The organism is Streptomyces sp. WM6386 (assembly GCF_000972385.1).
In the GTDB taxonomy this organism is placed as follows: Bacteria; Actinomycetota; Actinomycetes; order Streptomycetales; family Streptomycetaceae; genus Streptomyces.
On the sequence record NZ_JXTE01000003.1, the window covers coordinates 56,805 to 170,243 of the forward strand.

Below are 113,439 nucleotides of genomic sequence, written 5' to 3' on the forward strand. Positions count from 1 at the left end.
GAGGCGTTCTTGTGGGGGACGGAGGAGGCGACCGAGTAGTAGCGGAAGCCGCCGCCGTTGGGGAGCAGGCCGGTGAGGCCGGTGGGGTCCTTGTCGGCGGCGCTGCCCAGGAAGGACTCCAGGCCGCGTTGCAGGGTGGGCGCGGCGACCACGCCGAGGGCGCCCAGACCGAGGGTGCCGAGGAGGACACGGCGGCCGATGGGCCTGCCCTGTTCCTCGGGTTGTCCGGAGTTCACTCGTCCATTCGAACACCCGCGAGCCCCGGCGGGCCAGGGTTCGCGAGTGCCCGTCAGACTTCCGTAACCACCTCTTACGAAGAGGCGGCCTTGTCCAGCTGGAACGCCTCGTTGCCCAGACCGATGCGGGCGTGGGCCTCGGGCGAGCGGGCGCGCAGGAACAGGCCCTGGACCAGGCCGGCGACCAGGGCCAGGCCGATGATCCCGGGCAGGAGCCAGCTCAGGGACGAGTCCGGTCCGGAGCCGACCAGGACGTCGAAGTCCTTCACGGTGTAGCCGGCGATGACGAGCAGGGCGATGCCGGCGACCGCGGAGGTGACCAGGCGCCAGGCCTGCGCGCCGACGGCGCCGCGGCGGGCGAAGAAGACGACCACCGAGAAGGAGGCCGCCGCCATCAGCACGATCACCCCGAGGGCTCCGATGTTGGCGAACCAGGTGAACAGGTGCAGGACGGGGACGGTCGGGTCGCCGGTCGGCTTGTCGTCGGCGGCGGCGAAGGCGGCCACGACCACCACCGAGACGACCGTCTGGAGCAGGGACCCGGTGCCGGGGGCACCGCTGGTGCCGGTGGTACGGCCGAAGGCGGCGGGGAGGAGTCCCTCGCGGCCCATGGCGAAGGCGTAGCGGGCGACGACGTTGTGGAAGCTGAGCATCGCGGCGAACATGCCGGTCACGAAGAGGATGTGCAGGACGTCGGTGAAGGTGCCGCCGAGCCGGGACTCGGTGAGGCCGAAGAGCAGCCCGGCGCTCTGCTTCTGCGACTCGCCGACGATCGCGGAGGGGCCGGTGGCGACGGTGAGGGCCCAGCTGCTGACCGCGAAGAATACGGCGACCCCGCCGACTGCCAGGAACATCACGCGCGGCACCAGGACGTGCGGGCGGCTGGTCTCCTCGGCGTACACGGGTGCCTGTTCGAAGCCGAGGAAGGCCGCGATGCAGAAGCACAGGGCGGTGCCGACGCCCGCGCCGGTGAGGGTGTCCGGGTTGAAGGCGTGCAGGGACAGGCCCTCCTTGCCGGGGTCGGCGACGGCGGCGATGTCGAAGATGACGACCAGGGCCACCTCGATGACGAGCAGGACGCCGAGCACCTTCGCGTTGACGTCGATCTTCAGCCAGCCCAGTGCGCCGACGGCGAGCGCGGCCACCAGGGCCGGTATCCACCAGGCGACCTCCACCTCGGCGTAGGTGGCGAAGAGGCCGGAGACCTCGAAGCCGAAGATGCCGTAGATGCCGACCTGGAGGGCGTTGTAGGCGACCAGGGCGACCAGCGCCGCGCTCGCGCCGGCCGTGCCGCCGAGGCCGCGGGAGATGTACGCGTAGAAGGCCCCCGCGTTGTGGACGTGCCGGCTCATCTCGGCGTAGCCGATGCCGAACAGGACGAGGATCACGCCGAGGAGGACGAAGAGCAGGGGCTGTCCGACGATGCCCATCACCGCGAATGTGGTGGGCATGACACCTGCGACCACCATGAGGGGGGCGGTCGCCGCGAGCACGGAGAGCAGCAGGCCTCCGGTGCCCAGGCGGTCGGCGCGCAGGGCCCGCTCCTGGCCCTTGAAGGTGCTGATGCCGTCGGTTCTCTTCGTACTCGAACTGTCCGTTGTCACGGGAGACCGTCCTTTTCGGGAAGGGGAGGGCGTCACACCGTGCCGAGCGCGCTGTCGCGTGCGGCACGGAAGGCTGAGGTGGAGTCGCGGTCGGGGTACGCCCAGGGGGCGGGGGTGGGGTGCTCGCCGATGCGGTGGAACAGGGCGGCGGCCTCGGCGCCCCGGCCCTCGCAGACCTTGGCGTGGGCGAGGAAGTTGAGGTCGACGAGGCGGCGGGGGTGGCCCTCGTGCTCCCACTCCAGCCACCAGTCGAAGGCGGCCTTCATCACCTGGCGGGCCCGGCGTCCGACCCAGTGGCCGGAGGCGGCCGGGTCGGGGGGCTCGTGGCCGGCGTGGGCGAGGACGCGGTAGCGCTCGGCGTGGGCGATGACCGGGAGTATCGCGAGCGGGGAGTCGGCGGGGGCCTGTTCGGCGGCCCAGTTGGCGAAGTCGTAGACCTCGTGCAGCGGGTCCGGGCCGGCGTCGGCGCGGTGCTCGGCGAGCCGGGCGACCATCAGATGGTGGGCGTGGTGGTGGTCGGCGTAGCGGCGGCGGACCTCCTCGAAGATCCGGACGGCGCTCCCGGCACCGGCCGTGCCCTGCTCCAGCATGAGCAGGCCCAGCCAGGGGGTGGGGTCGGCGGGAGCGCGCTCGGCGGCGGTCCGGCAGGCCTCGCGGGCGCGTTCCGGCTTCTCCTTGCCGCGCAGGGCGCGCTGGACCTGGGCGAGGGCGAGCAGGACGCAGGCGTCGGCGGACTCGGGTTCGGCGAGCAGCCAGTCGCGGGTCCAGGCGGCGCTGTACGGCTCCAGGGCGAGGACGGTCACCCGGTGGCCGCGTAGATCCCACTCGTCCCCGGACTGGGCGATCAGGGAGCGGGCGGCCTGCCAGCGGCCCTGGGCCAACGCGGAGCGGGCGGAGACGAGTTCGGCGTCGTCGAGGGCCGCGTCGAAGGCCTGGGCCGCCCGTCTTCGGCTGCGGCCCAGTGGTGGTGGGGGTGGAGACACCGCGGAGACTTCCTCACGCGACGTGCTCGACGTCGTAGTTCGTTGCGTGGGCAGATGGTCACGGACAGCAAACCCGCAGCCAATGCTTCTCGTCAAGGCTGGGACGGGTGTTACACGGTTCAACTGTCGTGACTGAAGGGGCAGTTGTGATCACCAACGGCAGGTCACCGGGCCCCTGTGTGGCGTACGCCATGGCGCCATGGGCCCCGCCCCCGCACCATGGCGGGACGGTCGTACGGGTGACCGCGTCAACCGCCCGGTTCCGGGTACTCCTGGGAGCAAGCCCGGCCCAAGGGCGCTACAGTCGGCCCCTAACCCGCCCCGCAGCCCGGCCCAGTGATCGAGGTACGCAGCGTGTCGGTTCTTGTTCTGGTTCTCGCCGTGAGCGCCGCCTGCTGCCTGGGCTTCGGTTTCGTCCTCCAGCAGAACGCGGCTCAGCGGGCACCCCTGAACGACTTCCTCTCACCCCGGCTCCTCCTGGACCTGGTCAAGGTGCCTCGCTGGCTCGGCGGTATCGCGCTCATGGTGGCCGGCATGGTTCTCGGCGCCATCGCGCTGGGCCAGGGCGAGATCTCCCTGGTGGAGCCGCTGCTGGCGACGAACCTGCTGTTCGCGATGGCTCTCTCCCGCCACCAGACCAAGCAGTCGCTGGGCCGCCAGGGCTGGGCGGGCCTGCTGCTCCTCGCGGGCGGTGTGACGGCGTTCATCGTGGCGGGCGAACCGCGCGGCGGTACGGCGGTCACGGACCCGTTCCGGCACTGGCTGATCATCGGCGCGATGATCGGTCTCGCGCTGCTGCTGACGACGTACGCGAAGCGGTCCCGGCTGGTCGCGGGGCCGGCGCTGCTCGCGGTGGCGGCCGGACTGCTGTACGGCGTGCAGGACGCGCTGACGCGGGTGAGCGGCGAGCGGTTCTCCGAGGGCGGCCTCGTGCACGTCCTCACCGGCTGGCAGCCGTACGCGGTGCTCGCGCTCGGCGTGACCGGCCTGGTGCTGGTCCAGAGCGCCTTCGAGACGGCCTCCCTGCGGATGTCGCTCCCCGCCCTCACCGCCGCCCAGCCCCTCGCCGGGATCATCTGCGGCGTGGGCTTCCTCGGCGACCGGCTGCGCACCGACGCGGGGGCGCTCGCGTGGGAGGCGGCGGGGCTGGCCGCGGTCGTGGCCGGGATCGTGCTGCTGGGGCTGCATCCGGCGATGCCGTCCGGGGCGGCGGAGCGACCGGTGCGGGCGCGGGATCTGCAGCCGAACTGACGACGCCGGGCAAAGGCCGGAGCCCCACTGACAGGCCTGCTTGTATGGTCCCCATGAGCTCTGCTGACGAGATCCTCGACATCGTCGACGAGAACGACCAGGTCATCGGACAGTCCCCCCGCGGTGCGGCGTACGCCCAGGGTCTGCGTCACCGCTGCGCCTTCATCCAGGTCCGGGACGCCGTCGGCCGTCTCTTCGTCCACCGCCGCACCCCGACCAAGCTGGTCTTCCCCTCCCTGTACGACATGTGGGTCGGCGGAGTGGTCGGCGCGGGCGAGACCTACGACGAGGCGGCACTGCGGGAGGCGGAGGAGGAACTGGGCGTCTTCGGCCTCCCGTCCCCCGAGTTCCTCTTCAAGTTCCTGTACGACGACGGCGCCGGGCGGACCTGGTGGTCGGCGGTGTACGAGGTCCGCTGCGATCTGCCGGTGAATCCTCAGGTCGAGGAGGTCGCCTGGCACGCCTTCCTGCCCGAGGAGGAGGTGGAGCGGCGGCTGCCGGAGTGGGAGTGGGTTCCGGACGGCTTGGACGCGTACGAGCGACTGCGGGCCTACCGGGCGGCCGGCTGATCCGGGCCGGACGCCCGGTAGGGTCCAGGACGTGATCGATTTTGCACGGAACGTCCGGCTCTGGTTCGCGCCCGAGGCGATTCGGGAGGACGGCAGGACGCCCGACTACCGGTTCTCGCTCGCCAATGAGCGCACCTTTCTGGCCTGGCTGCGGACCGCGCTCGCGCTCATCGGCGGCGGGTTCGCGGTGGACCAGTTCCTGCCGGATCTGCGCTGGGGATGGCGGGTCGGGCTGGCGCTCGCGCTGCTCGGGGCCGGGGTGCTGTGCTCGTTGCGCGCGGTCAATCACTGGATGCGGTGCGAGCGGGCGATGCGACGGGGTGAGGATCTGCCCGTGTCCCGGTTCCCGGCGGTGCTGAGCGTCGTCGTGGCGGTCGTCGCCGTCGCGATGGTCTTCGTCGTGCTCGTCGGGTGGGAGGGGTGAGTACCCCGGCCACCGAGGCACGGGACCCCGGACTCCAGCCCGAGCGCACCCGGCTCGCATGGCGTCGTACGACCCTCTCCGGCACCGTCTCCGCCGTACTCGCCGTCAAGACCGCGCTGCACGGCGGCCCGTCCGCCTCCGGGGTCGTCGCCTGTGCGCTGGCCTGCCTCCTCTGGCTGGTCGTCCTGCTGCTCGCGCACCACCGTATCCGCGCCCTCGCCACCGCCGAAACCCCCTCCGCGATCGCCCCGCGCCATGCCATGGCGGCGGTCCTGTGCACCGTGGCGATGGCCGCGTGCGGGGCCGCCCTGGTGCTCTAGCTCCCGCCAAGGGCTCCGCTGGTTGTGCGGTTCGTCTACCGCGGGCCGGTGGGGCTGGTCGCACAGTTCCCCGCGCCCCTTACGGGGCCGCGGTTCCGCAGCCGGCTTCACCAGATCCGCTTAGCCCACCTCTCCGTCACCCTCCCCCTCGGCCTCCCGGTCGACCGTCACCACGATCTTCCCGCGGGTCCGCCCCTCCTGATTCAGCCGCTGCGCCTGCGCCGCCCGCTCCAGCGGGAACGTCTGCGACACATGCACCGACACCACGCCCTGATCCGCGAGTTCGGACAGGCGCTGGAGGTCCTCGGCATCCGGGCGCACCCAGTAGTAGCGGCCGCCGTAACCGACGACCTCCCCGTCCGCGATGGACACCAGGCGGCCCTCGGGTGCGAGCAGGTTCGCCGAGAGCCTCAGGGTCTCGCCGCCGATCGTGTCGAACGCCGCGTCCACGCCCTCGGGGGCCAGCCCGCGCACCCGTTCGGCCAGGCCCTCGCCGTACTCGACGGGCTCGCCGCCGAGGCCGCGGACGAAGTCGTGGTTGCCCCGGCTCGCCGTACCGATGACCCGGGCACCGAAGTGACGGGCCAGCTGTACGGCGATGGAGCCCACGCCTCCCGCCGCCGCGTGCACCAGGACCGTCTCGCCGCGCTTGACCTGGAGCGCCTTCGCCAGCACCTGGTAGGCGGTGAGCCCCACCAGCGGCAGGCCGGCCGCCTCCTCGAAGGAGAGGTTGCGGGGCTTGTGGGCGAGGGTGCGGACGGGGGCGGCCACGTACTCGGCGAAGGTGCCCCGGGAGAGGAAGTCCTCACGGACGTATCCGATGACCTCGTCGCCGATCGCGAACTCCGTGACGGAGACCCCGAGGCCGACCACGACCCCGGAGACGTCCCAGCCGGGGACCACCGGGAAGACGGGGTCCAGGATCGGGTCGAGGTGCCCTTCGCGGGCGTGCCAGTCGACCGGGTTGACCGCCGCCGCCCGGACCTTGACCAGCACCGCGTCGACCCCGACCTTCGGGTCGCGCACGTCCCCGTAGGCGAGGACCTCGGGTCCGCCGTAGCGTGAGTAGCTGATGCCCTTCATGGCACCGAGCCTCCGGGGTACTCGGACGCCACGCAAGCGGGATGCCCGGATATGCGGCGTTCGCGTGGCAGCCTTTCCGACGGCATCGGCAACATCTCCGAAGGTGAGCAGCATGAGCACCCTCCACCAGGAACACGCCTCGCACGCGCACGCCCACGGCCCCGACTGCGGGCACACCGAGGTGCCGCACGGGGACCACGTCGACTACGCGCACGGCGGGCATCTGCACCGCGAGCACGGCGGCCACTGGGACGAGTGCGAGCCGGGCGGGCACGTCACCCACGACGGTCACGAGCACACGCACGGGGACGCCTGCGGCCACGAGAGCGTGCTGCACGGTGACCATGTCGACTATCTGCACGACGGTCACCGGCACGCCCGCCACGAGGGCCACTGGGACGACCACTGATCCAGGCCGCCCGGCCGAGAAGCATCACCCGACAGCTCCCCGTCGCACCGCGCGGGGAGCTGTCGGCCTATGGTGGCGAAACAGGGCGTTTTCCCAAGGTGGCTCAGATCACGTTCGCGCTACGCACTGGACGGCATACCGACCGGTCGGCATCATGATGCGGGAACCGTTCACCTGCCCGTAGGAGCGACGCATGAGCCCCGACCATCCGCCCGGACTCGACCTCGACCGGCTGCGCGGCCTGCTGGAGCGCGAGCGGCCCGGACTGGCCCGCGGCCCCCTGACCGGCCGGCTGATCGAGGGCGGACGGTCGAACCTCACCTACGCGCTCTCCGACGGTACGTCGAAGTGGGTCGTACGACGGCCTCCGCTCGGCCATGTCCTGGCCACCGCGCACGACATGAAGCGCGAGCACCGGGTGATCAGCGCGCTGCATCCGACGAACGTGCCGGTGCCGCGGCCGGTGCTGCTGTGCGAGGACGAGGAGGTGCTCGGGGCGCCGTTCTACGTCATGGAGTTCGTCGAGGGCACTCCGTACCGCACCGCGGACCAGCTCGTCCCGCTGGGCGCGGAGCGCACCCGGCAGGCGGTGCTGTCCCTCGTGGACACGCTCGTCGAACTGCACGCGGTGGATCCGGCCGAGGTGGGTCTCGCGGACTTCGGGCGCCCCGAGGGGTTCCTGGACCGTCAGCTGCGCCGCTGGGGCAAGCAGCTGGACGCCTCCCGCAACCGTGAGCTGGCCGGCATCGACGAGCTGCACGCGGCGCTCGGCCGGCAGCTGCCGACGTCCCCCGAGGCGACCGTGATCCACGGCGACTACCGGCTCGACAACGTGCTGATCGGTGACGACGACAGCATCAAGGCGATCCTCGACTGGGAGATGTCGACGCTCGGCGATCCGCTCACCGACCTGGGCCTGCTGGTGATGTACAGCATCCCGCTGCAGATGCCCGACTCCCCCGTCTCCACCACCGCCGCGGCCCCCGGGCACCCGGATCCGGCCGAGTTGATCGAGCGGTACGCGGCCCGTTCGGGGCGCGATGTCTCCACGGTCTCCTGGTACACGGCGTTCGCCTGGTTCAAGCTCGCCGTGATCCTCGAGGGCATCCACTACCGCTACACCCTGGGCCAGACGGTCGGCCACGGCTTCGACCGCATCGGCGACCTCGTCCCCGTCTTCATCTCGCACGGCCTGACCACCCTTCAGGAAGGCTGACCCGCCATGGACTTCGCGTTCGACGCACGCACCGAGGAACTGCGCGCCAAGCTGCTCGCCTTCATGGACGAGCACGTCTACCCCGCCGAGGCCGTCGCCGAGGAGCAGCGCGCGCAGCTGGCCTCCCCGTGGGACACCCCGGCCGTGGTGGAGGAGTTGAAGGCCGAGGCGCGCAGGCAGGGCCTGTGGAACCTCTTCCTGCCCGACTCCGAGTACGGTGCCGGGCTGACCAACCTGCAGTACGCGCCCCTCGCCGAGATCACCGGCCGCTCCCCGCAGCTCGCGCCCACCGCGCTGAACTGCGCGGCGCCGGACACCGGCAACATGGAGGTGCTGACGCAGTTCGGTGACGAGCAGCAGAAGAAGCAGTGGCTTCAGCCGCTCCTTGCCGGTGAGATCCGCTCGGCGTTCGCGATGACCGAGCCGGAGGTGGCCTCCTCGGACGCCACCAACATCACCACGTACATCGAGCGGTCCTCGGACGGCACGGACGAGTACGTCGTCACGGGCCGCAAGTGGTACATCTCCGGGGCGATGAACCCGGACTGCAAGATCTTCATCGTGATGGGCAAGACGGACCCGGACGGCGAGGACATCCGCCGCCAGCAGTCGATGATCCTGGTCCCCCGTGACACCCCGGGCGTCACGGTCAAGCGGGCGATGCAGGTCTTCGGTTACGAGGACCACTCCCACGGCGGCCACGCCGAGGTGATCTTCGACCACGCGCGCGTGCCGGTGTCGAACCTGATCGGCGAGGAGGGCGGCGGCTTCGCCATCGCCCAGGCCCGCCTCGGTCCGGGCCGGATCCACCACTGCATGCGGCTGATCGGCATGGCGGAGCGGGCGATCGAGCTGATGTGCCGCCGGGCGGTGTCCCGTACGGCCTTCGGCAAGGCGCTGGCCCAGCAGGGCGTGGTGCACAACTGGATCGCCGACGCGCGCGTCACCGTCGAGCAGCTGCGGCTCCTCGTGCTGAAGACGGCCTGGCTGATGGACACCGTCGGCAACCGGGGCGCCCACACGGAGATCCAGTCCATCAAGATCGCCACGCCGCGTGCGGTGGTCGACATCATCGACCGGGCGATCCAGCTGCACGGCGCGGGCGGCGTCAGCCAGGACTTCCCGCTGGCCGAGCTGTACGCCGGCGCCCGGACGCTGATGATCGCCGACGGGCCGGACGAGGTGCACCAGCGGTCGCTGGCGCGGCGGGAGCTGAAGAAGTACCTGTGAGGTGAGTTGTAAGGGGCGGTCGCCATTGGCGACCGCCCCTTACCCGTGTCCTCATGCGCTCAGGGGCGCAGGGCTCTCAACAGCAGGTCCGCCAGGTGGTCGGCGACCTCCTGCGAGCTCATCGGGCCGTCGGGGCGGTACCAGGTCGACAGGTGGTGGACCGAGCCGAAGTGGTAGTCCACCACCAGGTCGGCCGGGGTCGCCTTCGAGAAGACGCCCGCCTCCTGGCCCTCCTCGACGAGTGCGCGGAACTGCTCGTGGTAGCGCCGGCGCTCGGCGCGCACCTGCTTGTTCTTCTCCGGGCTCAGATGGTGCATGGAGCGGAAGAAGATCATCGCGTCGTCGAGGTTCTCGATCGTCGTGACGACGACGTCCGCGGCGGCACCGCGCAGCCGCTTCTCGATCGGCTCGTCGGAGCTCGAGAAGGCGTCGAGGCGCTCCTGCTGGACGCGCAGCACGCGCGCGTACACCTCGTGCAGGAGGTCGTCCTTCGAGCCGAAGTAGTGGTACAGCGCCCCCTTGGTGACGCCGGCCGCCTCGACGATCTCCTGCACGGAGGTGCGGTCGTAGCCCCGCTCGGCGAAGAGCCGGGTGGCGGCGGCCAGCAGCCGCTGCGGGACGGGCGTACCGTCTCCGTCGGTCGTCCTTGGCACTGTGCCGCCTCCTGCTTTTCCGTTCGCTACTGCTCGTTCTGCCTGCGGGAACGCAGTTCCCGCCGGAGGATCTTCCCACTCGCCGTCTTCGGCAGGTCCGGCAGGATCTCCACCTGTCGCGGGTATTTGTAGGCGGCCAGTCTCTCCTTGCAGTACACCGCGAGTTCATCCGGGTCCGTGTCGGCGCCCGGACGCAGGCTGATGTACGCCTTGACGGTCTCCCCGCGATATCCGTCGGGAACCCCGACGACGGCCGCCTCGCGCACCGCCGGGTGGGTGTACAGCACGTCCTCGACCTCGCGCGGCCACACCTTGAACCCGGACGCGTTGATCATGTCCTTCTTGCGGTCGACGACGTAGAGCCAGCCCTGCGCGTCCATGAAGCCGATGTCGCCGGTGCGCAGTTCGCCGTCCGGGAAGGTCTCGGCGGTGGCCTCGGGGCGCCGCCAGTAGCCGGGCACGACCTGCGGGCCGCGCACGAGGATCTCGCCCTGCTCGCCGAAGGGCACCTCGGCGCCCCGGTCGTCGACGATCCGTACGACCGTCTGGGGACCCGGCAGGCCCACGGCCAGCGTCCCGGACACCGGATCGACGGGCGCCTCCAGCTGGGGCGGCACGGAGGCGCAGGGGGCGGTGCACTCGGTGAGCCCGTAGCCGTTGCGGATGTACGGCCCGAAGCCCGCCCGGAACTTCTCCACCAGGGCGGGCGGCAGCGGGGCACCGCCGGAGGAGATGTTGACGAAGGAGGAGAAGTGCTCGCGGGTGACATCCGGGTGGGCGGCGAGCGCCATGAAGGCCGTCGACGGGCCGACCGTGTAGTGCGGCCGGTGCTCGGCGAAGGCCTCCAGGACGACACCCGCCTCGAAGCGGTACGTCAGCACCAGCGTGCCCGCGCTGTTGAGGCAGGCCCCGAGCTGGCACACCATCCCGGTGATGTGGAACAGCGGCGCCAGCGCGTAGTACACGGGCGCGTCCGGAAGGGCCAGGCCCGCGCGCTGCCGCTCGGCGTTGCACATGATGTTGCCGTGCGTGTTGGTGGCGCCCTTGGGGGCGCCGCTGGTGCCCGAGGTGTAGCTGATGAGCGCGATGTCGGAGGGGGCCGGGTCACGGCCCTCGGGCGCCTGGTGGCCCGCGCGGGCCACGGCGGCCAGGTCGTCGGCGTCGGCGGCCCGCGGCAGCCGCTCGAAGGCCAGCACGCGCGCGTCGTCGCGGGTCTGGAAGTCCAGCTCGCAGCCGGTCAGCACGATCCGCACCGGCGAGTCCGCCGCCGTCTCGCGCAGATACGACTCCCAGGCGCGGTCGGAGCAGATCAGCGCGGCCACCTCGCCGTCCCGCAGGACGTGGGTGACCTCCCCCGACTTGTACATGGGGTTGACGGGGACGACGGTCGCGCCCGCCTTCCACGCGCCCAGCAAAGCGATGACGAAGTGCGGGGAGTTCTGCAGCAGGATCGCCACCCGGTCGCCGCGCTCCAGGCCGCGCGCGGCGAGGTGCCCGGCGACGGAGTCGCTGAGCTCGTCGATCTCACGGTAGGTGAGGCGGCCGTCGAAGTAGGCGAGGAAAGCGCGGTCCGGGGCCTCGGCGACGACCCTGCGCAGGGCGTGCACGAGGGAGTCGTCGGGCGCTATGGGAGCGCGCTGGGCCTCGTTGAGCAGGGCGACCCAGGGCTTGGCGGCGTACAGGGACTCGGTCACCGGGCCTCCTCCCACTTCTGCTGGAGGTGGTTCATATTGCCCAGCCAGCGGTCGGGGTCGGCGGCCCGGGCCTCGTAGTACTCGGCGACCTCGGGGTGCGGCAGGATCAGGAAGCGGTCCTCGGCGATGCCCTTGAAGAGAGCCTCCGCGACGTCCTCGGGCTCCACGGCGGTCGGCCTGAGCACCAGGTCGCCCGCGCTGCCGGTGGCTGAGAGCATGTCCGTGCGCACGCCCTGCGGACAGATGGCGTGGACTTTGATCCCCCGGTGGCGGTAGGTCAGCGACAGGTACTCGGCGAAGGCGTACGCCCCGTGCTTGGTGACGCTGTAGGGCGCCGCCCCGATCATGGTGAGCAGTCCGGCGGCGGACACGGTGGACACGAACCGTCCGTTGCCCCGCTCCAGCCAGTCCGGCAGCAGCTCATGAGCGGCACGCACGTGTGCCATGACGTTGACGTCCCAGGACAGGTCCCAGGCCCTGGCGTCCGCGAGGTCGTCCACGTCGGGGCCGCCGAAGGCGACGCCGGCGTTGGCGCAGTAGACGTCGACGGTGCCGCCGAGCGCGGTGCGGGCCTGGCCCACGACGGCGGACGCGTCGCCGGGCAGGGCGATTCCGCCGATCTCCTCGGCGACGGCCTTGGCACGGTCCCCGTCCAGGTCATTGACGACGACGCGGGCCCCCTCCGCGGCGAACCGCCGGGCAAGGGCGGCCCCGATGCCCCCTCCGGCCCCTGTGACGACGACACCAGCACCTTGCACGGCTTCCACCATCGGTCTCCTTCGACGCGGCTCTGCTACTCCGCCAGACTAACCAGTCGGTATGTAAGAAAGGAAGGGTGAGTCAGCCGACCCGGGGGCGCGGGCCGCATCCCTTTGCGGCTCCGCCGCGGGGCGCGACAAGCCACGACTCACCGGTACCTTCCACACGACCTGCGGGAGCAATACCGTGCCCCCCATGCGCCTATCCAGACGAGCTCTCCTCGCAGCGACAACGGCAGCAACGGCATTCTCCAGCGCACCGCCCGCCTCCGCGGCCGAGCGGCATCGCCCACTGCGTACCGGCTTCGAGCGGCTGGCGGCCGGCGGCTACGCGCTCCTCGAAGGCCGACGCGTCGGCATCGTCACCAACCCCACCGGCATCACCCGGGACGCCCGCCACATCGTCGACGTCATGCACGCCGACGACCGTGTGAACCTGACCGCCGTGTTCGGCCCCGAGCACGGCTTCCGGGGCACCGCCCAGGCCGGCGGCTCCGAGGGCCGCTACGACGACCCGGCGACCGGGCTGCCCGTCTACGACACGTACCTCAAGAGCGGCCGGCCGCTGGCCGACATCTTCAACGCCTCCGGCGTCGACACCGTCGTCTTCGACATCCAGGACGTGGGCGCGCGCTTCTACACGTACATCTGGACGCTGTACGACTGCATGGAGGCCGCCCAGCTGGCGGGCAAGCGGTTCGTGGTGCTGGACCGGCCGAACCCGGTGACCGGGCGCGCGGCCCAAGGTCCCGTCCTGCACAAGGAGTTCGCCACCTTCGTGGGGCGACAGCCCATCTCACAGGCGCACGGCATGACCGTCGCGGAGCTGGCGCGGCTGTTCAACGGGGAGTTCCTCACCGCGCCGGTGGCCCTGGAGACCGTACTCATGACCGGGTGGAAGCGGTCGGAGTTCTACGACAAGTCCGGGCTTCCCTGGGTGCCGCCGAGCCCCAACATGCCCACTCCCGACACCGCGTTGGTCTACTCGGGGACGTGTCTCTTCGAGGGCACCAACCTGTCGGAGGGACGCGGGACCACCCGGCCCTTCGAACTGCTCGGCGCGGAGGGCGTCGACGGACGCTGGGCCGCGGCCGTGGGCGAACTCGCGCTGCCGGGCGTGCACTTCAGGGAAGCGTACTTCGCGCCGACGTTCTCCAAGTTCCAGGGCAGGACCATCGGCGGCGTGCAGATCCATGTCCACGACCGGGCGGCCTACGACCCCGTGCGCACCGGAATCGCCCTGCTGGTGACCGCGAAACAGGTGTGGAGCGGCTTCGCCTGGCGGTCGGACAACTGGATCGACAAGCTGACGGGCTCCACCGAGGTGCGTACCGCGATCGACGCGGGGGCAGGCCCTGACGAGGTCGTGGCGGGCTGGCGGGAGGAGCTGGCGGCGTTCCGGGCGACCCGCAGGGAGTACCTCCTGTACAGATGATCCCCCGACAGTTGAGCCGTGGAGTATGGCCAACTTCGCGCCCTAGCAGGACGATGCGACCGCATCGCACCACTTCGGGGGACAAGGGGGCCTGTCATGGCGGATCCGGCGATGAGTGTGAGTCCGTACTGGGAGCTGACCTTCGACGCGGACGGCGATCCGGACGGCAGTCGGCGGGAGCGGCTCATCGCCGGTGTGGCGGAGCGCAAGGTCCGGGATCTGATCGTCTTCGCGCACGGCTGGAACAGCGACCGCTCCGTAGCGACCCGGCTCTACAGCCGCTTCTTCGAACCTCTCCCGGCGCTGGCCCCGAACGCCCGCCTCGGGTTCGTGGGTGTGGTGTGGCCGTCGATGCGGTTCTCCGACGAGCCGATCCCGGACTTCCCGCGATCCGTGGCGGCCGAGTCCGCCCGGCGTCCGGTGCTCGACAAGGACACCCGGCACGCGCTCCTGGAGACGTTCCCCGGCCGGGCGACCATCGTCGAGCAGATCACGCGACTGCTGGACCAGCAGCCGCGTGAGGAGGCCGAGTTGGAGGAGTTCGGCCGGCTGGTGCGGATGCTGGTCGAGCTGGTGCCGCCGGGGCCGCAGGCGCTGTTCGGGGCGGACACCCTGGCGGAGGGGGTGCCGCAGAGCGAGCCGGGCATGTTCTCCGGGCCCGTGACAGCGGTCTGCGAGGACTTCGCGCAGGCGCTGGCGCATCTCGAATCGACGGACGGGACAGCGGGGTTCACGATCCCCAATCCCTGGGACGGCGCCCACGAACTGCTGCGGCAGGCGACGTACTACGCCATGAAGCGGCGCGCGGGAACGGTCGGCGAGCGCGGCCTCGGACGGGTGATCGGGCAGCTCGCCGCGAAGGCGCCCGAGGTGCGGGTCCATCTGGTCGGGCACAGCTTCGGCGGGCGGCTGGTGTCGTTCGCGCTGCGCGGGCTGCCCGACGGAGTGCGCACGGTGAAGTCCGTGACGCTGCTCCAAGGGGCCTTCTCCCACTACGCGTTCGCCTCCCGGCTGCCGCACGACACGCGCGCGGGAGGTGTGCTGCAGGGCCAGCAGAACCGGATCGACGGTCCTCTGGTGTGCTGTTTCTCCCGCCACGACTCCGCGCTGAGCACGATGTATCCGCTGGCCTCACGGATGGCCGGGGACGCCCAGGGGGTCGCCGGGGCGGACGTCGGGCGGATGCTGGGCGCCAAGTGGGGCGCGATGGGCTTCGACGGGGTGCAGGCGGTACCGGGCACGCGTGCGTGGAAGCTCGCCGACGCGCTGCGGACGACGCTGCCCACCTCGGGGTGCGTCAACATCGACGCGGCCGAGGTGGTCCGGCGTGGCGGGGCGCCGGCCGGGGCGCACAGCGACATCGTGCACCGGGAGCTGGCGCGGGTGGTGCTGGCGGCGGGCCGCATCAGGTGACCCGCCGCCGCTGACGCGTCACCGGTGTGACGTGAACTCCACGACCTGCTGGTAGGTCGGCCGGTTCTGCCAGCTGATGTTGTAGTGCTTGATGCCGCCGAGCGTGCGCTGGACGATCGAGTCGGCGCACCACTGGTTGCCCGCCGCGCACAGGTCGTCGCCGGGGTAGACCTGGGCCGCGGTCTTGCCGGCCGCCGTCTTCAGGGTGCTGATCAGGATGTCCCGGCAGGCGCTCAGGGTGCCGCCGCCGCAGTACTTCTGCGCCAGCGGACCCTGCACCGTCTCACCGAGCACGGCGCGGATGTCCTTGTCCACGTAGGACCACCAGCCGTACTGGAAGGAGCTGCCCGCGTGCGCGCCGGTCGGGCCGTGGGCGGCGGACGGGGTCTCGTCGATGGGCAGGTTCGCGGTCATCGCCGTGTAGAGGGCGGTGCCGAGTCCGGGTTCGAACTCGGCCTTCACCAGCAGCGGCCACCACGCGTCCAGGATGCGGATCGCGTCGGTGTCGGCGTACGCCTTCGAACCCGCCGACGTCTCCGTGCGTTTTCCGCCCGCCGTGAGCCAGGTCTGGAGCTTGCTCACCGCGGCCGCGGCCGTGGAGTCGGTGACCGTACTGCTGTTGATCACCTTCAGCAGGTCCGGCAGCACGTCCTCCGCGCGCAGGTCGGCCAGGGCCGCGTCGGCCATCGCCTTCACCAGCGCGGCCCGGGTCACGCCACCCGCGGTGACCAGCTTCTTGACCCGGTCCTCGAGCAGGTTGCCGCGGTGCACGGACCCGTCGCCCCAGGGCGCGGTCGAGTAGTCCGCGGCCTGTTTGTTGTTCCAGGAGATGTAGTAGTCCTGGTCGATGGAGTTGGGGTGGGCCGAGGCGGGCGTGTAGGTCGCCGCATTGGTGGTCGGGTTCCAGCCCTGCCACTCGTGCGCCGACCGCGCCCATACCGGGAAGTCGGCGTCGACGCCGGTGGCGCGCACCGGGTTGTCGCCGCTGTTGTAGTACGCGGTGTGCGTGGAGTCGGCGTAGAACCAGTTGAAGGTGTAGTTGATGTGCTGCGCCGCGCTCTGGAAGGTCTCCGGACTCTTCACGTAGTCCGGGTCGTTCAGCATCTGGAAGCCGATGATCGAGTCGGCCTCGCGCATGAACGACGAGCGCAGGGTGGTGTAGGCGACCTTCTTGCCGCCGACCATCGCCCGGTACTCGACGGGCCCGTATTTCGTGCGCCAGACCCGCATGGTGTACGAGCCCGCGGCGGTGTCGTCGGCGGTGGTCGGGGCCCAGGCGTTCTTCTGCTCGATCTTCTCCATCGCCGTACAGGTGCCGTGGAACAGGTAGTGGTAGTCGTCCTGGCACAGCTCGACGGCGTAGGTGTCGATGATGTCCTGGCCGGAGGTCGTGGCGCTCCACGCGTAGTCCTGGCCGCGGCCGAGTTCGACGTACATGCTCAGGCCCGCGAAGGAGGCGCCGCGCGCGCTGAGGCCGGGGCCCTGGATCTCCTGGAGCATGAGCAGCTGGGGTGCGAAGTAGCCGGTCTGCGGGCCGAAGACGGCGACCGGGTGGCCGCTGGCGGAGTGCTTGCCGTTGACGACAAGGGCGTTGGACATACCGCGTCTGGCCGAGCTGAGGGCGGTCGCGGTCGCCGTGGCGGAGGCCGCGGTGGCGCTCTGGCTCGCGCCGGTGCCCGTGGGGTCGTAGACCAGCGGCTCGGTGGTCACGGAGCCGGCGTCCGGCAGTGCCTGGCCCTGCGGGTCGGCGGGCTTGGTGGCGTACGGGAAGCTCTTGTCGTGGACGGTGACGACGGCTTCGGGGTCGTTGCGCTCGCGGAAGGACTCCCAGACCTTCGTGCCCTCCGTGACGCCGTACTGCTGCTGGGCGGCGAGCAGCGAGAGCGCGTTGTTGACCTCGCCGCCGCCTCCGGAGCCGAACAGCGCGCCGATCACCGAGGCCAGCGCGACCAGGTCGGTGGTCTTGAAGTGCTCGATGGTGCCGGCGTTGGTGACGGAGTCCTTGTGGCCGGTCAGGACGTACTCGCCCGGGAAGTAGCGGCCGCTGTCGGAGGCGTCGATGTAGGCGTTGATGCCGGCGACGTAGGCGTTGACGTCGGCGAGGGCCTGCTGGCCGCGGGCCCCGGCATTGGCCACCGCGCTGTCTATCTGGGCCTGCAGATCGGCCTCGGTGTAGGGGGCGTTGCGCCAGAACTGCTGCTCGAGGCCCTGGTTGGAGGGGTCGCCACCGGCGAAGGTGGTGAGCTGGCCGCGGCCGACGTGACGGAAGACGTCCATGAGCCACAGCCGGTCCTGAGCCGCCGCATAGCCCGCTCCGTACTCAGTGCCGTATCTGGTGGTACCGGTGATGTGCGGCACGCCCGTCTTCTTGTCGCGGACGATCGTCACGTCGCTGCGGCCACCGGGACTGAGAGTGGAGGCGACTTGGTCGGACGGGACGCCGAAGGAGGCGTCGTTGAAGAAGGTGTTGATCGTGGCGTTGGTCAGCGACGGGTAGCCCTTGGCCAGGTTGGCGTAGGGGCCGAGCTGGTCCTCGGCATGCTCGGGCTGGGTGCCGAAGGCCTGGTTGAGGAGGATCTGGGAGAGGGTCGCGTTGCCGTTCTGGCCGGGCGGCAGGATGTCGGAGCACTGACTGCCGCAGTAGTCGTTGGCGGCCGTCGCTTCGGCGGCCGCGGCCGCTTGACCAAGTGGGGACAAAAGACCTGCAATCAGGGCGCATACGGAAGCGGTCTTCAGGAACCCGGTGACTCTGCCGGGAGTTCTCAGTCTGTCGAGTGCGGTGCGCGAGGTGCGCCGAGGCATGGCAGCTCCTACCGACGGGAGTTGAGTCGGACGTTACCGCCGGTATCCCCGGGTTCGAAGATGAACATGCGTCAAGTTTTGGTAGCCGGTCCGGAGGCTGATGGGAGGCATCGGAAATCGGATGGAGCCGAATCGTGTGTCGATACGTCTATTCGGCGACGTCCGAAGCGACGACGCCGAAGTGACCGAAGTACAGGTGCAGGTGTGACGGAGGTGCAGGGCGATGGCCGGTTTCCGGAGTCTGGCGAGACAGGTGCGAGATCCGCGGTGCGATCTGGCGCTGCGACGCTATTCGTTGCGTAAGTGCCTGGAGCGTTTTGCCCCCTACGGGCACAGGGCGACCTGGGACCATCTGTGCTCCCGGGCCGGATTCGGCCCTGAGGACCGGTCCCCCGACCCGGCGCGGCTCGTGGCCGCGTTGGACGAGCTGGAAGAGGCGCGTTCGGTCTGGCTGGCCTATGAGGTCGAGTTCGCCGAGCGGCGCAAGAAGGAGAAGCACGACGGGCTGCGCAGGCCGGGCAGTGTCGACGACTGGCACCGGCTGACCTGGGGCGGTTTCGGCGTCGCGTGGTGCGACGACCCGCGGCTCCACCCCCGTGAACCGCTGGCCGAGGTGCTGCGCAGGCTGATCTCCGCATTGGAGCGTGAACCGGGCTCGGTGTGCCCGGTGTGCAGCGGAGAGCGGTTGACCTGGATGTACGACCTGGCCCACGAACCCTCCTCGGGCCCGGTGTGCACGGACTGCGGGGTCGTGGTGCCGCGTCCGGTGCTGACCCCCGAAGCCCTGGCGGCGTCCCGACGTGGACGGCTGCTGGTGTCCGCCTGAGCGAGTGGAGCGACCGGGGGTGCGCCGGGGATGCCGCACCCCCTCTTCGAGCGGTTCGCCGCGGTCCGGCCCTGATGTGGGCAGTTGGTCACTGCCGGTGTCCGGTGGCCTTGCGACTGGCACCATCGAGGCATGGTTCAGGTGTGTCTCAACGGGCCCCGAGGGGCCGCCGACGGAGCGGTTGTGCCGCTGTCACCGCAGGCCCTGGCCGCGTCGGGGGCTGCGGCTGTCGCGGCCGGGGCCACGGACATTCACGTTCATCCCAAGTCTCCGTGTGGTGACGACACCTTGTCGCCCCGGGTGCTCGCGGCGACCCTCGACGCCATACGGGAGCGGGTGTCGGTGCCGGTCGGGGTGACCACGGGCGCCTGGACGGAACCCGATCCCGCGCGGCGGCTGGAGCGGGTGCGGGACTGGACCGTGCTTCCCGATCACGCCTCCGTCAACTGGCATGAGCCGGGGGCGGAGGAGCTGGCGGCCGCACTCATCGAGCGGGGTGTGGGGGTGGAGGCCGGCATCTGGTCCGGGACCGACGGCGCCTCCCGGTTCGCCGTGTCGCCGCTCGGGCCCCGGGTACTGCGGGTGCTGGCCGAGGTGACCGATGGGTCGCCGCAGACCGCCCAGGACACGGCGCGTGCACTGTTGGCCGAGGTGGGGGCCGCGCACGGCCGCCCGGTGCTGCTGCACGGTGCGGACGGCGGTGCGTGGCCGGTGCTACGGCTGGCCGGGCGCCTGCGGCTCGCGACGCGGATCGGGCTGGAGGACACGCTGGTCCTGCCGGACGGGGAACCTGCCTCCTCCAACGCTCAGTTGGTGGCTGCCGGGCTGGTCCAGTATGGGTGGGCCCAGCGGTCGTCATAGGGCAGGGCGAGGAGTTCGGCGCGGGTCGCGAGGTCGTGCTCGCCCTGGGTGCGCAGGCGGGCGGCGCCGGGACCGGAGAGCCAGGTGCGCAGATCTGCGACGCCGGTCTCCTCGCTGTCGTCGTACCACCAGGTGAACGGGGAGGCGTCGGACAGCAGGTCGTAGAGCCAGACGTCGGTGCAATGGGCGAGGTGGGCGTCGGCGACCGGGGTGCGGGGCCAGTCGTCGAGGAACGGGGTCACGGTTCTGGCGATCGTGGCGCACGTGTCGAAGATGTCGTCGATGCCGTAGCGCGGGCCGGGCGTGGTGAGGACGTCCTGCCACCAGGCGCGCAGGAAGGCATCGATCGCGGCGGCCTGCTCCGGGGGCCAGGAACGCCAGTCCACACGGGTCAGTCCGTGGGCTCCGTGGTTGATCGCGCCCAGGGTGCCCTCGGCCATCGCGCGGGCCGCCTGTGGCAGGAGGCGGCGCATGACGGCTGCGTGGTCGTCGAAGTGGTCGGAGACCTCGAAAAGGTAGTACTGCACGACATCCAGGGGCACGGGGATGTCCGGCGTGCGCAGATACGCGGTCTCCTCGGGGGCATGGCAGTAGCCGCAGCCCGTCTCCTCGGGGCTCGATGCGCCGTGGAAGACCGTGGATATCCGCGTGAGGGCGGTGGCGAGGGTCGGTGAGGACATGGTTCGTCCCGTCAGGACTCCGTGCGCGGCGGTCCCGCCGGCCGAAGATCGCGACGTTACCAGGGGCCGATCCGGTCGATCCACCCCATTCCCGCACCCAACGCCGGGTTGGGTCCCGTCCGGTGTGCGTCAGCCGCAGTGGGTCGCGTTGTCCTGGTGGCCCGGCTTCCGGGGGGTGCGCTCCACCAGCAGGCGGGAGCCTGCCTGGCGTTGGCCGAACGCGTCGTCCGGGTTGGACAGGACGCAGGTGTCCAGGGAGAGGCAGCCGCAGCCGATGCAGTCGGTGAGGTGGTCGCGAAGTCGGTTGAGCTGCTTGATGCGTTCGTCCAGCTCGGAGCGCCAGGCCTCGGAGAGGCGGGCCCAGTCCTCTCGGGTGGGCGTGCGTTCCTCGGGGAGTTCGGCCAGGGCCTCGCGGATCGTGGCGAGGGGGATGCCCACGCGTTGGGCGGCTCGGACGAAGGCGACCCGGCGGAGGGCGTCGCGGTGGTAGCGGCGTTGGTTGCCCGTGGTGCGGCGGCTGCTGATCAAGCCCTTTGACTCGTAGAAGTGCAGGGCGGAGACGGCGGCGCCGCTGCGGGCGGCGAGCTGGCCGACCGTGAGTTCGTGGATCTTCTCGGGAATCTGGGGCACCCCTCGAAGCCTACCCATGCCTGCGTTGACACGGGCCCTACGGCCGACCATACTAAGCAGTCGCTTAGAGTTCGGGACGAGGAGGCGGGACATGGCAGAGCCGAGGGTGTTTGCAGGGGCCGACGAGTTGAAGGCCGCGGTGGGTGAGCAGCTGGGGTACACCGACTGGCTGGAGGTCGATCAGAAGCGGATCGATCTTTTCGCCGAGGCCACCGGCGATCACCAGTGGATCCATGTGGACCCCGAGAAGGCCGCCGCCGGGCCGTTCGGGACCACCATCGCGCACGGGTATCTGACCCTGTCGCTGCTGCCGTTGTTCGGGCCGCAGCTGATCACGGTCGAGAACGTGAGGATGGGGGTCAACTACGGCACCAACAAGGTGCGGTTCCCCGCGCCCGTGCCGGTCGGCTCGCGACTGCGGGCCACCGCGACGATCACCGGGGTCGACGACGTGGCCGGGGGCGTCCAGGTCACCGTCGCCTTCAGCGTCGAGCGTGAGGGCGGCGACAAGCCGGTGTGTGTCGCCGAGTCGGTGTCGCGCTACTACCTCTGAGCGGCTACTTGGCCGCTCCCACCATCCGCAGCACGAGGTCGGCGTAGAGCGCGCCGACCTCGTCGGGCGTCATGGGGCCGTCGACGGTGAACCAGCGGGCCACGTCGATGCAGAGGGAGAGGACGGCGAGGGTCGTGCCCTTGACGTCCAGGACGTCGAACTCGCCGGAGGTCACGCCGTCCTCGATGATGCCGCGCACCTCGGCGTCGCACTGGCGGCGCAGGGCGAGGATCTCGGCGCGGGCGTCCGGGCCGAGGGAGTCCAGTTCGTACTGGACGACCCGGGCCGTGGTGCGGCCGCCCGCGTGCCAGCGGACGAAGGAGCTGACCGCGTCCGCGAGGCGGTCGGTCGCGGTGCCCTCGCGGCGGGCCGCGGACCGGAGGATCTCCAGGGCCTTCGCGTGGCCGATCCTGCTGATGCGGTGGAGCAGCTCCTCCTTGGTCTTGTAGTGGATGTAGAGGGCCGCCGGGCTCATGCCCGCGCGGCCCGCGATGTCCCGGGTCGTCGTGGCGTGGTACCCGCGCTCGGCGAAGGCCTCCACCGCGGCGACCAGCAGTCTCCGTGCCGCGTCGGGCGTGACCTCGCCCCACGCCTGCGTCTCGCCGCCGGCCGTGTCCTCCGCCGTACTCATCGCTTTGCCCCTCTCCACTGACAGAGGCACCACCATACCGCCGAAGCTGAGCGAGCGCTTAGCCCGGCCGCTCAGAGCTTCTCGAACGGGCTGTACGCGCGGGTCTGGGCGTCCTGCCGGTCCCGGATGACCTTGGCCAGCGTGAAGGCGGAGGTGACCAGGTACAGGACCGCGATCGCGAGGAAGGCCCGCACCCAGGCGTCGGCGTTCAGCTTGAAGATGCCGGCCGCCGTGGCGGCCATGGCGACGGCGAAGGACGCGACCGCCTGGCCGTAGAAGGCGGCGGTGTTCTGGGGCTTGCCCGATGTGTCACTCATGGGTCGAGTGTGGGCGGGCGGGGGGCGGGGCACATCCGTCGAGGTACTCAGGTCCCGTACTCAGAAGGCCGAGACTCCGGTCAGCGCGCGGCCGATGACCAGTTTCTGGATCTGGCTGGTGCCTTCGTAGAGGGTCATCACGCGGGCGTCGCGGAGCAGTTTGCCCGCCGGGTACTCGTCTATGTAGCCGTAGCCGCCGAAGACCTGGAGGGCGTTGTTGGCGGCTCGGACCGCGGCTTCCGAGGCGAAGAGTTTGGCCTTGGAGGATTCCGTGGTGAAGGGCTCGCCGCGGTCGATCAGGTCGGCGACCCGCCAGGTCAGCAGGCGGGCCGCGTCGACGTCCACGGCTATGTCGCTGATCAGTTCCTGGACCAGCTGGTGGTGGGCGATCGTCCTGCCGAACTGTTCGCGTTCACCGGCGTACTTCACCGCCACGTCCAGGGCCGCCTGCGCCAGGCCCACACAGCCCGCGGCGACCGACATCCGGCCCTTGGCGAGCGCCGACATCGCGACCGAGAAGCCCTTGCCCTCGGGAGCGAGCATCGCGGTCGCGGGGACCCGTACGTCCTCCAGGACCAGTTCGGCCGTCGCCTGGCCGCGCAGGCCGAGCTTGCCGTGGATGGTGCGGCGGCTCAGTCCGGGACTGTCGGTGGGGACCAGGAAGGCGGAGACGCCCCTGTGGCCGGGCGCGTCCGTGGAGCGGGCGAAGAGGAGGACGACGTCCGCCCAGGTGCCGTTGGTGATGAACATCTTCGTGCCGTTGATGACGTAGTCGTCGCCGTCGCGTACGGCACGGGTGGCGAGGTTGCCCGCGTCGGAGCCCGTGCCCGGTTCGGTGAGGCCGAAGCAGCCGACCCGCTCACCGGAGGTGAGGCCCGGCAGCCACTGGCGCTTCTGGGCCTCGCTCCCCCAGGCGGCGATCGTCTTGGCGACCAGGCCGAGGGAGACGGACACGATGCCGCGGACCGACGAGTCGCCGCGGCCCAGCTCCTCCGTCACCAGGCAGTACGCGAGGTGGTCGCCGCCCGAGCCGCCGTACTCCTCGTCGACCGTCAGGCCCAGGAACCCGACCTCGCCCAGCTTCTTCACGATCGAACGGTCGACGTCCTCGGCACGGTCCCAGGCGATGACGTGCGGGGCGATCTCGCGGTCCACGAAGTCCCGGGCGAGCTGCCGTACGGCCTCCTGCTCCTCGCTGAGCCCCAGGTTCACCACGAGATCACCTCACTTGAAAGCCGTACATTTAAATTAGCACTGCTAGTTTCTTGTCGCAGCCCTACTATGTGCGCCATGGCCCGACCGCGCAAGCCCCTCCTCAGCACCGACCGGATCGTCGAGACGGCACGCGCACTCGTGGACGCGGAGGGCCTCGCGGCCGTCTCCACGCGTCGGCTCGCCGCGCAGCTGGGGGTCAGCGGACCCTCGCTCTACAACCACTTCCGCACCAAGGACGAGATCCTCGAAGCGGTCGCCGACTCGGTCAGCTCACAGGTCGACCTGTCGATGTTCGAGGACGGACGGGAGTGGCGGACCGCCCTGCACGACTGGGCCGTGTCCTATCGAGCCGCCCTGCGGGACCACCCGAACATCGTCCCGGTGCTGGCCCAGGGACCCGGGCGCCGGCCCGCGGGCCTGCGGCTCGCGGACGCGGTGTACGGCGCGATGGTCGACGCCGGCTGGCCGCCCGCTCAGGCCACTTCCATCGGTGCGCTGATGCGGTACTTCATCATGGGCTCCGCGCTGGGTTCGTTCGCCGGCGGTTTCGTCGACGACCAGAGCGCGTACGACCCCGCCGACTATCCCCATCTCGGGCAGGCCCATCTGCTGGCCGAGCAGCAGGAGAAGATCGACGAGCGGGCCTTCGAGACAGGGCTCACGGCACTGCTCGACGGGCTGGTCCAGCAGTACGAGCAGGTCCGGCGGACGGCGTAGCACGCTTCGGTGGGCGCCGAACTGTCCGGGGCCCATGCTGGAGGGCATGACCTCCAGAGATCCCCAGGCCGCTGAGCTGGCCCGACTGGCCTCGCTCGTCGCCGACGAGACCCGGGCCTCCTGTCTGCTGGCGCTGCTCGACGGCCGGGCCTGGACCGCGAGTGAGCTGGCGCGGCATGCGGGGGTCGCCGCGTCGACGCTGAGCGAGCACCTGGGCAAACTGGTGGCCGGCGGGCTGCTGACCGAGGAGCGGCAGGGGCGGCATCGCTATGTGCGGCTCGCGGATGCGCGGGTGGCCCAGCTGGTCGAGGAACTCGCCTCTCATGTGGCGCCGGGTTCCGCCGTACGGCCGCGGAACCTGCGGGAGTCGAGTGCCGGGTCGGCGATGGCGCGGGGGCGTACGTGCTACGACCACCTCGCGGGGCGGCTCGGGATCGCGGTGACGGATGCGATGACGGTGCGTCAACTGTTGCGCCAGGACGCCGGGTTCGCCCTCACGGAGGCGGGGCTGCGGTGGTTCGGCGCGGTGGGCATCCCTCTCGATCGCAAGGGTCGGCGGCCGTTGGCACGAGCGTGCCTGGACTGGACGGAACGGCGGCCTCATCTGGCGGGGGTCGCGGGCGCGGCGCTCTGCCGACACGCGTTGGAGGCGGGTTGGTGTGTACGGATCGGCTCGGAGCGTGCGGTGAAGGTGACGGAGGCGGGCGAGAAGGCACTGGCCGAGTTGCTGGGCGTCTCGTCAACGGCGCTGCGTTGACCCACCCAAGGGGCGCGGGGCTGTATCGATCTGCGGCTCCGCCGCGTGGGCGCGACCACCACAGCGGACCCGCAGCTACACACCGTCCGAAAGCCGCGAGCTCTTCTCAGCCACCTTTCCTAACCTCAGGACCATGATGAACCCCCGCCGCCCCGACCTCCTCGCCGCCGGCGCGGCGACCGTCACGGTCGTCCTCTGGGCCTCCGCCTTCGTCTCCATCCGAAGCGCCGGCACCGAGTACTCACCGGGCGCCCTCGCCCTCGGGCGGCTGCTGGCGGGAGTCCTGACGCTGGGCGCCATCTGTGTCGTACGACGGGAAGGGTTGCCGGCCCGGGCCGCGTGGCCCGGCATCCTGATCTCCGGCATCCTCTGGTTCGGCTTCTACATGGTCGCCCTGAACTGGGGCGAGCAGCAGGTGGACGCCGGAACCGCCGCCCTCGTCGTGAATATCGGCCCCATCCTCATCGCCCTGCTCGGCGCACGGATACTCGGCGACGCCCTGCCGCCGAGGCTGCTCGCGGGGATGGCCGTGTCGTTCGCGGGAGCGGTCGCGGTGGGGCTGTCGATGTCGGGTGAGGGCAGGTCGTCCGTACTCGGGGTCGTACTGTGCCTGCTCGCGGCCGTCGCGTACGCCGGTGGGGTCGTCGCGCAGAAGCCGGCCCTGGCGTCGGCGAGCGCGCTCCAGGTCACCACGTACGGCTGTCTGGTCGGCGCCGTCGTGTGTCTGCCGTTCGCCGGACAGCTCGTCCACGAGGCAGCCGACGCACCCGTCTCGGCAACTCTCAACATGGTCTATCTCGGCGTCTTCCCGACCGCCCTGGCCTTCACCACCTGGGCGTACGCCCTGGCCCGTACGACCGCCGGACGCATGGGCGCCACCACCTACGCCGTGCCCGCGCTCGTCGTGCTGATGTCCTGGCTGGCGCTCGGCGAGGTGCCGGGGCTGCTCACCCTGGCGGGCGGGGTGCTGTGTCTTGCCGGTGTCGCGGTGTCCCGTTCGCGGGCCGCGGCCGCTGGGCCACGGCCCGCGAAGGCCACCGAGTCAGCGTGAACGCGCCCTGTCCGCAAGGACCTTGATGGAGATCAGGGCGATCGCGGAGAGCGCGATGATGTAGGCGGACACCGACATCGACGTGCCCGTCGTCTCCAGCAGCAGCACCATCAGGAAGGGCGCGAGGCCGCCGCCGCAGACCGCCGCTATCTGATAGCCGAGGGAGGCTCCGGTGTAGCGCATCTCGGCCGTGAACAGTTCGGCGAACAGGGCGGCCTGGGGGCCGTACATGATGCTGAGGAAACAGCTGGCGACGAAGGTGCCGACCGCCAGCCACAGCAGCGAACCGGTGTCGATCAGGAGGAAGAGCGGGATGGCCCACAGGGCGATGCCGACGGCACCGAGCGTGTAGATCCGGATGCGGCCGTAGCGGTCGGAGAGTGCGGCGGCGGCCGGGATCAGTACGAGCTGGGTGAGGCTGACGCAGAGCGAGATGGTGAGGACCGCGCTCTTCTTCATGTCCAGTTCGCGGGTCGTGTAGTCGAGGACGCCGGTGATGAGGATGTAGAAGGTCGCGGTGTTCACGGCGAAGGAGCCGCCGGCCAGGAGGACCGTGCCGAGGTGGTCGCGCAGGATGGTGCGCAGCGGGGAGCTCTGCTGCGACTTCTCCTTCTCGGCCAACGCCTTTTCCGCGTCGCGGAATTCGGGCGTCTCCTCGACCTTGGCGTGGATGTACCAGGCGAGGCCGAGCACGAACAGGCCGATGAGGAAGGGCACTCGCCAGCCCCAGGCCGCGAACTGGGTGTCCGTGGTGAAGGCGCCCGCCAGCAGGAAGACCGTGTTGGCGGTCACCACGCCGATGGGCACGCCGAGTTGGACGACGCTGCCGTAGATGCCGCGCTTGCCCTCGGGGGCGTACTCGGTGGCCAGCAGCATCGCGCCGCCCCACTGCGCGCCGACGGCGACGCCTTGGAGGACGCGAAGGGTCACGAGGAGGATGGGCGCGGCGACGCCGATCGTCTCGTACGTCGGCAGGAGACCGATGCCCGTGGTCGCCAGGCCCATGAGCGTGAGCGCGAGGACCAGCATCGGCTTGCGGCCGCGCTTGTCGCCGAGCTGGCCGGCGACGATGCCGCCGACCGGGCGGGCGAGGAAGCCGACCGCGAAGGTCGCGAAGGAGGCGAGGACTCCGGCGGTGGAACTGCCCGCCGGGAAGTACAGGTCGCCCAGGACGAGGGCGGCCGCGATGCCGAAGACGAAGTAGTCGTACCACTCGACGGCTGAGGCGAGCGCTGCCGCCGTGGCGACGCGGCGGCGGTTGACCGTGGGGAGGGCGGTCGGGGTGATGGGCTGAGCGGAGGGGGCCATGTCCATGCGGTGCACACTCCGATGGGTGCGGTGGGGACGTTGGCGGCGAACATACTAACCGGACGGTATGGAGGCAATGGGTGTGTGGGAAGGTTGCCCGGAGCACTCAAGGGGCCGGTGGGCATGGCGATGGCCCCAGCCTCTTGTGAGGTCGGGGCCTGCGACAGGAGGGCGATGGGCGCTGAGCGCTCCGCCGGAAGTACCGCAATGAGCCGTCGGCCGGCTGCGGCGCCGTCGTGGTTGGTCGCGCAGTTCCTCGCGCCCCTTCAGGGCACTGCCGAACCGCAGCCGACTTCACCCGGTCCGCTCAGAAGACGACCAGCGCCCTGCCGCCCTTGCCCGCCAGCATGTTCTCGAAAGCCGCCGGGATGCCGTCCAGGGCGATCCGCTCCGTCACCAGCGCGCCCAGGTCCAGACGGCCCGCACGGACGTGCTCGGCGAGCAGCGGGAGATCCTCCGCCGGGTTCGAGTTGCCGTAGACGCAGCCGGCGAGGGTGCGGCCCCAGTGGAAGATCTCCAGGGCGTTGAAGGTGACCTGCTGGTCCTTGCCGCCGATGCCGACGACCGTGGTACGGCCGCCGCGGCGGGTGGAGTCCCAGGCGGCGCGGATCGTCGTCGCGCGGCCGACGCACTCGACGGCGACGTCGACGCCCTGCCTGCCGGTCAGGCCGCGGATCTCGCGGGCCGTGTTCTCGGAGGCGACGACGTAGTCGGTGGCGCCGGCCTCGCGGGCCAACTCCTCCTTCGCCGGGGAGACATCGACCGCGACGATCTTCGCGGCGCCCGCGATCCGGGCCGCCTGGAGAGCGGCGAGGCCCACTCCCCCGACGCCGTACACCGCGACCGTCTCTCCCTCGCGGACCCGCGCCGAGTGGTGGACGGCGCCGTAACCGGTGAGGACCGCGCAGCCCAGGAGGGCCGCGTCCGTGAGGGGGATGCCCTCGGGGAGCGGCAGGACGCAGGAGGCCGGGACGACCGTCTCCTCGGCGAACGCGGCGACGTTCAGGCCGGGGTGGAGGTCGGTGCCGTCGGCGGTGCGGGCGTAGACGTTCGCCGCGCCGTTGAGCGCGTTGGCGCACAACCAGACCTCACCGAGCGAGCAGGCGTGGCAACTGCCGCAGGACGGAGCCCAGTTGAGGACGACATCGGCGCCGGGCGCCACGCCCGTGACGCCCTCGCCGACGGCGATCACCGTGCCCGCGCCCTCGTGGCCGAGCACGGCCGGGACCGGTACCCGCATCGTGCCGTTGGACAGGGACAGGTCGGAGTGGCAGACGCCGGCGGCGGCGAGGCGGACACGGACCTGGCCGGGGCCGGGGTCCGGGAGCTCGATGTCGGTGACCTCCAGAGGAGCGCCCACGGCGGGAAGGACTGCTGCGCGAACCACGTGAAGGCTCCTCAGAACTGCAGGGACTTGGTCTGGAGATACTCGGCGAGACCGTGCGAGCCGAGCTCGCGGCCGACGCCGGACTGCTTGTAACCGCCGAACGGGGCAAGGGGGTTGAAGCGGCCGCCGTTGATGTCGACCTGGCCGGTGTCCATCCGGCGCGCGAAGGCCACCGCCTCCGCCTCCTCGCCGGCCCAGACGGCGCCCGCGAGGCCGTAGACCGTGCCGTTGGCGATGCGCAGGGCGTCCTCCTCGTCCTCGTAGCGCAGGATCGACAGGACCGGGCCGAAGATCTCCTCCTGCGCGATCGTCATGTCGGGCGTGACGTCGGCGAAGACCGTGGGCGACACGAAGCAGCCCTGCTCACGCGGGGATTCGGGGCCACCGGCGACGAGTCGCGCGCCCTCGGCCACGCCCTTCTCGATGTAACCCCGCACGCGGGCCTGCTGCTTGGCGTTGACGACCGGGCCGATGCGGTCGCCGTACTTGGCGGCGGCCGTGGCGGCGAGTTCGACCGCCTCCTCGTACTGCTCCCGGTGTACGAGCATCCGCGTCCAGGCACTGCACGTCTGGCCGGAGTTGGACATCACGTTGGCGACACCGACGTTGACCGCCTTGGCGAGGTCGGCGCTCGGCAGGATCACGTTGGCGGACTTGCCGCCGAGCTCCAGGGCGACCTTCTTGATCGCTGCACCGGCCGTCGCACCGATCTGCCTGCCGACCGCCGTGGAGCCGGTGAAGGAGACCAGGTCGACGTCCGGGTGCTCGGCGAGGGCCTGTCCCGCGACCGGGCCGAGGCCGGTGACGAGGTTGAAGACGCCCGCCGGTACGCCGGCCTCGTGGACCGCCTCGGCGAAGAGCTGGGCGACGAGCGGGGTGTCCTCGGCGGGCTTCAGGACGACCGTGCAGCCTGCCGCCAGTGCGGGGGCGACCTTGGCGACGATCTGGTGCAGCGGGTAGTTCCAGGGCGTGATCGCGCCCACCACACCGATCGGCTCCTGGCGGACGATCGAGTTGCCGACCTGCTCCTCGAAGGCGTACGTCGCCGCCAGCTCGGCGTACGAGCCCGCGACCGCGAGGGGGACGGCGGCGTGGACGTTCTCGGAGAACTTCAGGGGCGAGCCCAGCTCGGCGGTTACCGTCTCGGCGATCTCGTCCTTGCGGGCCACCAGGACGTCCCGGAGGGCGGCCAGGCGGGCGGCCCGCTCGGCCGGTGCCGTCGCGGCCCAGGCCGGGAGGGCGGCACGGGCGGCCCGTACGGCTGTGTCGACGTCCTCGGCGGTACCGGCCGGGACCCGGCCGATCACCTGCTCGTCGACCGGGTTCACGACCTCGATCGCGTCCCGGCCGGCGGCGGGCCGCCACTCGCCGTCGATGTACATGCCGTCATGTGCCTTCATCGTGCTTCCTCCCGGCGGGGCCGTGTCGTCGTCCGGCTCAGTCCGGTTCATAAACTAGCGGCGATAGTTTTCGCGCGCCAGACGCCCCGGTACGTGACTCATGCCATCAGAAGTCGACCCGGGCCCTGTCGTCCACCCTCCCCACGGACTCCTGACCGAAAGCCTTCTCGTACGCCCGCCGGATCTCCTCGATCTTCCGGTCGCTCGCCCCCGCCTGCGCGACCGGGTAGAGCAGGACCAGCTCGTAGGACCGCTCCTTCTCGATCGTCCCGCCGGCGTCCCGCCACTGCCCGCGGCCGGTCTGCACCGTGAGGCCGTCCGGGAAGTCGGGCGTGACCTCCTTGTCGACGAAGCTCATGAACTGCTTGTCGGTGACCGCCGGGCCGCCGTCGGGCCGCTCGGTGCCGAAGAGGAGCGAGGTCTCGATGTACGGCTCCCCGCGCTGCGGTGTCCCGTCGTCGAGGGTGGCGTACGCGGTGGGAGCGCCGACGGCGAGCAGGAGACCGACGGCGGTGAGGACGGCCCGGGACCGGGTGAAGTGCACATTCATGTGCCCATGCCTAGCGGGCCTCGCTCCTCGGGATCGGGGAGCCGCGCCGGGCGGGGCGGATGCGAGGCCTGTCCGGCGGAACAGCGGACGACACCGCGCTCTTTGCGCTCACTCCTCCAGGTCCGGCAGCCGTGCCGGGGCCGGGCAGACGCGTTCGCCGTGCTGGTCGAAGACGAAGAGGTGGGCGAGGTCGACGAGGAGGGGGACCTGCATGCCGTGGCGGAAGTCGATGTCGGGGGTGGTGCGGACGATCAGGTCGCCCGGGAGGCGGCCGTCCGGGGCTGTCACGGGGGCGCTGTCCCTCGGCTCGTCGAGGACGACCACCGGCCCCGCCCGCAGGGCGCCCGCGCGTTCCCTGAGGCGGTCCAGGACGCGGGGGCCGCCCTCGCGGCGGCGGCGCCGGGTGGGGCGGGCGGCGGGGCGCGGGGCCTCCAGGTCCGGCACGACGGCGGGACTGGAGCCGGTGTTGAAGTGGACGAGGACCTCATGGCCCTGGAACTCCACGTGCTCGACCAGGCCGTGGAGGGCCACCTCGCCAGGTCGCGCGGCGGACGGCTTGGCGATCCGGACCGCCTCCGAGCGCAGGCCCACGATGACCTCCCGGCCCTGCTGGACCCGGAGCAGCTGGTGGTCCATGGAGAGCGGTTCGGGCAGACGCAGAAACTGCTTGCCGAGGCTGATGGTCATCGCGCCGCCGAGCGGGGCGCGCACCATGCCGCGCAGGAGGTTGATGCGCGGGGTGCCGATGAAGGCGGCGACGAAGACATTGCGGGGCAGCGCGTACACCGAGCGCGGGGTGCCGACCTGTTGCAGGACGCCGCCGCGCATGACGGCGACCCGGTCGCCGAGGGACATGGCCTCGGACTGGTCGTGGGTGACGTAGATCGTGGTGACGCCCAGCTCGCGGGTGAGTGCGGATATCTCGGCGCGCAGATGGTTGCGGAGTTTCGCGTCGAGGTTGGACAGCGGCTCGTCCATCAGGAACGCGGAGGGGTGGCGGGCGATGGCCCGGCCCATGGCGACGCGCTGGCGTTCGCCGCCGGAGAGCTGGGCGGGGAAGCGGTCCAGGAGCTCCTCGATGCCCAGCATGCGGGCGGTGGCGTCGACTCGGGGGCGCGGGTCGGCGCCGGGGGCCTCGAAGCGCAGCGGGAAGCCGATGTTGTCGCGGCTGGTCATGCTCGGGTACAGGGCGAAGTTCTGGAAGACCATCGCCATGTCCCGGCCGGACGGCTGCAGGTCGTTGGCGTACTCGCCGTCGAGCAGCAGTCGGCCCTCGTCGATCTCCTCGAGGCCCGCGATCATCCTGAGCACGGTGGACTTGCCGCAGCCGGAAGGCCCGAGCAGGACGAGGAATTCGCCGGGTTCGATGTCCAGCGACATCCGGTCCACCACCCGGGTGCCCCGGGTATAGCTCTTGCTCACGTCGTGCAACGAGATGGCGCGTGTCATGGCAGGTGTCCCCGAGGGCCGGCTGAGCGCTGATGCTCGGTGGTCGGATGCCCCGCCCGAGTCGAACGGGGCTCGTGGGTCACGGAAGTTAACGGAATGTGCGCGCCGGAGGGAAGAGAATGGGCAGGATCGGACGGTGCCGTCCAGCAGGTGAGAAAACGGACGCTCGCATTCAGCGCCGGACGGCGCGAGCGGGCGGCTCGCGGGTCTCGACGAGGTGGGCGAAGACGACCACGTTGCCCGAGTAGCCGGTCCTGCGGTCGTAGTCGCCGCCACAGGTGATCAGCCTCAGTTCGGGGCGGCCCCGGTTGCCGTACACCTCGCGGTTGGGGAACCGGTCCTTCTCGTACGACTTGATGGCGTCGACGGCGTAGACGGCGACCCGCCCGTCGGCGCGCGTCACCTCGACCAGGCGGCCGCGCCGCAGTTCGCCGAGGCCGCCGAAGACGGCCGGTCCGGTGTCGGTGTCGAGGTGGCCCACGGCGACGGCGGTGCCCTGCTGCCCGGGGGACGGGCCGCCCTCGTACCAGCCGACCCGGTTCGCGTCGTCGTCGGGAGGTGCGGGCAGCCGCCGTTCGCGGTCGAGCCGCAGGCCCATGACCGGGGCGTCGACATCGAGGAAGTCGATGGCGAGACGGGTCGCGCGGGAGCGCGGCAGGGAACGGGGCCGCGGTGCGGGTGACGAGGGCGGGGCGGCCTTCGGCGGGGACCGCCGCGGCACGGCGGGACGGCGCGGAACCGGCTCCCCGGTGCGCGGCGGTGCACCCGGGCGACGCGGGGTCGGCTCCTGGCTTCGCGGCAGTGCGTCCGGACGCCGCGGGTTCGACACCCCGGTGCCCCGCGGACGCTGTTGCGCGGCCCCCCGGGCGTCGGTCCGGTCCATGGCGGGCGCTGTCGCCGGGGGGCCGGGCCGGGCGGCCTCGACCGCCCCGCCCGACTCCTCGCCCTGGGTCCACCAGACGCCGCCCGCCACCAGCGAGACGGTCATCACGACCGTTCTCGCCAGGCGGTAGGCGCGCGTCCGGTGCCAGGGCCTGCGTCGACGACTACGCGCCATGCGGGCGGCGGCGGAGCCGGAACCACACCACCCCGCCGACCGCGGCCATGCCTACGGCCGCGGCGCCGGCGACCGGGGTGAAAGCGTCGGCCCGGGCGAGCCCACCGCCACCGGCGGGCGGACCTCCGTGGGGGCCGCCGGGGCCACCGCCGGGTCCGCCGGGGCCACCGCCGGGTCCGCCGGGCGGGCACTCCACCCAGAACACCTTGTGCTTGTTCTGGCCGTCCCCGTCCCCGGTGGCCCACGTGAGCTTGTAGTGCCCGTTGGCCAGCGAAATCACCTCGGTGCTGCCCGCACCGGCCGCGGTGAGCGTGAGGTCGCCCTCCTTGACCGTGCCGCCGGTGGACGGGGGCTGGGTCGCGATGGTCCAGTGGACCTCCTCACCCGCGTCGAAGTTGAAGGCGTCGAGGTAGAACCTGCACACGTGGGGATCGTTGTCCTGCTCGGCCGTCGGCTCGTACTGCGCGTGGATCTTGACGTCTCCATTGTTGGCCGCGACCGCGGGTGTCCCGGTCAGGGCGCACCCCGCGAGGGTGAGGGCCGCGACGGCGGCGGCGCGGCGTTGGCGGGCCGTGGTGGTCATGCGAAGTCCTCCGAGTCAGACGATTGTCGTACAAATCGCGCTTCACCTGACTCTTTGTCACATGTCCGTCGCGAACGGGGGGAGCCCTGCCCTACGACCCGTCAGTCTTCGCTCTTCCGGCCCAAGGTCGCCCCGGACCGGCGGGGCGCGCCGGGCGCACCTGGCTCCGCGACCGGCCTCGCCGGTGAGCGCAGCGCCACGCCCGAGGAGAGCAGCAACAGCACGCCCAGCATCACGAACGGCGCCGCCACGCCTGCCACGCCCGCGACCAGGCCCGCGGTGGCGGGGGCGGCGACCTGGCCCAGGCGGTTGCCGGTCAGACGCAGCGCGAGGGCCGTGGAGCGGGCACCGTCGGGGGCCGCCTGGACGACCGTCGTCATGGAGAGCGGCTGTCCGACACCGAGGCAGAAGCCGAGTGCCGCGAGCATCAGGGCCAGCGCCCACACCGGCACGGGCAGGGCGATCCCCGCGCACAGCACGGCCGCCAGCAGGCAGGTGACGGTGAGCAGGAGCGAGCGGCCCAGCAGTCGCAGCAGCGGGGACAGCACCAGGCGGCAGGCGATCGTGGCCGCCGCGCGGAGGCTGAGCAGCAGACCGATGACGGAGGGCGCGATGCCGCGGTGTTCGCCGACCACCGGGAGGTAGGCGGTGAGGATGTCGGTCGCGGACAGCACGGCGAGGCTGACGAAGATGCCGGCGGGCACGCCCCGGGCCCGGAGGATGCGCTGGACGGGGACGCGATCACTGTGTCCCGCATGGGACTTGGCCGCCGTATCGCGCTGTTCTGTGCGCCACAACGAGGTGAGCGCGACCGCGCCGCCCGCCCCCGCCACGATCAGCGCCAGGGCGCTCGTGCCCGCCATGTCCGGGCCGCCGATCAGCGCGCCCGCCGCGACGGGGCCGACCAGTTGGCCGAGGGAGGCGCCGATGGTGAAGTGGCCGAAGTTGCGGTCCTGTTCGTGCGGGGCGGACTGGCGGGCGACGAGGGACTGGGCGCCGATCACGAAGCAGAGATGGCCCAGGCCCATCACTCCGCTCCAGACGGCCATCGCCCAGAGGGAGTCCGCGATGCCGCTCAGCGCACAGCCGCCGGATATCAGGACCACGCCGACCGGCAGCAGGGGCGCGCACCGGCCGTGGTCGGTACGGCGCCCCAGGGGGACCGCGGCGAACAGCGGGAGCAGGGCGTAGACCCCCGCGATCACACCGATCGCCCGCTCGTCGGCGCCCAGCGCCAGCGCCCGGTAGGAGACGGCGGGCCGGGCCATCGACACCGCCCCCTGCGCGAAGCTGAAGGCGATGACGAGGCGGAGCAGCCAGCCGCGGTTCCCACCGGGCGCCATGTTCACGTCCTCCGTTTCAAGTCCCCTGTGCCGGGGCCCCTGTTGCATGTCCTCGGGTCCAAGTCCCCCGTGGACCCGGTCAGATGATGCCGAACACGATCCCCGCCGCCAGGATGAGCAGGCAGGTCAGCGCCGCCCACTTCACCACGAACTTGGTGTGGTCGCCGAACTCGACCTTCGCCATGCCGACGAGGACGTAGACGGCCGGGACGAGCGGGCTCGACATGTGCAGCGGCTGGCCGACGAGGGAGGCGCGGGCCATCTCCAGCGGCGAGACCCCGTGCGCGGCACCGGCCTCGGCGAGGACCGGGAGGACACCGAAGTAGAAGCCGTCGTTCGACATGAAGTAGGTGAGCGGGAGGCTCAGCAGACCGGTGACGAGGGCCATGTGCGGGCCCATGCCCTCGGGGATGACGTCGACCATCCAGCGGGCCATGTGGTCGACCATGCCGGTGCCCTGCAGGACGCCCGTGAAGACGGCGGCGGCGAAGACCATGCCGGAGACGTTCAGGACGTTGTCGGCGTGGGCGGCGAGCCGGGCCTTCTGGTCGGGGATGTGCGGGAAGTTCACGGTGAGCACGAGCGCGGCGCCGAGGATGAACAGCACCGGGATCGGCAGCCACTCCATGATCATGGAGGTGAGCAGGGTGACGGTGACCAGCGCGTTGAACCAGTAGAGCTTGGGACGCAGGGTGGCGCGGTTCGGGTCGAGGACCGTGAAGCGCTCCTCGTCGTCGTCATCCTCGGCGTCGGTGCCGGAGCCGGAGCCGCCGGAGGTCGCGGCAGCCTTGGCGTCACCGGAGCCCGAACCGGAACCGGCACCCACGAGAACCGTCTCGGACTCCTTCTCCTCGGCCTTCTCCTCCACCAGGATCTCGCCCAGCGTCAGCACACCCAGCCGCTTGCGCTCACGCAGACCCAGGAAGTACGAGAGGACGAAGACACCCAGCAGGCCGACGAGCAGGGCCGGGATCATCGGGACGAAGATATCGCTGGCGTCGAGCTTCAGCGCGGTGGCGGCGCGGGCGGTCGGGCCGCCCCACGGCAGGGTGTTCATGACACCGTTGGCCATGGCGGCCACACCGGTCATCACGACCAGGCTCATCTTGAGGCGCTTGTACAGCGGGTACATCGCCGAGACCGTGATCATGAAGGTGGTCGAGCCGTCGCCGTCGAGCGAGACGATCGCGGCGAGGATCGCCGTACCGACCACGATCCGCATCGGGTCGGCCTTGGCGAACTTCAGGATCCCCCGGACGATCGGGTCGAAGAGACCGACATCGATCATCACACCGAAGTAGACGATCGCGAACATGAGCATCGCCGCGGTGGGGGCGAGGCTGGTGACGCCGTCGATGACGTAGTCACCGAGGTGAGCGCCCTTCCCTACGAAGACGCAGAACAGTGCCGGGATCAGCACGAGCGCCGCGATCGGCGACATCTTCTTCATCATGATCAGGACCAGGAAGGTCGCGATCATGGCGAAGCCGAGGATGGTCAGCATGAGTGGATACCTAACGTTCGCCCTTGAACTCCCACCGGAGTCGGCAGTGCGTTGACGTTAGGACTCGTCAAGCGGCGTTAACAAGACGTTGACATGCGAGCAATAAGCGCAAAACTGCTGGTCACAGCTTTGCGCTGCTCACAGGGCCGTGACGGTGGCTGTTTTCGGCTGGAGGTCCGGGGGCCGCGCGGCGGTAGCCGCATATCGACTCAGCCCCCGGGAAAAAGCAGCACGGGTACGCCGTTGAGGACGGCGTTGCCCGAGAGGGGGTCGAGCAGGCTGCCGTCGAGGAGCTGGTTGACGTTGACGCCGGGCTCCTTCAGGGCGTGGTTGAGCCGGGTGCCGGGCCGGTCGTGCCCCCAGCCGTGCGGCAGGCTCACCACGCCGGGGCGCACGACGTCGGTGACCTCGGCCGGGGCGATCACCTCTCCCCCGGCCCCCTTCACGCGTACGGCCGCCCCGTCCGTCACACCGAGCCGCTCGGCGTCCTCGGGGTGGATGTGCAGGGTGCAGCGGTTGGTGCCACCGGTGAGGGCGGGGACGTTGTGCATCCAGCTGTTGTTGGAGCGCAGATGACGGCGTCCGACGAGGACGAGCCCCTCGGGACGCTCGGCCAGGGCCCGCCGCAGCCGCGGCAGATCGTCGACGATCGGCTGTGCGAGCAGCTCGACCCTGCCGCTGCGCGTCTTCAGCGGCTGCGGCAGCCGCGACGCGAGCGGTCCGAGGTCGATGCCGTGCGGTTGCGCCAGCAGCCGCTCCAGGGTCAGTCCGTCCGGTCGTACGCCGAACCCGTCGCCGTAGGGGCCGAGGCGCAGCATCATGTCGAGCCGTCGCTCGGGGCCGCTGACTCCGGTGAGCCGGGCGGCGAGCTCCTTCGGGTCGCGGCCGTGCACCGGGGAGTGCGACTCCTTGACCGCCTTGCCGAGGGTCTGCCCGATGACCAGGTCGTCGACGGCCGACGGGTCGGCGCCGTGCATACCGGTCGCGGCGAGGACCAGCCGGGCCAGGATCTCGGTCTCGGCCATCCGGCCGGGCTCCAGGGGGACCGCGGGGCGGTTGTAGCGGACCTGGTTGCGGACGGCGAGGGTGTTGAAGGCGAAGTCGTGGTGCGGGCTCTGGGAGGGCGGGGGCGGCGGCAGCACGACGTCGGCGTGGCGCGAGGTCTCGTTGAGATAGGGGTCGACGCTGACCATGAAGTCGAGCGAGTCGAGCGCCTTGTCGAGCCGGTCGCCGTCGGGCACGGACAGCACGGGGTTGGCGGCGACGGCGATGAGCGCCCGGATCGGCTCGCCCTCGGGGGTCGCGGTGTCGATCTCCTCGGCGAGCGCGGAGATCGGCAGCTCGCCCTTCGCCTCGGGGTGCCGGCTCACCCGGGAGTGCCAGCGGCCGAGCGCGAAGCCGTGGCTCGGTCCGGCGGGCCGGGGCGTCCGGTCGGTGGCCGCCTGCGGGAAGAGCGCGCCGCCGGGGCGGTCGAGGTTGCCGGTGAGGATGTTCAGTACGTCGACCAGCCAGCTGGCGAGGGTGCCGTGCGGGACGGTGCAGCTGCCGATGCGGGCGTAGACGGCGGCGGTGGGGGCGGCGGCGAGTTCGCGGGCCAGGGTGCGGATGGTGCCGGCGTCGATGTCACAGGCTCCGGCGACGGCCTCGGGGGTGAAGTCCCGGAGTTCCGTGGGGAGTTCGTCGAGCCCGAGCAGGTGCGGGGTCAACTCCCCGGTGTCCACGAGGCCTTCCTCGAACAGCACATGGGCCATCGCCGCCAGCAGCAGTGCGTCCGTACCGGGGCGGATCGCGAGGTGGCGGTCGGCGAGCTTGGCGGTGCGGGTGCGGCGGGGGTCGATGACGGTGAGGGTGCCACCGCGGGCCCTGAGCGCCTTGAGCTTGCCCGGGAAGTCGGGGGCGGTGCACAGACTGCCGTTGGACTCCAGGGGGTTGGCGCCGATCAGCAGCAGATGGTCGGTGTGGTCCAGGTCCGGCACGGGGATCGCGTTGGCGTCCCCGAAGAGCAGCCCGCTGGAGACGTGCTTGGGCATCTGGTCGACCGTGGAGGCGGTGAAGACACTGCGGGTGCCGAGGCCGGCAAGCAGGACCGGCGGGTAGAGGGCGCCGGCCATGGTGTGGACGTTGGGGTTGCCGAGGACGGCGCCCACCGCGTTCGGCCCGTACCGCTCGACGACCGGCCGGATCCCCGCGGCCACCGCGTCGAACGCCTCCTCCCAGGTGGCCTCGCGCAGCTCTCCGTCCTTGCGCACGAGCGGGGTGCGCAGCCGGTCGGGGTCACCGTCGATGGCACCGAAGGACGCGCCCTTGGGGCAGATGAACCCCTTGCTGAAGACATCGTCCCGGTCACCGCGGGCGCCGGTGACCCGGGCCCCCTCGATGGTGAGCGTCAGGCCGCAGGTGGCCTCGCAGAGTGGGCAGATGCGTAGGGCGGTGCGGGACACGGGTCCTCCTGGGGGCGACGGTGCCTGTTCCAGCGAGGATACCGACCGGTAGGCATGGAGGGGAGGGGGTGCGGGGGTGAGGTCGCGAAACGGCGAGGTGTCGTGCGGCGGCGGGTCAGCCGAAGCGGATCACGCCGTTGCGGGTGCTGTTCAGTCCAGCACCCGCGCCAGATACGCCCGCAACATCTCCCGCGCCTCCTCGATGACCCGCTCATCCCCCTCCGGAGCCACCCGGAAGGCCAGGTGCACCAGGGTGTCGGCCGTCTCCACGGCGATCAGGAAGGTGCGCCGCAGGTCCTCGTCCGGCTCGCGGTCGAGGTATCCGGAGAGGAGGTCGGCGAGGCGGTCGGCGACGCGGTGGTTCGGTTCGGCGTGGCGTGCGCCGACCGGGATCTGGTTGCCGAAGTCGACGAGGGAGAAGCCTGGGGCGGTGCGTTTCATGGCGAGGTACTCGTCGAGGACGGCGTCCATCGCGTCCCGCCAGCCCCCGCCCGTGGCGTCTTCGAGGCGCTCGGTGACGCGGACGGTGAACCGTTCGAGGTTGCGCTGGGCGAGGGCGTCGGCCATCTGCCGCTTGTTGCCGAAGAAGCGGTAGACGGAGCCGATGGGGACGCCTGCGCGCTGGGCGACGGCCCGGGTGCTCAGGTCGTCGTAGCCGACCTCGTCGAGCAGGTCGGCGCAGGCGTCGAGGATTCTGGTCAGCCGTTCGGCACTGCGCCGCTGCACGGGCGCTCGGCGTAGCGATGTCGCGTGGGGCACGGACTTCATGATGCCTTTCCGCCGCGGTCCGGTGAACCTCGCCCCCCTGTACGAAGATGGTTGGCCGGTGCACTCAGTGCGGACGGTCCTGCGGTGGCCTCGGCACCCGACGCCGTGATGTCGGCCGCGCTCTCGACGGGGTCGCCGTCGACGACCCATACGGTGCCGTCGTCGGCGTAGAGCCGTGCGGTGACGGTGTGCGTGCCGCGCGGGACGAGGTCGCCGGGGATGTGGCACTCGGGGGTGCGCAGCCGGGAGACGAGGGTGCCGTCCACGAAGAGGTACACCAGGCCGCGGCCCTTGACCGCCTTCGGTTTCGTGCCGGACGGGGAGAAGCGGAAGTTCTGCACGGTCAGGCGCACGTCCCAGCTGTCGTCGCTGTCCGGCTGCACCTCGATGTCCACCTCGGGCGCGTTCCGGTCGTCCACCTCGCGGTAGTGGCGCCCGTCCTCGTCGGTGTCGTCGAGCACCTTGCCCACCGGTGACGGCGACACCGCGCTGTTCTCCTGCTCCCGCGCATGATCGGAACCGCAGCTCGCGGTTCCGGCCCACAGGAGGACACAGACCGCGAGCGCGGCCGGCAGCGTCCGCGTCCACGACATGCCCGGGAGACTAGAACAACGTTCCGAAAGCCGAATCCCCCTGGAGTCTGGTTCTCCTCCTCCCTGATGAGGAGGCGCGCCCGCCGAAAGCACCCCCCGCGGTCCCCTTGCGCCCGCGAAACCGCAATCCTACGGTGGTACATAGGAATCAGAGTCGCAAGGGAGCGATCATGAGCGGGGAAGCGCGGAAGACCGCGGAAGGGCTGACCTACCTCTCCGGTTTCGGCAACGAGCACAGCTCGGAGGCCGTCCCCGGAGCACTGCCCGAGGGTCGCAACGCACCACAGCGCGCACCCCTCGGCCTCTACGCGGAGCAGCTCAGCGGCACGGCGTTCACCGAGCCCCGGGCCCACAACCGCCGCTCCTGGCTGTACCGGATCCGCCCCTCGGCCGCGCACCCGGCGTTCACCCACACCCACCATGGCTGGATCCGCTCGGCCCCCTTCACCGAGTCCGTGCCCGACCCGAACCGACTGCGCTGGAACCCCCTGCCGGAGCCGAGGGAGGGGACCGACTTCCTGGCCGGCCTGTGGACCCTGGGCGGCAACGGCGACACGACCCAGCGCACCGGCATGGCCGTGCACGTCTACCACGCCACCGACTCCATGGACCGCGTCTTCAGCGACGCCGACGGCGAGCTGCTGATCGTCCCCGAACAGGGCGGCCTGCTGCTGCGCACGGAGTTCGGCCTGCTGCACGCCGAGCCCGGCCATGTGGCCCTGATCCCGCGGGGGGTCCGCTTCCGCGTGGAGCTCCTCGACCCCTCCGCCCGCGGCTACGTCTGCGAGAACTACGGCGCCCCCTTCCAGCTCCCCGACCTCGGTCCGATCGGCGCCAACGGCCTCGCCAACGTCCGTGACTTCAAAGCCCCCGTGGCCGCCTACGAGGACGTCGACGGCCCGGTCGAGGTGGTCAACAAGTTCTGCGGCAACCTCTGGACAGCCGTCTACGACCACTCCCCGCTCGACGTGGTCGCCTGGCACGGCAACCACGTGCCGTACGTCTACGACCTGCGCCGCTTCAACGTCATCGGGTCGATCTCCTACGACCATCCCGACCCGTCGATCTTCACGGTGCTGACGTCCCCGTCGGACACCCCGGGGCTGGCCGGCGTGGACTTCGTCGTCTTCGCGCCGCGCTGGCTGGTCGGCGAGGACACGTTCCGGCCGCCGTACTTCCACCGGAACGTGATGAGCGAGTACATGGGTCTGATCGAAGGCGCCTACGACGCGAAAGCCGAGGGCTTCGTGCCCGGTGGCGGCTCGCTGCACAACATGATGTCGGCGCACGGTCCGGACCGGGAGACGTTCGACCGGGCGAGCGCCGCGGACCTCAAGCCCCAGAAGGTCGACGACGGGCTCGCGTTCATGTTCGAGACGCGCTGGCCGGTGACGCTGACCGCGCACGCGGCCCAGGCGGATCATCTGCAACGGCACTACGACGACGTGTGGCAGGGGCTGGAACGCCACTTCCGCCCGTTGCACTGATCGTCGGCGACCGGTACGGATAGCCCCGTGACCTCCTTCGCCCCGGACTCGATCGTCCTGAACCGCAAGCTGCCGCTCTGGTACCAGGTCTCGCAGTCACTGCGCGCCTCGATACTCGGCCGCTCGCCCCAGGATCCGCTGCGGCTGCCCACCGAGGAGCAGCTGGCGGGCCATTACGGGGTGAGCGTGCTGACCATGCGGCAGGCGCTGAAGGAGCTGGAGGACGAGGGGCTGATCACCCGCCATCGCCGGCGCGGCACGTTCATCGAGCCGGACGCGCTGCGCGGCGCCCCGGTCCGGCTGCTCGGCTCGGTGGACGCGATCGTGGCCCAGCAGTCGGGCATGGCCACAGAACTGCTCGACCACGGCAAGGGTCCCGTTCCGGCCGAACTCGCCGAGTACTTCCCGGACCTGGACGAGGTGGCGACGTACCACCGCCTGCGCGGCGACGAGAAGACGGGCGAGCCGACCAACCACGCCCGCAACTGGATCCGCCCCGAACTCGGCGCGTGCATCGACCTGGACGACCTGGTCCGCTGGCCGATGACCAAGGTGCTGCGGGATGTCGTCGGGGCGGACATCAGCCGTATCACGGACACGGTGGAGGCACGCCTCGCGGACCCGGAGACGGCTCGGCTGCTCCAAGTGCCGCTGCTGAGCCCGATCCTGCACTACACGGGCGTCACGTACGACGGGGAGGGACGGGTGCTGGACGTGGCGGTGATCCACTACCGGGGCGACCGCTTCTCCTTCACGGTGACCCTGGAAGCCAACTGACCCGTGTGACCCCCACTGCCTGCCGGTCGAACGTCGTACGATGCCCAGCGTGACGCACGACGACGCTCCGCTGCTCGCGGACCTCATGCCGTGGTCCGTCGCACCGCCGCGGCTCGGCCGGGGGTGGCCGACGGGACCCGACCCGGCGTCCCTGAAAGCCCGCTGGGACGCCCTGCTGAAGGCCGAGGGCCCGGATCGGGAGGCCCTGTTCGAGCCGACACGCTCGCGCACCCTGCGTTCCGCGGTGGGGCAGCTGCCGGGGCAGACGGGCGGCACGGAGAAGCTCGCCCGCGCGGCCGGGCCCTGCGCCGAGCCGGTGCGCGTCCTGCACGCCCCCTTCGACGAACACTGGCTGATCCCCGACCACCGGCTGATCGACACGGCCCGGCCGGAGTTGTGGCGGGTGGCGGACGAGCACCAGGTCTTCGCCGCGGAGACGGGCGGCGGCCCCGGCCCGGTGCTGATCGCCACGCCCCTGCTCCCGCTGCTCCGCCCCGGCCGCGTCCGCCCCCTGTACCGACGGCCGGACGGGGTGGAACCCAACCTGGCACCGGGCCTGCCGGAGTATCTGGGCGAGCGGCTCGGCCGCTCCGTGACGCCGTCGGACGTCCTCGCCTGGACCCTGACGACCGTACGCCCGGACCTCGCCGTCCCCCTCACCGACGACCCCGAACTCTGGTCCCGGGGCACCGGACTGGGCCACCGCCTCCTGTGGCTCATGCGCCGCGACGGCGACCGCCCCAAGCTCCCCGGCGGCCGCCGCCCCTACGTCCGCGCCCCGCTGCCGACCCGCCCCCTCGGCCTCCACTACGACCGCGACGAGGAGACCCTCCACCTCGACGAGGGCCGCATCTCCCCCGTTCCCCCGGAGGCCTGGGACTTCGAGGTCAACGGCGTACGCGTCCTGGAGGAGTGGTTCACGGCGAGGACGGCGGAGCCGGAGCCGGGCACCCTGTCGGCCATCCGCCCGGCGACCTGGCCGCAGACCTGGACGTCGGAGCTGCTGGAACTGATCACGATCCTGGCGCTGACCGCGGAAGTGACGCAGCAGCAGGCCGAGTTGACGGTGCCGGCACGGATCACGGCGACGGACCTGCGCAGGGCGGGCGTGTTCCCGGTCCCGGAGGCGGCGCGCAGGCCCGCCTCGGTGCTGGACCACCACGAAGAGGGCCCAGAAGGCCAATTGGGCTTGCTCTAGGCACCCTGGGGGCACGGGGATTCACCCCCGCGGCGCGAACGAATCCAGCAACCGCCCGATCATCCGATCGAACGTCCCCTCCGGATCGTCCGGCGGCGCCATCCCCTGCGCGAACAACGCCGCCAGGTGCGGATACTCCCCCGTCCCGACCCGCCCCATCAGGTACGCCCCCCGCACCGCCTGCTCCTGCTCCGCCGACCAGGGCACGGACCGCGACCGCTCGGCGATCGCCTGCTCGTTGGCGACAAAGGTCATCACCGACCCGTTCACCATCCCGAACAGCTCCAGCTTGGTGCCGGCCGGCACGTCGAGGCCCTCCAGACAGGCGAGCACGCGGTCGAGAACGTGTAGCGCGTTCGGGCTGACGGCGTACGCCGTCGACATCACTCGCACCACCCAGGGATGGCGCCGCATGATGCCGAGCGCCTGCCGGGCGAAGTCCGTCATGTCCGCCCGCCAGTCCCCGCGGCCCTCGGCGGAGAACTCGTACTCGCCGCTGATCAGATCGACCATCAGCTCGTACAGGTCCTCCTTGCGCGGCACGTAGTTGTAGAGCGACATCGTGCCGCAGCCGATCTCGGCCGCCACCCTCCGCATCGACACCGCCTCCAGCCCGTCCGCGTCGGCGATACGGACCGCCGCCGCGGCGATGTCCGCACGGCTGTACGCCGGTTTCGGGCCTCGGCCCGTGCGCTCGGGGCGCGCCCAGATCACTTCGGGTTCGGCCGCTCGGCCCGCCATTGATCATCACCTCGCCACCATCTTAGTTACGTACAGCGTACGTAGTGAGGTACCGTGGCCGCATGACTTCTACGTACGCTGTACTTAGTGAGGGTCTGGAACGTCGCTTCCGCGATGTCCACGCGCTGCGCGGACTCGATCTCGCGGTCGAGGAGGGCACGGTCTGCGGGCTGCTCGGGCCGAACGGCGCGGGCAAGACGACCGCGGTGCGGGTGCTGACCACCCTGCTGAGGCCGGACGCGGGGACGGCGCGGGTCGCCGGGTACGACGTGGTGCGCGAGGCCGCGCAGGTCCGCCGCCGGATCGCGGTCACGGGGCAGTACGCCTCGGTGGACGGCGACCTCACCGGCGCCGAGAACCTGCGCCTGTTCGCGCGACTGCTGCGCGCCCCGCGGACCCGCGCCGCCGAGCTGCTGGAGCGGTTCGGACTGAGCGACGCCGCCGACCGGCCAGCGCGCACCTACTCGGGCGGCATGCGCCGCCGCCTCGACCTCGCCGCGAGCCTCATCAGCCGGCCCGCCGTGCTGTTCCTGGACGAGCCGACGACCGGGCTCGATCCGCACAGCAGGAACGAGATCTGGGACGCCGTACGGGAGTTGGTGGGCGAGGGGACCACCGTGCTGCTGACCACGCAGTACCTGGAGGAGGCCGACCGGCTGGCCGACCGTGTCGTGCTGATCGACGAGGGGAGGGTCGCGCACCAGGGCACTCCCGCCGAACTGAAGTCCCAGACAGGGCGGTACGCCGAGGTGGTGGTCGCCGAGGACGGCGGCACCCCCGCACTGCACGCGGCCGCCGTGGTCCTCGACCAGCTGACCGGCGCCCGTCCGGTGCTCGACGCCGAGCGGCGCACCGCGGGCGCGGTCGTCCTCGACCCCGGCCTCACCCTCCCCCGCATCGTCCGCGAACTCGACGCCGGCCGGGTGCCGGTCGTCGACGCGAGTCTGCGCCCGCCCACCCTCGACGAGGTGTTCCTGCGCCTCACCGCACGAGAGGAGGTCGCCGCATGAGCGCGGTGATCCACGACGGTACGGCGGTGCTGGGCCGCCATCTCCAGAAGGTCCGGCACGCTCCCGCGATCACGGTCATGACGCAGACGATGCCGATCGTCTTCCTGCTGTTCTTCGGTTACGTCTTCGGCAGCGCCCTGGCCATGCCGGGCGAGGTGTACCGCGCGTTCCTGGTACCGGGGATGCTGGTGGCGACGGTCGCGAACGGGATCATGACCGGGATGTTCACCGCCGCCGCGGACTCCCACCGCGGGGTGATGGACCGCTTCCGCACGCTGCCGATGAGCCGCTCGGCGGTCCCCGCGGGCCAGGCGGTCGCCGATCTGCTGGTGACGGCGGCCGGGCTGGTTCCGCTGCTTCTCGTGGGGCTCGCGATGGGCTGGCGGGTCGAGGGCGGGTGGCTCGCGGGGGCGGGCGCGTTCGGCCTGCTGCTGCTCTTCCGGCTGGCCGCCACCTGGGTGGGCATCCTGCTGGGGCTCGCCTCACGCAGCGAGGAGGCGGCCGGGCAGCTGGGCGGCGCGACCTTCATGCTGCCGCTGCTGTCCAACGCGTACATCCCCGTCGACGGCATGCCGGGCTGGCTGCGCACACTCGCCGAGTGGAACCCGATCAGCGCGGTCACCACGGCCGTACGGGATCTCTTCGGCAACGCGCCGGTTCCGGAGGGGGCTGCCTGGCCGGTGGCACATCCGGTCGCCGGGTCGCTCGCGTGGTGTGCGGTACTGATCGCCGTGTGCGCGCCGCTCGCCGTGCGTCGGTATGCGCGAGGGGAGCATTGAAACAGGGAAGCGCGGAACTGCTGTTCGCCGGAGGCGACTTCGGAGCGTTCGCGACCCAACTGACGGGCCCTGCCGGTGAATTCGAGCTAGGTGGGGTGGGTGGTACCCGCGCCCGGTGGACGTACCTGGCGCTGCCGCATGCCGTGGGGATGACGGAAGACGGGTTCGCGGCAGGGCGCCGGGCGGTAGGGCCGGCCGGGCGCGGGTCAAAAACGCCTGAGCGTGCGGGCTACCGCCCGCCGAACAGCGACCGGCGCAGTCGACGCAGCGGAGCGAAGAGCGAGACGCGACGGACGCGCGCACCCCTGTCGCTGCGATTCTGCGCGGGTTCACGGGCGGTCAGCTCACGCATCAGCGAAGTCGCCTCAGCCGCCTCACGCTGGGGGACGACAGGACCGCCCAGCACCGAGAGATGGCGGTCGAGGCGCGAACTGGTCGCGCTGCTCCCGCAGGTGATCGCAGGGACCCTCGCCCTGCTGCGCACTGTTATCTGTTCCATGTCACTCCCCACCCGTACGAGTCCACCCGGCCCGGGCAGGGTAACCCTATCGCCCCCTGGGGGCACTCGTGTATCGCGGTCACAGGATTCACCTTCCCCGTAAGGGTGTTGACGACCCCTCCGCGGTTACTCTCCGAATCCAACCGATTTCAGGGCGAGTTGGACAACTGGCTGGGTAGTGGGCTGCACCGATCCGCCGTCGGGCTCGACGGTTACAGCCAGTGACGTGGCGGCCTTGTCGAGACCGGACGTGACCAGGGGCGTGTCGGCGTCGAAGAGCCCGAGGGAGCGCGGTTGCGCGCCGGGGCGCATGAGCCACAACTGGTTCACGCGGTCGGTCGGGATGTCGTCGTATCCGCTGAGGGTGACGACCGCCCTGCCCTCCGATGCGGACGCGACAACTCCGATACTGCGGCCCTGCGCGTCCTTGCCGGTGCTCGCCCGGGCGTCGGGAGCTGCGAGAACGTGGGCGATCTCACTCGCCCGGACCCGCTCGGCGTTCAGCTGGTCCTGGGTGTCATTCGCCTGTACGGCGAACAGGGAGGCGACCACGAGGGCCGCGGCGGCCGTGGCGGTGGCGAACGGGACGAAGAGGGGGCGGCGCTCCCGGGGCGCACGGGTGCGCGACGGGGGTGCCTGTGTGCCCCAGACGTGCGGCGGCAGCTGTGGCTCTCCCCCACTGCCGAAAGCGTGGGAGGGGCCCCCAGCACGCAGCGGTTGCGCGCGCACCGGTTCCTGCGCGGTGGTGCGTACGGCGGCCAGGACCCGGTCGCGCATCGCGGCCGGCGCCGGGGCGGCCGTCGACCAGGCGAGGCGCACGGCGTCCTCGGTCAGGGCACGGACCTCGGCGGCGCAGACCGGACAGTTCTTCAAGTGCTTCTCGAAGCGGGCCCGCTCGGCGGGCTCCAGGGCGTCGAGCGCGTAGGGCGCGGCCAGGGAGTGCGGGTTGTCGCGGCGGAGCAGTTTGTCGAGGAGGCTCACGCCACACCTCCCATGCACTCGCGCATCCGGGTGAGTCCGTCGCGCATACGGGTCTTGACGGTGCCCAGCGGCAGAGAGAGCCGCTCGGCCACTTCACGGTAGGTGTAGCCGTCGTAGTAGGCGAGGGTGACGGACTGGCGCTGGAGCTCGGTGAGCCGTTCCAGACAGCGGCGCACCCACTCGCGTTCGAGTCCGGCCTCGACCTCCTCGGTGACATGGTCGAAGGCGGGGCCGTTCGCCCGCCGGGCCACCCGCAGCTCGCGCTCACCGGCCGCGCGGGCGCTGCGCACCCGGTCGACGGCCCGGCGGTGGGCGAGGGTGAGGACCCAGGACAGGGCGCTGCCCCGGCCGGGGTCGAACCGCGCGGCGGACCGCCAGAGTTCGAGCAGCACCTCCTGGGCCACCTCCTCCGACTGCGCGGGATCCCGCACCACCCGGCGCACCAGCCCGAACACCGGCCCGGAGACCAGTCCGTACAGCTCCTCGAATGCCTTCTGGTCCCCGCCCGCAACGAGCACCAGAAGCTCGTCCGCCTCCAAGTCCCCTCCCCCTCCCGCAAAACCGCATCTGGGCCGTCCGGCCCCCCGAGGTATTCGCAACGAACACACCTCCGGATGGGGTTACGGATCGACGGGCCGAAAACGCGGGTCCCCGTTCGATGAAACATGATCCCGAATCCGCCGTAAGAACGTTTGGGATTCGACCAATCCGCCCTGCCGACCGCTCCGAATCAGCGTTCGTCAGGCAAGTTGGGACTGAGGACGGACGGCATGACACCTATCTCCAGGAGCGGTGCGGGGCGCAGGAGCGTCGCGACCCTCATATGCGCTTCGCTGGCCGCCGGGGGGCTCACAGCCGCCGCTGTGGCCGCGCTGGAACCGGGGGCGGCCAGCGCCTCCAGTCACCGGGAAGCCCCGCTCATCTCCGGGGACCCGCAGTACGACAACACGGACGTGTACGCCTTCGTCAGCCCGGACAAGCCGGACACGACGACGCTCATCGCGAACTGGATCCCGTTCGAGGACCCGGCCGGCGGACCGAACTTCTTCACGTTCGCCGAGGACGCCCAGTACGACATCCACATCGACAACAACGGCGACGCGCAGGGCGAACTGCTCTTCCGCTACACCTTCAAGACGCATGTGAAGAACGACAAGACGTTCCTGTACAACACGGGCCCCGTCGAGTCCCTCGACGACCCCGACCTCAACGTCACGCAGACCTACGACATCGAACTCATCAAGCTGAAGAACCAGCATGAGGTGTCGAAGACCAAGGTCGCCGACGACGTGCCCGTGGCACCGTCGAACGTCGGCAAGGCGTCGATGCCGGACTACAACAAGCTGCGCAAGGAAGCCATCCACGAGCTGCCGGGCGGCTCGACGACCTTCGCCGGCCAGGCCGACGACCCGTTCTTCCTGGACCTGCGCGTCTTCGACCTGCTGTACGGCGGCAACCTCTCCGAGGTCGGCCGGGACACCCTCAAGGGCTACAACGTCAACTCGGTCGCCCTCCAGGTACCGACGGACATGATCACGGAGTCCAAGGACCAGCCGATCGTCGGCATCTGGTCGACGACCCAGCGCAAGAACGCGCAGGGGTACTACTCACAGGTCTCGCGCCTGGGCATGCCGCTGGTCAACGAGGTCGTCAACCCCATCAAGGACAAGGACAAGTTCAACGCGTCCGCGCCCTGGAACGACGGCGACTTCCTGCAGAACGTGACCAACCCGGAGCTGCCGAAGCTCATCGAGGCGATCTACAAGATCGACGCGCCCGACGAGCCGCGCAACGACCTCGTCGACGTCTTCCTGAAGGGCGTCGAGGGTCTCAACCAGCCGCCGCACGTGCGGGCGGCGGAGGAGCTGCGGCTCAACACGTCCATCAAGCCGACCCACGATCCCAAGCGGCTCGGTGTGCTGGACGGCGACAACGCGGGCTTCCCGAACGGGCGTCGGCTCTCCGACGACGTGCTCGACGCCGCGCTGCAGGTCGTCGAGGGTGAACTCCTCGGTGCCAAGAACGACTTGGGCGACGCGGTCGACAAGAACGACAAGAAGTTCAAGAAGTCCTTCCCGTACCTGGCCAACCCGACCGCGGGTTCCCGCGGGGCGCTGGCCAAGGGCACGAGCGGTGGGAACGACGTCCGTAACCAGCTGGGCGACGCGCTCCAGCCGGCCGGCTCCTCGACCGGGATGGACGACACCACTCTGGTCGCCGCGTCCGCCGGTGCCGGGGCCGCCGGTATCGCTCTGATCGGTGCGGGTCTCATGTGGTGGCGTCGGATGCGGACCCGGCCGTACTAGGCCGTATCCGAGCCGCGGGCCGGTGGGGTTGTCCGCGCCCCTGAAAGACGGGGCGTTGCCCCCACCGTCCGCTTCGACTGGCGCGGCCCGCTCGTACTCATCCCCCACGGCGCGGGCCGCGCCTGCACATCCAGCCAGAGCGATCCCTAGGAGAGGGCAATGGTCCCGGGTACGAACGACGACCAGACGACAGCCACCGGAGGCCGGCTGCGTGCCGTGCAGCTCGGCGGTTCTGCCGTTCTGCTGGCCGTTGCCCTCACCGCCGGTTCCATCGCCGTCGGTGCCCTGCGTGACGACGGCGGTACGACCGTCGCGGCCGCGCCGAGTGCCATGTCGCCGGCGGTGCTCTCCAGTGGGGACCTGGACGCGAGCATCTCCTCGCTGCAGGCCCATCTCCGTTCCCAGCCGAAGGACTTCGGCGGCTGGGCCACCCTCGGGCTCGCCTATGTCGAGCAGGCCCGCACCAAGGGCGACCCCTCCCGCTACCCGCAGGCCGACAAGGCCCTGAAGCGGTCGCTGGAACTGAAGGCCGACAACGAACAGGCCCTCGCCGGCCGAGCCGCCCTCGCGGCGGCCCGGCACGACTTCGAGGACGCCCTGAAGTACGCCGACCGCACGCTGAAGCAGAACCCCTACAACGAACGCGCCCTGTCCTCCCGTATCGACGCCCTCGTCGAGCTCGGCCGCTACGCCGACGCCGCGAAGGCCGCCGACACGGCGGACTCCCGGAAGCCGGGGATCCCGGTCTTCACGCGGTACGCGTACGTCCATGAGCTGCGCGGCGACGTGACCACGGCGAAGCGGGTGCTGAAGCAGGCCTTCGCGTCGGCCTCCACCCCCGGTGACGTGGCGTACGTCGCCACCCAGCTCGGCCAACTCGCCTGGAACCAGGGCGAGTACAAGGAAGCCCTCAACCACTACGCGCGGGCCCTGGCCGCCGACGAGGACTACCTCCCCGCCCTCGAGGGCCGCGCCCGTGCGCAGGCCGCGAGCGGCGACGAGAAGGAGGCGGTCCGAGGGCTCGAGAACGTCGTCGCCCACTATCCGCTGCCCGGCCCGCTCGTCGAGCTGGGCGAGCTGTACGCGGAGCGCGGAGACCAGGCCGCGGCCGATGACCAGTTCGCCCTGGTCGACGCCTGGACGGCGCTCGCCCGCGCCAACGGCGTCAACGCCGACCTGGACACCGCGCTCGCCGCCGCCGACCACGGCGACAAGAAGGCGGCGCTGCGCGCGGCCCGCGCCGAGTGGGACCGCCGGCACACCGTGCACACGGCGGACGCCCTGGCCTGGGCCCTGCACGTCAACGGCAAGGACGAGGAGGCCCTGCCGTACACCCGCCGGGCCACCGCGACCGGCTACCGCAACGCCTCGTTCCTCTATCACCGAGGTGTCGTCGAACGCGCCACGGGCCACGAGAAGGACGCCCGCACCCACCTGGCGGCGGCCCTGAAGCTGAACCCCGGCTTCTCGACCCTGGGTGCCGGCGAGGCCCGCAAGGCGCTCAAGGATCTGGAGGCGGCCAAGTGAGGTCCCGTTCTCTGTTCGCCTCCGGTGCGGCCGTGCTCACGGCCGCATGCGCGCTCGTACTCCTCCCCTCCGGAGTCGCGAGCGCGCACCCCCTCGGCAACTTCACCGTCAACCGCTACGACGGTCTCGTCGCCGCCCCGGGACAGCTGCGCGTCGACCACATCGAGGACCTCGCCGAGATCCCGGCGACCCAGGCGAAGCCGGACATCGAGAAGCTGGGCATGGCCGGCTGGGCCGCACAGCGGTGCGAGACGGCCGCACGGGACAGCGCGGTCACCGTCGCCGGCCGTACGGCCGCCCTGACGGTCCAGGACAGCAAGGCCCGTGTGCGGCCCGGTCAGGCGGGGCTCGACACCCTGCGGGTGGAGTGCGAGCTGACGGCACCGCTCCCCGAGGGCTCCACGGTCGCCCTCGGCTTCCGCAGCGCGGGCACGGACTCCGGGCCCGGCTGGCGGGAGATCACCGCGCGCGGCGACCGGATGACGCTCACGGCATCGGACGTACCGACGAAGTCGCTCTCCCGCGAACTGACCGAATACCCGCAGGAGCTGCTCTCCTCCCCCGCCGACACCACGACGGCGGACCTGCGCGTACGCCCCGGCGGCCCGGCCCTGTCCGAGGAGCGGACAAACGCCCCGGCGGCCTCCGTACTCCCCCGCGGCGCCGACCGCTGGACCCGGGCGCTGGACTCCCTGGTGGCCCGCCACGACCTCACCTTCGGATTCGCCGCGCTGGCCCTGTTCATCGCCATAGCCCTGGGCGCGCTGCACGCGCTCGCCCCCGGTCACGGCAAGACCCTCATGGCGGCGGTGGCGACGGCCCGGGGCGGCAAGGCCCGTCTCAAGGACGTCATGCCCCTGGCCGCGTCGGTCACGGTGACCCACACGCTCGGCGTGGTCGCCCTGGGCCTGCTGGTCACGGCGGGTTCGGGGGCGGCGCCCTCGGTGATCACCTGGCTGGGCATCGCGAGCGGGGTGCTGGTGACGGGGGCCGGGCTGACGCTCGTACGACGGGCTTGGCACCACCGCAGGCATGTGCAGGGCCATGGGCACACACACGGACGCTCCCATGACCATGGGCATGACCATGGGCATGACCATGGGCATGGTCATGGTCATGGGCATGGGCATGGGCATGGTCATGGGCACGACGGCGGGCACGGGCACGACGACGGCGGACATGGGCACGACGACGGCGGACATGGGCACGAGCACGAGCATGCGCACGAACCCGCCCCCGCCCCCGCGCGTCAACTGGCCCTGGTCGCCGCGCACAGCCACTCCGGCACCGGCCCTCACGGCCACACACACGACGACCCACACCACTCGCATGGCCATGGCCATGGCGACGACCACACTCACCCGCACCCCCATCCCCACACCCCTTCACACACCGTCGAGCACACCCACGGCGGCTTCACCCACACCCACTCCACCGCCCCCACCCTCCGCGGCACGATCCTCCTCGGCTTCGCCGGTGGCCTGGTCCCCAGCCCCTCCGCGGTCGTGGTCCTCGTCGGCGCCATGGCGCTCGGCCAGGCCTGGTTCGGCTTCCTCCTGGTCGTCGCGTACGGCGTCGGTCTCGCGCTCACTCTCACCGCGGCGGGGTTCGCCGTCGTGAAGCTGGGTACCGGGATGAATCGGCTGCTGGACCGGCGTCCCCGCTGGACCACGCATCCGGTGACGGCGCTCGTCCGCAGGTCCGCACCCCTGATGTCGGCGCTCCTCGTCGTGACGCTCGGGGCCGGATTGGTGCTCAAGGGGGCGGCATCCGCACTTGGCTGAGCTACTTTTGGGGAGAAATGACGCGAAGTCACGCGGAATTGCGAATGGGGGACGCCCGTGTCCGAAGATCCGGGCAGTGAACGTCTGATCGCGGGCCGCTACCGCCTCCTGTCCCCGCTCGGCGAGGGCGGCATGGGGACCGTGTGGCGCGCCCGCGACGAGGTGCTGCACCGTGAGGTCGCGGTCAAGGAGGTGCGCGCGCCCTCGGGCCTCGCGGTCTCGGACGTCGAGCGGTTGTACGCCCGGCTGGAGCGCGAGGCGTGGGCCGCGGCCCGGGTCTCCAACCGCAACGTGGTGACGGTGTACGACGTGGCCACGCAGGACGGCCGCCCGTGGATCGTCATGGAGCTGGTCCGCGGTGTCTCGCTGGCCGACGTCCTGGACGCGGAGGGTCCGTTGCCCCCGCAGCGGGCCGCGCACATCGGCGCCGAGGTCCTCTCCGCGCTGCGGGCCGCGCACGAGGCGGGGGTGCTGCACCGGGACGTGAAGCCGGCCAACGTGCTGCTGTCGAACGACGGCCGCGTGGTGCTCACCGACTTCGGCATCGCCCAGGTGGAGGGCAGCTCGGCGCTCACGATGACCGGCGAGGTCATCGGATCGCCCGAATTCCTGGCCCCGGAACGGGCGTTGGGCCGCACCCCCGGCCCCGAGTCCGACCTGTGGTCGCTGGGCGTGCTGCTGTACGCGGCGGTCGAGGGCAACTCGCCGTTCCGCCAGAACACCCCGCTGAGCACCCTGCGCGCAATCGTCGACGAGGAGCTGCCGACCCCGTACCGGGCCGGTCCGCTCACCCCTGTCATCGAGGGGCTGCTGCGCAAGGACCCGGCGGAGCGGCTGCCGGCCGACCGTGCCGAGCAGGACCTGCGGCTCGTCGCGGCGGGGGGCCCCACACGCGTCGAATCCGTCCCGCCGGTCCCGTACCCGCCGACGATGGCCGGCTACCGGGAGGAGCCGCCGACCACGCCCTTCCCGACGGCACCCACATCCCCCCCGCCGGCCGCTCCGACGGCCAGGACGTCCTCCGGGCCTCCCGACCGCAACCGCCGTGCCGCGGTGGTGCTGATCGCGGGCCTCGCCGCTCTGGCGTTCGCGATCGCGGGGCTGACGTACGCCCTGCTGAACCGCGACGACGACGGGGGCACACAGGGGAACAACGAGACGAGCCGGTCGACGGGTGAGACCACGCCGACCGGGACGGACGAGGACAGTGAGGAGCCGCCGCCTCCTTCCACCCCGGACAAAACTACGACGAGCGCTCCACCGCCGGTGACCGTCCAGGCCACGCTCACGGGGGCGAACACGGAGTACGCGGGGACCTGTCCGCCGCCGAACGCCGAGGCCCCCGCCTTCACGGCGACGATCACGGTGAGCCGGGTGCCGGCGGAGGTGCGCTACCGCTGGGTGTCGTCGGACGGCGATGTCATGGACAACGGCTGGAAGACGCTGTCGTTCCCGGCGGGCGGCGGCACCTCCAAGCAGGACAAGGTGGTCGCGACGACGAACAACGACAGCGGGACGTTCGAGAGCGACATCAGTGTCGAGGTCCAGGACCCGCAGCACGTGAAGTCCAACTCGGTGCCGTTCTCGGTGACGTGCGAGACGGAGACCCCGACGGACGGGGCCTCCCCTTCTCCTTCGGCTACCGAGTGACGGGTCAGGCCGCGCTGTTCAGTACGGGCAGATAGCCGCCGGCCTGGCCGGCCGCGGTGGGGTGGTACGACTCGCCGATGTTGAGCCAGTTGAGGCTGTGCAGCCAGGAGCCGCCGGAGCAGATCTCGTGGCCGGTGAAGGTGGGGCGGACGTCGCCCCAGGTGAAGCCGTGGTTCGCGGCGCGCTTCTGGATGGCGGTGTCGAGATAGTCGGCCGCGTCGTTGATCGCCTTCCGCTTGGTCTCGGAGAGGCCGACGCAGGTTGCGCCGAGCTTGTAGAAGCGGGGATAGCCGAGGACCACGACGTGGGCGTTCGGGGCGCGGGTGGTGATCGCCGAGTAGACGTTGTCCAGCCGGCCGGGCAGCGTCGAGTCGACGTAGGCCTTCGCGGTGTTGATGCGGGACAGGCAGGAGCTGTCGGACTGGAGCACACAGGTGGTCATGACGTCGGAGAAGCCGGCGTCGTTGCCGCCGATGCTGATGGAGACCAGGGCGGTGGCACTGTTCAGCGGGGCCAGCTGGTTCGCCAGAACATCACCCGTTCGAGCGCCCGAGCAGGCCGTGAAGGCGAACGACGAGGGTGAGTTGGCGGCTGCCCAGAGGTAGGGGTGCGCCTTCGTGCTGCGCTTGCAGTCGCCGCTGGAGGAGATGTAGCTGCCGGCGCCCACCCCGGAGGAGTAGGAGTCGCCGAGGGCCACGTACGGGCCGCTGGCGGCCTGCGCGGGGGTTGCCCCCGCGAGTGCGGCGCCGACGGCGAGGAGGAGCGTGGTGACGTAAGCGGCAAATCGGGAACGTCTCATGGAACCTCCCTTTAGCAGGATCTCTGCCTCAACCGTCGTAGCAACTACGCGTGTTGACGGGAAGTGTCCATGCCAAGACTTTTCCTTCCTTACTCACCGCGTTCCTGTGTGTTCACAGTGTGTTTGATTACGCGCACATGACAAATTTGTTGACGGGTACTCAACTGCCTTGATCTACACCCGTAGATCGCCCAGTCTTTACCCCAGCCGGTAGCGGAACGCGACGCTCCCGGTCGTGCGCGTCATGACGCGCGCCCCCCACTGACGCGCCCTCACCCAAGCGCGCGTCGCCTAAGAGGAGGACTCCCTCGTATGGCACCACTGCGTAAGTTCCGGTTCGCCGCGATAACCAGCCTGGCGACCGCCGCCCTCGTGGGCGGACTCACCGCCCTTCCCGCCGAGGCCGCTCCGGCCGAGGGCAAGATCCTTGCCGCCGACTCTCCCACGGCGATCAAGGACAGCTACATCGTCACCCTGAAGAAGGGCTCCACCGGCTTCAAGTCGGCCTCGGCCGCCGGAAAGAGCCTGGTCAAGGAGTACGGAGGCACGGTCAGGAAGACGTTCGGCAGCGCGCTGAACGGCTACTCCGCCACGCTCTCCGCGGCCGAGGCCAAGAGACTGGCGGCCGACCCGGCGGTGGCCTCCGTCGAGCAGAACCAGCGCGTCCACGTGGACGCCACGCAGTCCAGCGCCCCCTGGGGCCTCGACCGCATCGACCAGGCCGCCCTTCCGCTTTCGGGCACCTACACCTACCCGGACACCGCGGGCGCCGGAGTGACGGCCTACGTCATCGACACCGGTGTGCGCATCACCCACTCGCAGATCAGCGGCCGTGCCTCGTACGGTTACGACGCGGTCGACGGCGACACCACCGCCTCCGACGGCAACGGTCACGGCACCCACGTGGCCACCACGATCGCGGGTTCCACCTACGGTGTCGCCAAGCAGGCGAAGATCGTGGCGGTCCGGGTGCTCGACAACGCCGGCTCCGGCACCACGGCAGGCGTGGTCGCGGGTATCGACTGGGTGACCGCCAACCACTCGGGTCCCTCCGTGGCCAACATGTCGCTCGGCGGCGGCGCCTCGACCGCCCTGGACACCGCTGTGCGCAACTCCATCGCCAGCGGCGTGACCTACGCGATCGCGGCCGGCAACAGCAGCGCCAACGCCTCCTCGTACTCCCCCGCCCGGGTCACCGAGGCCATCACCGTCGGCGCCACCACCAGCACCGACGCCCGGGCCAGCTACTCGAACTACGGCTCGGTCCTGGACATCTTCGCGCCGGGCTCCTCGATCACGGCGGGCTGGTACACCAGCGACACCGCGACCAACACCATCTCCGGTACGTCGATGGCGACCCCGCATGTCGCGGGCGCGGCCGCGGTCTACCTGGCGGGCCACACCTCGGCCACCCCGGCCCAGGTCGCCACGGCGCTGACCGGCGGTGCCACCACCAACGTGGTCACCAGCCCGGGCACCGGTTCGCCGAACCGGCTCCTGAAGCTCGTCTCGTAACGCTCCCGCAGCGCACCATCTGAACGGCCGTTCCCCGGAGGTGACTTCCGCCTCCGGGGAACACTTGTCTCATTGTCCGTACCAACCGTGATACGCGGCCCTTTTCGGTCTTGACGGCCCCGGCACCCCTGCGCGACATTGAAGCCTCGCATCCGGCGCTTCGGGGGGCAAAGTCGCCAATGCAGACCATACGTATCAAAGGATCTTCAACGGACACCGAACGCGCGCGGACAGGACCGGAGAGAGACCTCTCGCCGCTGCTCGCGGGCGCCGCGACGGCTGTCGGCGGGTTCGGCGCGATCCTCGCGCTCGTCGGCTCGGACTCACCGCTGCGCGGCCCGTTCACGCTGTTCTTCCTGCTGATGGCACCGACCGTGGCGATCGCCGCCGCGCTGCGCGGGCTCGAACCGCTCGGCCGGGTGCTCGCCTCGCTCGCGGGCTCGGTCGTCGTCAACATGCTGGTGGCGCAGGGCATGCTCGCCACGCACCGCTGGTCGTGGCGCGGCGGGATCGTGGCCGTGACCGCGATCAGCTCCCTTCTTCTCCTGCTGGTCTGGGTGCGGCGGCGAGGCGGCCGTACGACGACGGGACGGACTCCCTGACGTGGACATCAGCGTGTACCGCCCCGGCGAGCTCAGTGCCGCCGACCGGGCGGCGTGGACGTCGTTGCAGTCCAAGGCCCATCTGCAGGGATCCCCGGAGCTGGCGAATCCGTTCCTGTCCCCCGAGTTCGCGCTCGCGGTGGGCCGGTACCGGCGGGGTGTGCGGATCGCGGTGGTGCGCGAGGGCGGGGAGCCCGCCGCGTTCCTGCCGTACCAGAGAAGCGTCACCGGAGTGGGCCGGGCCGTCGGACTCGGCGTCTCGGACGCCCAGGGTCTGGTGCACCGGCCCGGGTTCGCGTGGGACGCGCAGGAGCTGCTGCGCGCCTGCGGGCTCGCCGTATGGGAGTTCGACCACCTGGTGGAGGGCCAGGAGGCGTTCGCCGTCGGGGCCACCGGCAGCTTCCCGTCGCCGGTCATGGACGTCGACCAGGGCTACGAGGCCTATCTGGCCCATCTGCGCACCCACGCGCCGAAGTTCACCAGGACCACGCTCGCCAAGGAGCGCAGGCTCGGCCGGGACGCCGGCGAACTGCGCTACGTGCACGACGAGCGCGATCCGGCGGCCCTGCGCACCCTGATGGGCTGGAAGTCCGCGCAGTACCGCAGGACCGGGCGCAGTGACCGCTTCGCGCACGAGTGGATCACCCATCTCGTGGAGCGGCTGTTCCACACCCGTTCCGATCCGCTCGCGGGGATCCTGTCGGTGCTGTACGCGGGCGGCAAGCCGATCGCGGCGCACTTCGGGCTGCGCAGCGAACGGGTGCTGGCCTGCTGGTTCCCGGCGTACGACCCGGCGTTCTCGAAGTACTCGCCGGGCCTGGTCCTGCATCTGCGGATGGCGGAGGCGGCCGCCGCGGACGGCATCGCGTATCTGGATCTGGGGCGGGGACAGAAGGAGTACAAGGACTCCCTGAAGACACGGGAGATCACCGTGTCGGAGGGGTGGGTGACCCGGCGTCACCCGGTCGCACTCGGGCACAGGGCGCGCCGCGCCCCGGTCCGGGCGCTGCGCAACACCGTCCAGTCACGGCCGGAGCTCTTCGAGCCGGCGGACCGGATTCTCAAGAGGATGGGAAGGATCCGCTCGCGGAGCCAATAGGTTCCGTAACGGTCAAACCAACAAAAAACGTGAGGCCTGGTTCCAGGTCTTGCCATACGGGTTCAATCATCAATACCGTCGTACATCTCACCCGCATCGGAACGTCACCCAGCGGTACTAGGGGAGGGCTCAAGGACCGCGACGGACCGGGGCGGGGCGCGGTAGGGGGGTGCCGTGCTCGGTGACCGCACTTGTGACCGAGTCGTGCCGCGCGACCGGCGGCCGTTTCGGTTGTCGGCCGGCTTTGCCAGCTCACCCGGGCATGCTCGGAGATCCCTTTCGGCATGCCGTAGGTGAAACAAACCCCCCTTTCGAACCGGACAACAGCCGGGCCGCCCAGGGGCGGGCGGTCCAGCCGGACGAGAGGGAACCAGACTCATGAGCTCTGTTCTGCGCTCGGCGACCACGGGCCAGGATCCGTCCACGGCCGCGAAGTACCGGCCTGTCTCCACTCACCTGGCGATCGCGCCACCGGTGAGTGTGGTGATTCCCGCCATGAACGAGGCGGAGAATCTTCCGTACGTCTTCAAGACCCTGCCCGACTGGATCCACGAAGTGGTCCTGGTGGACGGGAACTCCACCGACGACACCGTGGAAGTGGCCCGCGGGCTGTGGCCGGAGGTCAAGGTCGTCAAGCAGCGCGGCAAGGGCAAGGGCGACGCGCTGATCACCGGGTTCGAGGCGTGCACCGGCGACATCATCGTGATGGTCGACGCGGACGGCTCGGCCGACGGCCACGAGATCCTCAGCTATGTCTCCGCCCTGCTCTCGGGCGCGGACTTCGCGAAGGGGTCCCGTTTCGCCAACGGCGGCGGCACGGACGACATGACCTTCATCCGCAAGCTCGGCAACTGGGCGCTGTGCACGATCGTCAACCGCAAGTTCGGCGCCCGCTACACGGATCTCTGCTACGGATACAACGCGTTCTGGCGGCACTGTCTCGACAAGATCGACCTCGACTGCACGGGCTTCGAGATCGAGACCCTGATCAACATCCGGGTGGTCAAGGCGGGCCTGAAGGTCCAGGAGATACCCAGCCACGAGTACCTGCGCATCCACGGCACGAGCAATCTGCGTGCCGTGCGCGACGGGTTGCGGGTGCTCAAGGTGATCCTCGGCGAGCGCTCCAACCGGCGTGAGCTGCGCCGCCAGGCCCATCACTCCCCGATGCTCGACTCGGTCCGGGGAGAGGTGTCTTGAGCGGTCCCGACATCTCCGTCGTGATCTGCGTCTACACCGAGGACCGCTGGGAGGACATCCTCGCGGCGGTCTCCTCGGTCGCGGCGCAGTCGTGTCCGGCGCGGGAGACGCTGCTGGTCGTCGACCACAACGCGGCGCTCCTGGACCGGCTGGCCAAGGAGTACAAGGAAGCCGGCACGGTGCGGGTGCTCGCCAACGCGGGTCCCCGCGGTCTGTCCGCGGGCCGCAACACCGGGATCGCCGCCTCGCGCGGCGAGGTGATCGCCTTCCTCGACGACGACGCCGTCGCCGAGCGCGACTGGCTGCGCCACTTCGCCGCGGGGTACGCCGATCCGCGGGTGATGGCCGTGGGCGGTCGTACGGTGCCGATCTGGGCGTCGGGGCGCCGTCCTGCCTGGTTCCCCGAGGAGTTCGACTGGGTGGTGGGCTGCACGTACAAGGGTCTGCCGCCGGGCCTGGTCCGCGTCCGCAACGTGCTCGGCGGCAACGCCTCGTTCCGCCGTACGGCGTTCGACGCGGCCGGCGGTTTCGCCACCGGTATCGGTCGGGACGGCGACAAGCGGCCGCTGGGCTGCGAGGAGACCGAACTGTGCATCCGGCTCACCCGGGCCAGACCGGACGCGGTCCTGCTGATCGACGACCGGGCGGTGATCCACCACCGGGTGCCCGAGGCGCGTGAGCATTTCGGGTACTTCCGCACGCGTTCGTACGCCGAGGGGCTGTCGAAGGCTCTGGTGGCGCGCAGTGTCGGCGCGGACAAGGGCCTTGAGTCCGAACGCCGGTACACCACCCGGGTGCTGCCCGCCGGGGTGGTGCGCGGGCTGCGCGACGCCGCGCTGGCCCGGCCGGGCGGCGCGGGCCGCGCGGGCGCGATCGTCGCGGGGGTGCTGACGGCCGCCGGTGGGTACGTGGTGGGCAGTGTCCGGGCCCGCAGGGGCGGCGCCACGTTCCAGGTGGCGCGGATCGAGGGGGACGCGCATGGGTGACGCACGTGTGCCGATTCTCATGTATCACGCGATCGCGACCGACCCGAACGAGGCGACCCGCGAACTGTCGGTGTCCCCCGAGGCGTTCGCCCAGCAGATGGAGATCGTCCGCGACTCGGGGCACACCCCGATCAGTACCGCGCAACTGGCGGCGAGTTGGCGCTCGGGCCGTCCGCTGCCCGAGCGGCCCGTCCTGGTCACCTTCGACGACGGTTACGAGGGTGTGCACCGGCACGCCCTGCCCGTGCTCGCCAAGCACGGCTTCGCGGCCACGCTGTTCGTGTCCACGGGGTGGCTGCGCGGCCCGCACGACAACGGCCACGCCCTGGACACCATGCTGGACTGGCCGCAGGTGCGCGAACTCGCCGCGGAGGGCGTCGAGATCGGCGGGCACAGCCACACCCACCCGCAGCTCGACCAGCTCGACGACGACGCGCTGCGCCGTGAGCTGATCCTCTGCAAGGAGATCGTGACGGACCAACTCGGCACCGTCCCGGCCTCGTTCGCCTACCCGTACGGCTACTCCAGTCGCCGGGTGCGCGAGAAGGTCCGCGAGACGGGGTACGCCCAGGCCCTCGCCGTCGGCAACGGGCTCGCCCGCCGCCACCAGGGGCCGTACGCGCTGCTGCGGGTCACCGTGCGCCGCGGCACGGACGCCGAGGAGTTCCGTCGGCTGATCGAAGGCCGGGCCATCGCCCGGAACTTCGCCCGGGACCGCGCGTTCACCAAGGGATACGCCATGGTCCGAAGAGCACGACAGGTCCGCCGGAAGGCCATCCGTTCCCGTGTCTGACACGACGACCACCCCTGAGGCCACCGAGCCCGCGACCAAGGCGCCCGAGCAGCCGGGGCGCCGCCTCCGGCTGCCCGGGCTCGGCCGGTCGCCGGGCGGCAGCCAGCTGTTCCGCAACGCCTATGCCCTGATGCTGAACACGGGGATCTCCGCCGTGCTCGGCCTCGGCTTCTGGCTGGCCGCGGCCCACTACTACTCCGAGTCCGCGGTCGGCCAGGGCTCCGCCGCGATCGCCGCGATGAAGCTCCTCGCGGGGCTGACCGCGGTGACCCTGACCGGCGCCCTGGCCCGCTTCATACCGGTCGCGGGCCGGGCCACCGGACGGCTCATCTTCCGTACGTACGCGGGCAGTTCGGTGATCGTCGCGCTGGCCGCGGGCGTCTTCCTGCTCACGCTGGACGCGTGGGGGCCGTCGTACCGCTTCCTGCACGGTCCGGTGAACGGCCTCGGCTTCATCCTGGCCGTCGTCGCCTGGAACGTGCTCACCCTGCAGGACGGGGTGCTCACCGGGCTGCGCAGCGCGCTGTGGGTGCCGGTCGGCAACACCGTGTTCTCCGCGGTGAAGCTGGCTCTGCTGGTCGCGTTCGCGGTGGCGATCCCGACGGCCGGCGTCTTCGTGTCGTGGGTGGCGGCCATCGCGGTGTCCGTGCTGCCGCTGGGCTGGCTGGTGTTCCGCCGGCTGGCTCCCCGGCATGTGAAGGCGACCGAGGACCGCGCGCGTCCGCCATCGTTGAAGGAGATCGGGCGCTTCCTCGCGGGTGACTACACCGGCTCGCTGTTCTCGCTCGCCGTGGTCTATCTGATCCCGGTGATCATCGCCTCGCAGGTCAGCTCCGAGGACAACGCGTACTTCTACATCACCACGACCATCGGCGGCACGGTCAACCTGCTCGCCATCAACATGGGCGCCTCCCTCACGGTCGAGGGCTCCCACGACCCGGCGCGGCTGGCCGCCAACACCCGTGCCGCGCTGAGGCGGATGGCGCGGATCATGCTGCCGATCTGCGGGCTGCTGTTCTTCGGCGCGCCCTGGATCCTCGGTGTCTTCGGCCCGGGCTACGCCGACGCGGCGACCCCGCTGCTGCGCTGGTTCGCGATCGGCGCGGTGCTGCGGGTCGTCATGGAGACGTACTTCGCGGTGCTGCGCGCACAGAGCCGTACCGCCGGACTGGCGTGGCTCCAGGGCCTGTTGTGCGCCCTGGTGCTCGGGCTGACCCTGGTGCTGCTCCCGCGTATGGGGCTGACCGGCGCCGGTGTCGCGGAGATCTCCTCGCTCGCGGTGATCGTGGCGATCGCCGCGCCCAAGCTGTACAAGGTCCTCAAGGGCTCGCCCGCGGGGACCGTCGCCGAGGACGCGGCGCCCGACGGGGACCTCGCCGACCTGGGGGCGCGCGAGGCCACCGTCCCGCTGGGCGTCCGCAGGCGCGGGCCCGCCTGGGCGCTCGACCAGGACACGCTCGGCCTCGGCATCCACGTCGACTTCGACCACCTGGAACGCCGCCCGGACGTCCGGCCCGGTCCGGGCACACCGCCCACGGGTACGCCCGCGGTACGACCCCGGCAGCATGCCGAGCCGCACCGGCCGACCTGGGCGAAGCTGCCCGAGGTGGGGCTGCCGGTGGAGGCGCGGGAACCGGGGTCCGAGGCGTCGCTGGGACCGGTCCAGACGTCGTCCGGGGTGTCTTTGGAGGCATCGTCCGAGGTGGAGGTGGACGCGCCGTTCGAGGCCGCCCGTCCGGTCGTACGGGAGGAGCCACCCGTACCGGAAGAGGTGCCGGTGTCCGAGGAGCCGCCGCTCCTGTCGTGGCGCGAGCGCCTTCAGCCCAGCCGGGTCGGAGTCGTGCTCGGCTGTCTGCTGACCGCCGCGCTGCTGCTGTACTGGGTGCCCGCGCTGCGCCTCGGCGAGGCGGACCTCGACGAGATGGGCGGGCTCGGGCTGATCTCCGTGCTGCCGCTGCCCACACTGATCGGCGCCGCACTGCTGGCCGTGGCCTTCGCCTCGCTGCTGTGGCTGGCCCGTGAGCACAAGGCACTGCTGCTGATCACCCTGCTGGCGACGGTCGTGTCGCTGCACGCGCTGCCCGCGGTGATCGAGACGGAACCCCGGTTCGCGACCGCCTGGCAGCATCTGGGCTTCCTCGACTACATCGACCGGACCGGCTCCGCCGTGCCCGACCTGGACGCGCGCTGGAGCTGGCCGGGCTTCTTCGCGGCGGCCGCGTTCGTCGCCGAGGCCTGCGGGGTCACGGACTTCACCGAGGTGATCCGCTGGTGGCCGCTGGCCATCCAACTGCTCTATCTGGCCCCGATGTTCCTGCTGGTCCACTCGATGAGGGCGAGCTGGCGGGCCAAGTGGACCGGCCTGTGGGTGTTCGTGCTCAGCGGCTGGGTCGGCCAGGACTACTTCTCCCCGCAGGGCTTCACCTATCTCCTCTATCTGGTGTTCGCGGCGCTCCTGCTGGTCTACTTCCGCGCCCCGCGCGTGATCTGGACGAAGAAGCGGCCCGGCGAGGCGGAGGTCGAGCCGACGAACCGGCGCCAGCGCGCCGTGCTGCTGATGGTCGTCATAGGGCTGTTCGCGGCGAGCGTCCCGGCCCACCAGCTCACCCCGTTCGTGATGCTGGGCCTGCTGGCGGCCCTCGTGATGATCGGCAAGTCCGAACTGCGCGGTCTGCCCATCCTGTTCGCCGTCATGGTGGCCGTGTGGGTGGGCTTCATGGCCGAGCCGTACTGGTCCGGGCACTTCGACGAACTGTTCGGCGGGGTCGGCGGCGTCGGCGGCAATGTGCAGTCGTCGGTGGGCGGCCGGATCGAGGGCGGCAGTTCGACGCACAAGCTCGTCCTCTACACCCGCGTGCTGCTGGCCGGCGGTGTGATGGCGTTCGCCTGCTGGGGCTGGTGGCGCCGGCGCGACCACCACTACCGGGAGCGCTCGCTGCTCGCCTTGACCTTCGTGCCGTTCCTGGGCTTCGGGATGCAGTCCTACGGCGGTGAGATGGCGCTGCGGGTCTTCATGTTCGCCCTGCCCGGCGCGGCCCTGCTGATGGGCCTCGCCCTGTTCCCGCGCACCGGGATCACGGCGAAGGAACGCGACAAGGACCGGGTGAGCCTGGCCCCGCTGGCCGCCCTCATGGCGGGTCTGCTCCTCATGGGCGGCTTCCTGATCGCCCGTTGGGGCAACGAGCCCTTCGAGCGGATCCGGCCCGGCGAGGTCGCCGCCATGGACTACGTGTACGCCCACGACGATCCGACGGTACGGCTGCTGTGGCTGAGCAACGACACGGTCGACAACGTGACGCCGGCCATGCCGTGGGGTGCCCGGGACATGGAGAAGATCGAGTATGTGCCGACGCTGGCGCCGACCGACCCGGTGCTGGTGTCGAGCCTGGTCAAGGCGCTCAGTGACGCGGGCCCGAACTCGTATCTGATGATCAACCGCAGTCAGGTGACGTATCTGGAGCTGGACGTCGGCTACTCGAAGATGTGGGAGCCACGGCTGATCCGGAACCTGGACAAGCGGGCGGAGCTGAAGAAGGTCTTCGTCAACGCGGACGTGACCATGTACGCGCTGGCCAAGCAGCCCGCGGGCAAGGCGCCGAAGGCGGATCCGGGTCCGATCGGGCCGCAGGTGACATGGACGCCCTGGTCGGTGGTCGGGGGCCTCGCGGCGCTGGCGCTGATCGTGCTGCTGACGGCACGCGAGGTGGTCCGGGTCGCGGTCCGGCCGAGCGTGCGGCAGTTGCGGTGGCTGCAGAGCAGCTTCTGGTTCTCGCTGCCGCTGCTGGCGGTGCTGCTGGCCTCGCTGGTGCAGCGGTTCATGACGATGAAGTGAGGGCGATTGCGGTGACGGTGGTCGAGTGGCTCAGTGGGTGAGCCACTCGGCCTCTGCGTGACTCAGCGGGTGAGCCACCCGGCCTCTGCGTGGCTCAGCGGCTGAGCCACTTGACCTCGTAGGCCGCCATGTCGAATGTCTTCCCGTCCACCTTCGCGCTGATCTGCCGGTCGAGGGTGTTGACCACCAGGACCGTGTCGTCGGTGGCGAGGACCCGCACATTGGGCACGTCGTCGGCGGCGACGGACACCGTCCGGTACGACGTGCCCGGCGGGAACGCCTTGCTGAACCGGCTGACGAGATCGAACATGGGCAGCTTCTGCCCGCCGTTCCTGCCGCTGGTCGGCGTCCAGAGACAGCCCGCGCAGTCCGTGCCCTTCTCGTTCTCCGGGTTCCAGTAGAAGGCGGAGGTGGTGCCGCCCTTGGCCAGCGCGATCATCCCCGCGGCCTGCACGGCGACGCGACGGTTCTCGGACCAGCCCTCGCGCTCGTCCCTGCTGTCGGCGGGCTCGACGTAGTACTCGGCCCACCACAGCGGCAGATCGTCGGTCTGCTCGCGCACCCACCGGCTGACCGCGGTGAACTTGTCGGTCGCCGCGAACTCGTCCGGAAGCAGCTCGTCGTCGTTGGTGTAGCTGGAGCCGTCCACGACCACGAAGTCGGCGCCGGCCTTGTTCTTGTTCCAGTAGTCGAAGGCGTCGAGAATCCGCTGGTCCATGGCGCCCCACGGGCCCTTGAAGGTCTTCGAGGCGTCCGCGGCGCGCGGGTCGAGACTGTCCATCACGAGATACGGCCCGCCGACCATGATCTGCGGGTTGACCTTCTTCAACGCCTTGTAGACCAGGTTGTAGAGCTGGGTGTAGCCCTCGTAGTCCCAGCGGGCCTCGGCGTCGTTCCAGAAACCCTTGAACTCGTTCCAGACGACGAAGTGCCGGACATCCGGGTAGCGCTTGGCGACCGTGGCGGCGAGGGCGGCGTAGTCCTTGAAGTGCGCGGGCTCCGGCGCGGTCTCCAGCGAGGCCTGGCTCCAGTCGGTCTTGCCGACGCCGGACTCGCCGCCCTTCATCCAGTCCGGGGCGCAGCACAGCGTGACGACCGGGGTGGAGCCGGAGGCGCGGATGAAGTCGATCCGGCGGTCCATGTCCTCGAAGTCGTAACGCCCCCTGACCGGCTCGGGGTTGTCGGCGCCCCAGCCCATGATGTGCTGGTTCTGCGGCAGCCCGCCGAGGTCCGCGAGCCGCCCCTCGACCCGCTCGATCGCGGTGGCGGCGCCCTCGTCGGCGCTGAACTGGGTGTGGGTGAAGCCCCAGCCCACCTCAGGGGTCTCCGCGTCCGGCGTGCTGGTGGGAGTGCCGTGTGCCTTGCTGCCGTTGCGTGTGGTGCCGTCGGTGCTCGCGCCGTTCCCGGGAAGCGTGTTGAGGAGGGTCACGGCCAGGGCCAGCGCCGCCGCACCCACTCCGAGCAGTGCGGTGAGCCGCCACCGCCGTGCCCCCGAATTCCACCCATGACGTCCCATCAAGGGCAACAGTAATCGGGGGGCCACAGCTACGGCAGAGCTTTGAGATGCACAGCTCTGTAACAGGACGAGGCCCCGCAAACGGTCTCACCCGACACACCGGACGCAACGCGGAAACCGGATGCATGCGACGCCCCCGTGCCGGATCATGGCGGGCATGTCTGCCAACCCGCACGACGCTCTGCCGATCCGGCTCAACGTCGACGACAGCGACTCGCCGTCCGACGTCGTCGACGCGCTGTTCCTCGGCCGCTTCGCGACGGGCGAGCAGCCGTACTCGCACGCGGCGAACATCGACCGCGTACGGTCCGGGGCGACCTTGCTCCCGGACAACGCCCGGGTGCTGCGCATCGCCCGCGACGACGACCGCAGCGCGACCCTGGCGGAGGGCGACGGCTGGACCCTGCTGGTCTCCCGCTGGAACCGCGGCGCGGACGTCACCGTCACGGCGACCAGCGCCGAGCTCGCGCAGAAGGTCCTCGACCAGGCCACCGAGGGCGCGTCGGACGAGCCCGAGCCCCAGCCCGAGAACGTGAACATGGGCTTCTGGTACTACTCACCGCGCCGCGGCCCGCACCGCACGACCCGGCAGATCGCGGCCGGCACCTGGGACGAGGTGCGGGAGAACTACACGGCGCCGGTCGCCGAGGCGATGCACAGCCTCATGGGCACGACCCCGGAGGGCATCGCCGGCCGGCTGCTCCTGCTGCACGGTCCGCCGGGCACCGGCAAGACGTCGGCGCTGCGGACCCTGGCCCGGTCCTGGCGGGACTGGTGCCAGGTGGACTGCGTACTGGACCCCGAGCGGCTCTTCACCGACGTCGGCTATCTGATGGACATCGCGATCGGCGAGGACGACTCGACGGGCAAGGGCCGCTGGCGGCTGCTGCTCCTGGAGGACTGCGACGAACTGATCCGCGGCGAGGCCAAGCACACGGCGGGCCAGGCCCTGTCACGGCTGCTGAACCTGACCGACGGCCTGCTGGGCCAGGGCCGCAACGTCCTGGTCGGTGTCACCACCAACGAGGACCTGGAGCGTCTGCACCCGGCCGTCGTCCGCCCCGGCCGCTGTCTGGCCCGCATCGAGGTGGGCCGGCTGACCCGCCGGGAGGCCGTGGACTGGCTGGGCTCGGAGGAGGGGGTGGGCCGCGAGGGAGCCACCCTGGCGGAGCTGTACGCGCTGCGCCGGGGCACGTCCCCGACGGCACTGCCGGAGCCGCGCGAGGGGGCGGACGCGGGGCTGTATCTCTAGCCGGTGCTTTGATGGATGTATGACCTGGTTCGTCGGCACGTCCGGATGGCAGTACAAGGACTGGCGGGGCGTTCTCTATCCGGCCGGCTGTCCGATGCGGCTCTGGCTGGAGGAGTACGCGACGCGCTTCCCGACGGTCGAGATCAACAACGCCTTCTACCGGTTGCCGTCGCGGGAGAACTTCGCGGACTGGCGGAAGCGGGTCCCGGGGGACTTCGTGGTCGCGGTCAAGGCGAGCCGCTATCTGACCCACATCAAGCGGCTGAAGGAACCCCGGGAGCCGGTCGGCCGGCTGCTGGCACACGCGGAGGGCCTGGGCCCGCGTCTGGGGCCGGTGCTCCTCCAGCTCCCACCGACGCTGAAGGCCGACGCGGAGTTGCTGGACGCGTGCCTGTCCTGCTTCCCGTCCGGCGTCCGGGTCGCGGTCGAGCCACGGCACGAGTCGTGGTGGACGCCGCAGGTGCGCGAGGTCCTGGAGTCCCGCGGCGCGGCCCTGTGCTGGGCGGACGTCCGCGCCCGCCCGGTGACCCCGCTGTGGCGCACGACGGACTGGGGCTACGTCCGTTTCCACGAGGGGCGGGCGCGGGAGTGGCCGCGGTACGGCGGGCGGTCGCTGGAGACCTGGGCGGGCCGGATCGGGGACACCTGGGCCGCGGACGAGGACGTGTACGCGTACTTCAACAACGACCCGAACGGGGCGGCGGTGCGGGACGCGACGGCGTTCACCGGGCTCCTCGGCCGCTGACCCACGCGGTGGCCACGGCGCGGTGCCGAACCCCGCTCAGCCCGTCCCGTAGGCCGCCCGCACCGCGTCGCTCACGGCGGCCAGTGCCGCGTCCTCGGCCACTCCCAGCCGCCGGGCCCGCTCCACGTAGGCCTGGGCCGCAGACGCCAGCTCCCGCTCCGCGGCCGCGCCCGCCGCGGCGACGAACGTGCCGTTGCGGCCCCGCGTCTCGATCACCCCGTCGGTCTCCAGCGCCCGGTACGCCTTGGCCACCGTGTTCGGCGCCAGGCCCAGCGACTCGGCCAGCCCGCGCACGGTCGGCAGCCGGTAGCCGACCGGCAGCGCCCCCGTCCGCGCCTGTTCGGAGATCTGCGCCCGCACCTGCTCGTACGACGGCGCGCTGTCGTCGATGTCGATCTTCAAGGTCACGGGCCGATTGTCCCGCACCCCTCGGAAAATTGAGAGGCGGCCGCGTCTGTCTCCCCCGTAGCGTCCGATCACATGACTGTGACCGTGCGCGCCCTCCGCCCCGGCGTCCGGAGCGACTTCGAGGCCTTCGTCCGCGTCCGCGACGCCGCCCTGCCCTTCGTGATGTTCACCCCGCACTCGCTCGCCTACGACGTCGCCCAGACGCACCCCGACGCCCATTACCGCCCGCTCCTCGCGGAGCAGGACGGCGAGGCGATCGGCACGGCCCAGGTCGGCCTCGTGCACGACAGCCCGGAGCCGGGACAGGGCTACGTCAACGTGTACGTGCACCCGGAGCGCGTCCGGCACGGCGCCGGCACGCTGCTGGTGCGCACCGCCGAGGAGTACCTCGCGGGGCTCGGCGCGACGAAGCTGTTCGCCTGGGCCCTGGACGAGCCGGGCAACCGCGCCTTCGCCGAGCGCCGCGGTTACCGGGCGAGCCGCTCCGCGCACTTCTTCCGTCTGGACCTCGCGAACGGCACCCTGCCCCCGCTCCGGACCCCGCCGCCCGGTGTCGAGCTGCGTACGGGCGCCGACTTCGCGGACGATCCGCGCCCGCTGTTCGAGCTGGACTCGGCGACGCTGGCCGACGAGCCGAGCGATGTCGACTACGAGTTCACGGACTACGAGGCCTGGCTCAAGGAGACCTGGCACCAGCCGCTGATGAGCCCCGAGCTGACCACGGTCGCCGTGGTCGACGGTCGTCCCGCCGCCTTCAGCCTGGCCCGCACCGACGGCTCCACCCGCTACGGCACCGCCATGACCGGCACGGCCCGCGCCCACCGCGGCAGGGGCCTGGCCAAGCTCGCCAAGAACGACTCCCTGCACCGCGCCCGCGCCGCGGGGTTCACCCACGCGTTCACCGGCAACGACGCCGGGAACGGCCCCATGATCGCCATCAACACATGGTTCGGATACGAGATCTGCGCCACGGAGGTTCGGTATGTCCGCGAACTCGGCTGAGACGACAGAGCGGTTGGACGTGGTGCTGGTCAAGGCAGGCCGCACGAAGATCCGTTACCCGGCCGAGCTGGTCGGCGACGACGGCAACCACGTCACGGTCCGCGCCGCCTGGGCCGGCGAGGGCGTCCGTGACTTCGGCTTCGTCCGCTTCGAGCCCGGGGACGTCTTCACGGAGCACTACTGGCGGGACCGCTGGTACGCGGTGAAGGAGGTCCGCGCCGGCGACGGCACGCTCAAGGGCTGGTACTGCGACATCACCCGCCCCGCCGTGCGCTCCGGTGCCGAACTCGTCGTGGAGGATCTCGACCTGGACCTGTGGCGCTCCGCGGACGGGGCGGACGTACTGCGCCTGGACGAGGACGAGTTCGCCGAGAGCGGTCTGGCGGAGTCGGATCCCGAGGCGGCGGGCGCCGCCATGACGGCTCTGGACGAGCTGGAGGCGTTCGCCTCCGTCGACGGCGGCCTGGAGTCGCTGCTGGCCTGAGCGCTCCGCCGGAGGGGCCGCGACGCGTCGTCGGCGTCTGCGGCTCCGCGCCCCTTCGGACCGCTGTCGAGCCGTGGCGGACTTCACCGACCTGCCTCAGACGGCCGCCACCACCGCGTACCGCTCGTCGTCCACCGCTCTCCCCCACAGCACCGCGTCGCCGGACAGCCGCTCCACCCGCACCTGTCCGGCGACGGGCTCCAGGAGGGCGGTGAGGCGCTCGGCGGGTATGCCCACCGGGGCGACCGCACCCCAGACGCCCTCGATCAGCACCAGCCGGCCTCCCGGCCGCAGCAGCTCGCGCCAGTGGCGCAGGGCGCGGCCGGGGTCCGGGAGCGCCCACAGCACATGCCGTACGAGGACGACGTCGAAGCGCTGCTCCCCCACCGGCGGCATCGCAGCGTCACCGACCAGGAACGCCGCGTCACGTCCGGCGAGCTTGGCGCGGGCGAGGTCCACCATCGCCGGGGAGCTGTCCACGCCGGTGACGTGGTGTCCCTGCTCGGCCGCGAGGAGCGACAGACTGCCGGTGCCGCAGCCCAGGTCGAGGATGTCGCAGGCGCGGTGGGGCAGCCAGGAACGCAGCCGGTCGGCCCAGGCGGCGCGCACCTCGGGGTCGCGCAGACCGTGGTCCGGCTCGTTGTCGAAAGAAGCGGCTTCCGCGTCCCAATCCATGCCCGCGTCGGCGCCGAATTCCCTGTGATTCGCCATGGTCCACAGCGTGCCACCCGGCACTGACAATCAGACGGCGGTGGAACACCACTCGAAAGCCAGTCGAAATCGTGATGGTCGCCACTGACAGATTCGCTCCGATGAGTAACTCTCCCCAAAAGGGTCTACCTCCGCGAGAACGCGGAACACGGTAGGCACTGAAGGAGGCAGCCATGCGCCGCGTAACCGTGCAGAAGCCCCTGAAGAAGTCGGACACCCGTCGGATCCGCGAGGAGGCCGACGAGAGCTCCGCCGGACGCCCCGAGGTGCGAAAGGACATCGCGCGCACCTGGTGGCCGGACGGCTGACGCCGGCATGACCCGGCGCATGAGACGCGTCAGTCCAGTCGCTTGCGGTAGTGGACGCGGTCATAGGGCCCGTCCACTCTCCGTTCCACGACCTCGTATCCGTACTTCGGATAGATCTCCTGGTTCTCCCACATCATCGCGTTCGTGTAGAGCCTGACCTCGGGCAGACCCAGCGCACGCGCGTGTGCGTCCAGGAACCGCAACAGCCGTCCCCCGACGCCCTTGCCGTGGGCGTCGGGGTGGACGGCGATGCTGTCGAGGTGCAGATGATCCGCGTACTCCTCGACGACCACCAGCCCGACCACGGGCTCCCCCGTCACGAACACCCGCCCTGCGGCCACGTTCGCCGCGTGATCCGCCTCCATGGGCTGCGGCACCACCCCGATGCGCTCGATGTAATGGCGATACGCCGCATCGGTCACGCTCTTCACGGCCGCCACGTCGGCGGCGACGGCCTGCCGGATGTCCTCGTCGGTCATGCCGCGACGGTACCTACCTGATCGCAGTCTGAGCACTCCCTTAACGGCACCATAAGGATCTCCGTCAGCCGCTCCCAGCAGGCGATTTCGCGGTTTCTTGGGGCTAGCTTGCTGATCGCCCCCACGGGATCCCCAAGAACCGCTGCGAGGAGTTCTCCCATGCCTGCACGCCGTAAGGTCGCCGTCGCCGCCGCCCTCGGCCTGACCCCGCTCGCCCTCACCTCGCTGGCCGCCGCGCCCGCGTCGGCGCACGGCACGCTGGGTGACCCGGTCAGCCGGGTCGCGCAGTGCTACGCGGAAGGTCCCGAGAGCCCGAAGTCCACCGCGTGCAGCGCGGCGGTCGCGGCCGGCGGCACGCAGGCGCTCTACGACTGGAACGGCGTCCGCATAGGCGACGCGAACGGACAGCACCGGTCGCTGATCCCGGACGGCAAGCTGTGCAGCGCGAACAGCGACGAGTTCAAGGGCCTCGACCTGACCCGCGCGGACTGGCCGACGACGAGCGTGAGCAGTGGCTCGTACACCTTCAAGTACCGCGTCACCGCCCCGCACAAGGGCACCTTCAAGGTGTACCTCACCAAGGAGGGCTACGACCCGACGCAGCCGCTGGCCTGGGACGACCTGGACCTGGACAACCCGGTGGCGACGGCCGCCGACCCGACCGCGACGAACGGCTACTACACGTTCTCCGGCACCCTCCCGAAGCGTTCCGGCGCGCAGCTGCTGTATGGGATCTGGCAGCGCTCGGACAGCCCGGAGGCGTTCTACTCCTGCTCCGATGTCACCTTCGGTGGCAGTGGTGGTCCGACGAGCGGCGCGTCCCCGGCCCCGAGCGCGTCCGCCCCTTCCGAGGAGCAGATCGAGGAGGGCGAGGACGAGTCGACGGTGGAGCACCACGGCCACGGCGACCAGGACGCCGACACCTCGGCGGAGACGGCCGCGACGGAGTCGGAGACGGCCGCCGCCGTGCCCGCGAACGAGGTGAAGGCGGCCGGTGCCACGGAGGACCTCGCCGAGACCGGTGGCGACAGCAGCACGGCGTATGTCGCCATGGGCGGCGCGGCCGTCCTCGCGATGGGTGCGGCGATCCTCTTCGGGTCGGTCCGCCGGCGCGCGATGAGCGGTGGTCGGCAAGGCCGCTGAGACCACCACGGGGGGCGGGGGCTGTCCGGCGGCTCAGGCCGGACAGCCCCCGGTCATGCCTTATCCGAGGACCGACGCACAGGTGGTCGGGGTGGCGTGCGCGGGGTCGAGCGCGTTGGTGACCTCGTGGAAGGCGATCAGGTCGAGCAGTCCGATCGCCGCGTGTTCGGAGAGGTCGAGCGGGCACAGGTCCTGGATCACCACGTTGTTGACGCCGGATCCGCTGAGGAACTGGCTCCGGTACGGCGTGACCACCTCGTCGTACTTGGTGGCGAGGACCGTGTACTTCACGCCGGGGACGGTGTCGCCGCCCTCGTTGAGTTTGGTGAGGAAGGGCGATCCGGCGACCTGGTCGGCGAGGGCCGGGGTGTTCTGCGAGAGCAGGTCGCCGGCTCCGGGGAAGTAGTCCAGCAAGTGGGTGAAGCCGCTCAGTGTGGTGCCGTGGTTGCTGGGCGCGATGCCGACGAGGGCGTCCACCTTCGCGGCTCCGCCGAGGAACTTGAGGTAGTAGCGGGGCATCATGCCGCCCTGCGAGTGGCCGACGAGGTCGGTCTCGGTGGCGCCGGTCGAGCCGAGCACCTTGTCGACGAAGGTGGACAGCTGCTCGGCCGACTTGTCGATGGGGCCGAGTCCGTAGAAGACGGGGACTCCGGGCAGTTGGCCGTAGTCGAAGGAGTAGACGCAGTACCCGCGGGTCTTCAGGTACGGCGCGAGACCCAGCCAGTTGTCGACGGAGTTGGCGAAGGTGCCGTGCACGAGGACGACGGGGTGGGGATGGGCGGCGGACGGCTTGCAGGAGAAGTCGTTCCAGCCTCTGCTGGGTGCGTCGGTCGCGTGAGCGGTGGCGGCGGGGGCGATGGCGACCGCGGCGGTGAGCAGCAGTGCGGTCAGGGGTCTGAGCAGGCGTTTCCAGGGCAGCATCGGGTGATCTCCTTGCGGCTCAAGGGAGTTGCGACGGCCTTACGCCCTGTGATCCGGATCACGAGGATGCTGTTCACTCGTCAAGTTACGAATGGGTAGTGCACTTGTGAAGTTACGCGTCAGTAAAAACTTCCAGTGCTAATCGAAGACGAGTGCCGCTCAAGTGCATTCACTGATGAACCATCACCAGGCAGGCCTGATGGGACCATAGGGGGCGATGCGCGCCAATTGATCACGCAACGCCCGCACTTCACCCTCACCGATCAGTTCGACCCACCCCCGAACGGCCTCCGCGGCCGCCTCCTCCGCAGCCCGGGTGCACGCCCACCCCCGTTCGGTCAGCACGACGAGCCTGGCCCGCGCGTCGCCGGGATGCGGCCGCCGTTCGACGTACCCCTTCCGCACGAGATCCTCGACGAGCTGACTGGCGGCCTGCTTCGTCACTCCCAGATGGACGGCGAGATCGGTGACCGTGGCCCCGTCCGGGGCGAGCCGGGTGAAGGCGAACCCGTACATGGGCCGCGCCTCGAACCCCCGCGCGACGACACCGTCGTTGATGCGATGCGTCAGCTCACCCGCGGCGGCGAGCAGGACGGCGGACAGGGCCAGGGCTTCGGAGTTCTGCACGGATGCATTGAAACACCCTTGACAGGTTGGTCAAGCAGCTTGACCATAGAGCACATAGTCAAGCTGCTTGACCAATTACCGATACGCCGATCCGGAGGCACTCCATGCCCGTCATCCGCTCGTCCGAAGCCGTCACGCACGAGATCCACGGCGCCCGCTTCGTCTCGTACGCCACTCCCCTCACCGGCAGCAAGGAGCTGTGCGCCTGGCGCGGCGAGATCCCGGCGGGGACGAAAGCGCCCGCTCACACGGTCAACCGCGAGGAGATCTTCCATCTCCTCGACGGCGAACTCCTGATCACCCTCGACGACGACACCCACCGCATCACGGCGGGTGACACCCTGATCATCAACCCCGGCGCGACCCTGAGCGTCGAGAACCCGACCGACCGGACCGCGGTCTCCTGGGTCACCACATCCATCGGCCTGCAGGCGAAGCTGGCCGACGGCGCGGTCATCACTCCCCCGTGGGCCAACTGAGCTCGGAGCGGACCAACTCCAGCAGCCGGCCGATCCAGTTGCGGCCGCCGCGGGAGCCGGCGTCCCGCCAGTAGGGGGACTCCTTGTTGCCGGTGTAACTGATCGTCGCGTTGCCGGTGGCAAGGAGGATCTCGGCGAGGTCGGGGTGCCGGGTGAACTTCGCGCGCAGGAGGCCGGCCATGACGGCGAGGCGTACGTCGGACCAGTCGTCGCCCCGGTGGCTCTCGGCCAGGGTCCAGTAACCCTCGTGCACGGAGGGATGGGTGCCGCCGGCGAAGTGGACCTCGGCGGGGTAGTTGTTCCGCAGCACGAAGAGGTCGAGTTCCTCGGGCCAGCCCCGGGGGTAGATGACGTCGCGCAGAACGACGGGTGGCGGGACGGCCTCGGCCGGGTCGTCCGCGTACACCGGTCGCGGCCGCTCCGTGACTCCGTGGTCGTACTCCTCGAAGAACTCGAGAACGTCCCGGTGCATCTCCTCCGTCACCACCGGGCCGTCCCCGTCCACGGGCTCGCCCACGTCGGTGAGCAGGATCCGCAGGGGGCGGTCCTGGCGCTCCATGTCGCCCAGGACGTAGACGCGAAGGTGCGCCGGAATCGCCAGGTATGCCTTTCGAAGGGCCTCACGGCCGAGCTCGGTCGACTCCTGCCGGTAGTGCCGGATCGCCTCGTGACAACGCTGGGCCGTCGTCGGTCTGCCGCTCAACTCCTCGATGCGGTCGGCGACTTCGAGGAGAAAGGTCTCCGGGGTGAGCGGCTCGGGGTACCGGGCGCCCCAGCTGGACTGCGCCCCGGGATCCCGCACCGCGACGGTCCCCTTGGTCAGCCTGCGCTCCAGTCCGGCCAGGTCGATGAGGTCGGTTCCCTCGCACTTGATCGCGCCGTCCGCGTACACGACGAGATCATCCACGTAGTACACGTCGCCCAGCTGGTGCCGGCGCCACACATGGCACCAGACCCCGTCGACCTTCTCCCCGTCCACCGTCCGATACGTCGGCCCCCGCCATGTCATGCGGGCACCCTATGTCACGCCGCCAGCGCCCCCGGCATCACCGCGTGCGGCCCGAACCTGGCCCGCACGCGGTCCGCGACCTCCTCGATGCGGCGGAGCTTGTCGTCGACGGGGTCGAAGGTGAGCTGGTGGGAGGCCTGTTCGGCGGGGCCGAGGCTCTCGGCGCGCAGGGACAGCGAGCGGACCCGGGCGCGCTGGAGGCCGAGTGCCTCGTACATCTCGTAGGCCGTCCTGGTCAGCGCGGCCGAGTGCGCGGTGGGTTCCTTCAGAGTGCGGGTGCGGGTCGTCGCCGACCTGTCGGCGTAGCGGACCGTGAGGGTGAGGGCGCCGCAGACCTTGTCCAGGGCGCGCAGTCGGGCGCCCAGTTCGTCGGCGGCGGAGAGCAGCCCGCGGCGGTGCCGGTCAGGATCCAACTCGTCGCGAGTGAAGGGGTGTTCGGCGGCCAGGGAGCGGGAGATCGCGTTCGGGACCACCCGGCCGCGATCGACTCCGCTCGCCTTCTCCCGCAGTTCGCGGCCGACCCGCGCACCCACCAGACGCTGGAGCGTGGACAGGGGCGCGGCGGCGACCCGGCCGAGGGTGTCGAGGCCGTACTCGCTCAGGGTGCGGGCGGTGGCCGTACCGACGCCGGGGAGCGCGGCGACGGGCTTCCCGGCGAGGAAGTCCGCACCCTCCTCCTCGGTCACCGCGCAGGTCAGCCCGGGCCGCGCGTCCTTCATCGCCATCCGGGCCAGCATCCGGCCCGGCCCCGCGCCGATCACGCAGTCGACCCCGTACAGTGCGAGGGCGCGAACCCGGATCACCGAGGCCAGTTCGACGGCGTTCCGCCCGAAGTACCGTTCGGCGCCCCGCAGATCGGCCAGGGCCGCGTCCGGTGGCAACGCCTCGACGACCGGCGTGAACTCCTCCAGCAACCCGAGCAGACCCGACAGGGCCGCCTCACCCGTCGGCGGCAGCTGGAAACGTACGCAGAGGATGGTCATCCCGCACTCCCCGGACTCTGGTGCCACAACTTCCGTACCTGTGAAGGCTCTTGACCCGCCGGTCGCAGATCCGCCCACGGATGCAGTTCGTATCCCGTCGGCATCTGGATGCGCCGGCCGCCGGTCGAATCACCGGCCCCTTCCGGCACGGGCTCCGCCAGCCGGGCGGAGACCGCGTCGAGGCCGTGCTCGGCGCGCAGTTCGACCAGTTCGGCGAGGTTCCAGGCGGCGGCGCCCACCACGCTTAGGCTGCGCGGGCCGCGGCGCTGCACGACCCCGCGCACCAGCAGCAGCCAGGAGTGGAAGACGGTGTGGGCGCAGGCGTCGTGCGAGTCGTCGAAGAAGGCGAGGTCGACCAGGCCGGTGCCGTCGTCCAGGGTGCTGAAGATGACCCGCTTGCCGGACCGGATCGGCGGTGTCTGGGTGGCCGCCTTGGCGCCCGCGACGAGGACCGTCTCGCCGTGCCGCGCGTCCCGCAGCCGGCGTGCGTCGACCACGCCCAGCTCCGCCAGGAACTCCCGGTGGTCGTCCATCAGGTTGCGCGAGGCGTCCATCGACAGCACGCCCAGTTCGGCACTGAGCTTCTCGGCGGAGGACAGGTCCGGGAGCCCGGCGGGCGCGGTCTTCCGTCCGCCCGCCAGCGGCAGTTGGCCGCCACCGGCACCTCTCGCTCCCCGGTGCAGCTCGGTCAAGTGCAGTTGAAGGTCACGCCGGTTGGCCCCGAAGGAGTCCAACGCACCCACCTGAGCCAGCCGTTGGGCCAGCGGTCGGCTCGGCCGGGCCCGCTCCCAGAAGTCCAGCAGTGAGTCGTACGGCCGCCCGTCCGCGATCCGCGCCGCCTCGGCCTCGCTGATGCCATACACGTCGGAGAGGGCGAGCCGCAGCCCCCACACCACAGGGGATTCAGACACCAGTTCGATACAGTGTGCGACCGCCGACCGGTTCACATCCAACGGCAGGATCGGCACCCCACGCCGCCGCGCGTCCGCCAGCAGCAGCCGCTTCGGATACATCCCGGGGTCGTGCGTGAGCAGCCCCGCGTAGAAGGCCGCCGGATGGTGCGCCTTCAGCCACGCCGACTGGTACGTCGGTACGGCGAAGGCGACCGCGTGGGCCTTGCAGAAGCCGTACGAACCGAAGGCCTCGATGATCTCCCAGGTCCGCTGAATCGTTTCCGCGTCGTATCCGTTCACCGCCGCGTGCTGCGCGAACCAGAACCGGATCCGCCCCTGCGACTCCGGGTCGGACAGCCCGCGCCGCACCCGGTCCGCCTCGCCGCGGCCGCAGCCGGTCATGATGTCGACGATGTCGATGATCTGCTCGTGGAAGACGACGACCCCGTACGTCCCCTTCAGCGGCTCCGCCAGGTCCGGGTGCGGATAGCGCACCGGCGCCCGCCCGTGCCGGGCCTCGATGAACGGCCGCACCATGTCGGCGGCGACCGGACCCGGCCGGAAGAGCGAGATGTCGACGACGAGGTCGTGGAAAGTGGCCGGCTGAAGCCGCCCGACGAGATCCCGCTGCCCCGGCGACTCGATCTGGAAGCAGCCCAACGTCTCGGTGGAACGGATGAGTTGGTACGTCGCCGGGTCGCCCGGCGGTACGGCGTCCAGGTCGACCCGCTCCCCCGACGCCCGCTCCACCTCCGCGACCGCGTGCGCCATCGCCGACTGCATCCGCACGCCCAGCACGTCCAGCTTGAGCAGCCCGAGATCCTCCACGTCGTCCTTGTCGAACTGCGACATGGGGAAGCCCTCGCCACTGGTCGGCATGACCGGCGTGCGGTGGAGCAAGGACGCGTCGGAGAGGAGCACCCCGCACGGGTGCATGGCGACTCCGCGCGGGAGGGCGTCGAGGGCCTCGGTCAGCTCCCAGAGCCGTCCGTACCGCTCCTTCTCCCCCGCGAGCTCCTTGAGTTCGGGCAGCTCTTCCAGCGCCGCGCGGGCGTCGCGGGCGCGGATGTGCGGGAAGGATTTGGCGATGCGGTCGATGTCGGCGGGGTCCATGGACAGGGCCGCGCCCACGTCCCGGATCGCGTGCCGCACCCGGTACGTCTCCGGCATCGCGACCGTCGCCACCCGCTCGGTGCCGAACCGGCCGATGATCGCACGGTAGACCTCCAGGCGACGGGCGGACTCCACGTCGATGTCGATGTCGGGCAGCACGAGCCGGCGTTTGGACAGGAACCGCTCCATCAGCAGCCCGTGTTCGACCGGGTCGGCGTGGGCGATGCCGAGGAGGTGGTTGACGAGGGAGCCGGCACCGGAGCCGCGCGCGGCCACCCGGATGCCCATGTCCCGTACGTCGTCCACCACTTGAGCGACCGTCAGAAAGTAGGAGGCGTAGCCGTGGTGGGCGATGATGTCCAGCTCCCGGTGCATCCGCTCCCAGTAGGCGCGCTGACCGGCGTACCCCTTCAGCACCATCCCCGCCGCCGCCCGTGAGGCGAGCGTCCGCTGGGCGGTGCGGCGGCTCGCGCCGACGAGGTGCGGTTCGGGGAAGTGGACGGTGCCGATGCCGAGGTCGTCCTCGGGGTCGACCAGACACTCGGCCGCCGTCGCCCGGGTCTGCTCCAGCAGCCGGTGGGCGGTGTCACGCCTGAAGCCCGCGGCCTCCACGATCCGCTCGGCCGCCGCCAGCATGGCGGACGGGTCCTTGAGCCAGGCCTCGCCGGAGTCCAGCTCCTTCGTCGGGTCGACGGGGACCAGGCGACGAGCGGCGTCCAGGACGTCGGCGACCGGGCCCTGGCCGGGGTCGGCGTAGCGGACGGCGTTGCTGAGCACGGGACGCACACGCTGTTCGGCGGCGAAGCCGACGGTGCGGGCGGCGAGGCGCAGGGAGCCGGGGCCGGTTCCCTCGCGGCCGTGCCAGACGGCCTCCAGTCTGAGGGCGTCGCCGTAGGTCTCGCGCCAGGGGGCCAGGAGCCGGGCCGCCCGGTCCGGGCGTCCGGCGGCGAGGGCGCGGCCGACGTCGGAGGCGGGGCCGAGCAGGACGGTCAGGCCGTCCCCTTTGTTCTCGGTCCAGGGCAGCAGGGGCGCGCCCTGCGCACCTTTGCTCCCCTTCTCGGAGTGTGCCGCCGTGACGAGCCGGCACAGGTCGGCCCAGCCGTGGGCGCCGTCCCGGGCGAGGAAGGTGACGCGGGGTGTCGACTCATCGATGAAGGCACCTCCGCGCACGGGCGCGCGACGCTTTTCGGGTCGTACGGAAACGCCCTGCCCTGCGGGCTCCGGCGCGAATTCCTCCACCGCCAGCTCCACACCGAACACCGGCCGCACTCCTGCCTTCGCGCAGGCCTTGGCGAAGCGGACCGTGCCCGCGAGGGTGTCGCGGTCGGTGAGGGCGAGGGCGTCCATGCCCCGCTCGAAGGCGCGCTCGGCCAGCCGCTCCGGGTGGGAGGCGCCGTAGCGCAGGGAGAACCCGGAAACGGTGTGCAGATGCGTGAACCCTGGCACCCGCGCCTCCATTTTCGAACATCAGTTCCCAACTGCCTCACCCCCACCATACCCCCAATCCCGAACGTGTGTACGACAACCGTTCGGCCGCCTCCCACCTGCGTAAACGTCCCTCACCTCGGACTGTGAGGACATGACACAGAACAGCTTTCTCGCCGAGGTGAAGGACGCGGTCACCCCGCGGGCCACGCTGCTGGTCATCGGAGTGATCGCCCTCCAGTTGCTGTTCATCGCCTCCTATGTGGGGGCGCTGCACGATCCGAAGCCGAAGGATGTGCCGTTCGGGGTGGCCGCACCGCGGGCCGCGGCCGAGCAGGCGGTGGCCCGGATGGAGAAGCTGCCCGGCTCACCCCTGGACCCGCGCACGGTGGCCGACGAGGCGACGGCCCGGAAGCAGATCCTGAACCGGGACATCGACGGGGCGCTGGTCATCGACCCGGCCGGGACGACCGACACGCTCCTCGTCGCGAGCGGCGGTGGCACCGTCCTCGCCACCACCCTGGAGAGGTACCTCACCGCCCTGGAGGCCCCTCGGAAGCGGAGCATCAAGACGGTGGACGTGGCCCCGGCCTCGTCCCAGGACTTCGACGGTCTGTCGGCCTTCTACCTGGTCGTCGGCTGGTGCGTCGGCGGCTACCTGTGCGCCTCGATCCTGGCGATCAGCGCCGGCGCCCGGCCCGCCAACCCGCGCCGCGCGGTGATCCGGCTGATCGTGATGGCACTGGTGTCGATCGCCGGCGGACTGGGCGGCGCGGTGATCGTGGGGCCGATCCTGGACGCGCTGCCGGGCAGCGTGCTCGCCTTCTGGGGGCTCGGTGCGCTGGTCACCTTCGCGGTGGGGGCGGCGACCCTCGCCCTCCAGGCGATCTTCGGGATCATCGGCATCGGCATCGCGATCCTGCTCGTGGTGATCGCGGGCAACCCGAGCGCGGGCGGGGCCTTCCCGCTGCCGATGCTGCCGCCGTTCTGGCAGGCGATCGGCCCGGCTCTGCCACCGGGCGCGGGGACCTGGACGGCCCGCTCGATCGCCTACTTCAAGGGCAACGACACGACCGCCTCCCTGCTGGTGCTGTCGGCATGGGCGGCGGCCGGGATCGCGGTCACGCTGGGGGCGGCGGGACTGCGGAGGAAGCGCGAGGGCGAACCGCCGCCGACTCGTGGCGGGGCTGCGCGAGAAGCCTGAGGACGAACCGCCGCCGACTCGGATGCCGCAGTGCGCCCGAGTGGCCGCCGGCGGAAGACCGCCACGATCGACCCGCATCCGCCGACGGCGCCCCACCCCCACCAGGGCCACCCGCACCCGACCACGAAACCCGCACGGGCGGTGCGGGCGGTGCGGGCGGTGCGGGTGGTGCGGGCGGTGCGGGTGGTGCGGGTGGGAAACAAGAAGTCCCGCCCCCAAAGGGGCGGGACTTCAAAGAACCACGAACCGTCAGCCGATCGACGCCCCCGTGGCCGACAACGCCTCGGTCACCGGCTGGAAGAACGTCTCCCCACCGGAGGTGCAGTCACCGCTGCCACCCGAGGTGAGTCCGATCGCGCTGCTTCCGGAGAACAGCGAGCCACCACTGTCCCCGGGCTCCGCGCAGACGTCCGTCTGGATCAGCCCGTTGACGATGTCACCGTTCCCGTAGTTCACGGTCGCGTCCAGCCCCGTGACCTTGCCGGAGTGCACCTGCGTCGTGGAGCCGCTGCGCGTGACCGACTGCCCGACCGTCGCCGCCGCGGCCCCCGTGATCGCCTGCGAGGACCCGTTGTAGAGGTTCACCTCGCTCGGGTGATCGACCTCGGCCGTGTACTTGACCAGCCCGTAGTCGTTGTCCGGGAAGCTGGACACCTCGTTCGTGCCGATCTCGGCCCCGCTCGAGTCCGACCAGGTGGAGATGGACTCGGTGCAGTGCCCGGCGGTGAGGAAGTACGGCTCCCCGCCCTTGACCACGTTGAACCCGAGCGAGCACCGCCCGCTGCCACCGGTGATCGCGTCACCGCCGGCGACGAAGGGCTTGAACTCCCCCTTCGTGCGCTGGAGTTCGGCCGTGGCACCGAGCTCGTCGACGACCTTCGTGAGCTTGGCCCACTCCGCGTCGGAGACCGTGCGGTCGGCGGTGACGACCACCTTGTTGGTGGTCGGGTCGGTCGCCCAGGACGTACCCGGGATCGTCGCGTCCTGCTTGAGCGTGGAGCGGGCGCTCTTCAGCTCGGCGAGGGAGTTCGCCACGACCCGCGCCTTGGCGCCGGCCGCCTCGACGGTGTCGGCCGCGGTCTCACTGAGGACGTTCACGACGAGATTCTTGGTCTTCGCGTCGTAATACGTTCCCGCCGCCGCGGTTCCGAGGTCCTTGCCGAGCGTCGAGGCGAGCTTTCCGGCCGCCGCGACCGACAGGGGCTCGGGTGCGGAGCTCTTAGCGGGCTCGCTGGCGTTCGCAGTCTGGAAGGTGATGCCCGCGGCGACCAGTGCGGCGATTCCCGCACCTGCCAGGGCTGCCCGCCGCTTGGGTATGCGTCGGTGCTTCAACTCGGGTCCTCCTGTGGGGGGTCGGCCCGGTCGGTTGTGGGGACCTCGTGGGCCGGAAGGCTGGTTGACGAGCGCCTACTCTTCCGAACTGCATGGGGGGCGCACAAGGTTGAGTTCCGGACGCGCGTAGAACGCGGTTGCGCGCCCCTCTCGGGTTGACCGTGTGCAGTCACACCAGGCGACTTCGCAGTGCAAACACTACGTGCGGGTAACCAATGAGCAGCCTGTGAGGTCTAGTCCTGTCTTGAATTCGACCCCTCGGAGCCCGGATCCAAGCGAGGCTGGGGAGAGGGCAGTTGCTCCTGCACCGGTTGCTCCTCCACAGAACGCACTGGTTGCTGTGGTTGCTGAACCGGTCCGGGCCCCGGCGCCGCCCTCTCCAGGAACCGCAGCAGCTCGACGGGGAAGGGCAGCACCAGCGTCGAGTTCTTCTCGGCCGCCACCGCCACCACCGTCTGCAGCAGCCGCAGTTGCAGCGCGGCCGGCTGCTCGGACATCTCCTTGGCCGCCTCGGCGAGCTTCTTCGACGCCTGGAGTTCGGCGTCGGCGTTGATGACCCGGGCCCGCCGCTCCCGGTCGGCCTCGGCCTGCCGGGCCATGGAACGCTTCATGGTCTCGGGCAGGGAGACGTCCTTGATCTCGACCCGGTCGATGGTGACGCCCCACTCCACGGCGGGGCTGTCGATCATCAACTCCAGGCCCTGGTTGAGCTTCTCGCGGTCGGACAGCAGATCGTCCAGCTCGCTCTTGCCGATGATGGACCTGAGCGAGGTCTGGGCCATCTGCGCGACCGCGAACCGGTAGTCCTCCACCCGGATGATCGCCTCGGCCGGCGCGGTCACCTTGAAGTAGACGACCGCGTCGACCCGCACCGTGACGTTGTCCCGGGTGATGCCCTCCTGCCCGGGCACCGGCATCGTCACGATCTGCATGTTGACCTTCCGGAGCTTGTCGATGCCCGGAACGATCATCGTGAACCCCGGCCCGCGCACTTCCGGACGGAGCCTGCCGAGACGGAGGACCACGCCCCGCTCGTACTGTTTGACGACCCGTGCGGCCGCCATCACGTACACCGCTCCGGCGGAGGCGAGAGTCACGCCCGCTGCCACCAGCTCCTCGACCATGACGGCCCCCCAGGGTCCGAATCAGGCGCTCAAGGTGTGTACTTCGACGGTAACTCCGCGATGTACACGATGGGGAGACGGAGGACACAGGTGCTCGACGGCATACAGACGCGCGACGGCAGGTGGCTGACGGTCGAGGAGTACGGCGACCGGGACGGCACACCGGTGGTGCTGCTGCACGGCACCCCGGGCTGCCGGTCCGGGGTCGTGCCCGACGACGTGGTCAAGGCGCACCCATGGGTGCGGTTCATCGCCTACGACCGCCCCGGCTACGCGGACTCGGACCGGCACCCGGGACGCCGGGTCGCCGACGCGGCCCGGGACGTGGCCGATCTGGCCGACGCTCTCGGGCTGGAGAAGTTCTCCGTCCTCGGACGGTCGGGCGGCGCCCCGCACGCCCTGGCCTGTGCGGCGCTGCTGCCCGCGCGGGTACGGCGGGCGGCGGCGCTGGTGTCCCTCGCGCCGCCGGACGCGGAGGGGCTGAGCTGGTTCGACGGCATGGCGGCCGCCAACGTCGAGGACTACACCCTGGCGCTGACCGACACACTCGCCTTCGCGGAGCGGCTCGCGTCCCGGGCCGCCGCCATCCGCCAGGACCCCGCCCAGCTGCTGGTGACCATCCGCGACGGGCTCACCGACGCCGACCGGCGGATCGTCTCCCAGCCGGCCATCGGCGACATGCTGCTGCGCAACTACCGCGAGGCACTGCGCACTTCGGCGTACGGCTGGCTCGACGACGCCCTCGCCCTGCTGAGCCACTGGGGCTTCGACCCGGCGGACATCACGCGGCCGGTCCTGCTGTGGCACGGCGCCCAGGACCGGTTCTCCCCGGTGGGCCACTTCGAGTGGCTCCTGGACCGCGTCCCCCGCGCCCGGCCCGTGCTGGACCCGGACGCCGGTCACTTCGGGGCGATCGAGGCGCTGCCCGCCGTACTGGAGTGGCTGTGCCCGGCGTCATGACCCGGGGCGCTCCATGCGGGCGCCCCGCATCAGGTCCATGATCCGTTCGTGGCTGTCGCCCACGGCGTCGGCGACCCGCAGCCGCAACCGCAGCTGGTCGATCTCGTCGATGAACCGCCGCCCGTACGCCCCCGCCCGCATTCCCCCGGCGCCCAGCGGGAATCCGGCGCCGGTCAGCCGTAGGTAGTAGTCCTTGCCCTGGACGAGCCCCCGCCCGGCGAGTTCCGTCAGCAGTCCGGCGTGGTCGGTCCACGCGGTGGGCTCCTCGCCGCGCGGCACCAGGCAGTAGTCCACCTGTTCCACCACCGCGTGTTGCGAGCCGCCGTTCACGATCTCGACATGCCAGCCGGGCTCGTCCGGGCCGAGGTCGCCGACGGCCCACGAGGAGCTCCAGCCCATCGCGGGCCGTACGGTCCGCCCGTACTGGGCCCGTCCGAACACCGCCGCGAGCGCCACCGCCAGCAGGGCGCCCAGCGGGTTCATGTCCATGAGCCGCAGCCGCCAGGGCCACTGGTGGGCGAGGGCACCGGTGATGTTGGACCGCGCGATCTCCCACAGCAGCACCAGCGTCAGCAGGATCAGCAGCACCAGTGGCGCCACGAACAGCAACGGGCTGCGCCCCACTCGCCGTTGCCGGTCGTCGAAGTGCACTTCTCGCGTCCCTTCCCCCGTGTCGTCGCCGACAATAGCGAGCCCCCGCACGGCAGTTGCCGTGCGGGGGCTCGCCTGTTCGTTCCTACTGGGGCGCCTGTTGCGACGGGGCGGTCAGTAGACGTGCACCCCGTAGGCGCTGAGCGCCTCGGTGACGGGCTGGAAGAACGTCGTGCCGCCGGAGGAGCAGTTGCCGCTGCCGCCGGAGGTCAGACCGTAGGCGACGGTGCCGCCGTACAGCGGGCCGCCGGAGTCGCCGGGCTCGGCGCAGACCGTGGTCTGGATCATGCCGTAGACGATGTCGCCGCCACCGTAGTTGACGGTCGCGTTGAGGGCGGTGACCCGGCCGCTGTGCGTGCCGGTGGTGGAGCCGCGCCGGTACACCGTGGTGCCGACGGAGGGCGTCGCGGCACTGGCGATGTCCTGGCTGCCCACGGCACCCGACTTGGTGACCGAGGTGTTCGTGTAGCGCACGATGCCGTAGTCGTTGGTCGGGAAACTGGAGCCGGACGTGGTGCCGAGGGTCGTCGTGTGGGACGAGTTCGACCACCAGGTGCCGGCGCCGTCGGTGCAGTGACCGGCGGTCAGGAAGTAGTAGTTCCCGCTGTTGTCCTGGACGTTGAAGCCGAGGGAGCAGCGCCAGCTACTCGCATAGATGGCGTCGCCGCCGGAGATCAGCTTGTTGAACTTGCCCGGGGTCCGCTTGATCGTCAGCGCGTCGGCGTTGGCGCCGGCCTGCCGCTTGATCTTCGCGATCTCCGCCTTGGAGACCGTGCTGTCGACGGTGACGACGACACGGTTGGTCTTGCTGTCGACGGCCCAGGCGGTGCCCGGGACATCGGCCTTGAGCACCGAACTGTTGGCGCTCTTCAGCTCGTTGGCGCTGAAGGGGGTCGCGTCCGGGGCGGCGTTCGCGTTGGGGATCGCGATCGCGGCGGCGGCCACGAGTCCGGAGGATACGGCGATCAGCCGGGTCCGTCTCGTAATGCCGCTGCGGGGGGTGGTGCGCTTGATCCTCACTTTTCGTTCCCTCCCAGGGAGGTTGGGGGCCCGCGTGGGGTCGGGGCCCGTGAGGCGCAGCCTGAGGCCCGAATGTCCGGATTCCGAACACGCCGTGCCCCTGACAAGCGCTGAGGGGGAGTATTCGGCCGAACGACCGGTAGGCGCAAGGGCGCCTTTCGGCCGTCAACCTTTGAACCATCCATGCGTTCCCCGTGAGCTGACCGCTCCTCAGAGCAGGGCGCTCCCCCGCCTCGATGGCGATGCCCAGCGTATTCCCCGGCGGCGGGAAGGGGCAGATGAAGTGGTCGGCGAATGCGCACGGCGGAAGCAGAGCGCGGTTGAAGTCGACCGTCGTGCGCCCCTCGACATCGGGTGCGGCGGGCCGCAGGAACCGGAAGCGGTGGCTGCTGGACACGCTCGTCGCATCGCCGAAAACCGCCCACAGCGACCCGTCGGCCTCGACCGTCACCTGGAGCGTGAGCGTCCGTCGAGGGTGAACGCCAGCTCTCCGCCCAGCCCGAGACCGCGCCGCCGTCCGTCCGCGTTCTCCACGCGGACGCTGCGCGGTTCGCCGTACGGCGTGAAGCGCCCCGGCACCGACCAGCGCGGCTCGTGGGGCGTGGCCGCGATACCGCGGAACGCGCGCCGCGCCTCGGAGGCGGGGTCGAAGTCCCGTACGCCCCACGCCCCCTCGCGCACCAGCACGACCAGCCGCCGCTCGCCGTGCGCGACCCGGCTCGCGCCGAAGAAGTCGAACAGACCGCGTTCGGCCGTGCGGGCCAGGTGCTCGAAGGAGGAGAACTCGATCGGGGACCGTGAGCGCGGATCCGCCCAGACGGTGGCGTTGTTGACGCCCGGGAAGTGCGCCGCGAGACGGAGCTGTCTGAGCGGTCGTTCGGTCATGAAGCTTCCCCCGCGTGCTGGTTGACGGGCCGGGCCAGGCCCAGGTGCTCCCGGAGCGTGCTGCCCGGGTAGAAGGTGCGGAAGAGCCCGCGGTGCTGGAGGAGCACCACCGTGCCGTTGACGAGCCGCTCCAGGTCACGGCGTGGCTCGGCAGGCGTGAGGTGGAAGCCGTCGACGGCGCCCTCCCCGTGCCAGGAGGCGATCAGGTCCGCGAGGTCGACGGGGCCGCCGCGGTACAGCGGGCCCTGCGCGGTCTGCCGGGGGCCGCCCCCGCCGTGCCCCGGCTCGGCCGCGTGCTCCCCGTCGCCGAGGTCGACGACGAGGCCGGCCAGGACCCGCAGCCCGTCGGGATCGCGCCCGAACCTCACTGCCGCGGCGCGCAGTTGATCCCGCACGGCACGGGTGTGCGCGGCGCTCACGGACCGTACGAGGGCCACGTCCGCGTACCGGGCGGCGGTGTCCCGGGCCTGCCCCTCGGAGGCGTCGACCACCCGGACCGGGTGGCCCTGCGGAGGGCGCGGCACGATCGAGGGGCCCCGCACCGAGAACTCCGTGCCCTCGAAGTCGACGCGGTGCAGCTTGTCCCGGTCGATGAAACGGCCGGTCGACTCGTCCCGTATCTCGGCGTCGTCCTCCCAGCTGTCCCACAACTTCGCGGCCACGTCGGCCACTTCACCGGCCTCCTGCCACAGCGCGTCGGCGGGGGCGGCGTGCCGGCGGCCGAAGAGGCGGGCCTCGCCCTCGGTGGTCGACACGTCGAGCCGCCAGCCGGCCCGGCCCCGGCTGACCCAGTCGAGGGTCGCGACGGCCGCCTGGACGTGGAAGGGCTCGGTGCGGGTGGTGGTGACGGTCGGCACGAGACCGATCCGGCCGGTGGCCGGGGCCACCCGGGACAGGACGGCGAGCGCGTCGAGCCCGGGGCGGGCGAAGGTGTCGTCGAGCGTCACGAAGTCGAGGACACCGTGTTCGGCGAGCCGGGCCAGTTCGACGTAGGAGTCGGCGTCCTGGGCCGACGGCTGGTCGACAGCGGCGGAGAGATGCAGCATCACAGCACCTTCGAAATCCTTGGAGTAGGGGGTGTCTTGCGTGGTCGGCGGGATCTCAGGCGGCCGCGCGCCCGGCGAGGGCGGCGAGGAACTCCAGTGCCGCCCGGGCCGTCGCGTCGTTCTGCCGGAACGCCGGGCCGCCGGTGCGGGGCCGGGTGAAGGCGCCGGAGGTACGGCCGTCGGTGAAGGGGCCGAGCGCGAAGCGCCGGGGATGTGGCCGGCCGGCCCGGTCCAGGATCCGCCCGTCGCCGGGGTCCACCCGCAGCAGCCCCTCCGGGGTCTCGGCGGCCCCGTCCTCCTGGAGCTCGCGCAGCAGGGCGTCGCGGGCCCGCCCGACCGTGGGCTCGGGCAACCGCGCCTCGACCAGCGCGCGCGTCTCGACAAAGAACCCGGGCAGACTCGCGCTCGTGGCCCGGAAGACGCCGTCCTGCGCCGCCACCGAGACGTCCGCGCCGAGGAACCTGACGACACCGGCCCGCGAGAGGGCCTGCAGCTGCCGCAGCCGGGGTCCGGGCGGCCCGGAGGCCAGATAGCTGAAGAAGCCGTGCCACCAGGGCCCGGTGCCCCCGAGCCGGACCAACTGGCCGTAGACGGACAGCAGCCCGAGGAAGACCGACAGGTCCTGGCTGTACGAAGGGTCGTGCCGTCTGCTCAGATCCTGCTCGACATACCCCCGCAGCCCTTCCTGGAGCTCCTCGAACGACCCGTACCGCACCCCTTCCAGCGGCCGGTCCAGCGCGCCCAGGTCCAGCCGGTCGGCCGGGTCGGGCACGGCGGCCTCCACGAGGGCCTCGACATCCGTGCGGTCGCCGACCGCGTACTTCTCCTCGAAGTCGGCCCAGGACATCGCGGTCCGCTCCCCGTGCACCGTGAACAACCGGTGGTAGTGCGCGAACCCCAACTCCTTCTCCACCAGCGGCCACACGTCCCGCCCGAAGTCGAACCCCGCCGGCCGGGCGAGCAGTTCGTCGACCTCGGGGGGCCCGAAGAACCGGGGCAGCGGCGGCCGTTCACCGGTCCAGTCGTAGCCGATCTTCGAGTGGTACGGCACTCCGCGCCGCGACCCGACGTACAGCACCGGCTCGCGTCCGGACGGTACATAGGTGTCGCCCTCGTACCGCCCGCCCCGCCCCTCGGTCAGCAGCACCATCAGATCGACGAAGGCGAGCCCGAAGCCGCGGACCACGACGTGCGAGCCGGGAGTGAGCGCGGACAGGTCGCTGTCGGCGGTGAAGTCGGGCGGGAGGTGGACGAGGCCGTGCTCTGCCGCGTAGGCCGCCAACGACCGTTGCTCGTCGTCGAGTTCGGCGTCGAGGTGGCCGAGCGCGAGGACGACCAGGTCGGCGAGGAGCGGGCGCGGGCGGCCCTCCAGCCACACCTGCTGGCGCCCCTCACGCGAACCGCTGACCCGCAGGGCGCGCCGCGGATGGTGGTGCACCCGCACCGACGGAGGCAGCGCGGCCACCGCCCGCTCGTGCACCCACCGCAGATACCCGCCCTGGAGCTGCCGGTCCGCGAAGGTGGTGCCGTCGATGCCGGCCCACTCGTGCAGCGTGGGTCCGGGACGCACCGGGCCGGCCATGTCCACCGTCTCGTCGGTGAACATCGTGACGTCCTCGGCGTGCGAGTTCATCCACAGCAGCGGCGACTGCGCCTTGCGCCAGATGCGCCCGGCACCGGGCACGTGCGGGTCGACGAGATGGATGTCGAGGCCCGAGCCGTCGTAGAGCTCGGGCGCGTTGGCCGCGATCCGTTCGATCAGACCGGCCCCCCGCGGCCCGGCGCCGACGATCACCAGCGAGTGCCGGGTACGGCGTTGTGAAACGAGGGTGTCGGAGAACATGTGAAGGCTCCGTGGCAGCGAGTCGTTCGAACTCGGACGGGTGCCTTCACACAAGCGCGCCGCGCGGCGCGGATCGCGGCCGAGCCCCTCAGCAGGGCCGCCCCTTGAGACTACGGGGGCGTTTCCCCTCACTGTCAAGGCTGTCCATACTGTGAGCCGTACGTCTCAAGTCGGTTGACGCACAACCGGATGCCTGTTCCACTTACCCCATGCATCCACAGCAGTGGCTGGTCAAGCGCTCCCACATCGACTTCGGTCGCGTGTGGTCCTGTTCCTGTTGAGCTGACCCCCTGCGCGCCCTGATTCCCGGGCGCCCTTTCACGTTCTCCTTCCCCGCCTTCACACGCGCCTCCCCTCACTCGCGTTTCCGCACAGCCCCCTTGTCCTCCATCACCGACGGCCCAGCACCCACCTGAAGGGGCGCGGGGAACTGCGCGACCAGCCACACCGGACCCGCAGCCGCCGAACAACCCACGCCCCTACGGCGAATCAGCAACCGCAGTCACACCCGCAGTCGCACCCGTCACAGCAGTTCCCGCAGCAGTCGCCGCACTCGCAACAGTCACAGCAATCGCCGCAGTCGCACTGACTGCACAGCCCCTCCCGACGCTGCCGCGTCCACGGGTCCTCGAACTCCCCGCAGCACATCTGGCACGTACAGGCCAGCCCCATCCACACCGCACACCCCGCGAGCAGTCCACGCCGGTCCCGGCGAGGCGGCTCCGGGGGCGGCGGAACACCCGGACCACCCGGCCCGGGAGGCGCGTAAGGGTGCGACAGCTCGGCCCCGTGCGCGCAGGACGACGTACCGAAGACCCGGTCCACGGACGTCCGCAGCTCATGCACGAGCAGCACATGCGCCAGTTTCTGATCGCCGCTGTGCTTTTCCGGGGAGACCCCGGACCCCCAGGCGACTTCCCGCAGCGCGAGCCGTATGCCGTGCACCGCGTCATCCGCGAGGCGCCGCGCCTCCGCCAGGGGCGTCCCGGTGGCCGTCAGCGGGTTCCACGCCCCGGACGCGGCGTCGGTCTCCCGGTCCTCCACGGCGTCCAGCAGATGCGCGAGCCGTCCGAAGAGCCGCCCCGCCTCGGCGAGCGGCTCGGCGTTGCCCGGCCGTCCGGCGAGGACCGCGGTGTGCGCGAAGGCCGCCGCGGTGGCTGTCTCGGTCGGCTCGGTGACGGTCAGGATCGGCGTCCCGGGCCCGGCCAGGGTCTCGATGCCGAGCTGCCGGTCCACCGCGTCGACGAGCACGGCGGTGTCGAATCCGACCGCGGAGCCGCTACGGGCCCCCGCCGCACCCCAGCTCGACGCGACCCGGCGGGCGGCGAGCGCCACCGGCCTGCGGGCCAGCAGCCCGTCCCCGTCGGCGACATGGTCACGGACCTTGGCGGAGGCGAGCACCAGCGAGACGGCGGCGGAGAGCCGCGCGCCCTCGCCGTCGGCGACGGAGGCGGTGCGCATTCCGCGCAACGGGCACGGGCCCGCCGTACGACGCCCTGAAGCCCCCCGCTCGGCCTGAGCCTCCGTCAGAACCGATATGAGCAGGCCGTCGTAGTTGGTGACGATGCGCGCGAACTGCCCGTGGTCCTTGCGCAGCGCGAGACACAGCCCGCACAAATGCGCCATCCACTGGGTCTTGAGATTTTCACCGAGCCGATGGCGGCAGGGCCTGACGATTCCGAACACGACGATCCCCCGTGGTCAGTGCGACATTGAGCGGCGGCATCGTATCGACCCTGTCGTTCACCCGTACGCCCCGGCCGTCACCCATACGCCGTGAAGAATCATATTTCACTCACAGTCAGCAGCCGTATGGGGAACGGCCCTTGTGAAACCCGGGCTCTCGACGAATGCGCTGTGCACCAGTACCGTCACAAACCCCCCGCGCGGCGTCTATCCACATGGCGCGTCATCCGCATCATGGATGACCATAGGGATACGTAAAGCGAGAAAGACCGCTGTGAGAGGAGGCGTCCATGGGATCGGTGCGCAAGGCGAGTGCCTGGCTGGGCCTCGTTGACGACAACGATGACGAGCGTTACTACGACGACGACGGCTACTCCGAAGGAACCGAGCCCGGGGATGCCTGGGTCACCGACCCGAGGGTCAAGGTGGCCTCGGATGTCGCCGAGGAGAAGGGCCGTCGCATCGGCACGGTCACGCCGGACAGCTTCCGGGACGCGCGCGCCATCGGCGAGCTCTTCCGGGACGGGGTGCCCGTCATCATGAACCTCACCGCGATGGAGGCCGGCGACGCCAAGCGGGTCGTCGACTTCGCTGCCGGCCTGATCTTCGGGCTGCGCGGCTCGATCGAGCGCGTGTCCACACGCGTGTTCCTGCTGACCCCCGCCAACACGGAGATCGTGAACGGCGACCCGGCCGCGCACCGCACGGACGGCTTCTTCAACCAGAGCTGAGGCAGGGCCGCTCACCGGCCCTGCCCCCGCGCAGGGTTTTCACCGGAAGGCGTCGAGCCCGGTGAGCGCCTTGCCCAGTACCAGCTGATGCATCTCGACGGTGCCCTCGTAGGTGAGCACCGACTCGAGGTTGGTCGCGTGCCGCATGACGGGGTATTCGAGGGAGATCCCGTTGGCCCCGAGGATGGTGCGCGACGTACGACAGATCTCGATCGCCTCCCGTACGTTGTTCAGCTTGCCGAAGCTGACCTGCTCGGGACGCAGGCGCCCGGCGTCCATGCGCCGCCCCAGATGGTGGGCGAGCAGAATCCCCTTGTGCAGTTCGACCGCCATGTCGGCGAGCTTGGCCTGGGTGAGCTGGAAGCCACCGATGGGCCGCCCGAACTGCTCCCGCGACTTCGCGTAGTCGACGGCCGCCTCGAAGCAGGACCGCGCCGCCCCCATCGCGCCCCAGACGATGCCGTAGCGGGCGTGCGACAGACAGCTGAGCGGGCCCTTGAGCCCGACGACCTCCGGCAGCACCGCGTCCGCGGGCAGCCGCACGTCCTCGAGGACGAGTTCACTGGTGACGGAGGCGCGCAGCGACCACTTGTGCTTGATCTCGGGTGCCGAGAAGCCGGTCACGTCGGTCGGTACGACGAACCCGCGGATCCCCTCGTCGGTCTGCGCCCACACGACGGCCACCCCGGCGACGGACCCGTTGGTGATCCACATCTTGCGCCCGTTGAGCACCCAGTCCGTGCCGTCCTTCTTGGCGAAGGTCCGCATCGCCGCGGGGTCGGAGCCGTGGTCGGGCTCGGTCAGTCCGAAGCACCCGATGACCTCGCCGGCGGCCATCCGCGGCAGCCAGGTCCGCTTCTGCTCCTCGGAGCCGAACCGGTGGATGGCGTACATGGCGAGAGAGCCCTGCACGGAGACGAGGGAGCGGATCCCGGAGTCGGCGGCCTCCAGCTCCAGACAGGCGAGCCCGTACTGCACGGCACTGGCCCCGGCGCACCCGTATCCGTCGAGCGACATCCCGAGCGCCCCGATCCCGCCGAGCTCACGGGCGAGTTCGCGGATGCCGGGCAGCTCGCCGCTCTCGTACCACTCGGCGACGTGGGGCAGCACCCGGTCCGCCGCCCAGGACCGCACGGTGTCCCGGATGGCGAGGTCCTCCGGGTCCAGCAGGTCGTCGAGGCCGAGCGGGTCGGCCGGATCGAACGGGGGCAGCTTCGCGGACGCGGACATGGGGCACCCTCCGGCAACTGAAAACTAGCAGCGCTAGTTACGACTCTCCGGCCGACGTTACGGGGGCAGTGTCGCGCACGTCCAGTACCTCAAGCGGAGACGCGGGCCTCGGCGACTTCCCGGGGCGCGGGCACCTCGACCGCCATCGGCTCGCACTGCATGGTCCGCGGCAGCCGCAGCGCCATCGCCGCGCCGAGCAGCAGCAGACCCGCGCTGACCAGCAGCGTCACATGCAGCCCGTGCACGAAGCAGTCCCGCGCGGTGCGGCGCAGGGCCTCCCCGGCCGATCCACCGAGCCGTCCGGCGATCTCGTAGGCCTCGCCCAGCGAATGCCCCGCCGCGGCCGAGTCCGACGCCGGGACACCCTGCACCGACGAAAGACCGGGCGCGTACGCCGCGTTCATCACGCTGCCGAGCAGAGCGATACCGATGCCGGCGCCCAGCTGGTACGAGGTCTCACCGATCGCCGCGGCCCCGCCCGCCTGCTCCGGCGGTGCCTCGCTCAGCATCGACTCGTACGCCCCGAAGAGCGTGGTCTCCAGGCCGAAGCCCAGCAGGAGGAAGCCGAAGAGCAGCAGCGGCGCATTGTCCTCGCCACCCATCGCCATGAGGGTCAGTACGGCGACCGCCGTCAGGACGAAGCCGAAGCAGACCATCCGGCGCGGTCCGAAGCGCCGCAGCATCCGTGCGCCGGCGAGTCCGGAGGCCATCGCCGCGATGGTGAGCGGCAGCAGTCGCAGCCCGGTCTCCAGCGGGGAGAGCCCCAGCACCAGCTGCAGATACTGCGCCGCGATCAGCTCCAGGCCCACCAGCGCGAGCATGGCCAGCACGATGCAGCCGACGGACGTGCTGAAGGCAGGGCGCGAGAACATCCGCAGGTCGACGAGCGGATGGGTACGGCGCCTTTGCCGTCGTACGAAAAGAACCAGCAGTACGGCGCCCACGACCAGCGGCAGCACCGTGATCCCGTCGAGTTCCCCGCTGCCGAGCCGCTTCACACCGAGGACCAGAGCGAACAGTCCGGCCGCGGCCATCAGCGCGCCGACCACGTCCCAGGGACCGTCGGCGGTGCCCTTCGACTCGGGCAGCAGGAGGCGGCCCACCGGCAGGCTGACCAGCATCAGCGGGATGTTGACGAGGAAGACCGAGCCCCACCAGAAGTGCTCGAGGAGGAAGCCGCCGAGCAGTGGCCCGACCGCGGCGCCCACGGCGGCCACCGCGCTCCAGATGCCGATGGCGAGGGCGCGTTCACGCCGGTCGGGGAAGACCTGGCGGAGGATCGAGAGCGTGGCGGGCATGATCATCGCGCCGCCGACGCCGAGCAGGGCCCGCGCCACGATCAGCACCTGGGCGCTGTCCGCGAGGGCTGCCATGCCGGAGGCGACGCCGAACAGGGCGTAGCCGAGAAGGAGGATCCGTCTGCGGCCGACACGGTCGCCGAGCGTGCCGAACAGGATCAGCAGCGAGGCGCAGACGAGGGGGTAGACATCGACGATCCAGAGCAGTTCTATCGCGCCGGGCTTGAGGTCCTCGGTGACGGCGGGGACCGCCACGTGCAGCACGGTCGCGTCGACCGCGACCAGCAGCAGGCTCACACAGAGGACGACGAGGACGACCCAGCGGTTGGCACCGGCCCCGGCCGCCCGACGGCGCAGCGCAGCGGCGGCCGTGGTCGTCCCGGACATGCACGTACCTCCCAGATGTTCCCTCGCGGTCGGCGGGCACACGGGGTGGGGACTCCCCGTGATCTCGGCCGGAGAGGAGCGGTGATCTCCGGCCCGCGCAACGAAGGCGAGTGACACGTCAGCGTACGCGAGTTCACGCGTCGGCCAAGTGGTGGACCTCTCACACTCTGCGGAGAACACGTGTGGCGTACACCACTCGCCCTCCCCTGCCGGCACGCCCCGTCGGACCGTGCGGTTCACGGCGCAGTCGATAATCGGACCCGTGACCGATCTTGAGACGCGCCCGGCGCCACCCGAGAGTGCGCTGCGCCGTGCGGCCCCGGCCCTCCTCGGGTACGCGGCCGTCCGTGCCCTGGGCCTGCTCGCCCTGGTCCTGTGGAGCGCCGCACGCGACAAGAGCGCGTACACGCTGCTGACGGCCCGCTGGGACTCCCTCTGGTACACGAGGGTCGCCGAGCTGGGGTACGGCTACGAGGTGCGGCTGCCCAACGGGGACGTCCACTCGAACCTGGCCTTCTTCCCGCTGCTGCCGTGGCTGGAGCGGGGCATCGCGGCGGTGACGCCCCTGTCCGCCGCCGACGCGGGCTTCGCCGTCAGCCTGCTCGGCTCGCTCGCGGCGGCCTGGGGCGTCTTCGCGGTGGCGGACCATGTGTACGGCCGTAGGGCCGGGGTCTGCGCGGTGCTGGTCTGGGCGGTGCTGCCGGTCGGGATCGTGCAGTCGATGGCGTACAGCGAGTCGCTGTTCACGGCCCTCGCGGCGTGGTCGCTGTACGCGGTGCTGACGGGCCGCTGGGTGACGGCGGGCGTTCTGGCGTCCCTCGCGGGCCTGACCCGGCCGGTGGGACTCGCGGTGGTCGCGGCGGTGTGGGTGGCGGCGATCGTCGCGCTCGGGCGGGACCGGGCAGCCGCGGGCGGTCCCCCGTCCGAGCGGGAACGAAGCGCGGCGCGGACGGGTGGCGCGGAGGCCGGGGCACGCGCCCCGGCACCCGCGGCCGAGGGCACGGACCGGCGCGACCCGGGAACGGGCGACACCCCTCACCCGCCGCGCGCCCCGGGCGTCCGGTCAGCGGCCGGCGCACACCCCCTCCCCCGCGCCCTCGCCCTCCTCATCGCCCCCCTCGGGGCCGCCGCCTACGTCCTCTGGGTCGGCCATCACACCGGCAAGGGCCCTCTCGGGTATCTCGACGTCCAGGCCGGCTGGCGCAACGGGTTCGACGGGGGCTACGCCTTCGCCCGGTTCGTCGGGGAGAAGTTCACGTCGTTCCCGTCGGCGCTCGCCGGGGCGGGGCTGATCGCCGGGGTCGGGCTCGTGGTGTGGCTCTACGTCGTCGGCGTACGGCAGCGTCAGCCGCTGCCGCTTCTGGTGTACACGGGTGTCGTCACCGCGCTCGCCCTGTGCGCGTCGAGCTACTTCGGCTCGAAACCGCGCCTGCTGCTGCCCGCCTTCCCCCTTCTGTTCCCCCTCGCCCTGGCTCTGTCGAGGCTGCGGACGTCGAGGTCCGTGCTGGTGGTGTGCGGTATTGCCCTCGCGTCGGCCGTGTACGGGGCGTTCTGGCTGAACGGCTCAGGACCGCCATGATCGACTCGCGGGCCCGATGAGCACCGGGAGAATTCCGCCCCATGATTCGGTGAACGAATTCATAAGCGGCCATAAACCGGAACCCGGAATGATCAAAGGAATTGAAGGGAGCAACCGGGCCGGATAGTGGATTCCTCGGAAATAAACCTCTCCCTGAGAGGAATCCCACATCACATCGTCATCACAAAGCCGTGGATTCGACGGGCATCGGACCTCACTCGCTGTAACGTCGATTGGGTGCGTACCGAACGAAACCTCACCCGTCTGGACCGGGTGTTCGCGAGGCTGGACCGTGAGCCGGAACGACCGGCTCACATCGACGTGCCCAGGATGTCGCGGCACAGGGTCGCGCTGATCGCCGGAGGCCTCGCCTTCTACCTGGCGATCGTGTGGCTCGTGGTCGACACATCGTGGCTGGTCCGCCTGGACTGGCAGGTCATGTTCTTCCGGCCGTACCAGCAGTGGGCGGAGATCCACTGGTTCGTGGACTACTACGTGGTGCTCGGCCAGCGCGGCCCCACCGCGGTGATGGTCGCGGCCTGGCTGGGCTGGCGCTCCTGGCGGCAGCACACCCTGCGCCCGCTGCTCACCCTGGGCGCCGTGCTGCTCCTGCTGAACATCACCGTGGGCGCCGCCAAGCTCGGCATGGGCCGGCTCGGCCCGCACTACGCGACCACCATCGGCGCCAACGAGATGGGTCTGGGCGGCGATATATTTCCCAGCGGCCACACCGCGAACGCCGTGGTGACCTGGGGCATCCTGGCCTATCTGGCCTCCACCCCGAGAGCCCGCAGATGGCTGTCCGCCGTCTCCGCGGTGACCTCGCTCGGTGTCGGCCTCGCCACCGTCTATCTCGGTACGCACTGGCTGAGCGACGTCATTCTCGGCTGGGTCGCGGGGCTGCTGGTCCTGCTGGCGCTGCCGTGGTGCGAGCCGCTGATCGCCCGTACCGAGACCGCCATCTTCGACCTGCGCGACCGCTGGCGGACCCGCCGCAGCGCACCCGCGGCCGTCAAACCCGTCGAGGTACCGATGCCGCTCAAGCCGCGCACCCCCGCCACCCAGAGCGAGCCCGCGGCCCGCTCGGCCCGGGCGCCCGCCTATCTGGCACCGGGCCCGCACACGACCCGCTCGGAGCGCACCCCGGTCACCCCGGTCGGCCCTCGCCGGCCACCCCACCCGGACCGCGTCGCACGCGGCACGACCTCGGCGGCCCGCCCCCTGACAGGCGGCTAGCCGACGGACAGCGGGGACGCGGTACGCACACACCACCCCCCGCCACGACGGCCCCGGTTCCTTCGCAGGAGCCGGGGCCGTCGTCGTGTTCCAGGACAGGTGTCAGCCCTTCCAGGCGCGGGCCACGCGGCCGTCCTTCACCTCGAAGTTCAGCCGCCCCGCGCGGTACTCCATCGTGATGATCGCCCCCGGTGGCAGCGAGCGCACGCTCGACCAGCCCTTCTCGCGGGCGAGTCGCTCAGCCCTGGCGGATTCCAGACCGACGTACGCGTCGGGGCTGTCGTGGGGTTCGGCGGGTGGTGTCGGTATCGGTGCCATACGGCCACGCTAGGCCCTGTCCGCGGGGTGGGGCCAGGAACCAGGACACTGTGGGTCACTGATCCCTCTCCGGTCACGCTTCTGTCACAGGATGCCGACAGCCGTTTCCGTCGTCGCATCATTAGCTGCTGCCCAGCGGGCGTCACACGTACGGGCGGTTCCGTAGGCCTTCCGCGCGCAATCAAACGGAATTCCCGCGTGTCGGAGCGGCTCTTCGAATAACCGGACGGAAAGTGCCGGAAGACATGCCGTCGGAGCCTTTGCATTCCGATTCGGTGTGGGGTCGCGGGAGCTGACACCGCGTAGGAAAAACACGGATCCGACACAGAATCCCCGTACGCCCCCTGTCGCCGTACGCGACGACGCGAGCATCATGACGGCGGACCCGGGACGCGACGAGCGAAGGGGCGAGCGAGCGATGGGGACCGAGACCGTGCAGACGACGGTGCGACCCGTGCGGAGCAAGAGCCACGGCCGGGTGGTCGTCGACTGGCTGACCACCACCGACCACAAGAAGATCGGCCATCTCTACCTGATCACGTCGTTCGTGTTCTTCCTGGCCGGCGGGCTGATGGCGCTGCTGATGCGCGCCGAGCTCGCCCGGCCCGGAATGCAGATCATCGACAACCAGCAGTTCAACCAGATGTTCACGATGCACGGCACGATCATGCTGCTGCTGTTCGCGACCCCGAGCTTCGCGGGCTTCGCCAACGAGCTGATGCCGTTGCAGATCGGCGCTCCCGACGTGGCCTTCCCACGGCTGAACATGCTGTCGTACTGGCTGTTCCTCTTCGGCGGTCTGATCGTGCTTGGCTCGCTGCTCGTGCCGTCCGGGCCCGCGGCCTTCGGCTGGTTCGCCTACGCGCCGCTCAACAGCATGGAGCGCTCGCCCGGCATCGGCGCGGATCTGTGGATCATGGGTCTCGCGCTGGCCGGCTTCGGCACGATCCTCGGTGCGGTCAACTTCATCACCACCATCATCGGGATGCGCGCCCCCGGCATGACGATGTTCCGGATGCCGATCTTCACCTGGAACACGCTGTTCACGTCGATCCTGATCCTGATGGCGTTCCCGGTCCTCGCGGCCGCGCTGCTCTGTCTGGAGGCGGACCGCCGGTTCGGCTCCCAGGTGTTCGCCTCGGCCAACGGCGGGGCGCTGCTGTGGCAGCACCTGTTCTGGTTCTTCGGCCATCCCGAGGTGTACATCATCGCGCTGCCGTTCTTCGGCATCATCACGGAGATCCTCCCGGTCTTCAGCCGCAAGCCGCTCTTCGGCTATCTGACGCTGGTCGGCGCGACGATGGCGATCACCGGGCTGTCCGTGGTCGTGTGGGCGCACCACATGTTCGTGACGGGGGCGGTGCTGCTCCCCTTCTTCTCGTTCATGAGCTTCCTGATCGCGGTGCCGACCGGCGTGAAGTTCTTCAACTGGACCGGGACCATGCTCAAGGGCTCCCTGTCCTTCGAGACCCCGATGCTGTGGGCCACCGGCTTCCTGGTGACGTTCCTGTTCGGCGGTCTGACCGGGGTGATCCTGGCCTCGCCGCCGCTGGACTTCCATGTCTCCGACTCGTACTTCGTCGTCGCGCACTTCCACTACGTCGTGTTCGGCACCGTCGTGTTCGCGATCTTCGGCGGCTTCTACTTCTGGTGGCCCAAGTTCACCGGGAAGATGCTCGACGAACGGCTCGGCAAGATCCAGTTCTGGACGCTGTTCATCGGCTTCCACACCACGTTCCTGGTGCAGCACTGGCTGGGCGCGGAGGGCATGCCGCGCCGGTACGCCGACTATCTCGCCGCCGACGGCTTCACCGCGCTCAACACGATCTCCACGATCGGCGCGTTCGTGCTGGGCATCTCGACGCTGCCGTTCCTCTACAACGTCTGGAAGACCGCCAAGTACGGCGAGAAGGTCGAGGTCGACGACCCCTGGGGCTACGGCCGTTCCCTGGAGTGGGCGACCTCCTGCCCGCCCCCGCGGCACAACTTCACGACGCTGCCGCGGATCCGCTCCGAGTCCCCGGCGTTCGATCTGCACCATCCCGAGTACGCGGCGCTGACTTCTCAGCCCGAGCCAAAGAGCGAGCAAGCCGGTCCCGAGCAGTCCTGATCGCCTCGGTCAGCTCGGCGGGCTCCAGCACCTCGAACTCGAAGCCCATCAGCATCACGTGAATCACCATCACATCGAGGCTCGCGGCCCCCGTGCGCAGGATGCAGGCGTCCGGCCCGTCGGCCTCCAGCTGCCCGGCGGAGGGCGAGACCCGCTCGACGGCCTCCGCCAGGGGCACCAGGAGCCGTACGACGGCGTGCGCCGCGTAGGCGCGCGTGGAGACGCCCCGGGAGACGAACGCGGCCAGGTCCTCGGCCGGGGGCGTGCGCGGGGTGAAGCGGGGGCCGTGCGGCGGCTTGGGGGTGATGCGGTCGACGCGGAAGGTCCGCCAGTCCTCGCGGTCGAGGTCCCAGGCGACCAGGTACCAGCGCCGCTCGGTGCACACCAGGCGGTGCGGCTCGACGGTGCGGCGGGTGGAGTCGCCGATGGGGGTCCCCCCGCTCGAGCCTGTTCGAGAGTGGGGGAGGCTGCGGTACGCGAAGCGCAGGCGTTCGGCGTCCCGGCAGAGGTCGGCGAGCTCGGTCAGCACGGCCGGGTCCACGGCGGAGGACTGGGGGCCGCGCAGCATCGGCACGGTGAAGGCGTTCAGGGCGCCCACGCGGCGGCGCAGCCGGCTCGGCAGGACCTGCTCCAGCTTGGCAAGGGCCCGTACGGAGGTCTCCCCGATGCCCTCGATGCCCTGCCCGGCGGCCGTGCGCAGCCCTACGGCGACGGCGACCGCCTCGTCGTCGTCCAGGAGCAGCGGCGGCAGCTCGGCGCCCGCGCCCAGCTGGTAGCCGCCACCGGTGCCGGGGCTGGCGTTGACCGGGTAGCCCAGCTCGCGCAGCCGGTCGACGTCCCGGCGCACGGTGCGCGGGGTGACGCCGAGGCGTTCGGCGAGGTCGGCGCCGGACCAGTCGCGGTGGGCCTGGAGCAGCGAGAGCAGGCGCAGGAGTCGTGCCGAGGTCTCCAACATGAATCCGAGTCTGGCAGGCATTGCGGACAGTCACTGTCCGCAAGGGTTTCTACCTTGGACTCATGGCAGACAACAGCGTGCACAGCTACCGGATCGACATCCCCCAGGCTCAGCTCGACGAGCTGCACACCCGCCTGGACCTGACCCGCTGGCCGGACGAACTGCCGGACGCGGGCTGGGAGTACGGCGCCTCACTGCCGTATCTCCGCGACCTCGCGGCCTACTGGCGGGGCGCCTACGACTGGCGCAAGCACGAGGCGGCCCTCAACGAGATCCCGCAGTACGTCACGGAGATCGACGGCGCCCAGGTGCACTTTCTGCACGTCCGCTCGTCCTCGCCGGACGCGCTGCCGCTGATCCTGACGCACGGCTGGCCGGGCTCGATCGTGGAGTTCCTCGGTGTGATCGACCGGCTGAGCGAGGACCACCACCTGGTCATCCCCGCCATCCCGGGCTTCGGCTTCTCCGGCCCCACCCGCGAGAAGGGCTGGAACGTCAACCGTGTCGCCCGCGCCTGGGCCGAGCTGATGCGCCGGCTCGGCTACGAGCGGTACGGCGCGCAGGGCGGTGACCTGGGCGCGCTGATCTCCCCCGCGCTGGCCCGCATCGCCCCCGATTCGGTGGTCGGCGTCCATGTGAACGCCGCGTCGGTCGGCTTCATCCCGCTCGGCCCGGTGAGCGAGGAGGAGCGGACGGGACTCACCGACCGGGAGGTGCGGAGCCTGGCGAGCATCGCCGAGTTCACCACCGACGGATTCGGCTACAACGCGCTCCAGTCCACCCGCCCGCAGACCCTCTCCTACGCCCTCACCGACTCCCCCGTCGGCCAGCTCGCCTGGATCATGGAGAAGTTCCAGGCGTGGACGCACTCCTCGGCCGCGCTGCCCGAGGACGCGATCGACCGGGACACGCTGCTCACCAACGTGATGCTGTACTGGCTGACGGGGACGGCCGGTTCGGCGGCGCGCATGTACTACGAGAACAGCCACGTCGGCGACTGGTTCCCGGTCACGGACTCCGGTGTGCCGACGGCGGTGGCGAACTTCGGCGAGGACGTGGCGATCCGGCGCTGGGCGGAGCGGGCCAACACCCTCGCCCGCTGGACGGAGTTCGACCGCGGCGGCCACTTCGCGGCCCTGGAGGTCCCGGAACTGCTGGCCGGCGATGTCGGGGAGTTCTTCGGCTCACTGCGGTGAGCGAGGGGGTCAGTAGGGCAGTTGCGGGACGTCGAAGCAGGTGTCGTCCATGTCGCCCTGCGACACCCACCCCTTGCCGTCCTGCCACCGGGCCACCGACAGACACGTCCTGCGGGTCGTCGGTGGCTCGGCCGACCGCTCGAACCGGACGGGAACCAGCAGCCCGTCGGCGGTGTAGTCCTCGCTGCGGTTCATGAACTCGTCCACGCACGCGCGCGTGACACCACCGCCGCTCTCCGCACACGACTCGGCGGCCTCCGTGAACCACATCGCGGCCGCCCAGCCCTCCAACTGCCACTGGGAGTGCGTCTCCAGCCCCTCGGTGGCGTCCCGGAACTCCCGTACGGCCTCCTGGTCCGTGTCCTCGTAATTGCGGCTGGACCCGGTGGCCCACAGGGCGTTGCGGCAGCGCGGGGAGTCCTTGTAGTCGTCGGGGACGGTGGAACTCCAGTTCTGCACATTGGTGACCTTGGCGGTGACCCGCACCCCGACGTCGTCCATCGCCTCGCACAGCTGGGCGTTGCCGTGCGAGTCGATGGCGTCGAAGACCAGGTCCGCCCCCTGCTCCTTCAGATCGGCCGCGACGGCACGGAAGTTGGGCAGCGCGAAGTCGACCTGCTCGCTCACCACCTCGTAGCCCTCGGCCTCCAGTCCCCGCTCGACGAGCCGGGCGTAGGCGGCCGAGGCGGCCTGGTTGTACGAGACGACGGCGGCCGTACGGGCGCCGTGCTCCCGCTTGAAGTAGCGGTAGACCTCCGTGCCGCCGTACTGCTTGCCGTTCCACCCCTTGGTGCCGTCGCGGGGCGCGAGGCTGCCGTAGATGCCGTACAGGCGCGGATAGGTGTCGTAGGCGGCCCCGATGGGCTGGCCGCCGATGTCGGGCACGCGCGCGCGTGAGACGCGGGAGGCGCCCGCGTAGTCGAGGGCGGTGGTGGCGACCAGGGCCACCACCTCGTCCTCGTCGATCAGCTGGTGCACACAGGTGTTGTTGCCGACACCGCTGCCGCCGTCGTCGCACTCACGGACCTCGACGCGGCGCCCGTCGATGCCTCCGCGCGCGTTGAGCCGGTCGAACCAGGCCTTGGCGCCGTCGCGGGGGCCGACGAAGGTGTCGCCGCCGACCGGGCTGGTGGCGCTGGTGATGACGCCGACGCGGATCGGCGTGCCGTCCGGCGCGGGGCCGGCCCGCTCCCCGTGCTCGAAGTCGCTCTCCGGCAGCCGGCTGCCGCAGGCCGCGCTCAGGGCGAGCAGCAGCACCGCGGCCGCGGCCTCAGCAGCCCGGAAGGGCCGACGCCGACGCATTGCCGCTCAGTTGGACCAGAGCGCACAGCGTGCTGACGGACACCTTCCAGGTGCCGTCGTCCTCGACCGCCGTCCCGGAGGTGTCCGGCAGGGCGGTGGCGCCGTTCATGAGAAGTGTGTACGTCACGGTCGCCTTGGTCGGCGAGGTGAACTCCACCTCGGTGACCTGCGCCTCCACCTGTCCGCCGCGCTCGTCGCCGCTGAAGGCCGCCATGACCGGGCCCATGGCCTCGCCGTTCTCCAGGACGGCCTGTTTCTCCTTCGTGGAGGTCTTCGGGTCGAAGAACTTCTCCCAGTTCTGCTTGACCTCCTTCTCGGCCGCCGCCTGGTCGGCGGGCCCGCTGGCCGGCGCGCTCGGCTGCGGCGCACTGGTCGTCGTCTCCGGGGTCGGAGTCACGGACGGGCTCTCGTTCCCGCCGCTGTCGTCGCTGCACGCCGTGAGGGCCGCGGCGAGGACGAACACCGTCGCCACCAGCCCTCGGCTGCCGTTCCCCCACTTGCGGTCGCTCCCGAGAACCATCTGGCTCACCACCGGGTGTCGGTCCGGGCCATGCGCGCCCGGTGCTTTCAGGGTCAGCTTCCAGAAGGCATAGTGCAAGCGATCGGCCGCGATGGACAGGCACACGACATGTGGGAGCCAGAGATGCGGACAGCCCGACTGCGGACCGTGCACCCCGTCCTGTGGGCCGGCTGGGCCGCGCTCGCCACGGGCGCGGTGCTGTGCGTCATCGGCTGGTACGGCATCTCCGGCGAGCGTTACGCCGAACGTCAGCTGCCCTACCTGGCCTCCTGCACCGTCCCCGGCGCCGCGCTGATCATCGCGGGGGCGGTACTGCTCGCACACGGCCGCAACACGATCGCCGCGCTGCGCGTGGAGGAGCTGTACGGCCTCCTCGTGGCCACGGAACCCACGGACGCGGAGGAGCCCGGCCGGGCCACGGCGCCGATCGCCGTCAGCGGGGACCTGCTGATGGTGCCGGGCGGCACCCTGTGGCATCGCGCGGACTGTCCGCTGGTCTCCGGAAAGGTGGAGGCGGTGCCGGTGGACGCCAAGCTGGCGGCGAGCGGCGAGTTGGGCCCCTGCCCCATCTGCGAGCCCGCCGAGGAAACCGACTGATGTCGTCGCTCACGTACGACCTCACACTCGCCGGTCTCTCGGTCGGAAGCGCCGCCGCACTCACCGGAATCGGCCTGATCGTGACGTACCGCGCGACGGGGGTGCTGAATTTCGCGCACGGGGCGATCGCGATGGTGTGCGCGTTCGTGCTGCGGCAGTGCGTGGTGGAGTGGGGGTGGCCCCTGTGGGCGGGCGCCACGCTGACGCTGCTGGTCCTGGCGCCGGGCCTCGGTGTGGTGCTGGAGCGTTTCGTCTTCCGTCCGCTGTCGGTCCTGGGCAGCGACCCGGCGCAGACGCTGGTCGCGTCCATCGGGGTGTTCGTGCTGCTGGTGGGCGGGGCGGCGCTGGTGTGGGGGCAGGGGGCTCGGGACGACGCTCCGGAGCTGGTGTCGGCGGACCCATGGGGGCAGCTCGCGGTGGTGCTGGTGCTGGCCGGGGGCGTGGGGGCGGTGATCCGCTGGACGCGCTTCGGGCGGGAGCTGCGGGCCGTGGTGGACGACCGGCAACTGGCCGTGCTGGGCGGGATCGACGCGGACCGGGTGGCCGCGGCGGGCTGGGCGTTCGGCTCGTTCACCGCGGGCCTGACGGGCGTGCTGCTCGCGCCGTTCGTCCGTCTGGACCCGTACGGCCTGCCGCTGCTGGTCATGGAGGTCGTGGCGGTCGCGGTGGCGGCACGGATGCGCAGTCTGCCGGTCGCCGTGGTGGTCGCGCTGGGCATCGGGGTGGCGCAGAGCCAGCTGACGCGGCTGCATCCGTCGGGCTGGGGCGAGCCGTTGCTGCAGGCGGTGGGGGCGAACCTGTTCGTGGTGGCGCTGCTGATCGCGGCGCTCGTGCTGCCGCGGCTCGGCACCCGCGACGCCCTCCCGCGCACGGCCACCGCGCGCGTGGCGACTCCGCCGGGCGCGTGGATCGTGGCGGTGGTGCTGTTCTTGTTGCCGTTGGGCTTCGCGGGCTCGGATCTGCAGACGTCGGTGCAGGTGCCGGCGCTGGGCGCGGTGCTGCTGTCGCTGGTGGTGGTCACGGGCCGCGGTGGTCAGATCTCGCTGGGGCAGGCGGCGTACGCCGGACTGGGCGCCCTGTTCACGGCTCTGCTGGCGGCGGGCCGCTTCCCCGGGCTGCCTCGCCTGCCCGAACTGGCCGCGCTCGCGGTGGCCGTCGTGCTGGTGGCGCCCCTGGGCCTGCTGACGGGCCGGCCCGCGATCAGCCGCCAAGGCCTGGCGCTGGCCCTGGCCACCTTCGCGGTGGGCGTGGGGGTGAGCCGCTTCGTCTTCGCCCAGCCGTACGCCACGTCGGGGCTGTCGCTGGGCCGCCCGTCGGGCTTCGACGGCGACCGGGCGTACTACGTCCTGGAGTTGGCGCTCCTGGCAGCGGCCCTTCTGATGACACGCCTGCTGCGCACGGGCCGTACGGGCAGGGCGCTGGCGGCGATGCGCGATCACGAGGCGGGCGCGTCGGCGGCGGGCGTCCAGGTCCCGTCCCTCAAGCTCCTGGCCTTCGTGGCGGGCGCCGCGCTGGCCGCCCTCGGCGGCGGCATGCTCGGCATGGGCCTGCGCGCCTTCGACCCCGGTGCCTACGACCCCGTCCGCGGGCTGCTGTGGTTCGCGGCCGTGGTGGTCCTGGGCGCCGACAGCACCCTGGGCGCACTGCTGGCAGCGGCGCTCCTGGTGGGACTGGACGCGGGCGCGCGGGGCGGGATGGCGGCGGCCCTGATCGGCGTACTCGCGGTACTGGTCGGCCGCTTCCCGGGCGGCCCCTACGAGGCGTTGCGAACGGCGGCGGGAAGACTGCGGCTGCGGCGGCGAGCGGCGCTGACCCCGCTCGGGGAGCGGGTGCGGGGAAGGCTGCGGCCCGTGGCGCAACCCCCCGCGCGGGTAGCGGCGTTGGCCGGCGCGGCGAGCAGGGCGCAGGCAGGACGACCGTCGGCCGCCGATACACATGCCGCAGCGGCCGACGGCGCTCCACTCCCACAGGGCCCACCCGCACCCATGCTCAAGGCCCGCGACCTCAAAGCCCGCTACGGCGGTTTCACCGCCCTGGACGGAGTCGACCTGGACATCACACCCGGCCAGGTCACCGCGATCATCGGCCCCAACGGCGCGGGCAAGAGCACCCTGTTCCACTGTCTGGCCGGAACGCTCCGCCCCACCAGCGGCAGGGTCCTCCTCGGCACCCGGGACATCACCCGCCTCCCCGCCCACGCCCGCACCCGCCTCGGCATCGCCCGCACCTTCCAGCAGCTCGCGGTCTTCCCCTCGCTGACGGTGGCCGAAAACGTTCACGTGGGCGCCGAACAGGGCCGTCTCCCCGACCCCGCCGCCGCGGAGCGAACCCTCAGGCTCCTCACCCTGGACGGCCCGCTCCGGGACCTCCCCGCCGCCGCCCTCCCCACCGGCACCCTGCGTCGCGTGGAACTCGCCAGAGCCCTCGCCGGCAGCCCCCGGGTCCTCCTCCTCGACGAACCCGCCGCCGGTCTGGACACGGCTGAAGTGACCGCCCTGACCCGTGTGCTGAAGGCCCTCGCCGCCGACGGCACGGCCCTCCTCGTCGTGGAACACGACCTCGACCTGGTCGCCGGCCTCGCCGACGTCGTGCACGTCATGACGGCGGGCCGCATCGTCGCCTCGGGCCCGCCCGACCATGTCCTGGACACCACCTGGACAGCCGCCCCATGACCATCTCCCTGCGCCACGCGCGCGTGCGCTACGGCCCGCTGGAAGCCCTCCACGGCGTCACCCTCGCCGCTCCGGGCCCCGGCCTCACCGTCCTGCTGGGCCGCAACGGCAGCGGCCGTACGACCGCACTGCGCGCCTTCGCCGGCACCGTGCCGCTGTCCGGCGGCGCCGTGGTGTGGGACGGCACCGACGTGACCCGCATGCCCGCCCACGAGCGCGCCCGGCACGGCCTGTGCCTGGTCCCCGAGCGGCAGGCGGTGTTCGGCTCGCTCACGGTGCGCGAGAACCTGGCGCTGGCCGCACCGTCGTACGACCGGGCCCTCGACGCCTATCCCCAGCTCACCGCGCTGCTCCCGCGCCGCGCCGGCACCCTCTCCGGCGGTGAGCAGCGCATGCTGGCCCTCTCCCGCGCCCTGCTGGCACGCGCGCGCGTGGTGCTCGTCGACGAACCGACGCAGGGCATGTCGCCGGCGGTCGCGGCCCGTACATACGAGCTGTTGAGGGGGCTCGACGCCTGCGTGGTCGTCGCCGAGCAGCGGCTGCCGCCCGTCCTGCGCGGCCGGACGGCCGTCGTGTACGAACTGCGCCGCGGCACGGTCGTGTTCAGCGGAGAGGCGGCCGAACTGGACCCGCCGACAGGGGCGGACCGAACACGGCCGAGTCCCGGGTAGCACTCTTCGATCCGTTCGGGAGGACCAGCAGCGTGCCCACGTTCAGCCGGTCCGGGTGGTCGCCGATCATCTCCTTGTTGGCCTGGTAGAGCGTCTGCCAGCCGCCCGGGATGCCGTACGTGCGGGCGATCGCCGAGAGCGTGTCGCCGGGTTTCACCGTGTGCATACGGCCCTTGAGCCCGTATCGCTTCGAACAGACCGGCCAGGCCTCCCAGCCCTGCACGGCCAGCACCTCCTGGGCGACGGCGATCTGCTGCCCACGGGTGGCGAGATCCGCGCGTGGGGCGTACGTCAGGCCGCCGAACTCCTCCCAGGTGGGCTGCCAGAACTGCAGTCCGCCGTAGAAGCCGTTCCCGGTGTCGGCGTCCCAGCGGCCGCTGCTCTCGCACAGCGCGACACAGTCCCAGGGCCACCCGTCGCGGGCACAGTCGTACGGCACGGAGACGGGCGACGGGCCGGGGGCCGGGGGCGGTGGTGCCGCGTACGCCGGGGCGGGCGCCGCTCCGGCGAGCAGACAGGCGGCGAGGAGGAGCTTGATCGGCATGCAGTACATCGGCCCACGCTAAGCAGTGCGGCGCGGGCGGCCCTCGATACGCGGCGGAAGGCCCCAGGGGCCCCACCCGGTCGGCGCACCGAACGGGCGGGGTCCCGTGCCCGGAAAGGGGGGAGCAGCTCAGATCTCGAGACGCTGCCCGGGCACGATCAGGTGGGGATCGCCGCCGATGACGGCCTTGTTGGCGGCGTAGATCCGCTGCCAGGTGGTCCCGTGCCGGGCGGCGATGCCGCTCAGCGTGTCGCCCTTGCGGACCGTGTAGTCGCCACGGGACGCGCTGCGGTCCGAGTGGCTCCGGGAACGTGCCGGCGTCTTCGACGGCTTGGACGGAGCGGCCTTGGTGGTCGCCGAGCCGGAGGAGAGCGAGGGGGCGCTGCCGGACGCCCCGGCCCGGGCGGAGCAGGTGGGCCAGGCGCCCCACCCCTGGGCGCGCTGGACCTTGGTGGCCACGGCGATCTGCTGGGACTTGCTCGCCCTGTCCGCCGTGGCCGCGTAGGCGCTGCCGCCGTACGCGCGCCAGGTGGAGGCGGAGAACTGCAGGCCGCCGTAGTAGCCGTTGCCGGTGTTGATGTGCCAGTTGCCGCCGCTCTCGCACTGGGCGATGCGGTCCCACACCCCGCCGTCCGCCGCCGCGGCGTTGCCGGTCGCGGCCAGCAGTCCGAGAGGGGCGAGCAGGGCCGCCCCGGCGAGAACCGCCGTCGTACGCGTCTTACGAACGTTGTCGCGAGTGGTATCGGCACATTCGGACATGTGATTCCCTCTCGAAACACCCGGGGTCCCCCAAGGCGGGGCGCGCTCCCTGCGCAGGGGCAGGACCGTCGCGCTCCGCCCCGTCCGCCGGAGGCTGGTGCTGCGAGCTGGCTTTGGTGCGGCCGGCGGACGAACCCGAGCGGTGCTCGTTGCACACGGCCGAGGAATCTAGGGAGGGTGACCGCCCGGTATCAACCAATTGCCTGTCACTCCAGGCCAGTTCACCGTTACCTCGGGTAGCAACTTTTTTCGGCCACCCACTTCATTCGCTGATTTCCTGATTTGTCGACCAGTCGCCCTGGCGATCTGTGACCCACTTCACGCAACCAACTTCCTTGGATTTCCTAGGAATTGACGTTGAGTGCCCGATTCCGGGCCCGGCGTGACCCTGTGCGCCCGATGGTTCGATTCCGTTCGCTCTGGAGCGTGACTCCCGCCACAGATCGCCCGTTGTCTCCTTCATGAGCCCGGGACCCACCCGGGCACCGCTTCCTGAGGGAGTCACCCGTGCCGCGCATGCTCGACGTCAGCGACGAGGTTCGCGCCGAGATCGGCGACGATGAGGCCAACCGGCTGCTCGCCGGAGAGAACGCCCCCGGCAGTTACGACTGCACGTCCTGCCGCACCCCGGGCGACTCCGAAGCGGAGCGCACCAGCACCGTCCTGTTCATCGGCGACGAGACCGCCGTCCTCGCCTTCGCCCACGCCACCTGTCTGCCCTCGCAGATCGTCCAGGTCACCGAGGAGCAGCTCCAGGGAGCCGTGCGTTCCATCAGCGGCGACCGTGTCGACCCGAACCCGGAGAAGGCCGTGCCCGAACAGGCGGTGCTCGGCGTCACCAGCGGACTCGTGCTGATCGCCGGGGAGTTGCACCCGGCGCTCGTGGTCGAACCGACGGCCCCTATCGTGCGCCCCGGCGCGACCGACGTCGGCGACGACTTCCTGCCGCTCCTCATCGAGCAGGGGTTCATGCCGGTGACGGAGCTGACGGAGGTGCCGCCGGTGCTGCACGGGTGGTCGGTGCTCCTTGCGATGGGCCAGCTGCACGCGGTTCTTCAGCCGGGACCGACCGGTGGGCAGCCGGTCGCGTGGTGGCAGGCGCATCAGCCGCTCCAGGTCACGGAGAGCTGGCGGGCCGCCGCGAACAAGCATCAGCAGGTGCTGATGTTCGCGGCACCGGTGGGATCGATCGGGCGTCAGCCCCGAGAGGACCTGCTGCGGGATGCGATCGACAAGGCCGCGGCCAATGGGAAGTTGGTCGCTTCCGCGATGCCTCTTGCCGGGACCTGAGGACGCCTGCCGCCTCGCGCCCCTGAAAGCGGCCGCATCTCATGATGCTCAGGGTCGTTTGGACATACGTGCACACCTACGACGTTCCCCGCCGCCAGTCCTACCAGTCGATCCCGTCCTCGCGGCCGACTCCGGACCCGCTGTGCGGCCCATCGGCCACGCCGATCTACGACGCGCTCTACGCCGAGTACGTCAAGTCGTTCCGCTCGCTGCCGGGTGACCGCAGTGGCGAGGAGGAGCTGGGGTTCACCGCGTTCGGGAACCTTCCGCAGGACGCGTACGGCGGCCACCGGCCGGGTTCGTTCAGCAGCTCGTACAGCGCCTACAGCGCGGGCGCGCACAGTGCCCGCGTCGGGCAGCAGCAGTCGCAGTGGCAGCGCGTCGGACAGATCGGGCAGCACGGCACGATGGTGCAGCATGTGCCGGCGCTGCCGCCCGGCCAGCGCCGCGGCTTCTGACACAGCAGGAAGGGCGGCCCCGACAGGGGCCGCCCTTCCTGCGTTTCCGCGCTTACTTCTTCTTGGCGCCG

General features: G+C 71.0%; 104 protein-coding genes and 3 pseudogenes (2 of these 107 running past the window's edge). 50 read left to right on the forward strand and 57 right to left on the reverse strand.

The features are described 5' to 3' along the window. From TN53_RS02555 to TN53_RS02565, 3 genes are all read right to left on the reverse strand, one after another. On the reverse strand, positions 1-236 hold the start of the coding sequence (locus tag TN53_RS02555; RefSeq protein WP_046256643.1) for a molybdopterin-dependent oxidoreductase. The gene continues 490 nt to the left of window position 1, outside the view; only the first 236 of its 726 coding nucleotides appear in the window; the start codon lies at positions 234-236; its stop codon lies off the left edge, out of view. A 74-nt stretch (positions 237-310) separates the two neighbouring features. Then, on the reverse strand, positions 311-1,840 hold the full coding sequence (locus tag TN53_RS02560; protein WP_046256644.1) for an APC family permease: 1,530 nt from the start codon (positions 1,838-1,840) through the stop codon (positions 311-313). Positions 1,841-1,872: 32 nt separating this feature from the next. Then, entirely contained in the window at positions 1,873-2,823 is a 951-nt protein-coding gene (locus TN53_RS02565) for a hypothetical protein (RefSeq protein ID WP_046256645.1), read from the reverse strand. A gap of 354 nt (positions 2,824-3,177) precedes the next feature. On the opposite strand from TN53_RS02565, the gene TN53_RS02570 reads away from it, so the two are divergent. Genes TN53_RS02570 through TN53_RS02585 form a run of 4 tightly spaced genes read left to right on the forward strand, consistent with a single transcriptional unit; the run spans position 3,178 to position 5,387 of the window. Then, on the forward strand, positions 3,178-4,074 hold the full coding sequence (locus TN53_RS02570) for a DMT family transporter (protein ID WP_046256771.1): 897 nt from the start codon (positions 3,178-3,180) through the stop codon (positions 4,072-4,074). Positions 4,075-4,127: 53 nt separating this feature from the next. Beyond that, positions 4,128-4,643, forward strand: a complete 516-nt coding sequence (locus TN53_RS02575; RefSeq protein WP_046256646.1) for an NUDIX domain-containing protein — start codon at positions 4,128-4,130, stop codon at positions 4,641-4,643. A 31-nt stretch (positions 4,644-4,674) separates the two neighbouring features. Continuing rightward, entirely contained in the window at positions 4,675-5,067 is a 393-nt protein-coding gene (locus tag TN53_RS02580) for a YidH family protein (RefSeq protein WP_046256647.1), read from the forward strand. Next, complete coding sequence (locus TN53_RS02585) at positions 5,064-5,387, forward strand: DUF202 domain-containing protein (protein ID WP_046256648.1); 324 nt, start codon at positions 5,064-5,066, stop codon at positions 5,385-5,387. Before TN53_RS02580 ends, TN53_RS02585 begins: the two co-directional genes overlap by 4 nt. 120 nt (positions 5,388-5,507) lie before the next feature. Here the strand turns inward: TN53_RS02585 and TN53_RS02590 are convergent, their stop codons facing one another. After that, positions 5,508-6,470 carry an NADP-dependent oxidoreductase gene (locus TN53_RS02590; RefSeq protein ID WP_046256649.1) on the reverse strand — a complete coding sequence of 321 codons (963 nt, stop codon included), beginning with the start codon at positions 6,468-6,470 and terminating at the stop codon, positions 5,508-5,510. A gap of 112 nt (positions 6,471-6,582) precedes the next feature. Between TN53_RS02590 and TN53_RS02595 the strand changes: the two genes are divergently transcribed. The 3 genes from TN53_RS02595 (at position 6,583) to TN53_RS02605 (ending at position 9,325) form a co-directional block, all read left to right on the forward strand. Then, complete coding sequence (locus tag TN53_RS02595) at positions 6,583-6,879, forward strand: hypothetical protein (RefSeq protein ID WP_046256650.1); 297 nt, start codon at positions 6,583-6,585, stop codon at positions 6,877-6,879. Positions 6,880-7,072: 193 nt separating this feature from the next. Further along, complete coding sequence (locus TN53_RS02600) at positions 7,073-8,095, forward strand: phosphotransferase family protein (RefSeq protein ID WP_046256651.1); 1,023 nt, start codon at positions 7,073-7,075, stop codon at positions 8,093-8,095. 6 nt (positions 8,096-8,101) lie between these two features. Beyond that, positions 8,102-9,325, forward strand: a complete 1,224-nt coding sequence (locus TN53_RS02605) for an acyl-CoA dehydrogenase family protein (RefSeq protein WP_046256652.1) — start codon at positions 8,102-8,104, stop codon at positions 9,323-9,325. A 59-nt stretch (positions 9,326-9,384) separates the two neighbouring features. Here the strand turns inward: TN53_RS02605 and TN53_RS02610 are convergent, their stop codons facing one another. Genes TN53_RS02610 through TN53_RS02620 form a run of 3 tightly spaced genes read right to left on the reverse strand, consistent with a single transcriptional unit; the run spans position 9,385 to position 12,442 of the window. Then, entirely contained in the window at positions 9,385-9,978 is a 594-nt protein-coding gene (locus TN53_RS02610; protein ID WP_046256653.1) for a TetR/AcrR family transcriptional regulator, read from the reverse strand. Between the two features lie 26 nt (positions 9,979-10,004). Continuing rightward, positions 10,005-11,672, reverse strand: a complete 1,668-nt coding sequence (locus tag TN53_RS02615) for a class I adenylate-forming enzyme family protein (RefSeq protein ID WP_046256654.1) — start codon at positions 11,670-11,672, stop codon at positions 10,005-10,007. Further along, positions 11,669-12,442, reverse strand: a complete 774-nt coding sequence (locus tag TN53_RS02620; RefSeq protein WP_046256655.1) for an SDR family oxidoreductase — start codon at positions 12,440-12,442, stop codon at positions 11,669-11,671. Before TN53_RS02620 ends, TN53_RS02615 begins: the two co-directional genes overlap by 4 nt. Before the next feature lie 184 nt (positions 12,443-12,626). Here TN53_RS02620 and TN53_RS02625 point away from each other — a divergent pair, with 184 nt between their 5' ends. Both TN53_RS02625 and TN53_RS02630 read left to right on the forward strand, forming a co-directional pair. Beyond that, the gene (locus TN53_RS02625) at positions 12,627-13,865 is read left to right on the forward strand and encodes an exo-beta-N-acetylmuramidase NamZ domain-containing protein (RefSeq protein WP_046256656.1); all 1,239 of its coding nucleotides are present in this window, start codon (positions 12,627-12,629) and stop codon (positions 13,863-13,865) included. 96 nt (positions 13,866-13,961) lie between these two features. Then, positions 13,962-15,278: a serine/threonine protein kinase gene (locus TN53_RS02630; protein ID WP_046256657.1), complete on the forward strand. Its 1,317-nt coding sequence runs from the start codon at positions 13,962-13,964 to the stop codon at positions 15,276-15,278. 18 nt (positions 15,279-15,296) lie between these two features. On the opposite strand, the gene TN53_RS02635 is transcribed toward TN53_RS02630, so the two are convergent. Further along, positions 15,297-18,080, reverse strand: a complete 2,784-nt coding sequence (locus TN53_RS02635; protein WP_046256658.1) for a penicillin acylase family protein — start codon at positions 18,078-18,080, stop codon at positions 15,297-15,299. Positions 18,081-18,303: 223 nt separating this feature from the next. On the opposite strand from TN53_RS02635, the gene TN53_RS02640 reads away from it, so the two are divergent. Together TN53_RS02640 and TN53_RS02645 are read left to right on the forward strand one after the other, a co-directional pair. After that, entirely contained in the window at positions 18,304-18,906 is a 603-nt protein-coding gene (locus tag TN53_RS02640) for a hypothetical protein (protein ID WP_046256659.1), read from the forward strand. A gap of 132 nt (positions 18,907-19,038) precedes the next feature. Then, the gene (locus TN53_RS02645; RefSeq protein WP_046256660.1) at positions 19,039-19,767 is read left to right on the forward strand and encodes a 3-keto-5-aminohexanoate cleavage protein; all 729 of its coding nucleotides are present in this window, start codon (positions 19,039-19,041) and stop codon (positions 19,765-19,767) included. Here TN53_RS02645 and TN53_RS02650 read toward each other — a convergent pair. Both TN53_RS02650 and soxR read right to left on the reverse strand, forming a co-directional pair. Next, entirely contained in the window at positions 19,713-20,447 is a 735-nt protein-coding gene (locus tag TN53_RS02650; RefSeq protein WP_046256661.1) for a hypothetical protein, read from the reverse strand. The genes TN53_RS02645 and TN53_RS02650 overlap by 55 nt on opposite strands. 129 nt (positions 20,448-20,576) lie before the next feature. After that, complete coding sequence (gene soxR / locus TN53_RS02655; RefSeq protein WP_046256662.1) at positions 20,577-21,077, reverse strand: redox-sensitive transcriptional activator SoxR; 501 nt, start codon at positions 21,075-21,077, stop codon at positions 20,577-20,579. 91 nt (positions 21,078-21,168) lie between these two features. On the opposite strand from soxR, the gene TN53_RS02660 reads away from it, so the two are divergent. Then, complete coding sequence (locus tag TN53_RS02660; protein ID WP_046256663.1) at positions 21,169-21,630, forward strand: MaoC family dehydratase; 462 nt, start codon at positions 21,169-21,171, stop codon at positions 21,628-21,630. Between the two features lie 4 nt (positions 21,631-21,634). Here the strand turns inward: TN53_RS02660 and TN53_RS02665 are convergent, their stop codons facing one another. From TN53_RS02665 to TN53_RS02675, 3 genes are all read right to left on the reverse strand, one after another. Further along, positions 21,635-22,261, reverse strand: coding sequence for a TetR/AcrR family transcriptional regulator (locus TN53_RS02665; RefSeq protein WP_046256664.1), 627 nt, complete (start codon positions 22,259-22,261; stop codon positions 21,635-21,637). 71 nt (positions 22,262-22,332) lie between these two features. Continuing rightward, the gene (locus TN53_RS02670) at positions 22,333-22,578 is read right to left on the reverse strand and encodes a YiaA/YiaB family inner membrane protein (RefSeq protein WP_046256665.1); all 246 of its coding nucleotides are present in this window, start codon (positions 22,576-22,578) and stop codon (positions 22,333-22,335) included. A 60-nt stretch (positions 22,579-22,638) separates the two neighbouring features. Further along, positions 22,639-23,790, reverse strand: coding sequence for an acyl-CoA dehydrogenase family protein (locus TN53_RS02675; protein WP_046256772.1), 1,152 nt, complete (start codon positions 23,788-23,790; stop codon positions 22,639-22,641). A 78-nt stretch (positions 23,791-23,868) separates the two neighbouring features. Between TN53_RS02675 and TN53_RS02680 the strand changes: the two genes are divergently transcribed. The 3 genes from TN53_RS02680 (at position 23,869) to TN53_RS02690 (ending at position 26,318) form a co-directional block, all read left to right on the forward strand. Next, positions 23,869-24,510 carry a TetR/AcrR family transcriptional regulator gene (locus TN53_RS02680; RefSeq protein ID WP_046256666.1) on the forward strand — a complete coding sequence of 214 codons (642 nt, stop codon included), beginning with the start codon at positions 23,869-23,871 and terminating at the stop codon, positions 24,508-24,510. Between the two features lie 34 nt (positions 24,511-24,544). Beyond that, positions 24,545-25,267: an ArsR/SmtB family transcription factor gene (locus tag TN53_RS02685; protein WP_046256667.1), complete on the forward strand. Its 723-nt coding sequence runs from the start codon at positions 24,545-24,547 to the stop codon at positions 25,265-25,267. A 136-nt stretch (positions 25,268-25,403) separates the two neighbouring features. Beyond that, the gene (locus TN53_RS02690; RefSeq protein WP_046256668.1) at positions 25,404-26,318 is read left to right on the forward strand and encodes a DMT family transporter; all 915 of its coding nucleotides are present in this window, start codon (positions 25,404-25,406) and stop codon (positions 26,316-26,318) included. Here the strand turns inward: TN53_RS02690 and TN53_RS02695 are convergent. The 12 genes from TN53_RS02695 to TN53_RS02750 form a co-directional block, all read right to left on the reverse strand. Beyond that, positions 26,310-27,632: an MFS transporter gene (locus TN53_RS02695; protein WP_046256669.1), complete on the reverse strand. Its 1,323-nt coding sequence runs from the start codon at positions 27,630-27,632 to the stop codon at positions 26,310-26,312. The two genes, TN53_RS02690 and TN53_RS02695, sit on opposite strands and share 9 nt — an antisense overlap. 301 nt (positions 27,633-27,933) lie before the next feature. Next, positions 27,934-29,013: a Zn-dependent alcohol dehydrogenase gene (locus TN53_RS02700; RefSeq protein ID WP_046256670.1), complete on the reverse strand. Its 1,080-nt coding sequence runs from the start codon at positions 29,011-29,013 to the stop codon at positions 27,934-27,936. Between the two features lie 11 nt (positions 29,014-29,024). Then, positions 29,025-30,413 (reverse strand): aldehyde dehydrogenase family protein, encoded by a 1,389-nt coding sequence (locus tag TN53_RS02705; protein ID WP_046256671.1) that lies wholly within the window; start codon positions 30,411-30,413, stop codon positions 29,025-29,027. 106 nt (positions 30,414-30,519) lie between these two features. Further along, the gene (locus TN53_RS02710; protein ID WP_046256672.1) at positions 30,520-30,963 is read right to left on the reverse strand and encodes a DUF3574 domain-containing protein; all 444 of its coding nucleotides are present in this window, start codon (positions 30,961-30,963) and stop codon (positions 30,520-30,522) included. A gap of 108 nt (positions 30,964-31,071) precedes the next feature. Then, positions 31,072-32,412: an ABC transporter ATP-binding protein gene (locus TN53_RS02715; protein WP_046256673.1), complete on the reverse strand. Its 1,341-nt coding sequence runs from the start codon at positions 32,410-32,412 to the stop codon at positions 31,072-31,074. A 172-nt stretch (positions 32,413-32,584) separates the two neighbouring features. Further along, positions 32,585-33,400, reverse strand: a complete 816-nt coding sequence (locus TN53_RS02720; RefSeq protein WP_234441498.1) for a class F sortase — start codon at positions 33,398-33,400, stop codon at positions 32,585-32,587. Positions 33,401-33,458: 58 nt separating this feature from the next. Beyond that, positions 33,459-34,052 (reverse strand): hypothetical protein, encoded by a 594-nt coding sequence (locus TN53_RS02725; RefSeq protein WP_046256675.1) that lies wholly within the window; start codon positions 34,050-34,052, stop codon positions 33,459-33,461. A gap of 101 nt (positions 34,053-34,153) precedes the next feature. Next, entirely contained in the window at positions 34,154-35,395 is a 1,242-nt protein-coding gene (locus tag TN53_RS02730; RefSeq protein ID WP_046256676.1) for an MFS transporter, read from the reverse strand. Between the two features lie 79 nt (positions 35,396-35,474). Next, a complete protein-coding gene (locus TN53_RS02735) occupies positions 35,475-36,899 on the reverse strand; it encodes a CitMHS family transporter (protein WP_046256677.1) in 1,425 nt (474 codons plus the stop codon). A gap of 209 nt (positions 36,900-37,108) precedes the next feature. Continuing rightward, positions 37,109-39,340 carry a molybdopterin oxidoreductase family protein gene (locus tag TN53_RS02740; protein ID WP_046256678.1) on the reverse strand — a complete coding sequence of 744 codons (2,232 nt, stop codon included), beginning with the start codon at positions 39,338-39,340 and terminating at the stop codon, positions 37,109-37,111. 150 nt (positions 39,341-39,490) lie between these two features. Beyond that, entirely contained in the window at positions 39,491-40,108 is a 618-nt protein-coding gene (locus TN53_RS02745; protein ID WP_046256679.1) for a TetR/AcrR family transcriptional regulator, read from the reverse strand. Next, positions 40,105-40,701 (reverse strand): hypothetical protein, encoded by a 597-nt coding sequence (locus tag TN53_RS02750; RefSeq protein ID WP_046256680.1) that lies wholly within the window; start codon positions 40,699-40,701, stop codon positions 40,105-40,107. The genes TN53_RS02745 and TN53_RS02750 overlap by 4 nt, the downstream gene beginning before the upstream one ends. 170 nt (positions 40,702-40,871) lie before the next feature. Here TN53_RS02750 and hmgA point away from each other — a divergent pair, with 170 nt between their 5' ends. Genes hmgA through TN53_RS02765 form a run of 3 tightly spaced genes read left to right on the forward strand, consistent with a single transcriptional unit; the run spans position 40,872 to position 44,163 of the window. Further along, positions 40,872-42,188, forward strand: a complete 1,317-nt coding sequence (gene hmgA, locus TN53_RS02755; protein ID WP_046256681.1) for a homogentisate 1,2-dioxygenase — start codon at positions 40,872-40,874, stop codon at positions 42,186-42,188. A gap of 27 nt (positions 42,189-42,215) precedes the next feature. Continuing rightward, positions 42,216-42,965 (forward strand): GntR family transcriptional regulator, encoded by a 750-nt coding sequence (locus tag TN53_RS02760; RefSeq protein WP_046256682.1) that lies wholly within the window; start codon positions 42,216-42,218, stop codon positions 42,963-42,965. A gap of 40 nt (positions 42,966-43,005) precedes the next feature. After that, a complete protein-coding gene (locus tag TN53_RS02765) occupies positions 43,006-44,163 on the forward strand; it encodes a type ISP restriction/modification enzyme (protein ID WP_046256683.1) in 1,158 nt (385 codons plus the stop codon). A 21-nt stretch (positions 44,164-44,184) separates the two neighbouring features. On the opposite strand, the gene TN53_RS02770 is transcribed toward TN53_RS02765, so the two are convergent. Then, complete coding sequence (locus TN53_RS02770; protein ID WP_046256684.1) at positions 44,185-44,904, reverse strand: TetR/AcrR family transcriptional regulator; 720 nt, start codon at positions 44,902-44,904, stop codon at positions 44,185-44,187. Positions 44,905-44,966: 62 nt separating this feature from the next. Between TN53_RS02770 and TN53_RS02775 the strand changes: the two genes are divergently transcribed. Both TN53_RS02775 and TN53_RS02780 read left to right on the forward strand, forming a co-directional pair. Next, on the forward strand, positions 44,967-45,914 hold the full coding sequence (locus TN53_RS02775) for a daunorubicin resistance protein DrrA family ABC transporter ATP-binding protein (protein ID WP_046256685.1): 948 nt from the start codon (positions 44,967-44,969) through the stop codon (positions 45,912-45,914). Further along, positions 45,911-46,693, forward strand: coding sequence for an ABC transporter permease (locus TN53_RS02780; RefSeq protein WP_046256686.1), 783 nt, complete (start codon positions 45,911-45,913; stop codon positions 46,691-46,693). Before TN53_RS02775 ends, TN53_RS02780 begins: the two co-directional genes overlap by 4 nt. A gap of 229 nt (positions 46,694-46,922) precedes the next feature. On the opposite strand, the gene TN53_RS44630 is transcribed toward TN53_RS02780, so the two are convergent. The 3 genes from TN53_RS44630 to TN53_RS02790 all read right to left on the reverse strand — a co-directional run bounded on the left by TN53_RS44630 (position 46,923) and on the right by TN53_RS02790 (position 48,712). Next, complete coding sequence (locus tag TN53_RS44630) at positions 46,923-47,192, reverse strand: hypothetical protein (protein WP_095046249.1); 270 nt, start codon at positions 47,190-47,192, stop codon at positions 46,923-46,925. 126 nt (positions 47,193-47,318) lie between these two features. Next, entirely contained in the window at positions 47,319-48,173 is an 855-nt protein-coding gene (locus TN53_RS02785; protein WP_046256687.1) for an anti-sigma factor, read from the reverse strand. After that, entirely contained in the window at positions 48,170-48,712 is a 543-nt protein-coding gene (locus tag TN53_RS02790) for a sigma-70 family RNA polymerase sigma factor (protein ID WP_046256688.1), read from the reverse strand. Before TN53_RS02790 ends, TN53_RS02785 begins: the two co-directional genes overlap by 4 nt. Positions 48,713-48,943: 231 nt before the next feature. Here TN53_RS02790 and TN53_RS02795 point away from each other — a divergent pair, with 231 nt between their 5' ends. The 4 genes from TN53_RS02795 (at position 48,944) to TN53_RS02810 (ending at position 55,440) form a co-directional block, all read left to right on the forward strand. Beyond that, the gene (locus tag TN53_RS02795; RefSeq protein ID WP_095046250.1) at positions 48,944-50,479 is read left to right on the forward strand and encodes a DUF4331 domain-containing protein; all 1,536 of its coding nucleotides are present in this window, start codon (positions 48,944-48,946) and stop codon (positions 50,477-50,479) included. Positions 50,480-50,638: 159 nt separating this feature from the next. Continuing rightward, on the forward strand, positions 50,639-52,006 hold the full coding sequence (locus TN53_RS02800) for a tetratricopeptide repeat protein (protein WP_095046251.1): 1,368 nt from the start codon (positions 50,639-50,641) through the stop codon (positions 52,004-52,006). Then, positions 52,003-53,790: a sulfite exporter TauE/SafE family protein gene (locus TN53_RS02805; protein ID WP_046256690.1), complete on the forward strand. Its 1,788-nt coding sequence runs from the start codon at positions 52,003-52,005 to the stop codon at positions 53,788-53,790. The genes TN53_RS02800 and TN53_RS02805 overlap by 4 nt, the downstream gene beginning before the upstream one ends. A 57-nt stretch (positions 53,791-53,847) precedes the next feature. Next, positions 53,848-55,440 carry a serine/threonine-protein kinase gene (locus TN53_RS02810; RefSeq protein WP_095046252.1) on the forward strand — a complete coding sequence of 531 codons (1,593 nt, stop codon included), beginning with the start codon at positions 53,848-53,850 and terminating at the stop codon, positions 55,438-55,440. 4 nt (positions 55,441-55,444) lie between these two features. Here TN53_RS02810 and TN53_RS02815 read toward each other — a convergent pair whose 3' ends face one another. Then, a complete protein-coding gene (locus TN53_RS02815) occupies positions 55,445-56,239 on the reverse strand; it encodes an SGNH/GDSL hydrolase family protein (protein ID WP_046256691.1) in 795 nt (264 codons plus the stop codon). 312 nt (positions 56,240-56,551) lie between these two features. Here TN53_RS02815 and TN53_RS02820 point away from each other — a divergent pair, with 312 nt between their 5' ends. The 7 genes from TN53_RS02820 (at position 56,552) to TN53_RS02850 (ending at position 66,266) form a co-directional block, all read left to right on the forward strand. Further along, the gene (locus TN53_RS02820; RefSeq protein WP_046256692.1) at positions 56,552-57,754 is read left to right on the forward strand and encodes a S8 family peptidase; all 1,203 of its coding nucleotides are present in this window, start codon (positions 56,552-56,554) and stop codon (positions 57,752-57,754) included. 179 nt (positions 57,755-57,933) lie between these two features. Further along, positions 57,934-58,356, forward strand: coding sequence for a hypothetical protein (locus TN53_RS02825; RefSeq protein WP_046256693.1), 423 nt, complete (start codon positions 57,934-57,936; stop codon positions 58,354-58,356). Position 58,357: 1 nt separating this feature from the next. Continuing rightward, positions 58,358-59,455 carry a GNAT family N-acetyltransferase gene (locus TN53_RS02830; protein WP_046256694.1) on the forward strand — a complete coding sequence of 366 codons (1,098 nt, stop codon included), beginning with the start codon at positions 58,358-58,360 and terminating at the stop codon, positions 59,453-59,455. 378 nt (positions 59,456-59,833) lie between these two features. Continuing rightward, on the forward strand, positions 59,834-60,655 hold the full coding sequence (locus TN53_RS02835; RefSeq protein ID WP_046256695.1) for a glycosyltransferase family 2 protein: 822 nt from the start codon (positions 59,834-59,836) through the stop codon (positions 60,653-60,655). Further along, positions 60,652-61,641 (forward strand): glycosyltransferase, encoded by a 990-nt coding sequence (locus tag TN53_RS02840; RefSeq protein WP_046256696.1) that lies wholly within the window; start codon positions 60,652-60,654, stop codon positions 61,639-61,641. Before TN53_RS02835 ends, TN53_RS02840 begins: the two co-directional genes overlap by 4 nt. Next, a complete protein-coding gene (locus TN53_RS02845) occupies positions 61,634-62,434 on the forward strand; it encodes a polysaccharide deacetylase family protein (RefSeq protein ID WP_199924498.1) in 801 nt (266 codons plus the stop codon). Before TN53_RS02840 ends, TN53_RS02845 begins: the two co-directional genes overlap by 8 nt. Then, on the forward strand, positions 62,427-66,266 hold the full coding sequence (locus TN53_RS02850; RefSeq protein WP_046256697.1) for a lipopolysaccharide biosynthesis protein: 3,840 nt from the start codon (positions 62,427-62,429) through the stop codon (positions 66,264-66,266). Before TN53_RS02845 ends, TN53_RS02850 begins: the two co-directional genes overlap by 8 nt. Before the next feature lie 94 nt (positions 66,267-66,360). Here the strand turns inward: TN53_RS02850 and TN53_RS02855 are convergent, their stop codons facing one another. Next, complete coding sequence (locus tag TN53_RS02855; RefSeq protein WP_046256698.1) at positions 66,361-67,782, reverse strand: GH39 family glycosyl hydrolase; 1,422 nt, start codon at positions 67,780-67,782, stop codon at positions 66,361-66,363. Between the two features lie 157 nt (positions 67,783-67,939). On the opposite strand from TN53_RS02855, the gene TN53_RS02860 reads away from it, so the two are divergent. Both TN53_RS02860 and TN53_RS02865 read left to right on the forward strand, forming a co-directional pair. Further along, positions 67,940-69,034, forward strand: a complete 1,095-nt coding sequence (locus TN53_RS02860; RefSeq protein WP_046256776.1) for a DUF5925 domain-containing protein — start codon at positions 67,940-67,942, stop codon at positions 69,032-69,034. A gap of 19 nt (positions 69,035-69,053) precedes the next feature. Beyond that, positions 69,054-69,779: a DUF72 domain-containing protein gene (locus tag TN53_RS02865; RefSeq protein ID WP_046256699.1), complete on the forward strand. Its 726-nt coding sequence runs from the start codon at positions 69,054-69,056 to the stop codon at positions 69,777-69,779. A 36-nt stretch (positions 69,780-69,815) separates the two neighbouring features. Here the strand turns inward: TN53_RS02865 and TN53_RS02870 are convergent, their stop codons facing one another. After that, the gene (locus tag TN53_RS02870) at positions 69,816-70,187 is read right to left on the reverse strand and encodes a GntR family transcriptional regulator (protein ID WP_046256700.1); all 372 of its coding nucleotides are present in this window, start codon (positions 70,185-70,187) and stop codon (positions 69,816-69,818) included. A gap of 72 nt (positions 70,188-70,259) precedes the next feature. On the opposite strand from TN53_RS02870, the gene TN53_RS02875 reads away from it, so the two are divergent. Beyond that, a complete protein-coding gene (locus tag TN53_RS02875; protein WP_046256701.1) occupies positions 70,260-71,189 on the forward strand; it encodes a GNAT family N-acetyltransferase in 930 nt (309 codons plus the stop codon). Then, positions 71,170-71,673, forward strand: a complete 504-nt coding sequence (locus TN53_RS02880) for a DUF402 domain-containing protein (RefSeq protein ID WP_046256702.1) — start codon at positions 71,170-71,172, stop codon at positions 71,671-71,673. The genes TN53_RS02875 and TN53_RS02880 overlap by 20 nt, the downstream gene beginning before the upstream one ends. Before the next feature lie 96 nt (positions 71,674-71,769). On the opposite strand, the gene TN53_RS02885 is transcribed toward TN53_RS02880, so the two are convergent. Next, a complete protein-coding gene (locus tag TN53_RS02885; protein ID WP_046256703.1) occupies positions 71,770-72,384 on the reverse strand; it encodes a class I SAM-dependent methyltransferase in 615 nt (204 codons plus the stop codon). 173 nt (positions 72,385-72,557) lie between these two features. On the opposite strand from TN53_RS02885, the gene TN53_RS49080 reads away from it, so the two are divergent. Then, the gene (locus TN53_RS49080) at positions 72,558-72,692 is read left to right on the forward strand and encodes a hypothetical protein (protein ID WP_095046253.1); all 135 of its coding nucleotides are present in this window, start codon (positions 72,558-72,560) and stop codon (positions 72,690-72,692) included. A 29-nt stretch (positions 72,693-72,721) separates the two neighbouring features. On the opposite strand, the gene TN53_RS02890 is transcribed toward TN53_RS49080, so the two are convergent. Beyond that, positions 72,722-73,171, reverse strand: coding sequence for a GNAT family N-acetyltransferase (locus TN53_RS02890; RefSeq protein WP_046256704.1), 450 nt, complete (start codon positions 73,169-73,171; stop codon positions 72,722-72,724). Positions 73,172-73,330: 159 nt separating this feature from the next. Here TN53_RS02890 and TN53_RS02895 point away from each other — a divergent pair, with 159 nt between their 5' ends. Next, the gene (locus TN53_RS02895) at positions 73,331-74,314 is read left to right on the forward strand and encodes a lytic polysaccharide monooxygenase (RefSeq protein ID WP_046256705.1); all 984 of its coding nucleotides are present in this window, start codon (positions 73,331-73,333) and stop codon (positions 74,312-74,314) included. 60 nt (positions 74,315-74,374) lie between these two features. On the opposite strand, the gene TN53_RS02900 is transcribed toward TN53_RS02895, so the two are convergent. Together TN53_RS02900 and TN53_RS02905 are read right to left on the reverse strand one after the other, a co-directional pair. Next, positions 74,375-75,235, reverse strand: coding sequence for an esterase/lipase family protein (locus TN53_RS02900; RefSeq protein WP_046256706.1), 861 nt, complete (start codon positions 75,233-75,235; stop codon positions 74,375-74,377). A 183-nt stretch (positions 75,236-75,418) separates the two neighbouring features. After that, the gene (locus TN53_RS02905; RefSeq protein WP_046256707.1) at positions 75,419-75,862 is read right to left on the reverse strand and encodes a MarR family winged helix-turn-helix transcriptional regulator; all 444 of its coding nucleotides are present in this window, start codon (positions 75,860-75,862) and stop codon (positions 75,419-75,421) included. 104 nt (positions 75,863-75,966) lie between these two features. Between TN53_RS02905 and TN53_RS02910 the strand changes: the two genes are divergently transcribed. After that, positions 75,967-76,341: a cupin domain-containing protein gene (locus TN53_RS02910; protein ID WP_046256708.1), complete on the forward strand. Its 375-nt coding sequence runs from the start codon at positions 75,967-75,969 to the stop codon at positions 76,339-76,341. On the opposite strand, the gene TN53_RS02915 is transcribed toward TN53_RS02910, so the two are convergent. Genes TN53_RS02915 through TN53_RS02925 form a run of 3 tightly spaced genes read right to left on the reverse strand, consistent with a single transcriptional unit; the run spans position 76,319 to position 81,785 of the window. Further along, on the reverse strand, positions 76,319-77,350 hold the full coding sequence (locus tag TN53_RS02915) for an NADAR family protein (RefSeq protein WP_199924499.1): 1,032 nt from the start codon (positions 77,348-77,350) through the stop codon (positions 76,319-76,321). The two genes, TN53_RS02910 and TN53_RS02915, sit on opposite strands and share 23 nt — an antisense overlap. Positions 77,351-77,364: 14 nt before the next feature. Then, positions 77,365-78,333: a DNA polymerase Y family protein gene (locus TN53_RS02920; protein ID WP_046256709.1), complete on the reverse strand. Its 969-nt coding sequence runs from the start codon at positions 78,331-78,333 to the stop codon at positions 77,365-77,367. Next, a complete protein-coding gene (locus TN53_RS02925; protein ID WP_046256778.1) occupies positions 78,330-81,785 on the reverse strand; it encodes a DNA polymerase III subunit alpha in 3,456 nt (1,151 codons plus the stop codon). The genes TN53_RS02920 and TN53_RS02925 overlap by 4 nt, the downstream gene beginning before the upstream one ends. 133 nt (positions 81,786-81,918) lie before the next feature. On the opposite strand from TN53_RS02925, the gene TN53_RS02930 reads away from it, so the two are divergent. Further along, entirely contained in the window at positions 81,919-82,968 is a 1,050-nt protein-coding gene (locus TN53_RS02930) for a membrane protein (protein WP_046256710.1), read from the forward strand. 249 nt (positions 82,969-83,217) lie between these two features. On the opposite strand, the gene TN53_RS02935 is transcribed toward TN53_RS02930, so the two are convergent. Then, positions 83,218-84,300: a S1 family peptidase gene (locus tag TN53_RS02935; RefSeq protein WP_046256711.1), complete on the reverse strand. Its 1,083-nt coding sequence runs from the start codon at positions 84,298-84,300 to the stop codon at positions 83,218-83,220. Between the two features lie 233 nt (positions 84,301-84,533). Beyond that, positions 84,534-85,424, reverse strand: a complete 891-nt coding sequence (locus tag TN53_RS02940; protein WP_046256712.1) for a slipin family protein — start codon at positions 85,422-85,424, stop codon at positions 84,534-84,536. Positions 85,425-85,514: 90 nt separating this feature from the next. On the opposite strand from TN53_RS02940, the gene TN53_RS02945 reads away from it, so the two are divergent. Next, positions 85,515-86,384 carry an alpha/beta fold hydrolase gene (locus tag TN53_RS02945; protein ID WP_234441499.1) on the forward strand — a complete coding sequence of 290 codons (870 nt, stop codon included), beginning with the start codon at positions 85,515-85,517 and terminating at the stop codon, positions 86,382-86,384. On the opposite strand, the gene TN53_RS02950 is transcribed toward TN53_RS02945, so the two are convergent. From TN53_RS02950 to TN53_RS02975, 7 genes and pseudogenes are all read right to left on the reverse strand, one after another. Beyond that, positions 86,379-87,035: a hypothetical protein gene (locus TN53_RS02950; protein ID WP_046256713.1), complete on the reverse strand. Its 657-nt coding sequence runs from the start codon at positions 87,033-87,035 to the stop codon at positions 86,379-86,381. The two genes, TN53_RS02945 and TN53_RS02950, sit on opposite strands and share 6 nt — an antisense overlap. Before the next feature lie 114 nt (positions 87,036-87,149). Further along, positions 87,150-88,055 (reverse strand): S1 family peptidase, encoded by a 906-nt coding sequence (locus TN53_RS02955; protein WP_046256714.1) that lies wholly within the window; start codon positions 88,053-88,055, stop codon positions 87,150-87,152. 220 nt (positions 88,056-88,275) lie between these two features. After that, positions 88,276-88,778, reverse strand: a pseudogene (locus tag TN53_RS02960) (DUF1684 domain-containing protein); the annotation flags it as partial. Between the two features lie 3 nt (positions 88,779-88,781). Then, positions 88,782-88,940, reverse strand: a pseudogene (locus tag TN53_RS47760) (F420-dependent methylene-tetrahydromethanopterin reductase); the annotation flags it as partial. After that, positions 88,937-89,986: an LLM class flavin-dependent oxidoreductase gene (locus TN53_RS02965; RefSeq protein WP_046256715.1), complete on the reverse strand. Its 1,050-nt coding sequence runs from the start codon at positions 89,984-89,986 to the stop codon at positions 88,937-88,939. The pseudogene TN53_RS47760 and the gene TN53_RS02965, both read right to left, overlap by 4 nt. 55 nt (positions 89,987-90,041) lie before the next feature. After that, positions 90,042-91,829 (reverse strand): FAD/NAD(P)-binding protein, encoded by a 1,788-nt coding sequence (locus TN53_RS02970; protein ID WP_046256716.1) that lies wholly within the window; start codon positions 91,827-91,829, stop codon positions 90,042-90,044. Positions 91,830-92,318: 489 nt separating this feature from the next. After that, positions 92,319-93,515 carry a DUF5685 family protein gene (locus TN53_RS02975; RefSeq protein WP_199924500.1) on the reverse strand — a complete coding sequence of 399 codons (1,197 nt, stop codon included), beginning with the start codon at positions 93,513-93,515 and terminating at the stop codon, positions 92,319-92,321. A 290-nt stretch (positions 93,516-93,805) separates the two neighbouring features. Here TN53_RS02975 and TN53_RS02980 point away from each other — a divergent pair, with 290 nt between their 5' ends. Further along, positions 93,806-94,246 (forward strand): cell division protein SepF, encoded by a 441-nt coding sequence (locus TN53_RS02980; RefSeq protein WP_037715589.1) that lies wholly within the window; start codon positions 93,806-93,808, stop codon positions 94,244-94,246. A 39-nt stretch (positions 94,247-94,285) separates the two neighbouring features. Here the strand turns inward: TN53_RS02980 and TN53_RS02985 are convergent, their stop codons facing one another. Together TN53_RS02985 and TN53_RS02990 are read right to left on the reverse strand one after the other, a co-directional pair. Further along, positions 94,286-95,476, reverse strand: a complete 1,191-nt coding sequence (locus TN53_RS02985) for an acyl-CoA dehydrogenase family protein (protein WP_046256718.1) — start codon at positions 95,474-95,476, stop codon at positions 94,286-94,288. 89 nt (positions 95,477-95,565) lie between these two features. Next, positions 95,566-97,161 carry an MFS transporter gene (locus tag TN53_RS02990; RefSeq protein ID WP_046256719.1) on the reverse strand — a complete coding sequence of 532 codons (1,596 nt, stop codon included), beginning with the start codon at positions 97,159-97,161 and terminating at the stop codon, positions 95,566-95,568. Between the two features lie 262 nt (positions 97,162-97,423). Between TN53_RS02990 and TN53_RS02995 the strand changes: the two genes are divergently transcribed. Further along, on the forward strand, positions 97,424-98,740 hold the full coding sequence (locus tag TN53_RS02995) for a membrane protein (protein WP_046256720.1): 1,317 nt from the start codon (positions 97,424-97,426) through the stop codon (positions 98,738-98,740). A gap of 237 nt (positions 98,741-98,977) precedes the next feature. After that, complete coding sequence (locus TN53_RS03000) at positions 98,978-99,976, forward strand: phosphatase PAP2 family protein (protein WP_046256721.1); 999 nt, start codon at positions 98,978-98,980, stop codon at positions 99,974-99,976. Positions 99,977-100,078: 102 nt separating this feature from the next. Here the strand turns inward: TN53_RS03000 and TN53_RS03005 are convergent, their stop codons facing one another. Beyond that, the gene (locus tag TN53_RS03005; RefSeq protein WP_046256722.1) at positions 100,079-100,294 is read right to left on the reverse strand and encodes an I78 family peptidase inhibitor; all 216 of its coding nucleotides are present in this window, start codon (positions 100,292-100,294) and stop codon (positions 100,079-100,081) included. A gap of 418 nt (positions 100,295-100,712) precedes the next feature. Here TN53_RS03005 and ctaD point away from each other — a divergent pair. Further along, positions 100,713-102,239: pseudogene (gene ctaD, locus TN53_RS03010) on the forward strand (cytochrome c oxidase subunit I); the annotation flags it as partial. A 43-nt stretch (positions 102,240-102,282) separates the two neighbouring features. On the opposite strand, the gene TN53_RS44640 reads toward ctaD, so the two are convergent. Continuing rightward, on the reverse strand, positions 102,283-103,359 hold the full coding sequence (locus TN53_RS44640; RefSeq protein WP_095046254.1) for a helix-turn-helix transcriptional regulator: 1,077 nt from the start codon (positions 103,357-103,359) through the stop codon (positions 102,283-102,285). Between the two features lie 62 nt (positions 103,360-103,421). Here TN53_RS44640 and TN53_RS03020 point away from each other — a divergent pair, with 62 nt between their 5' ends. Next, positions 103,422-104,555 (forward strand): epoxide hydrolase family protein, encoded by a 1,134-nt coding sequence (locus TN53_RS03020; RefSeq protein ID WP_046256724.1) that lies wholly within the window; start codon positions 103,422-103,424, stop codon positions 104,553-104,555. A 9-nt stretch (positions 104,556-104,564) separates the two neighbouring features. Here TN53_RS03020 and TN53_RS03025 read toward each other — a convergent pair whose 3' ends face one another. Beyond that, complete coding sequence (locus tag TN53_RS03025; protein WP_046256725.1) at positions 104,565-105,857, reverse strand: ABC transporter substrate-binding protein; 1,293 nt, start codon at positions 105,855-105,857, stop codon at positions 104,565-104,567. Then, complete coding sequence (locus tag TN53_RS03030; protein WP_046256726.1) at positions 105,826-106,377, reverse strand: hypothetical protein; 552 nt, start codon at positions 106,375-106,377, stop codon at positions 105,826-105,828. The genes TN53_RS03025 and TN53_RS03030 overlap by 32 nt, the downstream gene beginning before the upstream one ends. A 123-nt stretch (positions 106,378-106,500) precedes the next feature. Between TN53_RS03030 and TN53_RS03035 the strand changes: the two genes are divergently transcribed. From TN53_RS03035 to TN53_RS03045, 3 genes are read left to right on the forward strand one after another with little or no spacing between them, the layout of a single operon-like run. Continuing rightward, positions 106,501-106,974, forward strand: coding sequence for a hypothetical protein (locus TN53_RS03035; protein ID WP_046256727.1), 474 nt, complete (start codon positions 106,501-106,503; stop codon positions 106,972-106,974). Continuing rightward, entirely contained in the window at positions 106,974-109,646 is a 2,673-nt protein-coding gene (locus TN53_RS03040) for an ABC transporter permease subunit (RefSeq protein ID WP_046256728.1), read from the forward strand. The genes TN53_RS03035 and TN53_RS03040 overlap by 1 nt, the downstream gene beginning before the upstream one ends. Further along, complete coding sequence (locus TN53_RS03045) at positions 109,643-110,317, forward strand: ATP-binding cassette domain-containing protein (RefSeq protein WP_046256729.1); 675 nt, start codon at positions 109,643-109,645, stop codon at positions 110,315-110,317. The genes TN53_RS03040 and TN53_RS03045 overlap by 4 nt, the downstream gene beginning before the upstream one ends. Here TN53_RS03045 and TN53_RS03050 read toward each other — a convergent pair. After that, positions 110,250-110,870, reverse strand: coding sequence for a transglycosylase family protein (locus TN53_RS03050; RefSeq protein ID WP_046256730.1), 621 nt, complete (start codon positions 110,868-110,870; stop codon positions 110,250-110,252). The genes TN53_RS03045 and TN53_RS03050 overlap by 68 nt on opposite strands. 120 nt (positions 110,871-110,990) lie before the next feature. After that, positions 110,991-111,620, reverse strand: a complete 630-nt coding sequence (locus TN53_RS03055) for a transglycosylase family protein (RefSeq protein WP_046256731.1) — start codon at positions 111,618-111,620, stop codon at positions 110,991-110,993. Positions 111,621-112,127: 507 nt separating this feature from the next. On the opposite strand from TN53_RS03055, the gene TN53_RS03060 reads away from it, so the two are divergent. Together TN53_RS03060 and TN53_RS03065 are read left to right on the forward strand one after the other, a co-directional pair. Further along, the gene (locus TN53_RS03060; RefSeq protein WP_046256732.1) at positions 112,128-112,910 is read left to right on the forward strand and encodes a hypothetical protein; all 783 of its coding nucleotides are present in this window, start codon (positions 112,128-112,130) and stop codon (positions 112,908-112,910) included. Between the two features lie 68 nt (positions 112,911-112,978). Further along, positions 112,979-113,368 carry a hypothetical protein gene (locus tag TN53_RS03065; RefSeq protein ID WP_046256781.1) on the forward strand — a complete coding sequence of 130 codons (390 nt, stop codon included), beginning with the start codon at positions 112,979-112,981 and terminating at the stop codon, positions 113,366-113,368. A gap of 52 nt (positions 113,369-113,420) precedes the next feature. Here TN53_RS03065 and der read toward each other — a convergent pair whose 3' ends face one another. Continuing rightward, positions 113,421-113,439: the 3' portion of a ribosome biogenesis GTPase Der gene (gene der / locus TN53_RS03070; RefSeq protein ID WP_046256733.1), read on the reverse strand. The gene runs 1,460 nt beyond the window's last position; the window shows 19 of its 1,479 coding nt (coding positions 1,461-1,479); its start codon lies beyond the right edge, outside the window; its stop codon occupies positions 113,421-113,423.

Bases quoted from the DNA above. Each gene is read 5' to 3' on its own strand.
- TN53_RS02930 (WP_046256710.1), top strand. From the start codon at position 81,919: ATGACACAGAACAGCTTTCTCGCCGAGGTGAAGGACGCGGTCACCCCG.
- TN53_RS02900 (WP_046256706.1), bottom strand. From the start codon at position 75,235: ATGCTGCCCTGGAAACGCCTGCTCAGACCCCTGACCGCACTGCTGCTC.
- TN53_RS02875 (WP_046256701.1), top strand. From the start codon at position 70,260: ATGACTGTGACCGTGCGCGCCCTCCGCCCCGGCGTCCGGAGCGACTTC.
- TN53_RS03040 (WP_046256728.1), top strand. From the start codon at position 106,974: ATGTCGTCGCTCACGTACGACCTCACACTCGCCGGTCTCTCGGTCGGA.
- TN53_RS02835 (WP_046256695.1), top strand. From the start codon at position 59,834: ATGAGCTCTGTTCTGCGCTCGGCGACCACGGGCCAGGATCCGTCCACG.
- TN53_RS03005 (WP_046256722.1), bottom strand. From the start codon at position 100,294: ATGGCACCGATACCGACACCACCCGCCGAACCCCACGACAGCCCCGAC.
- TN53_RS02965 (WP_046256715.1), bottom strand. From the start codon at position 89,986: ATGCTGCATCTCTCCGCCGCTGTCGACCAGCCGTCGGCCCAGGACGCC.
- TN53_RS02715 (WP_046256673.1), bottom strand. From the start codon at position 32,412: ATGACACGCGCCATCTCGTTGCACGACGTGAGCAAGAGCTATACCCGG.
- TN53_RS02970 (WP_046256716.1), bottom strand. From the start codon at position 91,829: ATGTTCTCCGACACCCTCGTTTCACAACGCCGTACCCGGCACTCGCTG.
- TN53_RS02720 (WP_234441498.1), bottom strand. From the start codon at position 33,400: ATGACCGTCTCGCTGGTGGCGGGCGGCGTCTGGTGGACCCAGGGCGAG.
- TN53_RS02800 (WP_095046251.1), top strand. From the start codon at position 50,639: ATGGTCCCGGGTACGAACGACGACCAGACGACAGCCACCGGAGGCCGG.
- TN53_RS02855 (WP_046256698.1), bottom strand. From the start codon at position 67,782: ATGGGACGTCATGGGTGGAATTCGGGGGCACGGCGGTGGCGGCTCACC.
- TN53_RS02685 (WP_046256667.1), top strand. From the start codon at position 24,545: ATGCTGGAGGGCATGACCTCCAGAGATCCCCAGGCCGCTGAGCTGGCC.
- TN53_RS44630 (WP_095046249.1), bottom strand. From the start codon at position 47,192: ATGGAACAGATAACAGTGCGCAGCAGGGCGAGGGTCCCTGCGATCACC.
- hmgA (WP_046256681.1), top strand. From the start codon at position 40,872: ATGAGCGGGGAAGCGCGGAAGACCGCGGAAGGGCTGACCTACCTCTCC.
- TN53_RS02635 (WP_046256658.1), bottom strand. From the start codon at position 18,080: ATGCCTCGGCGCACCTCGCGCACCGCACTCGACAGACTGAGAACTCCC.
- TN53_RS03020 (WP_046256724.1), top strand. From the start codon at position 103,422: ATGGCAGACAACAGCGTGCACAGCTACCGGATCGACATCCCCCAGGCT.
- TN53_RS44640 (WP_095046254.1), bottom strand. From the start codon at position 103,359: ATGTTGGAGACCTCGGCACGACTCCTGCGCCTGCTCTCGCTGCTCCAG.
- TN53_RS02865 (WP_046256699.1), top strand. From the start codon at position 69,054: ATGACCTGGTTCGTCGGCACGTCCGGATGGCAGTACAAGGACTGGCGG.
- TN53_RS02880 (WP_046256702.1), top strand. From the start codon at position 71,170: ATGTCCGCGAACTCGGCTGAGACGACAGAGCGGTTGGACGTGGTGCTG.
- TN53_RS02885 (WP_046256703.1), bottom strand. From the start codon at position 72,384: ATGGCGAATCACAGGGAATTCGGCGCCGACGCGGGCATGGATTGGGAC.
- TN53_RS02815 (WP_046256691.1), bottom strand. From the start codon at position 56,239: ATGAGACGTTCCCGATTTGCCGCTTACGTCACCACGCTCCTCCTCGCC.
- TN53_RS02690 (WP_046256668.1), top strand. From the start codon at position 25,404: ATGAACCCCCGCCGCCCCGACCTCCTCGCCGCCGGCGCGGCGACCGTC.
- TN53_RS02660 (WP_046256663.1), top strand. From the start codon at position 21,169: ATGGCAGAGCCGAGGGTGTTTGCAGGGGCCGACGAGTTGAAGGCCGCG.
- TN53_RS02645 (WP_046256660.1), top strand. From the start codon at position 19,039: ATGGTTCAGGTGTGTCTCAACGGGCCCCGAGGGGCCGCCGACGGAGCG.
- TN53_RS02745 (WP_046256679.1), bottom strand. From the start codon at position 40,108: ATGAAGTCCGTGCCCCACGCGACATCGCTACGCCGAGCGCCCGTGCAG.
- TN53_RS02895 (WP_046256705.1), top strand. From the start codon at position 73,331: ATGCCTGCACGCCGTAAGGTCGCCGTCGCCGCCGCCCTCGGCCTGACC.
- TN53_RS03045 (WP_046256729.1), top strand. From the start codon at position 109,643: ATGACCATCTCCCTGCGCCACGCGCGCGTGCGCTACGGCCCGCTGGAA.
- TN53_RS49080 (WP_095046253.1), top strand. From the start codon at position 72,558: ATGCGCCGCGTAACCGTGCAGAAGCCCCTGAAGAAGTCGGACACCCGT.
- TN53_RS02940 (WP_046256712.1), bottom strand. From the start codon at position 85,424: ATGGTCGAGGAGCTGGTGGCAGCGGGCGTGACTCTCGCCTCCGCCGGA.
- TN53_RS02920 (WP_046256709.1), bottom strand. From the start codon at position 78,333: ATGACCATCCTCTGCGTACGTTTCCAGCTGCCGCCGACGGGTGAGGCG.
- TN53_RS03030 (WP_046256726.1), bottom strand. From the start codon at position 106,377: ATGGTTCTCGGGAGCGACCGCAAGTGGGGGAACGGCAGCCGAGGGCTG.
- TN53_RS02725 (WP_046256675.1), bottom strand. From the start codon at position 34,052: ATGACCACCACGGCCCGCCAACGCCGCGCCGCCGCCGTCGCGGCCCTC.
- TN53_RS02845 (WP_199924498.1), top strand. From the start codon at position 61,634: ATGGGTGACGCACGTGTGCCGATTCTCATGTATCACGCGATCGCGACC.
- TN53_RS02630 (WP_046256657.1), top strand. From the start codon at position 13,962: ATGGCGGATCCGGCGATGAGTGTGAGTCCGTACTGGGAGCTGACCTTC.
- TN53_RS02590 (WP_046256649.1), bottom strand. From the start codon at position 6,470: ATGAAGGGCATCAGCTACTCACGCTACGGCGGACCCGAGGTCCTCGCC.
- TN53_RS02625 (WP_046256656.1), top strand. From the start codon at position 12,627: ATGCGCCTATCCAGACGAGCTCTCCTCGCAGCGACAACGGCAGCAACG.
- TN53_RS02915 (WP_199924499.1), bottom strand. From the start codon at position 77,350: ATGACATGGCGGGGGCCGACGTATCGGACGGTGGACGGGGAGAAGGTC.
- TN53_RS02820 (WP_046256692.1), top strand. From the start codon at position 56,552: ATGGCACCACTGCGTAAGTTCCGGTTCGCCGCGATAACCAGCCTGGCG.
- TN53_RS03025 (WP_046256725.1), bottom strand. From the start codon at position 105,857: ATGCGTCGGCGTCGGCCCTTCCGGGCTGCTGAGGCCGCGGCCGCGGTG.
- TN53_RS02640 (WP_046256659.1), top strand. From the start codon at position 18,304: ATGGCCGGTTTCCGGAGTCTGGCGAGACAGGTGCGAGATCCGCGGTGC.
- TN53_RS02985 (WP_046256718.1), bottom strand. From the start codon at position 95,476: ATGTCCGCGTCCGCGAAGCTGCCCCCGTTCGATCCGGCCGACCCGCTC.
- TN53_RS02730 (WP_046256676.1), bottom strand. From the start codon at position 35,395: ATGGCGCCCGGTGGGAACCGCGGCTGGCTGCTCCGCCTCGTCATCGCC.
- TN53_RS02765 (WP_046256683.1), top strand. From the start codon at position 43,006: ATGCCCAGCGTGACGCACGACGACGCTCCGCTGCTCGCGGACCTCATG.
- TN53_RS02620 (WP_046256655.1), bottom strand. From the start codon at position 12,442: ATGGTGGAAGCCGTGCAAGGTGCTGGTGTCGTCGTCACAGGGGCCGGA.
- TN53_RS02750 (WP_046256680.1), bottom strand. From the start codon at position 40,701: ATGTCGTGGACGCGGACGCTGCCGGCCGCGCTCGCGGTCTGTGTCCTC.
- TN53_RS03055 (WP_046256731.1), bottom strand. From the start codon at position 111,620: ATGTCCGAATGTGCCGATACCACTCGCGACAACGTTCGTAAGACGCGT.
- TN53_RS02665 (WP_046256664.1), bottom strand. From the start codon at position 22,261: ATGAGTACGGCGGAGGACACGGCCGGCGGCGAGACGCAGGCGTGGGGC.
- TN53_RS02860 (WP_046256776.1), top strand. From the start codon at position 67,940: ATGTCTGCCAACCCGCACGACGCTCTGCCGATCCGGCTCAACGTCGAC.
- TN53_RS03035 (WP_046256727.1), top strand. From the start codon at position 106,501: ATGCGGACAGCCCGACTGCGGACCGTGCACCCCGTCCTGTGGGCCGGC.
- TN53_RS02735 (WP_046256677.1), bottom strand. From the start codon at position 36,899: ATGCTGACCATCCTCGGCTTCGCCATGATCGCGACCTTCCTGGTCCTG.
- TN53_RS02910 (WP_046256708.1), top strand. From the start codon at position 75,967: ATGCCCGTCATCCGCTCGTCCGAAGCCGTCACGCACGAGATCCACGGC.
- TN53_RS02575 (WP_046256646.1), top strand. From the start codon at position 4,128: ATGAGCTCTGCTGACGAGATCCTCGACATCGTCGACGAGAACGACCAG.
- TN53_RS02890 (WP_046256704.1), bottom strand. From the start codon at position 73,171: ATGACCGACGAGGACATCCGGCAGGCCGTCGCCGCCGACGTGGCGGCC.
- TN53_RS02605 (WP_046256652.1), top strand. From the start codon at position 8,102: ATGGACTTCGCGTTCGACGCACGCACCGAGGAACTGCGCGCCAAGCTG.
- TN53_RS02825 (WP_046256693.1), top strand. From the start codon at position 57,934: ATGCAGACCATACGTATCAAAGGATCTTCAACGGACACCGAACGCGCG.
- TN53_RS02770 (WP_046256684.1), bottom strand. From the start codon at position 44,904: ATGGCGGGCCGAGCGGCCGAACCCGAAGTGATCTGGGCGCGCCCCGAG.
- TN53_RS02795 (WP_095046250.1), top strand. From the start codon at position 48,944: ATGACACCTATCTCCAGGAGCGGTGCGGGGCGCAGGAGCGTCGCGACC.
- TN53_RS02650 (WP_046256661.1), bottom strand. From the start codon at position 20,447: ATGTCCTCACCGACCCTCGCCACCGCCCTCACGCGGATATCCACGGTC.
- TN53_RS02600 (WP_046256651.1), top strand. From the start codon at position 7,073: ATGAGCCCCGACCATCCGCCCGGACTCGACCTCGACCGGCTGCGCGGC.
- TN53_RS02710 (WP_046256672.1), bottom strand. From the start codon at position 30,963: ATGAATGTGCACTTCACCCGGTCCCGGGCCGTCCTCACCGCCGTCGGT.
- TN53_RS02780 (WP_046256686.1), top strand. From the start codon at position 45,911: ATGAGCGCGGTGATCCACGACGGTACGGCGGTGCTGGGCCGCCATCTC.
- TN53_RS02695 (WP_046256669.1), bottom strand. From the start codon at position 27,632: ATGGACATGGCCCCCTCCGCTCAGCCCATCACCCCGACCGCCCTCCCC.
- TN53_RS03050 (WP_046256730.1), bottom strand. From the start codon at position 110,870: ATGTACTGCATGCCGATCAAGCTCCTCCTCGCCGCCTGTCTGCTCGCC.
- TN53_RS02705 (WP_046256671.1), bottom strand. From the start codon at position 30,413: ATGAAGGCACATGACGGCATGTACATCGACGGCGAGTGGCGGCCCGCC.
- TN53_RS02680 (WP_046256666.1), top strand. From the start codon at position 23,869: ATGGCCCGACCGCGCAAGCCCCTCCTCAGCACCGACCGGATCGTCGAG.
- TN53_RS02990 (WP_046256719.1), bottom strand. From the start codon at position 97,161: ATGTCCGGGACGACCACGGCCGCCGCTGCGCTGCGCCGTCGGGCGGCC.
- TN53_RS02980 (WP_037715589.1), top strand. From the start codon at position 93,806: ATGGGATCGGTGCGCAAGGCGAGTGCCTGGCTGGGCCTCGTTGACGAC.
- TN53_RS02670 (WP_046256665.1), bottom strand. From the start codon at position 22,578: ATGAGTGACACATCGGGCAAGCCCCAGAACACCGCCGCCTTCTACGGC.
- TN53_RS02595 (WP_046256650.1), top strand. From the start codon at position 6,583: ATGAGCACCCTCCACCAGGAACACGCCTCGCACGCGCACGCCCACGGC.
- TN53_RS02775 (WP_046256685.1), top strand. From the start codon at position 44,967: ATGACTTCTACGTACGCTGTACTTAGTGAGGGTCTGGAACGTCGCTTC.